The 113,994-nt window shown below is 42.7% G+C and carries 112 protein-coding genes and 8 pseudogenes (1 of these 120 cut by a window edge); 79 read left to right on the forward strand and 41 right to left on the reverse strand.

Annotated elements, in window-relative coordinates; genetic code table 11:
- Positions 1-87: the 5' end (the start) of a Holliday junction branch migration protein RuvA gene (gene ruvA / locus ACQY1Y_RS22170; RefSeq protein ID WP_002777015.1), read on the reverse strand. Its footprint begins 543 nt before the window's first position; the window shows 87 of its 630 coding nt (coding positions 1-87); it begins with the start codon at positions 85-87; the stop codon falls past the left edge of the window.
- 63 nt (positions 88-150) lie between these two features.
- On the opposite strand from ruvA, the gene ACQY1Y_RS22175 reads away from it, so the two are divergent.
- Positions 151-1,380, forward strand: a complete 1,230-nt coding sequence (locus ACQY1Y_RS22175; RefSeq protein ID WP_430013571.1) for a site-2 protease family protein — start codon at positions 151-153, stop codon at positions 1,378-1,380.
- 101 nt (positions 1,381-1,481) lie between these two features.
- On the opposite strand, the gene ACQY1Y_RS22180 is transcribed toward ACQY1Y_RS22175, so the two are convergent.
- On the reverse strand, positions 1,482-2,630 hold the full coding sequence (locus ACQY1Y_RS22180; RefSeq protein ID WP_430013572.1) for a substrate-binding domain-containing protein: 1,149 nt from the start codon (positions 2,628-2,630) through the stop codon (positions 1,482-1,484).
- A 220-nt stretch (positions 2,631-2,850) separates the two neighbouring features.
- On the opposite strand from ACQY1Y_RS22180, the gene ACQY1Y_RS22185 reads away from it, so the two are divergent.
- Together ACQY1Y_RS22185 and ACQY1Y_RS22190 are read left to right on the forward strand one after the other, a co-directional pair.
- Positions 2,851-3,876 carry a cyanophycinase gene (locus ACQY1Y_RS22185; protein ID WP_430013573.1) on the forward strand — a complete coding sequence of 342 codons (1,026 nt, stop codon included), beginning with the start codon at positions 2,851-2,853 and terminating at the stop codon, positions 3,874-3,876.
- A gap of 77 nt (positions 3,877-3,953) precedes the next feature.
- On the forward strand, positions 3,954-4,556 hold the full coding sequence (locus tag ACQY1Y_RS22190; protein ID WP_430013574.1) for a chromophore lyase CpcT/CpeT: 603 nt from the start codon (positions 3,954-3,956) through the stop codon (positions 4,554-4,556).
- Between the two features lie 11 nt (positions 4,557-4,567).
- On the opposite strand, the gene ACQY1Y_RS22195 is transcribed toward ACQY1Y_RS22190, so the two are convergent.
- A complete protein-coding gene (locus tag ACQY1Y_RS22195; protein ID WP_002739017.1) occupies positions 4,568-4,741 on the reverse strand; it encodes a hypothetical protein in 174 nt (57 codons plus the stop codon).
- A gap of 153 nt (positions 4,742-4,894) precedes the next feature.
- Here ACQY1Y_RS22195 and ACQY1Y_RS22200 point away from each other — a divergent pair, with 153 nt between their 5' ends.
- Both ACQY1Y_RS22200 and ACQY1Y_RS22205 read left to right on the forward strand, forming a co-directional pair.
- On the forward strand, positions 4,895-5,263 hold the full coding sequence (locus ACQY1Y_RS22200) for a hypothetical protein (RefSeq protein WP_002777020.1): 369 nt from the start codon (positions 4,895-4,897) through the stop codon (positions 5,261-5,263).
- Between the two features lie 43 nt (positions 5,264-5,306).
- On the forward strand, positions 5,307-7,118 hold the full coding sequence (locus tag ACQY1Y_RS22205; protein ID WP_430013575.1) for a sodium:solute symporter family protein: 1,812 nt from the start codon (positions 5,307-5,309) through the stop codon (positions 7,116-7,118).
- Positions 7,119-7,270: 152 nt separating this feature from the next.
- Here ACQY1Y_RS22205 and ACQY1Y_RS22210 read toward each other — a convergent pair whose 3' ends face one another.
- The 3 genes from ACQY1Y_RS22210 to cynS all read right to left on the reverse strand — a co-directional run bounded on the left by ACQY1Y_RS22210 (position 7,271) and on the right by cynS (position 8,688).
- The gene (locus ACQY1Y_RS22210) at positions 7,271-7,408 is read right to left on the reverse strand and encodes a hypothetical protein (RefSeq protein ID WP_430013576.1); all 138 of its coding nucleotides are present in this window, start codon (positions 7,406-7,408) and stop codon (positions 7,271-7,273) included.
- 33 nt (positions 7,409-7,441) lie between these two features.
- Entirely contained in the window at positions 7,442-8,089 is a 648-nt protein-coding gene (locus ACQY1Y_RS22215; protein WP_016515431.1) for an NAD(P)H-dependent oxidoreductase, read from the reverse strand.
- Between the two features lie 161 nt (positions 8,090-8,250).
- A complete protein-coding gene (cynS, locus tag ACQY1Y_RS22220) occupies positions 8,251-8,688 on the reverse strand; it encodes a cyanase (protein ID WP_002738671.1) in 438 nt (145 codons plus the stop codon).
- A 185-nt stretch (positions 8,689-8,873) separates the two neighbouring features.
- On the opposite strand from cynS, the gene psbA reads away from it, so the two are divergent.
- Together psbA and ACQY1Y_RS22230 are read left to right on the forward strand one after the other, a co-directional pair.
- Positions 8,874-9,956 carry a photosystem II q(b) protein gene (gene psbA, locus ACQY1Y_RS22225; protein WP_002731626.1) on the forward strand — a complete coding sequence of 361 codons (1,083 nt, stop codon included), beginning with the start codon at positions 8,874-8,876 and terminating at the stop codon, positions 9,954-9,956.
- Between the two features lie 535 nt (positions 9,957-10,491).
- Positions 10,492-11,442 carry an NAD-dependent epimerase/dehydratase family protein gene (locus ACQY1Y_RS22230; RefSeq protein ID WP_430013577.1) on the forward strand — a complete coding sequence of 317 codons (951 nt, stop codon included), beginning with the start codon at positions 10,492-10,494 and terminating at the stop codon, positions 11,440-11,442.
- Between the two features lie 463 nt (positions 11,443-11,905).
- On the opposite strand, the gene ACQY1Y_RS22235 is transcribed toward ACQY1Y_RS22230, so the two are convergent.
- Positions 11,906-12,577, reverse strand: coding sequence for a choice-of-anchor R domain-containing protein (locus tag ACQY1Y_RS22235; RefSeq protein WP_430014705.1), 672 nt, complete (start codon positions 12,575-12,577; stop codon positions 11,906-11,908).
- A gap of 630 nt (positions 12,578-13,207) precedes the next feature.
- Positions 13,208-13,882: a choice-of-anchor R domain-containing protein gene (locus tag ACQY1Y_RS22240; RefSeq protein WP_430013578.1), complete on the reverse strand. Its 675-nt coding sequence runs from the start codon at positions 13,880-13,882 to the stop codon at positions 13,208-13,210.
- A 210-nt stretch (positions 13,883-14,092) separates the two neighbouring features.
- On the opposite strand from ACQY1Y_RS22240, the gene ACQY1Y_RS22245 reads away from it, so the two are divergent.
- Positions 14,093-14,848 carry a cobalt-precorrin-6A reductase gene (locus tag ACQY1Y_RS22245; RefSeq protein WP_430013579.1) on the forward strand — a complete coding sequence of 252 codons (756 nt, stop codon included), beginning with the start codon at positions 14,093-14,095 and terminating at the stop codon, positions 14,846-14,848.
- A gap of 299 nt (positions 14,849-15,147) precedes the next feature.
- Here ACQY1Y_RS22245 and ACQY1Y_RS22250 read toward each other — a convergent pair whose 3' ends face one another.
- Positions 15,148-15,975, reverse strand: a complete 828-nt coding sequence (locus ACQY1Y_RS22250; protein ID WP_430014706.1) for a DUF3598 family protein — start codon at positions 15,973-15,975, stop codon at positions 15,148-15,150.
- A gap of 37 nt (positions 15,976-16,012) precedes the next feature.
- On the opposite strand from ACQY1Y_RS22250, the gene panD reads away from it, so the two are divergent.
- A complete protein-coding gene (gene panD / locus ACQY1Y_RS22255; protein WP_002758245.1) occupies positions 16,013-16,432 on the forward strand; it encodes an aspartate 1-decarboxylase in 420 nt (139 codons plus the stop codon).
- 74 nt (positions 16,433-16,506) lie between these two features.
- Positions 16,507-17,694 (forward strand): TRC40/GET3/ArsA family transport-energizing ATPase, encoded by a 1,188-nt coding sequence (locus ACQY1Y_RS22260; protein ID WP_002741890.1) that lies wholly within the window; start codon positions 16,507-16,509, stop codon positions 17,692-17,694.
- Positions 17,695-18,070: 376 nt separating this feature from the next.
- Here the strand turns inward: ACQY1Y_RS22260 and ACQY1Y_RS22265 are convergent, their stop codons facing one another.
- Entirely contained in the window at positions 18,071-18,400 is a 330-nt protein-coding gene (locus ACQY1Y_RS22265) for an NAD(P)H-quinone oxidoreductase subunit M (protein ID WP_002738864.1), read from the reverse strand.
- Between the two features lie 194 nt (positions 18,401-18,594).
- Here ACQY1Y_RS22265 and rpsO point away from each other — a divergent pair, with 194 nt between their 5' ends.
- From rpsO to ACQY1Y_RS22300, 7 genes are all read left to right on the forward strand, one after another.
- Entirely contained in the window at positions 18,595-18,864 is a 270-nt protein-coding gene (gene rpsO / locus ACQY1Y_RS22270) for a 30S ribosomal protein S15 (RefSeq protein WP_002741886.1), read from the forward strand.
- A 24-nt stretch (positions 18,865-18,888) separates the two neighbouring features.
- Complete coding sequence (locus ACQY1Y_RS22275) at positions 18,889-19,353, forward strand: PAM68 family protein (protein WP_002738795.1); 465 nt, start codon at positions 18,889-18,891, stop codon at positions 19,351-19,353.
- Between the two features lie 58 nt (positions 19,354-19,411).
- A complete protein-coding gene (gene aroF, locus ACQY1Y_RS22280; RefSeq protein ID WP_002750796.1) occupies positions 19,412-20,467 on the forward strand; it encodes a 3-deoxy-7-phosphoheptulonate synthase in 1,056 nt (351 codons plus the stop codon).
- A gap of 65 nt (positions 20,468-20,532) precedes the next feature.
- Positions 20,533-21,186, forward strand: a complete 654-nt coding sequence (locus ACQY1Y_RS22285; RefSeq protein WP_430013580.1) for a Uma2 family endonuclease — start codon at positions 20,533-20,535, stop codon at positions 21,184-21,186.
- Positions 21,187-21,193: 7 nt separating this feature from the next.
- On the forward strand, positions 21,194-21,850 hold the full coding sequence (locus tag ACQY1Y_RS22290; protein ID WP_069475708.1) for a Uma2 family endonuclease: 657 nt from the start codon (positions 21,194-21,196) through the stop codon (positions 21,848-21,850).
- A 381-nt stretch (positions 21,851-22,231) separates the two neighbouring features.
- Positions 22,232-23,590: an SUMF1/EgtB/PvdO family nonheme iron enzyme gene (locus ACQY1Y_RS22295; protein WP_430013581.1), complete on the forward strand. Its 1,359-nt coding sequence runs from the start codon at positions 22,232-22,234 to the stop codon at positions 23,588-23,590.
- Between the two features lie 656 nt (positions 23,591-24,246).
- On the forward strand, positions 24,247-25,683 hold the full coding sequence (locus ACQY1Y_RS22300; protein ID WP_430013582.1) for an SUMF1/EgtB/PvdO family nonheme iron enzyme: 1,437 nt from the start codon (positions 24,247-24,249) through the stop codon (positions 25,681-25,683).
- A 66-nt stretch (positions 25,684-25,749) separates the two neighbouring features.
- Here ACQY1Y_RS22300 and aspS read toward each other — a convergent pair whose 3' ends face one another.
- Positions 25,750-27,537, reverse strand: a complete 1,788-nt coding sequence (gene aspS / locus ACQY1Y_RS22305) for an aspartate--tRNA ligase (RefSeq protein WP_430013583.1) — start codon at positions 27,535-27,537, stop codon at positions 25,750-25,752.
- Positions 27,538-27,757: 220 nt separating this feature from the next.
- Between aspS and ACQY1Y_RS22310 the strand changes: the two genes are divergently transcribed.
- From ACQY1Y_RS22310 to gorA, 3 genes are all read left to right on the forward strand, one after another.
- A complete protein-coding gene (locus tag ACQY1Y_RS22310; RefSeq protein WP_430013584.1) occupies positions 27,758-28,540 on the forward strand; it encodes an aldolase/citrate lyase family protein in 783 nt (260 codons plus the stop codon).
- Positions 28,541-28,993: 453 nt separating this feature from the next.
- Entirely contained in the window at positions 28,994-30,403 is a 1,410-nt protein-coding gene (locus ACQY1Y_RS22315) for an IS4-like element ISMae7 family transposase (RefSeq protein ID WP_430014707.1), read from the forward strand.
- A gap of 290 nt (positions 30,404-30,693) precedes the next feature.
- Positions 30,694-32,046 carry a glutathione-disulfide reductase gene (gene gorA / locus ACQY1Y_RS22320; protein ID WP_430013585.1) on the forward strand — a complete coding sequence of 451 codons (1,353 nt, stop codon included), beginning with the start codon at positions 30,694-30,696 and terminating at the stop codon, positions 32,044-32,046.
- 212 nt (positions 32,047-32,258) lie between these two features.
- Here gorA and ACQY1Y_RS22325 read toward each other — a convergent pair whose 3' ends face one another.
- Positions 32,259-33,011 (reverse strand): slipin family protein, encoded by a 753-nt coding sequence (locus ACQY1Y_RS22325; protein WP_002745305.1) that lies wholly within the window; start codon positions 33,009-33,011, stop codon positions 32,259-32,261.
- A 232-nt stretch (positions 33,012-33,243) separates the two neighbouring features.
- Between ACQY1Y_RS22325 and ACQY1Y_RS22330 the strand changes: the two genes are divergently transcribed.
- From ACQY1Y_RS22330 to ACQY1Y_RS22340, 3 genes are all read left to right on the forward strand, one after another.
- On the forward strand, positions 33,244-33,729 hold the full coding sequence (locus ACQY1Y_RS22330) for an allophycocyanin (protein ID WP_430013586.1): 486 nt from the start codon (positions 33,244-33,246) through the stop codon (positions 33,727-33,729).
- Positions 33,730-33,951: 222 nt separating this feature from the next.
- A complete protein-coding gene (locus ACQY1Y_RS22335) occupies positions 33,952-34,464 on the forward strand; it encodes a hypothetical protein (RefSeq protein WP_430013587.1) in 513 nt (170 codons plus the stop codon).
- A 24-nt stretch (positions 34,465-34,488) separates the two neighbouring features.
- Complete coding sequence (locus ACQY1Y_RS22340; RefSeq protein WP_430013588.1) at positions 34,489-34,998, forward strand: tetratricopeptide repeat protein; 510 nt, start codon at positions 34,489-34,491, stop codon at positions 34,996-34,998.
- Positions 34,999-35,362: 364 nt separating this feature from the next.
- Here the strand turns inward: ACQY1Y_RS22340 and ACQY1Y_RS22345 are convergent, their stop codons facing one another.
- Positions 35,363-36,517 carry an ISL3 family transposase gene (locus ACQY1Y_RS22345; RefSeq protein WP_430013357.1) on the reverse strand — a complete coding sequence of 385 codons (1,155 nt, stop codon included), beginning with the start codon at positions 36,515-36,517 and terminating at the stop codon, positions 35,363-35,365.
- 223 nt (positions 36,518-36,740) lie between these two features.
- On the opposite strand from ACQY1Y_RS22345, the gene ACQY1Y_RS22350 reads away from it, so the two are divergent.
- Positions 36,741-36,992: a hypothetical protein gene (locus ACQY1Y_RS22350; RefSeq protein WP_430013589.1), complete on the forward strand. Its 252-nt coding sequence runs from the start codon at positions 36,741-36,743 to the stop codon at positions 36,990-36,992.
- A gap of 34 nt (positions 36,993-37,026) precedes the next feature.
- On the opposite strand, the pseudogene ACQY1Y_RS22355 reads toward ACQY1Y_RS22350, so the two are convergent.
- A pseudogene (locus ACQY1Y_RS22355) lies at positions 37,027-38,241 on the reverse strand (ISL3 family transposase).
- 161 nt (positions 38,242-38,402) lie between these two features.
- On the opposite strand from ACQY1Y_RS22355, the gene ACQY1Y_RS22360 reads away from it, so the two are divergent.
- Both ACQY1Y_RS22360 and ACQY1Y_RS22365 read left to right on the forward strand, forming a co-directional pair.
- Positions 38,403-39,743 carry a cation:proton antiporter gene (locus ACQY1Y_RS22360; protein ID WP_430014708.1) on the forward strand — a complete coding sequence of 447 codons (1,341 nt, stop codon included), beginning with the start codon at positions 38,403-38,405 and terminating at the stop codon, positions 39,741-39,743.
- A gap of 403 nt (positions 39,744-40,146) precedes the next feature.
- Complete coding sequence (locus ACQY1Y_RS22365) at positions 40,147-40,494, forward strand: NADH-quinone oxidoreductase subunit K (RefSeq protein ID WP_002796737.1); 348 nt, start codon at positions 40,147-40,149, stop codon at positions 40,492-40,494.
- Positions 40,495-40,533: 39 nt separating this feature from the next.
- Here ACQY1Y_RS22365 and ACQY1Y_RS22370 read toward each other — a convergent pair.
- Positions 40,534-41,861, reverse strand: a pseudogene (locus ACQY1Y_RS22370) (RNA-guided endonuclease InsQ/TnpB family protein).
- A gap of 90 nt (positions 41,862-41,951) precedes the next feature.
- On the opposite strand from ACQY1Y_RS22370, the gene ACQY1Y_RS22375 reads away from it, so the two are divergent.
- The 8 genes from ACQY1Y_RS22375 (at position 41,952) to ACQY1Y_RS22410 (ending at position 47,326) form a co-directional block, all read left to right on the forward strand.
- Entirely contained in the window at positions 41,952-43,388 is a 1,437-nt protein-coding gene (locus ACQY1Y_RS22375; protein ID WP_430013590.1) for a cation:proton antiporter, read from the forward strand.
- The gene (locus ACQY1Y_RS22380; RefSeq protein ID WP_002738904.1) at positions 43,385-43,768 is read left to right on the forward strand and encodes a Na+/H+ antiporter subunit E; all 384 of its coding nucleotides are present in this window, start codon (positions 43,385-43,387) and stop codon (positions 43,766-43,768) included. The genes ACQY1Y_RS22375 and ACQY1Y_RS22380 overlap by 4 nt, the downstream gene beginning before the upstream one ends.
- Positions 43,765-44,016, forward strand: a complete 252-nt coding sequence (locus ACQY1Y_RS22385) for a hypothetical protein (protein ID WP_002739224.1) — start codon at positions 43,765-43,767, stop codon at positions 44,014-44,016. The genes ACQY1Y_RS22380 and ACQY1Y_RS22385 overlap by 4 nt, the downstream gene beginning before the upstream one ends.
- On the forward strand, positions 44,013-44,282 hold the full coding sequence (locus ACQY1Y_RS22390; RefSeq protein WP_002752066.1) for a monovalent cation/H(+) antiporter subunit G: 270 nt from the start codon (positions 44,013-44,015) through the stop codon (positions 44,280-44,282). Before ACQY1Y_RS22385 ends, ACQY1Y_RS22390 begins: the two co-directional genes overlap by 4 nt.
- 8 nt (positions 44,283-44,290) lie before the next feature.
- Positions 44,291-44,833, forward strand: coding sequence for a DUF4040 domain-containing protein (locus tag ACQY1Y_RS22395; RefSeq protein WP_002738849.1), 543 nt, complete (start codon positions 44,291-44,293; stop codon positions 44,831-44,833).
- Entirely contained in the window at positions 44,833-45,495 is a 663-nt protein-coding gene (locus ACQY1Y_RS22400; protein ID WP_002738825.1) for a Na(+)/H(+) antiporter subunit B, read from the forward strand. Before ACQY1Y_RS22395 ends, ACQY1Y_RS22400 begins: the two co-directional genes overlap by 1 nt.
- A gap of 547 nt (positions 45,496-46,042) precedes the next feature.
- On the forward strand, positions 46,043-46,825 hold the full coding sequence (locus tag ACQY1Y_RS22405; RefSeq protein WP_272103550.1) for a pentapeptide repeat-containing protein: 783 nt from the start codon (positions 46,043-46,045) through the stop codon (positions 46,823-46,825).
- A gap of 48 nt (positions 46,826-46,873) precedes the next feature.
- Positions 46,874-47,326, forward strand: a complete 453-nt coding sequence (locus ACQY1Y_RS22410) for a hypothetical protein (RefSeq protein WP_002777993.1) — start codon at positions 46,874-46,876, stop codon at positions 47,324-47,326.
- Between the two features lie 17 nt (positions 47,327-47,343).
- Here the strand turns inward: ACQY1Y_RS22410 and ACQY1Y_RS22415 are convergent, their stop codons facing one another.
- A complete protein-coding gene (locus ACQY1Y_RS22415) occupies positions 47,344-47,994 on the reverse strand; it encodes a ParA family protein (RefSeq protein WP_002777994.1) in 651 nt (216 codons plus the stop codon).
- A gap of 279 nt (positions 47,995-48,273) precedes the next feature.
- Positions 48,274-49,746, reverse strand: a complete 1,473-nt coding sequence (gene gatB / locus ACQY1Y_RS22420; protein ID WP_024970796.1) for an Asp-tRNA(Asn)/Glu-tRNA(Gln) amidotransferase subunit GatB — start codon at positions 49,744-49,746, stop codon at positions 48,274-48,276.
- Between the two features lie 610 nt (positions 49,747-50,356).
- On the opposite strand from gatB, the gene ACQY1Y_RS22425 reads away from it, so the two are divergent.
- The gene (locus tag ACQY1Y_RS22425; protein WP_430013591.1) at positions 50,357-51,886 is read left to right on the forward strand and encodes a pyruvate kinase; all 1,530 of its coding nucleotides are present in this window, start codon (positions 50,357-50,359) and stop codon (positions 51,884-51,886) included.
- A 302-nt stretch (positions 51,887-52,188) separates the two neighbouring features.
- On the opposite strand, the gene ACQY1Y_RS22430 is transcribed toward ACQY1Y_RS22425, so the two are convergent.
- Positions 52,189-52,383 carry a hypothetical protein gene (locus ACQY1Y_RS22430; protein WP_002738625.1) on the reverse strand — a complete coding sequence of 65 codons (195 nt, stop codon included), beginning with the start codon at positions 52,381-52,383 and terminating at the stop codon, positions 52,189-52,191.
- 236 nt (positions 52,384-52,619) lie between these two features.
- Here ACQY1Y_RS22430 and ACQY1Y_RS22435 point away from each other — a divergent pair, with 236 nt between their 5' ends.
- From ACQY1Y_RS22435 to ACQY1Y_RS22450, 4 genes are all read left to right on the forward strand, one after another.
- Positions 52,620-53,195: a hypothetical protein gene (locus ACQY1Y_RS22435; RefSeq protein ID WP_002738922.1), complete on the forward strand. Its 576-nt coding sequence runs from the start codon at positions 52,620-52,622 to the stop codon at positions 53,193-53,195.
- Position 53,196: 1 nt separating this feature from the next.
- Positions 53,197-54,876: a glycosyltransferase family 39 protein gene (locus ACQY1Y_RS22440; RefSeq protein ID WP_430013592.1), complete on the forward strand. Its 1,680-nt coding sequence runs from the start codon at positions 53,197-53,199 to the stop codon at positions 54,874-54,876.
- Positions 54,877-54,887: 11 nt separating this feature from the next.
- Positions 54,888-55,097 carry a hypothetical protein gene (locus tag ACQY1Y_RS22445; protein ID WP_002752080.1) on the forward strand — a complete coding sequence of 70 codons (210 nt, stop codon included), beginning with the start codon at positions 54,888-54,890 and terminating at the stop codon, positions 55,095-55,097.
- 305 nt (positions 55,098-55,402) lie between these two features.
- On the forward strand, positions 55,403-55,801 hold the full coding sequence (locus tag ACQY1Y_RS22450) for a hypothetical protein (RefSeq protein ID WP_287230906.1): 399 nt from the start codon (positions 55,403-55,405) through the stop codon (positions 55,799-55,801).
- 106 nt (positions 55,802-55,907) lie between these two features.
- Here the strand turns inward: ACQY1Y_RS22450 and ACQY1Y_RS22455 are convergent, their stop codons facing one another.
- The 5 genes from ACQY1Y_RS22455 to rpmH all read right to left on the reverse strand — a co-directional run bounded on the left by ACQY1Y_RS22455 (position 55,908) and on the right by rpmH (position 58,546).
- Positions 55,908-56,402, reverse strand: coding sequence for a protein jag (locus tag ACQY1Y_RS22455; protein WP_002739254.1), 495 nt, complete (start codon positions 56,400-56,402; stop codon positions 55,908-55,910).
- Positions 56,402-57,550: a membrane protein insertase YidC gene (gene yidC, locus ACQY1Y_RS22460; protein WP_002739053.1), complete on the reverse strand. Its 1,149-nt coding sequence runs from the start codon at positions 57,548-57,550 to the stop codon at positions 56,402-56,404. Before yidC ends, ACQY1Y_RS22455 begins: the two co-directional genes overlap by 1 nt.
- A gap of 84 nt (positions 57,551-57,634) precedes the next feature.
- On the reverse strand, positions 57,635-58,030 hold the full coding sequence (locus tag ACQY1Y_RS22465) for a PH domain-containing protein (protein ID WP_002763099.1): 396 nt from the start codon (positions 58,028-58,030) through the stop codon (positions 57,635-57,637).
- Positions 58,020-58,382 (reverse strand): ribonuclease P protein component, encoded by a 363-nt coding sequence (gene rnpA / locus ACQY1Y_RS22470; RefSeq protein ID WP_130758085.1) that lies wholly within the window; start codon positions 58,380-58,382, stop codon positions 58,020-58,022. Before rnpA ends, ACQY1Y_RS22465 begins: the two co-directional genes overlap by 11 nt.
- Positions 58,383-58,408: 26 nt before the next feature.
- Positions 58,409-58,546, reverse strand: a complete 138-nt coding sequence (gene rpmH / locus ACQY1Y_RS22475; RefSeq protein WP_002739276.1) for a 50S ribosomal protein L34 — start codon at positions 58,544-58,546, stop codon at positions 58,409-58,411.
- Positions 58,547-58,637: 91 nt separating this feature from the next.
- Between rpmH and ACQY1Y_RS22480 the strand changes: the two genes are divergently transcribed.
- Both ACQY1Y_RS22480 and ACQY1Y_RS22485 read left to right on the forward strand, forming a co-directional pair.
- Positions 58,638-60,602, forward strand: coding sequence for an amylo-alpha-1,6-glucosidase (locus ACQY1Y_RS22480; protein ID WP_430013593.1), 1,965 nt, complete (start codon positions 58,638-58,640; stop codon positions 60,600-60,602).
- A gap of 90 nt (positions 60,603-60,692) precedes the next feature.
- Positions 60,693-61,334, forward strand: a complete 642-nt coding sequence (locus tag ACQY1Y_RS22485; protein WP_430013594.1) for an HAD-IA family hydrolase — start codon at positions 60,693-60,695, stop codon at positions 61,332-61,334.
- 94 nt (positions 61,335-61,428) lie between these two features.
- On the opposite strand, the gene grpE is transcribed toward ACQY1Y_RS22485, so the two are convergent.
- Positions 61,429-62,151 carry a nucleotide exchange factor GrpE gene (gene grpE / locus ACQY1Y_RS22490; protein WP_002742600.1) on the reverse strand — a complete coding sequence of 241 codons (723 nt, stop codon included), beginning with the start codon at positions 62,149-62,151 and terminating at the stop codon, positions 61,429-61,431.
- Between the two features lie 240 nt (positions 62,152-62,391).
- Here grpE and ACQY1Y_RS22495 point away from each other — a divergent pair, with 240 nt between their 5' ends.
- The 3 genes from ACQY1Y_RS22495 (at position 62,392) to ACQY1Y_RS22505 (ending at position 67,029) form a co-directional block, all read left to right on the forward strand.
- Complete coding sequence (locus ACQY1Y_RS22495) at positions 62,392-64,407, forward strand: GspE/PulE family protein (RefSeq protein WP_430013595.1); 2,016 nt, start codon at positions 62,392-62,394, stop codon at positions 64,405-64,407.
- Positions 64,408-64,566: 159 nt separating this feature from the next.
- The gene (locus ACQY1Y_RS22500) at positions 64,567-65,673 is read left to right on the forward strand and encodes a type IV pilus twitching motility protein PilT (RefSeq protein WP_123231223.1); all 1,107 of its coding nucleotides are present in this window, start codon (positions 64,567-64,569) and stop codon (positions 65,671-65,673) included.
- 141 nt (positions 65,674-65,814) lie between these two features.
- A complete protein-coding gene (locus ACQY1Y_RS22505) occupies positions 65,815-67,029 on the forward strand; it encodes a type II secretion system F family protein (RefSeq protein ID WP_002738524.1) in 1,215 nt (404 codons plus the stop codon).
- A 220-nt stretch (positions 67,030-67,249) separates the two neighbouring features.
- Here ACQY1Y_RS22505 and ACQY1Y_RS22510 read toward each other — a convergent pair whose 3' ends face one another.
- Entirely contained in the window at positions 67,250-69,820 is a 2,571-nt protein-coding gene (locus ACQY1Y_RS22510; RefSeq protein ID WP_430013596.1) for a TIGR03960 family B12-binding radical SAM protein, read from the reverse strand.
- 198 nt (positions 69,821-70,018) lie between these two features.
- Between ACQY1Y_RS22510 and ACQY1Y_RS22515 the strand changes: the two genes are divergently transcribed.
- The 8 genes from ACQY1Y_RS22515 (at position 70,019) to ACQY1Y_RS22550 (ending at position 75,425) form a co-directional block, all read left to right on the forward strand.
- Complete coding sequence (locus ACQY1Y_RS22515; RefSeq protein WP_002752097.1) at positions 70,019-70,801, forward strand: ABC transporter ATP-binding protein; 783 nt, start codon at positions 70,019-70,021, stop codon at positions 70,799-70,801.
- A gap of 46 nt (positions 70,802-70,847) precedes the next feature.
- Complete coding sequence (locus ACQY1Y_RS22520; RefSeq protein ID WP_016514373.1) at positions 70,848-72,182, forward strand: MlaD family protein; 1,335 nt, start codon at positions 70,848-70,850, stop codon at positions 72,180-72,182.
- Positions 72,183-72,324: 142 nt separating this feature from the next.
- Positions 72,325-73,428 carry a non-hydrolyzing UDP-N-acetylglucosamine 2-epimerase gene (gene wecB / locus ACQY1Y_RS22525; RefSeq protein ID WP_430013597.1) on the forward strand — a complete coding sequence of 368 codons (1,104 nt, stop codon included), beginning with the start codon at positions 72,325-72,327 and terminating at the stop codon, positions 73,426-73,428.
- 3 nt (positions 73,429-73,431) lie between these two features.
- On the forward strand, positions 73,432-73,917 hold the full coding sequence (locus ACQY1Y_RS22530) for a crossover junction endodeoxyribonuclease RuvC (RefSeq protein ID WP_061432552.1): 486 nt from the start codon (positions 73,432-73,434) through the stop codon (positions 73,915-73,917).
- Positions 73,918-74,113: 196 nt separating this feature from the next.
- On the forward strand, positions 74,114-74,365 hold the full coding sequence (locus ACQY1Y_RS22535) for a hypothetical protein (protein ID WP_046661434.1): 252 nt from the start codon (positions 74,114-74,116) through the stop codon (positions 74,363-74,365).
- Positions 74,352-74,579 (forward strand): hypothetical protein, encoded by a 228-nt coding sequence (locus ACQY1Y_RS22540; RefSeq protein WP_046661433.1) that lies wholly within the window; start codon positions 74,352-74,354, stop codon positions 74,577-74,579. The genes ACQY1Y_RS22535 and ACQY1Y_RS22540 overlap by 14 nt, the downstream gene beginning before the upstream one ends.
- 181 nt (positions 74,580-74,760) lie before the next feature.
- Positions 74,761-75,105 (forward strand): type II toxin-antitoxin system RelE/ParE family toxin, encoded by a 345-nt coding sequence (locus tag ACQY1Y_RS22545; RefSeq protein WP_232306098.1) that lies wholly within the window; start codon positions 74,761-74,763, stop codon positions 75,103-75,105.
- Positions 75,102-75,425 (forward strand): helix-turn-helix domain-containing protein, encoded by a 324-nt coding sequence (locus ACQY1Y_RS22550; RefSeq protein WP_002752110.1) that lies wholly within the window; start codon positions 75,102-75,104, stop codon positions 75,423-75,425. The genes ACQY1Y_RS22545 and ACQY1Y_RS22550 overlap by 4 nt, the downstream gene beginning before the upstream one ends.
- Here ACQY1Y_RS22550 and secF read toward each other — a convergent pair.
- From secF to ACQY1Y_RS22565, 3 genes are all read right to left on the reverse strand, one after another.
- The gene (secF, locus tag ACQY1Y_RS22555) at positions 75,422-76,354 is read right to left on the reverse strand and encodes a protein translocase subunit SecF (RefSeq protein WP_430013598.1); all 933 of its coding nucleotides are present in this window, start codon (positions 76,352-76,354) and stop codon (positions 75,422-75,424) included. The two genes, ACQY1Y_RS22550 and secF, sit on opposite strands and share 4 nt — an antisense overlap.
- 160 nt (positions 76,355-76,514) lie before the next feature.
- Positions 76,515-77,921 (reverse strand): protein translocase subunit SecD, encoded by a 1,407-nt coding sequence (secD, locus tag ACQY1Y_RS22560; RefSeq protein WP_430013599.1) that lies wholly within the window; start codon positions 77,919-77,921, stop codon positions 76,515-76,517.
- 26 nt (positions 77,922-77,947) lie between these two features.
- A complete protein-coding gene (locus tag ACQY1Y_RS22565; protein ID WP_002739046.1) occupies positions 77,948-78,931 on the reverse strand; it encodes an alpha-ketoacid dehydrogenase subunit beta in 984 nt (327 codons plus the stop codon).
- A 310-nt stretch (positions 78,932-79,241) separates the two neighbouring features.
- Between ACQY1Y_RS22565 and ACQY1Y_RS22570 the strand changes: the two genes are divergently transcribed.
- The 7 genes from ACQY1Y_RS22570 (at position 79,242) to ACQY1Y_RS22600 (ending at position 85,532) form a co-directional block, all read left to right on the forward strand.
- Positions 79,242-80,810, forward strand: a complete 1,569-nt coding sequence (locus tag ACQY1Y_RS22570) for a YcjF family protein (protein ID WP_430013600.1) — start codon at positions 79,242-79,244, stop codon at positions 80,808-80,810.
- Positions 80,811-80,890: 80 nt separating this feature from the next.
- The gene (gene yqeK, locus ACQY1Y_RS22575; RefSeq protein WP_430013601.1) at positions 80,891-81,487 is read left to right on the forward strand and encodes a bis(5'-nucleosyl)-tetraphosphatase (symmetrical) YqeK; all 597 of its coding nucleotides are present in this window, start codon (positions 80,891-80,893) and stop codon (positions 81,485-81,487) included.
- 55 nt (positions 81,488-81,542) lie between these two features.
- Positions 81,543-81,947: a ribosome silencing factor gene (gene rsfS, locus ACQY1Y_RS22580; RefSeq protein ID WP_002739249.1), complete on the forward strand. Its 405-nt coding sequence runs from the start codon at positions 81,543-81,545 to the stop codon at positions 81,945-81,947.
- Positions 81,948-81,952: 5 nt separating this feature from the next.
- Positions 81,953-82,456, forward strand: coding sequence for a CGLD27 family protein (locus ACQY1Y_RS22585; protein ID WP_190359149.1), 504 nt, complete (start codon positions 81,953-81,955; stop codon positions 82,454-82,456).
- A gap of 22 nt (positions 82,457-82,478) precedes the next feature.
- The gene (locus ACQY1Y_RS22590; RefSeq protein ID WP_430013602.1) at positions 82,479-83,432 is read left to right on the forward strand and encodes an asparaginase; all 954 of its coding nucleotides are present in this window, start codon (positions 82,479-82,481) and stop codon (positions 83,430-83,432) included.
- A gap of 432 nt (positions 83,433-83,864) precedes the next feature.
- The gene (locus ACQY1Y_RS22595; protein WP_430013603.1) at positions 83,865-84,722 is read left to right on the forward strand and encodes a hypothetical protein; all 858 of its coding nucleotides are present in this window, start codon (positions 83,865-83,867) and stop codon (positions 84,720-84,722) included.
- 27 nt (positions 84,723-84,749) lie between these two features.
- Complete coding sequence (locus ACQY1Y_RS22600) at positions 84,750-85,532, forward strand: FkbM family methyltransferase (RefSeq protein ID WP_430013604.1); 783 nt, start codon at positions 84,750-84,752, stop codon at positions 85,530-85,532.
- A gap of 572 nt (positions 85,533-86,104) precedes the next feature.
- Here the strand turns inward: ACQY1Y_RS22600 and ACQY1Y_RS22605 are convergent.
- Positions 86,105-87,343 (reverse strand): hypothetical protein, encoded by a 1,239-nt coding sequence (locus ACQY1Y_RS22605; RefSeq protein WP_430013605.1) that lies wholly within the window; start codon positions 87,341-87,343, stop codon positions 86,105-86,107.
- A gap of 32 nt (positions 87,344-87,375) precedes the next feature.
- Between ACQY1Y_RS22605 and ACQY1Y_RS22610 the strand changes: the two are divergent.
- The 9 genes and pseudogenes from ACQY1Y_RS22610 to ACQY1Y_RS22650 all read left to right on the forward strand — a co-directional run bounded on the left by ACQY1Y_RS22610 (position 87,376) and on the right by ACQY1Y_RS22650 (position 92,211).
- Positions 87,376-87,965 (forward strand): annotated as a pseudogene (locus ACQY1Y_RS22610) (ATPase).
- Between the two features lie 60 nt (positions 87,966-88,025).
- On the forward strand, positions 88,026-88,316 hold the full coding sequence (locus ACQY1Y_RS22615; RefSeq protein WP_430013606.1) for a type II toxin-antitoxin system HicB family antitoxin: 291 nt from the start codon (positions 88,026-88,028) through the stop codon (positions 88,314-88,316).
- 54 nt (positions 88,317-88,370) lie between these two features.
- Positions 88,371-89,201 (forward strand): 4-hydroxy-tetrahydrodipicolinate reductase, encoded by an 831-nt coding sequence (gene dapB / locus ACQY1Y_RS22620; RefSeq protein WP_430013607.1) that lies wholly within the window; start codon positions 88,371-88,373, stop codon positions 89,199-89,201.
- A 151-nt stretch (positions 89,202-89,352) separates the two neighbouring features.
- Entirely contained in the window at positions 89,353-90,210 is an 858-nt protein-coding gene (locus tag ACQY1Y_RS22625; RefSeq protein ID WP_430013608.1) for an Rpn family recombination-promoting nuclease/putative transposase, read from the forward strand.
- Positions 90,198-90,293, forward strand: coding sequence for a hypothetical protein (locus ACQY1Y_RS22630; RefSeq protein ID WP_002749813.1), 96 nt, complete (start codon positions 90,198-90,200; stop codon positions 90,291-90,293). The genes ACQY1Y_RS22625 and ACQY1Y_RS22630 overlap by 13 nt, the downstream gene beginning before the upstream one ends.
- On the forward strand, positions 90,294-90,488 hold the full coding sequence (locus tag ACQY1Y_RS22635) for a DUF2887 domain-containing protein (RefSeq protein WP_081330820.1): 195 nt from the start codon (positions 90,294-90,296) through the stop codon (positions 90,486-90,488). It abuts the gene before it with no gap.
- Positions 90,437-91,195: an Rpn family recombination-promoting nuclease/putative transposase gene (locus ACQY1Y_RS22640; protein ID WP_430013609.1), complete on the forward strand. Its 759-nt coding sequence runs from the start codon at positions 90,437-90,439 to the stop codon at positions 91,193-91,195. The genes ACQY1Y_RS22635 and ACQY1Y_RS22640 overlap by 52 nt, the downstream gene beginning before the upstream one ends.
- Entirely contained in the window at positions 91,188-91,997 is an 810-nt protein-coding gene (locus ACQY1Y_RS22645) for an Rpn family recombination-promoting nuclease/putative transposase (protein WP_002739057.1), read from the forward strand. Before ACQY1Y_RS22640 ends, ACQY1Y_RS22645 begins: the two co-directional genes overlap by 8 nt.
- Before the next feature lie 4 nt (positions 91,998-92,001).
- A complete protein-coding gene (locus ACQY1Y_RS22650; RefSeq protein ID WP_069474200.1) occupies positions 92,002-92,211 on the forward strand; it encodes a hypothetical protein in 210 nt (69 codons plus the stop codon).
- 65 nt (positions 92,212-92,276) lie between these two features.
- Here ACQY1Y_RS22650 and ACQY1Y_RS22655 read toward each other — a convergent pair whose 3' ends face one another.
- The 4 genes from ACQY1Y_RS22655 to ACQY1Y_RS22670 are packed head-to-tail and all read right to left on the reverse strand — an operon-like array spanning position 92,277 to position 98,135.
- A complete protein-coding gene (locus ACQY1Y_RS22655) occupies positions 92,277-95,576 on the reverse strand; it encodes a tetratricopeptide repeat protein (RefSeq protein WP_430013610.1) in 3,300 nt (1,099 codons plus the stop codon).
- Positions 95,577-95,635: 59 nt separating this feature from the next.
- On the reverse strand, positions 95,636-96,832 hold the full coding sequence (locus ACQY1Y_RS22660) for an LL-diaminopimelate aminotransferase (RefSeq protein WP_430013611.1): 1,197 nt from the start codon (positions 96,830-96,832) through the stop codon (positions 95,636-95,638).
- A gap of 16 nt (positions 96,833-96,848) precedes the next feature.
- The gene (locus ACQY1Y_RS22665) at positions 96,849-97,211 is read right to left on the reverse strand and encodes a thioredoxin family protein (RefSeq protein ID WP_430013612.1); all 363 of its coding nucleotides are present in this window, start codon (positions 97,209-97,211) and stop codon (positions 96,849-96,851) included.
- A 45-nt stretch (positions 97,212-97,256) separates the two neighbouring features.
- The gene (locus tag ACQY1Y_RS22670) at positions 97,257-98,135 is read right to left on the reverse strand and encodes an ABC transporter permease (protein ID WP_103111781.1); all 879 of its coding nucleotides are present in this window, start codon (positions 98,133-98,135) and stop codon (positions 97,257-97,259) included.
- Between the two features lie 198 nt (positions 98,136-98,333).
- Here ACQY1Y_RS22670 and ACQY1Y_RS22675 point away from each other — a divergent pair, with 198 nt between their 5' ends.
- The 3 genes from ACQY1Y_RS22675 to cobT are packed head-to-tail and all read left to right on the forward strand — an operon-like array spanning position 98,334 to position 100,066.
- A complete protein-coding gene (locus ACQY1Y_RS22675) occupies positions 98,334-98,567 on the forward strand; it encodes a hypothetical protein (RefSeq protein ID WP_002739069.1) in 234 nt (77 codons plus the stop codon).
- A complete protein-coding gene (locus ACQY1Y_RS22680; RefSeq protein WP_130756749.1) occupies positions 98,555-98,965 on the forward strand; it encodes a type II toxin-antitoxin system VapC family toxin in 411 nt (136 codons plus the stop codon). The genes ACQY1Y_RS22675 and ACQY1Y_RS22680 overlap by 13 nt, the downstream gene beginning before the upstream one ends.
- Positions 98,966-98,992: 27 nt before the next feature.
- Entirely contained in the window at positions 98,993-100,066 is a 1,074-nt protein-coding gene (cobT, locus tag ACQY1Y_RS22685; protein WP_069474195.1) for a nicotinate mononucleotide-dependent phosphoribosyltransferase CobT, read from the forward strand.
- A 187-nt stretch (positions 100,067-100,253) separates the two neighbouring features.
- Here the strand turns inward: cobT and dps are convergent, their stop codons facing one another.
- From dps to ACQY1Y_RS22710, 5 genes are all read right to left on the reverse strand, one after another.
- Entirely contained in the window at positions 100,254-100,787 is a 534-nt protein-coding gene (gene dps / locus ACQY1Y_RS22690) for a DNA starvation/stationary phase protection protein Dps (RefSeq protein WP_002738563.1), read from the reverse strand.
- A gap of 258 nt (positions 100,788-101,045) precedes the next feature.
- On the reverse strand, positions 101,046-101,273 hold the full coding sequence (locus ACQY1Y_RS22695) for a type II toxin-antitoxin system HicA family toxin (RefSeq protein WP_002739431.1): 228 nt from the start codon (positions 101,271-101,273) through the stop codon (positions 101,046-101,048).
- 2 nt (positions 101,274-101,275) lie between these two features.
- Entirely contained in the window at positions 101,276-101,482 is a 207-nt protein-coding gene (locus tag ACQY1Y_RS22700) for a type II toxin-antitoxin system HicB family antitoxin (protein ID WP_002739432.1), read from the reverse strand.
- Between the two features lie 215 nt (positions 101,483-101,697).
- A complete protein-coding gene (locus tag ACQY1Y_RS22705; RefSeq protein WP_430013613.1) occupies positions 101,698-102,057 on the reverse strand; it encodes an HNH endonuclease in 360 nt (119 codons plus the stop codon).
- 348 nt (positions 102,058-102,405) lie between these two features.
- Positions 102,406-103,137: a glutathione peroxidase gene (locus tag ACQY1Y_RS22710; RefSeq protein WP_002738486.1), complete on the reverse strand. Its 732-nt coding sequence runs from the start codon at positions 103,135-103,137 to the stop codon at positions 102,406-102,408.
- 203 nt (positions 103,138-103,340) lie between these two features.
- On the opposite strand from ACQY1Y_RS22710, the gene ACQY1Y_RS22715 reads away from it, so the two are divergent.
- Positions 103,341-104,291, forward strand: coding sequence for an undecaprenyl-diphosphate phosphatase (locus ACQY1Y_RS22715; RefSeq protein ID WP_430013614.1), 951 nt, complete (start codon positions 103,341-103,343; stop codon positions 104,289-104,291).
- A gap of 154 nt (positions 104,292-104,445) precedes the next feature.
- Positions 104,446-105,159 (forward strand): annotated as a pseudogene (locus ACQY1Y_RS22720) (transposase); the annotation flags it as partial.
- A 5-nt stretch (positions 105,160-105,164) separates the two neighbouring features.
- On the opposite strand, the gene ACQY1Y_RS22725 reads toward ACQY1Y_RS22720, so the two are convergent.
- The gene (locus ACQY1Y_RS22725; RefSeq protein WP_430013615.1) at positions 105,165-106,151 is read right to left on the reverse strand and encodes an IS30-like element ISMae39 family transposase; all 987 of its coding nucleotides are present in this window, start codon (positions 106,149-106,151) and stop codon (positions 105,165-105,167) included.
- 99 nt (positions 106,152-106,250) lie between these two features.
- On the opposite strand from ACQY1Y_RS22725, the pseudogene ACQY1Y_RS22730 reads away from it, so the two are divergent.
- The 6 genes and pseudogenes from ACQY1Y_RS22730 to thiD all read left to right on the forward strand — a co-directional run.
- A pseudogene (locus ACQY1Y_RS22730) lies at positions 106,251-106,988 on the forward strand (transposase); the annotation flags it as partial.
- A 139-nt stretch (positions 106,989-107,127) separates the two neighbouring features.
- Entirely contained in the window at positions 107,128-108,342 is a 1,215-nt protein-coding gene (locus ACQY1Y_RS22735) for an ISL3 family transposase (protein ID WP_193979949.1), read from the forward strand.
- A 240-nt stretch (positions 108,343-108,582) separates the two neighbouring features.
- Positions 108,583-109,624 (forward strand): annotated as a pseudogene (locus ACQY1Y_RS22740) (IS630 family transposase); the annotation flags it as partial.
- A 269-nt stretch (positions 109,625-109,893) separates the two neighbouring features.
- On the forward strand, positions 109,894-110,715 hold the full coding sequence (locus ACQY1Y_RS22745; RefSeq protein WP_002738467.1) for a cell division protein FtsQ/DivIB: 822 nt from the start codon (positions 109,894-109,896) through the stop codon (positions 110,713-110,715).
- 192 nt (positions 110,716-110,907) lie between these two features.
- Complete coding sequence (gene ftsZ / locus ACQY1Y_RS22750) at positions 110,908-112,155, forward strand: cell division protein FtsZ (RefSeq protein WP_002778450.1); 1,248 nt, start codon at positions 110,908-110,910, stop codon at positions 112,153-112,155.
- 6 nt (positions 112,156-112,161) lie between these two features.
- The gene (thiD, locus tag ACQY1Y_RS22755; protein ID WP_002738816.1) at positions 112,162-112,962 is read left to right on the forward strand and encodes a bifunctional hydroxymethylpyrimidine kinase/phosphomethylpyrimidine kinase; all 801 of its coding nucleotides are present in this window, start codon (positions 112,162-112,164) and stop codon (positions 112,960-112,962) included.
- Between the two features lie 273 nt (positions 112,963-113,235).
- On the opposite strand, the pseudogene ACQY1Y_RS22760 reads toward thiD, so the two are convergent.
- A pseudogene (locus tag ACQY1Y_RS22760) lies at positions 113,236-113,616 on the reverse strand (ISL3 family transposase); the annotation flags it as partial.
- 118 nt (positions 113,617-113,734) lie between these two features.
- A pseudogene (locus tag ACQY1Y_RS22765) lies at positions 113,735-113,902 on the reverse strand (transposase); the annotation flags it as partial.
- Positions 113,903-113,994: the final 92 nt, after the last annotated feature.

A 113,994-nucleotide genomic window follows, 5' to 3' on the forward strand; every position in this document is an offset into this window, starting at 1 on the left:
GATCTGGTTTACGTCTAAAATCAAGATCAGTCGGTTATTGGGGGTTTTGATCACCTCGATCGCTTGTCCGCGTAAATAATTAATCATTAATTTAGTTCTCCTACGAAAATAACCGAACCACAGCAATGACGGTTTTTACTCCCTAAAGGAATGCCGGAGAGATTTGCAGTTTTGTTACAATTGTTAACAGAAGTGAATGGCGTAATTGATAACCTAATCTTCTTGGCGTTAGTCCCCAACAATTGGAGAAGATACAAAATGAATGGCAACATTAGAGTCGGGAATCTCTTTGGAATTCCCTTTTATATTAATCCTTCTTGGTTCTTTGTTCTGGGGTTAATTACCTTAACCTATGGGGGAGATTTAAGTCAGTTTCCCCAGTTAACGGGAATTATGCCCTGGCTCTTAGGATTTTTTGCCGCTATTCTCCTATTTGCCTCCGTGGTTGCCCACGAATTAGGTCATAGTTTTGTTGCCATCGCCCAAGGTATTGAAGTCAAATCAATTACCCTCTTTTTATTCGGTGGTTTGGCAACTCTCGGCAGAGAATCGAAAACTCCTCTAGAAGCTTTTCTCGTAGCAATTGCTGGCCCTTTAGTTAGTTTACTGCTCTTCGGTATCTTCCTAATTATTGGTCTCAATATTAGCTTAAATGGGCCGATGGCGGCGATTCTTTCTCTGCTTGCCTATATCAACCTCGCCCTAGGGTTATTTAACCTGATCCCCGGTTTACCTTTAGATGGTGGTAATATCCTTAAAGCCATCGTTTGGCAAGTAACGGGTAATCCCAATAAAGGGGTTTTATTCGCTAGTCGCTTCGGTCAATTTTTTGGTTGGTTAGCGATTGTCATCGGTGCGCTATCAATTCTCGGAATCAGTCAATTTGGCAGTTTTTGGACGCTATTAATTGGCATTTTCCTCCTACAAAATGCCGGCTTTTCCGCTCAATCAGCTAAGGTTCAAGATTTCCTAAGTCGCTACACCGCTAAAGATGTTATCTCTCCTAATAGTCCTGTAGTGCCGATTAATTTAACCCTGCGGGAGTTTGCTAATAATTATGTTATCGGTAAACAACAATGGTCTAAATTCCTAGTTACCGATAGCGAAGGTAAACTATTAGGGGTGATTAATGTAGAGGATCTGAAAACGATTCCCACTTCCCAATGGACAGAGGTAAATATCGGCCGGTTATTACAAACTAGCGAAAGTCTCAAACTGGTTTTGTCTAATACTTCCCTCCTAGATGTGGTGAAAATTTTGGAAGGCGAAAATTTATCTCAAGTGACAGTGGTAGAAGAAAACGGCACAGTTTTGGGGTTAATTGAAAAAGCTTCTATCCTTACTTTTCTCGCCCAAGAAACCCAAAGTCAAACCGCTTAATCAGTGAGCAGTTATCAGTGAGCAGTTATCAGCTAGAATCAGTTAGGTAAATGTAGTTTTTACCTCAATATTATTGCATAATTTTGTTTAGTATCTACTGACTATACTAACTGTCGCATTGCTTGCCATAATTGCTCGTATTCTTGCTCGGTTGCTGGCGATAAAGGGTTTAAAAAATCGCTTTTTTTGACTGCTTCTGGATTGACAAGTAAAGGATTATTTCTAATATCTGGGGGAATTTGATCGGGATTTTCAGTGAGAATTAGGGGTGATAATCCAGAGGTAAATAAAGAAATTTTATTAGCGGATTCTGGTTGCCAACAAAAATCAATCCATTGCTGGACAAGAGAATTAGGAGTAGTTAAAACTGGTTTTACCCACACATCTGACCAGAGAGAAGTGCCAGATTTGGGGACAACAACTTTGATTTTATTATAGCGATCGCTCACTGGTAAAATATCATTAGACCAACCCACAGACAGCCAGACATCACCGAGTATTAGGGGTTGTAAATAATATTGAGAACTATAAAATCTTACCTGTTTTTGTAAAGCGAATAGCTGGTCTTTTAGTCCCATTACTTGTTTTAAATCACTAGAATTATAAGAATAACCCAATTTTTTTAGGGTTAAACCGATGACTTCGCGACGATTATCAATTAGGGCAATTTTACCGGTTAATTCCGGTCGCCATAGATCGGACCAATCCTGTGGCCGCCAGTCAAATTGAGCGAATTTTTTCTCATTATAGGCAATTACTGTCATTCCCCAACGGTAGGGCGCACCCCAGACTTTCCCCTCTGTTTCCAGTTGTCCTTGAGCATTGCGAGTCATATTTTCTTGCCAACGGGGGGGCAGTTTTGACCAATTAGAGAGTTGAGAAGTATCTAGGGGTTGAATTAAACCGTTGCTAATCGCTTTTCCTAGCCAAGCATCCCCTAGGGTGACTAAATTACCCATGGCTGGGTTTTGTTCCCTAAAAGGGATAGGAAACGAAAATTGTGAGGTTGGTTGCCCCTGATTTTTTAACCATTTTTCCAATAATTCTAATAGCTCTTTCAGCTGCCTTTCCGACTGAAAATTGACTTTTTTTTCGGCAATAGTTTTCTGAAAATCTGTTAGTAATCGCGGCGGAATCGAACCGGACAGGAGAAAAATGCTCGGCTCGCCGCTTCTGGAAGCGCAGCCATTTAAACCCCCCGCTAAGGCGATTGTACCTAATCCTTGCAAAAAAGAACGTCTATTTAACATATCGCCCGCCGATTCTCAATTTTAACAGTAATAATTGCCAGTTTCTAGCCTTGAATTATTATAGGACGATTTTTAACAAAATGTAAACTAGGGAGTTTTGCCGCTACCGATTTCAGCCATATAGAGGCTTTGTTGTTAACTTTTATGGTATAAAACTCTGATTTTGTCCTAGTTAAAGCTAGGATAGAAGGAGTAAGCTAAGGGGAGAGGGTATAAGACTATGCCAAACAATCATGATCGAGATTTCCATTATTCTTGTCGTTGTGGAAAAGCCAATTTTCAGTCTGTAAAACATCGATCGGGTATTTTATTAATCGGGGGAGCGGAAGGAGGTAAATTAGGAGAAGATCAAGCGACCACATGGTTATTAAATCGAGCTAAAGGCGGTAATTACTTAGTGTTGCGCTTTGGCGATCTTGGCGGTCAAGCCGATTGGATTTGCGACAATTATCCCTCCCTGATCGGCTCGGCAGCGGAACTATCAATTGATAGTCGTGAAGGGGCGAATCATCCTGATGTTATCGAATATATTCGTAATGCCGATATCCTTTTTTTTGCTGGTGGTGATCAAAATCAGTACGAGGATTTCTGGGAAAGCACAAAGGTGGAAACAGCGATCAATTATCTGATCAACGACAAAAAAGTTCCCGTGGCGGGAACCAGCGCAGGGATGGCTATTCTCGGGGATTTTTACTATGCGCCTACTCACGAAGGAGTACTGAGTTCAGAAATATTAAATAATCCCTTTCACTTCAACACCAAAGACTTCTATCGGAGTGATTTTATTCGGGTTCCTTTTCTCAAAAAAGTGGTGACAGATACCCATTTGGATCGACTCAATCAAGATCATCCCGAAACAAGATATGGTCGCCTTTTTGGTTTTTTAGCCCGTAATGTACACGATAATCACAATCAACTACCTGCCTACGCTATCGGTTTAGAAGAAGGTGCTTTTCTGGCGATCGATGAGCATGGTATCGCCAAAGTCTATGGCAACGGCACCGATAAGGGACAAGATGCCTATTTTCTGCAAACTAACGGGACTCTACCCGAACAGATGGAGCCGGATCGGCCTTTAATCTGGAATAACAACGGTCAAGCGGTGAAAGTCTATCGCATCGCAGGAACCCCCTCCGGCAGCGGTGAATTTGACCTCAAGGATTGGTCTAGTGCGGCTGGCGGTGGCTGGGAATATTGGTACACTAAAGGGGGAATGGCAGGGTTTAAGCGGGTTCCGGTAGCCTGAAGGTCATTTTTGTCAAAAAAGTGATTTCTATGGGTGTTAGGATTAATTTTGAGGCAATAAGGAGAATTTTTTGAGCTATGACCCCTGAATTAATCACTTTTGGTCGATATCTCGCGGGTGAATTTGAAAATCAACGGCAAGCGCAAGCAGAACCGGTATGGTACGTTCACCTGCGTTTATGGTTGCGTCCGTTGCCTTTATTTCGGGAAGACAGCATCGCGCTTTTTGCCGAACAGGCCAGTATCATCAATTTAGACCAACCCTACCGACCGCGACTGTGGCGATTAACGCGCTCGGAATCGGGAGGGTTAGAGGTTAGGCACTATATGTTTAATGACCTGAAATCCGTGCAAGGTGCGGGCAAAAATCCCGATATTTTGCGAAAAATTAGCTTAGAAGACCTAACTTTTCTGCATACCTGCACTTTATCGGTCAAAGTCCATACCCTCGCTGATAATCAATACCAGTTTATCGCCCAACCGCAACCGGAACAGCACTGTCAATTCACCTATGAGGGTACAACCTATCAGGTGGCTTTAGGTTTCGAGGTGACGAGTCATAGCCTAAAAACCTACGATAAAGGTCTAGATCCCGGCACTGGCAAGGGAATTTGGGGCGCTCTGCTCGGCCCCTATCAATACGAGAAAAAACAGGATTTTTCGGCAGAATTGGAGGTGTGAGGAAGATTGCATCACATTAGGTCAAAATGACGGCAGATAACACCGCAAACAGCCGCTAAAGCGGTAATTCCTAAAGCTGTACCGATGTCTTGTCCTTGATTGACGGCAAAAGAAGTGACGATTCCCGCACCTAAACCGGCTGTGATTGCTGCTCCGAGAAAATCTTTATCTGAGTTTTTATACATAGAGATAAGGCCAAATTTCCACAAAATCGTGTTTTTTACCTTATCATCCTCTTTTGAGCAACTAATCACCCAGGGGCGGAATTGCAATCAAGCTTTAGATTTAGCCACGTTTCTTAACATTAAGCCGGGTCAGATAGATAGGGGGTAAAATCGATGAAATTAGCTAAAATCTCTTTTTCTGGCTTTTTAATGCTGATTATCTCCCTTTTGCTAATACTGAGTTTTGTTAATGCCAGCAAGGCACAATCGGATACGGCGGTAAGATCGGAGTTAATTAGTCTCCGCAATCGAGTTGAGCGCCTTGAAAGTCAGGTCCGAGGAATATCCATCCGCGGGGAAAATGCCGCTCCGATTCCCCAACGGCGATCGGGAACGGGTATAGTAAATGGGGAAGTAGTCGGGGAAAGTGACCCACTGTTCCAGCGTTTAGCCACTTTAGTAATTGAATTAAAGGAAGATTTAAAAAAGCTGGAGCAACGGGTGCAAATCTTAGAAAAAGAAACCGTTAGCCAGAAATCGTAGTCAATTGATGCTATAACGATCGAAAGTTAAATTAATCTCAACTATGCAGTTAATTGATTATGTAATTATCCTGCTTTATCTGGCAGCAACCCTAATAATCGGGATTATCGCCGAGAAAAAAGCTTCTCAAGGTCTAGAATCCTACTTTTTGGGTAATCGCAATTTGCCCTGGTGGATGTTAGGGGTGTCGGGAATGGCGGCTAACACCGATTTAGCGGGAACTATGGTCATTTCTGCCCTAATTTACGCCGTCGGCCCCAAAGGACTATTTATCGAAATCCGCGGCGGTGTTGTCCTAATTATGGCCTTTCTCATGGCTTTTATGGGCAAATGGAATCGCCGGGCCAAAGTTATGACCATGGCGGAATGGATGCAATTTCGCTTTGGACCGGGAAAACAGGGTAATTTTGCCCGAATTATTAGCGCCGTCGCCACTCTCTTATTCTCTATCGGTGCGATGAGTTATTTCTCCGTTGCGGGGGGGAAATTTTTAGGGCAGTTTCTGGGTATGGATGACCGTCTTGCTTCGGTGATATTAATTCTTCTAACCTTGATTTATACGGTGGCCAGTGGTTTCTATGGTGGGGTAATTACCGATTTATTTCAAGGGTTTCTGATTTTTGTGGCGGTCATTTATGTATCGACAGTGGCCTTTTTTACTGTTAATCTTCCCGATAGTTTCACGGTAGCAATTCCGGGGGCAGCAGAGCCAAAAACTTGGAATTTAAGCGACTGGTCTAGTATTTTCCCTTCGATGACTTTGGATTTACCCGGAGATTATGCCATCTTTAATTTGTTTGGTGGGGTGATTTTCTTTTATTTAGTTAAAACCATCATCGAAGGTTGCAGCGGCAGCGGTGGTTATATGTTACAACGATACCTAGCGGCCAAAAGCGATCGAGATGCCGGTTTATTATCTTTATTCTGGATTATTCTGCTTTCTTTCCGTTGGCCTCTAGTCACAGCTTTTGCGGTTTTAGGTATTCACTACGGTTTAACCGAAGGCACGATTACAGATCCAGAAAGAATTCTGGCCACGGTGATTACTCAATACATTCCGGTGGGGATGAAAGGGTTATTAATTGCTGCTTTTTTAGCGGCGGCTATGTCCACTTTTAACGCAGTTATCAACGCTAGTGCCGCCTATTGGGTCAAAGATATCTATCAAGCTTTTTTGAAACCAAATGCGGGAGAACAGGAGTTAGTTTTTCAAGGTCGTCTGGCCTCGGTTTTTGTGGTCGTAATTGGCTTAGTTTTGAGTTTTAATATCCAAAATGTCAATGATATTTGGGGTTGGTTAACCACGGGATTAGGGGTAGGATTAGCAGTTCCTCTCCTATTACGTTGGTATTGGTGGCGCTTTAATGGTTATGGTTTTGCAGTGGGAACTTTAGCAGGAATGATTGCGGCTATTGCCTCACAAGCGATAATTTTACCTTTCTTTCGTCACAGTCAATATCAGGAACTTATTCTCTTTCTTGTGCCGAGTTTGTTCGCTTTAGCTGGCTGTATTATCGCTACTTTGTTAACTCCTCCCACCGATAGTTTAGTTATGGAAAATTTCTATAATGTTACCCGACCTTTTGGCTTTTGGGGAGAAGTCCGTCACAGTGTTAAACCTAACCTACAGGCAAAAATTAAAGCGGAAAATCAACGGGATATCATCGCCGCTTTTCTCACCGTTCCTTGGCAATTAGTCCTCTTTATGATGGGGATTGTTTTAATCATCAAGCAGTGGCAAAGTTTGAAGATTTTGGCTTTGGTTTTTCTTTTGCTTTCCATCGGTCTCTATTTTACTTGGTATCGACATTTATCTAAGGAAATTACCGTCACTAAAGACAGAGATTTAGGTTAGGCAGTTATCAGTTATCAGTTATCAGTTATGAGTAAGATCTCGTTCCCAGGTTCTACCTGAATACTATTTTAAGGCAGAGCCTTAGATATTGTGTTCCAAGGCAGAGCCTTGGAACAAGGGAAACTCGCAATCCAAAATCCAAAATCTAAAATCTAAAATCCCAAAAAGAGTGGAGGAGCGGGTATCATTTCTCCACGAAAATCTAGTAATTGCACTAGAATTAAATAAGCGATTGCGATCGCAATCGCAATCGCTCTAGTAATGATCGCAACCAGTTTTCCTCGATTCATAAACAATCCCTCAACTGATATAGTCTTATTGTACTAATGCCAGACAATAACATCATCGCGATCAAAGCGAACTTTCTTCAACAGTTGATATTTGTCTTCTAAGGAGCGATAGCCGAGAGCCACTGCTGCTACTGCTGCATAGCCACTACCTTCTAATTGCAGAATACGATCATAAGCCGCTGGCTCGATTCCTTCTAGTGGACAAGCATCAATATCGAGCAAGGCGGCGGTTTCCATCAGCATTCCCATCGCAATATAACTCTGTCGCTGAGACCACCATTGAACAATTGCTGAGCGTGGCCCATTAACTAAATCTGACACCATCAGATTCTTATAATTCTCCAGAGAAGCGACATCTAATTCTCGAACTTGAGCTATTTTTGCAACGAATTTCTCGACATATGCTACTTCAATTTTGGTAAGAGTAGCAAGTACCACATAGTGGGAGCAATCCTCTACTTGAGTTTGATTCCAACTGACCGGAGTAAGTGCCGCACGAATTTTTGGATCTTGAACGACAATAAATTTCCAGGGTTGCAAACCATATGAAGAAGGAGCCAGTCTCAAGCTTTCTTCTAAGATAAACCAATCTGCTTCAGAAATTTTTTTAGACGGGTCAAATTTTTTGACAGCGTATCTCCACTGAAGCTTTTCTAAAATTTCTTGAGGTTGAATCGTCATTATATCTCCTGGGCGATTGAGCGCTGGAATCTATTTTAAATTCTCTCAAAATCTGCAAAAAAAAAGCAAGCAAAATTTTGCCGTCAATTGTTAAGTTTGGTTAAGAAAAATAGCAAGAGCGGCAAGGAATAGAAATCCCTTACCGTTGACTTTGGCCGGACTCACCACTTCTTATAGGGTAAAAACTTACCCGACATGGTAATTTTAACGCGATCGCCTTTAGGGTCTTCCTCCTTATCCACGTCGAGGGTAAAATCGATCGCACTCATAATACCATCGCCGAATCTTTCATGAATCACCGATTTTAGGGGCATTCCATACACCTGCATGATCTCGTAGAAACGATAAATCAGGGGGTCGGTGGGGACAACCGGACCCAATCCCTTGACAGGATACTCGGTTAAGGATGCGACGATTTCGGTTCCCAGTCCCAAAGCTGCCACAATTTTCGTTGCTTCCTCTGGGGAGGCGCTCGCTTGCCGGTAAAAAACAGCGGCAATCCACACCTCATCTCGTCCTAGAATCGCTTCTAGGTCAGCGAAACTCAGTCCTTTTTCCTTCTTCGCTTCCAATAGTTTTGCAGTAATTTCGGGTATCATCGCTTATTTTTGCAGAATTTGTCTGCTTCTAGTTTACCTGAACATCAATTATATAAGTAAAAGTTATGACATTGATAAAAAAACATTTCTTAAAACCCCTTTACATAACTATAAAAAGCCGATAGTATTAACTCATGTCAAACAACGAACCTTGACAACCTAATACATACAGAAATTATCCAACCATGACTACAACTCTACAACAGCGCGAGAGCGCTTCCCTGTGGGAGCAGTTCTGCCAGTGGATCACCAGCACCAACAACCGTCTCTATGTCGGCTGGTTCGGTGTTATCATGATCCCCACCCTGCTCACCGCCACCACCTGCTTCATCATCGCCTTTATCGCCGCTCCTCCCGTAGATATCGACGGTATTCGCGAGCCTGTAGCTGGTTCTCTGCTCTACGGAAACAACATCATCTCCGGTGCGGTTGTTCCCTCTTCCAACGCGATTGGACTCCACTTCTACCCCATCTGGGAAGCTGCTTCCTTAGATGAGTGGTTATACAACGGTGGTCCCTACCAGTTAGTCATTTTCCACTTCTTACTAGGTGTCTTCTGCTACCTCGGTCGTCAGTGGGAACTGTCTTTCCGTTTAGGAATGCGTCCTTGGATCTGTGTGGCTTACTCGGCACCTGTATCCGCCGCTACTGCTGTATTCTTAATCTATCCCATCGGACAAGGTTCTTTCTCTGATGGTATGCCTTTAGGAATCTCTGGAACCTTCAACTTTATGTTCGTGTTCCAAGCAGAACATAACATTCTGATGCACCCCTTCCATATGTTAGGTGTGGCTGGTGTGTTCGGCGGTTCTCTGTTCTCCGCGATGCACGGTTCTCTAGTAACTTCTTCCTTAGTGCGTGAAACCACTGAAATCGAATCTCAGAACTACGGTTACAAATTCGGTCAAGAGGAAGAAACCTACAATATCGTTGCCGCTCACGGTTACTTCGGACGTTTAATCTTCCAATACGCTTCTTTCAACAATAGCCGCTCCCTGCACTTCTTCTTAGGTGCATGGCCGGTAATCGGTATCTGGTTTACGGCAATGGGTGTTAGCACCATGGCGTTTAACCTCAACGGTTTCAACTTCAACCAGTCGATTCTCGATTCTCAAGGTCGTGTAATCGGTACCTGGGCCGATGTGTTAAACCGCGCTGGTATCGGTATGGAAGTAATGCACGAGCGTAATGCTCACAACTTCCCCTTAGACTTAGCTAGTGGTGAACAGGCTCCTGTAGCTCTGACTGCTCCTGCTATCAATGGTTAAGTTCTAGTCTGAACGAAAAGGCACTCCCGCGAGGGGGTGCTTTTTTGTTGTTAGAATTATGATAAGCGTTGCTGAATTAGGCGATGATTTGATAATTTTGGATTGATCCTCCTGAAGTCTTCTTTTGGATTGTTAGAACTATCTGTAAACATTAGAGTTCTTGCATAATTAATTTTTGATAGTTTAAAAATGAGAAGAATAGGCATAAAATTGCATAAAATCCCTGAATAGAGCATTTAATTGATTAATGATCATTCTTAATTCTCCTGACTACTGATACTAAATCCAGTTATTAAAAACTGATTATTTATTCCCCTTTGCCTTTTGCCTCTCCTCATAACTAGCCTGTACTCAACGGATTTAGTATGACTACTGGCTCGTGACTCCTCACCTAAAGAAAGATTTTTGATTTTTGCAAGAGATCTAATCTATCGATTTTGATCCCTAAAAGCTGACAGCGGACGGCGGAAATTAATTGCGGTAAAAAGAACAAAAATGATTACAATCGATACAAAATATCAACGACTAGGATTAAATGGCTACTCATATTGTTACTGGTGTCGCGGGTTTTATAGGTTCTAGCTTGGCAGAAAAGCTTTTAGAACAAGGAGATCAGGTGATCGGTATCGATCAATTTAACGATTATTACGACCCCAGTTTAAAGCGCCAAAATGCCCATATTCTAGCAAAATATCCCGAATTTAAGTTAATTGAAGCGGATATACAATCCCTCGACTGGAGACAACTGTTGCAAGGAGTAGAAGTATTATTCCATCAGGCAGCCCAAGCAGGAGTCAGAGCAAGCTGGGGTGATGGATTTCGTCAATATACCGAAAGGAATATAAATGCTACTCAAATTATCCTTGAGGCCGCTAAGGAAACCCCTTCTTTACAACGGATGGTTTTTGCTTCCACTTCCTCGGTGTATGGCAATGCGGAAACGATGCCGACTCCGGAAACCCTTTGTCCCCAACCAGTTTCACCCTACGGCATCACCAAATTAGCGGCAGAAAGACTCTGTTGGCTATATCACCAGAATTTTAACGTTCCCGTCACTGCCTTGCGTTATTTCACCGTTTATGGACCGCGGCAACGTCCCGATATGGCTTTCCATAAGTTTTTTCAAGCAGCGATCGCTGGTAAACCAATCGGCATCTACGGGGATGGCAAACAAACCCGCGATTTTACCTTCATTAGCGATGCTGTAGCCGCTAATTTAGCCGCTGCCGTCGTGCCGGAAGCGGTGGGTGAGGTGTTTAATATTGGTGGTGGCAGTCGCGTGGTTTTACTGGATGTCTTGGATACCATGGAAAAAGTCATCGGTAAACCGATCGAGCGACTGCATCAAGGATTGGCCCGGGGAGATGCCCGTCACACCGCCGCCGATGTCACCAAAGCGCGTACTATTCTAGGTTATAACCCCCAAGTCTCTTTAGCCGAAGGATTAACCCAAGAATGGCAGTGGATTCAGGGATTATATTGTTAAGTTAATTAGGGTTGGCTGAATATCAGTGGAAGCCTTGCTAAAAAATGGTTTCAGGGTTCCGCTTCCCAGTGCGCGAGGTTATTGTCTGAGTAACGCACAGAAAAGGGGTTTCTCCGAGAAATCCCTTTTCTACTCAAAAACTATCATATCCCCCCGCCTACCGGCACCCCCCTTATCAAGGGGGGCAGGGGGGATCGAACCCAAAATCTATCTTCAATTTAATTATAACCAGCCACTTATGTAATTAATTGTGTCCAGCTACTTAGAAACCATTTTTTTCAATTCTTGGCTCTCTCCCTTGTGGTGAGCAGTAGAGAAAGACTTTTTCTCGATTACCTCGTTTCCAGAGGTTCTAGCTCTTGTGTAACCTATCGGGGAAGGGAGGGAGACGCTGACTTTTCCTATTGTCAGGTGGAACCTTGGCACGAGACAAGAGAATCGAGTCGCCCCCACCCTACTGTTCCTATTTCCGTTTCTTCAGGCTAGAAGCTAACCCTAATCCTCCCAATCCTAACAAGGCAACCACGGAACCCGGTTCAGGGACGCTAGTGGGAGGAGCGTTCTCTGTTCCCTCAAGGCTAAATTGTAAAGGGCCACCCGTAGGAAGAATAATCCAAGATGCTGATTGATCGGAACTGGCAACGAAACCATCATCAATCGTCCAACCAGGGAGTCCTGTTTGATTGTTAGAGTTAGCAACACCCCATAAATACCCCAATCCAGTAAGTGAAGAAATACCACTGACTAACCAGTAAGTGGTATTAGCGGCTAATGCTTGCGGAGTAGTCAGGGTAAAGGTGTTATTGGCGAGAGTGGTAGTAATGGAAGCAGGGTTAGTAAAATTCGTTATCACAGTACCAGGTTGTCCACTGTTGTCGCTATAGAGACGAAGAAACAAGTTGGGACTGGCGCTGCTGATTTGTTGGAACAAAAGAGTAGCAGAATTAAGGTTATAACTGCCACTGCCAGTTGTAAAGCTTTTTCCTGTCCACTGGAAAAATGATACAGTCTCAAAAAAACTATTTGATTGACTTAAGTTCTCAACGAGGGTGACAGCAGAAGCTTGTTGTCCTAAACTTAGGGAAAGAAGGAGAGCAAGGCTACCCCCCCCCGATTTTTGCCAGAATTTGCTGATTTTGGGTCATTTTTGGAAGTCCTAAAGACAAAAAGGTTGAAATTGTTCTTGATTGATGATCTATCTTCTGAGCATCTGCTCGGAAAAAAGGTTTGTAGTAACTTAGCACAGATTAACTCGCTAGGTTGTACGGCCTCGTCCGCAGAATATAGAATTTAGTGTAGAAATGTCAAGTTTTTAAGATAGGTAGATGATAAGTACCTAAGCAAAATTAATTACACATTTCGATAAAGCTTTTGCCTCTTGCCTATTGCCTCTTGCCTGTCTTCACTAGGAAATTTATTTTGCATGACTACTTAAGTAGGGTTTGCGGCAAAAAGTTTGTTGGTGGGGGCAGGGTGTGGGGTGTGGGGTGTGGGGTGTGGGGTGTGGGGTTTTACCCATTTTCATGCGGTCAATTACCTAATTTTCAGGGAAAAAGTGCCTAAATTTCCCCCCGATCACTCCCATATCCGGTACTTTTTGATTTCAAAAAGTCTAAAAGTCTTACCCAACAAGGTTTTTAGCTTTATTCAGCAAACCCTACATATATAACCTATCAGGTAAGGGAGGGAGACACTCCTTTTTCCCATTGCCAGATGGAACCTTGGCACGAGACAAGAGAATCGAGTCGCCCCCACCCTACTGTTCCTATTTCCGTTTCTTCAGGCTAGAAGCTAACCCTAATCCTCCCAATCCTAACAAGGCAACCACGGAACCCGGTTCGGGGACGCTAGTGGGTGGAGCGTTCTCTGTTCCCTCAAGGCTAAATTGGTAAGGCCCACCCGTAGGATCAGTGTCCCAAGATGCTGATTGATCTGAACTGAAAACGTAACCATCACCAATCGTCCAACCGGGTAGTCCTGTTTGATTGAAAGATTTAGTATAACCCCAATAATACTCCCCTCCACCAGTTGTACCACTGACTAACCAGTAAGTGGTATTAGCGGCTAATGCTTGCGGAGTAGCCAAGGTAAAGGTGTTATTGGTGAGAGTGGTAGTAATGGGAGTAGGGTTAGTAAAATTCGTTATCACAGTGCCAGGTTGTCCACTGTTGTCGCTATAGAGACGAACAAACAAGTCGGTACTGGCGCTGAATTCTTGGAACAAAAGAGTAGCAGAATTAAGGTTATAACTGCTACTGCCAGTGGTAAAGCTTGATCCTTGCCACAAGTAGTCAAAGGTTATACCTCCTGTGTCTGAATTTGATTGACTTAAGTTCTCAACGAGGGTGACAGCATAAGCTTGTTGCCCTAAGCCCAAAGAAAGAAGGAGAGCAAGGCTACCTCCCCCGATTTTTGCCAGAATTTGCTGATTTTTAGTCATTTTTGGAACTCCTAAAGACAAAAAGGGTGAAATTGGCCTTGATTGATGGTCTATCTTCTGAGCATCTGCTCGGAAAATAAACTTTGTGGTAACTTAGCACAGATTCCTCGTTTTTGGGAAAAAGTAGAGTGACCTAACCCCCAAAATCTCTTTCCTTTGCAAGGGAAGGTAGGAAGATGGAAAATTAGTTAACCTTTTGGCGATTGCTAGATGACTAAAAATAAAAGAGTGCTGATTTTAGGGGGAACAGGGGAAGCGGCGGTATTAGCGGCTAAAATTGCGGCAATTCCGGGTATAGATGCCATCGCTTCCTTTGCCGGTCGCACGAGAGAACCGATTACTCTCACAACTCCTTCTCGTCGGGGGGGGTTTGGTGGTGCCACTGGGTTAGCCAATTATCTGCGGCAAGAAGGCATTGATTGTTTAATTGATGCTACCCATCCCTTTGCCGCGCAAATTTCCTTTAATGCCGCTCAAGCCGCCTCGGATTGTGGTATTCCTCGATTAATGTTAAGTCGTCCAGCTTGGGAAAAAGTATCTGGAGATAATTGGATTGAAGTAGAAAACAATCAAGCGGCGGCGAATATTTTACCAGAGTTAGCACCGAGGATATTTCTCACTATTGGTCGGCAAGAACTGGCAAGTTATGCACATTTAAACAATATCTGGTTTTTGATGCGGATGATTGACCCTCCGGAACCAGATGCCATCGTACCGATTGGAAAATTATTATTGGAACGGGGGCCTTTTTCCTTACAGTCAGAGCGCTCTCTTTTACAAGAATATAAGATTGGGGTGATCGTGAGCAAAAATAGCGGCGGTGATGCCACTTACGCCAAAATTATCGCCGCTAGAGAGTTGGGAATAACCGTGGTCATGGTACAACGTCCACCTGTACCTGAAGGAGAAAAAGTGGCGGATGTTCAAAGTGTCCTAGCATGGTTAGAAAAAAGACGGCTCTCTTGATGAGACCTCTTGCAAAAATCAAAAATCTTCCCTTAGGTGAGGAGTAGGGGGCTAGTATATTAGTAAGTAGTCGTGCAAAATTGATTTCTTGGTTAGGATAGGCACTCATGCAATAGGCAATAGGCAAAAGTTTTATCGAAATGTGTAATTAATTTTGCTTAGGTACTTATAATAGACTGGAACTTAATATAGCACTTTTCACATCACTGAGGTATCGACAAGTTTTGCCAACAAAGGGTTTAAGCCCCTTGCCTATGGCTCATGCTAATGAAAACTGCTATAGTATAACATATAATAGTCTAATAGTTTTCTTTTTCCTCCGTCACCAGAGTAATACCCGTCCATTCTCCCTTCTGATCATAAGAACGAATTAGGCGCTGTCTTTGAGTAGGAGAAAGTAACCAACCCACCTCTAAAACAAAAGGATGACCAGCAGTAATTTTCAGAGGTGTATTACAGGAAGCTCCATCGGGCAGCATCAGAATTTGCACCGGCAGCTGACTATTTTCAAACAACAATCTTTGTCCCTCAATACGAGCGCTAGAAGTGATTTGATGATCACCAAAAGTCAAAGTTTGCGAGAGATAATTATCCCCCTGACGCTCGATCGAGATATGGGTAGAATAGGCAGCAGAATTATAAAAATCCCGTCCCGTTGTCACTGCTTGTCCTCGCCATTGACCCAGTAATTGCTCCACCGTTAACATCGGTCTTTCTGGTGACTGAGAATCAACTAATTTTTCCCGAATTAAAGTCAAGCGATCGAACTCACAGCGTTCATTAAATAACTGTACGATTCTTAATCGTCTTTCCCCAGAGATTAAGCCAAATTCTGCTCCGAATGGTGAGGAAAAACTACTAAAATATAGAGAACCTTGACAAAAAGCTCCCGTCTGGCTAAATAGAATACCCTGATGCAGAGAACTATACTCTAAAATTAAATCTTCCGGCTCTCGATCGCTGTAGAGACGGCGAACCAATTGACGAATCGATCGATTATTATTAATGCCTTGCAAAGATACCAAAGTCGGGGTATCTTCGATCAAGTCGCCTTGGGGAGACAGACGAGTAAAAGAACCTTGCCATTGACCGAGATTTTTTAGTAAACATTCCCACTGGGAGAGCATAATAATTGAGGTAATTGGGGGAAATAGGAAAAAATACATGGGAACAATTCGATTAATGCACGCCAAACTCCATCGAGTGCGCGTCAGCGAGGCTAACGTCGATTATGTCGGCAGTATCACTATCGATCGAGAATTGATTGAGCGGGTCGGTATTTTGCCCCTTGAAGAGGTGGATGTGGTCAATCTTAGCAATGGTAAGCGCTTTTCCACCTACGTTTTTCCCGGCCAAACCGGGGAAATTTGCCCCAACGGTGGTGCGGCGCTGCTCTGTCAACCCGGAGATATTTTGATTATCTATGCCTACGAACAACGTCCGAGGCAAGAAGTTCTCGAAAACGGTCATTTTGCCAAAGTTCTCGTCGCTGATGCCGAAAATCGCTGTCAGCAATTTTTTGAACAGAGCCTAATTCCCCGGGGTGATGGTCAAGGAGTTGAATTTTATAGCCAAGAATGCTGATTCTTGTCCTCAATTTGTTAACTTTCCCGTCATAATAAGAATAAGTAATGTAAACTTTCTTAGAATCAGCCCCCATGCGTGTAATTCTCATGACCGGTAAAGGAGGCGTGGGTAAAACCTCCGTCGCCGCCGCTACAGGACTCCGCTGCGCCGAACTTGGCTATAAAACCCTAGTTCTCAGCACCGATCCCGCTCACTCTCTCGCTGACAGTTTCGATCTCGAATTAGGTCACGATCCTCGTTTGGTACGTCCCCATCTTTGGGGAGCAGAATTAGATGCACTAATGGAGTTAGAAGGCAACTGGGGCGCAGTAAAACGTTACATTACTCAGGTATTGCAAGCTAGGGGTTTAGATGGAGTGCAAGCGGAAGAATTAGCGATTTTACCTGGAATGGATGAGATTTTCGGCTTAGTTCGCATGAAACGCCACTACGATGAGGGTACTTATGATGTGTTGATTATCGATTCCGCACCCACGGGGACAGCTTTACGATTGCTGAGTTTGCCAGAGGTGGGCGGTTGGTACATGAGAAGATTTTACAAACCTTTACAGGGAATGTCGGTGGCATTGCGACCACTGGTGGAACCTTTTTTTCGACCGATCGCCGGTTTTTCCCTACCGGACAAGGAAGTTATGGACGCTCCCTACGAGTTTTATGAGCAGATTGAGGCTTTGGAAAAGGTTTTGACCGATAATACTCAAACCTCGGTACGTTTGGTGACAAACCCCGAAAAAATGGTGATTAAGGAGTCTTTACGCGCCCATGCCTATCTAAGTCTCTATAATGTTTCTACCGATTTAATTATTGCTAATCGGATTATTCCCGACAAAGTAACCGATCCTTTCTTTGCTCGTTGGAAAGAAAATCAACAGGGTTATAAACAGGAAATTTACGATAATTTTCATCCCTTACCGGTTAAGGAAGTTCCTCTCTACTCCGAAGAAATGTGTGGTTTACCCGCTTTAGAAAGACTGAAAGAAACTCTTTTTGCTGGGGAAGATCCGACTAAGGTTTATTACCAAGAAAACACCATTCGGGTAGTTCAACAGGAAAATAATTACAGTTTGGAGTTATATTTACCCGGCATACCCAAGGAACAGATACAACTAAATAAAACTGGAGACGAGTTAAATATTCGCATTGGTAATCACCGTCGTAATTTAGTTTTACCCCAAGCTTTGGCAGCCCTGAAACCTTCCGGAGCAAAAATGGAAGATGATTACCTGAAAATCTCTTTTAGCAACGTGGTAAAAGTGTAATTCCCCTAGATTGGGTGGGAAGTGGGGAGGTTTTCAGTGATCAGTAAACAGTGAACAGCGAACTGAAAACTCAAATCCGATCTCTGATAGCTGTCTCCCCTCAACCGTCTCGACTAGGAAATTAATTTTGCACGACCACTTATCTCTTGGATTTGGTGGGTAAAATGTACTCTAAGATATATTCCCCCTAGCGCGGGGGTGGAACGAACCACAAAGACACAAAGGACACAAAGATCGATCATAATGTAAGTTAAACTTATCACACAGAACCTAGAAGAGCCATTGTTCCCTCACCCCAATTCGTGAAATTCCTCTTTGTAGCGATGCAAATTCCCCACCTGCCTAGGTGTCTGGGTGGGGACTGACGCGGGATCGTTCACCCTAATTTTGGTAAACCCATACTATAGTTCTGGACTCTGGCATTGAGATTATAGCTGATTTCGCCTTTTTGCAGGAGAGAACGGATAAAATGTTCCAGATCTGAACCGATGCGACGGAGATTATATTCGCTCAGTTCTTCCCCATTGTAGGACTCTACCAATTCATCAAACTTACTATAAACCTTATTGAGAGCCACTTCTTCCCAATTAAATTCATTATCGGGATCCACATCAAGAGTCAAAACATTGTTACTCTCGATTAATTGATTATTTTTTACTTCAGCCGTATAAATGCGAATATGACGGGTCGTGGATTTTAACAGCATGGAATCTTCAGGGTAAGTTAGACGCTATGTCTAAGATTTTGCCATGATTTGCGGCAATGGGGAAATGGGGAATTGGGGAATTGGGGAGATTGGGAAGCTGTCTCATCACCCTATCTCCCGAACAATGTTTACGGATCGACCAGAAACGTGATACTATAATAGATTGCAGTGTTTAAGCAGAGATCACGAGTCCTATGGCCTTAACCCAGACCAAAAAACAAGAACTAATCAGCCAATATCAGTCCCACGAAACCGATACAGGATCATCGGAGTTACAGGTAGCTTTCTTAACCGAGAGAATCAACCAACTGACCGAACACCTGAAAGCTAACCCGAAAGACCACGCTTCCCGCCGGGGATTACTCCAGATGATCGGTCGTCGTCGGGGACTGTTAACCTATATTCAGAAGAAAGATCAACAACGTTATCAAACCCTGATCGGTCGTCTCGGAATTCGCCGTTAAGCTTACCCCCCTTGCATCCCTACCATGGCCTCTGAATCGAAATCGACGGAGAAAAAAGAGCGTCTTCCCTTTGAGCCGCGCCAAAATAAGCGAAAAACCCCGAAAATTGCCCCTAGTCCCGTGCCACCGCCGATAAAGAATCGCTCCGAGGAAACCAGCTTAAAGGCAATTCCGCAAGCGGTCAGTCAACGGATGGCCAAACGGATGGCGGTATTTTGTGGCATTCCGACAGTATTGGGGATAACTTCCTTTTTTGGCTTCTACTGGATTATTAGCCACAATCTTCTCGAAATCCCTTCCTACGTCGCCATGCTCGTCAGTTTAAGCCTATTTGGTCTAGGTTTTATCGGTCTGAGTTATGGCATCTTCTCCGCTTCTTGGGACGAGGATCGGGTGGGGGATTGGCTAGGATGGCAAGAATTTCAAGCTAATTTTGGCAGAACGATCGCTGCTTGGCGGTCCGGCAAAAAAGAAGTGGAAGAAAAATAGATAACCTCTAGAAATCGTCAACAATAGAGATTAAAGGAAAAAATAAAGGGTTAATGCCATGATTATTGTCATGAAAGTTGGTTCCCCGGAAATTGAAATCGAGCGCGTCAGTGCCGAATTCGAGGCATGGGGATTAAGTCCCGAAAAAATCGTCGGTAAGCATAAAGTTGTCATCGGTTTAGTCGGAGAAACCAGGGAATTAGACCCCCTACAAATCCAAGAATTAAGCCCTTGGATCGAAACCGTCCTGCGAGTCGAACAACCCTTCAAACGCGCCTCTTTAGAATACCGTCACGGGGAATACAGCGAGGTTTTAGTCCCCACTCCTAACGGTGTTATCCCCATCGGCAGAAATCATACCGTTAGCATTGTCGCCGGCCCCTGTTCGGTGGAAAATGAGGCGATGATCGTGGAAACTGCCAAACGAGTGGCAGCAGCCGGAGCGCAATTCCTCCGGGGTGGTGCCTACAAACCCCGCACTTCTCCCTATGCTTTCCAAGGTCACGGGGAAAGCGCTTTAGAATTACTAGCGGCGGCTAGAGATGCCAGTGGTTTGGGTATTATCACGGAAGTAATGGACGCGGCGGATCTCGATAAGATTGTCGAAATAGCCGATGTGGTGCAGGTGGGGGCCCGCAATATGCAGAATTTTTCCCTCCTGAAAAAAGTTGGGGCGCAACCGAAACCAGTCCTACTCAAGCGCGGCATGGCGGCCACTATTGAAGATTGGTTGATGGCGGCAGAATATATCCTCGCGGCAGGAAATAGCAATGTCATTCTCTGCGAACGCGGTATCCGCACCTTTGACAGTAAATATACTCGCAATACCCTAGATTTATCCTGTATTCCCGTTTTAAGAACTTTAACCCACCTGCCGATCATGATCGATCCTAGCCACGGTACGGGTAAATGGGAATATGTCCCGACCATGGCCATGGCTTCCCTGGCAGCTGGGGCTGATTCCTTGATGATCGAGGTGCATCCTAACCCAGCGAAGGCCCTATCTGATGGGCCGCAATCCTTGACCCCCGACCGATTCGATCGATTAACTCAGGAGTTAGCGGTCATTGGTAAGACGATCGGGCGTTGGCCCCAGGTTCCGGCACTGGTTTAATTAAGATGGTCAGGGGGTGAATCAACCCCCTTTTTTGGGCATAAATTTCGCTTTTCGGGGCAGTTATGGTGACAGTTCCTCTGGAGTTAAATACTGAGCAAATTAGGGGCGAAAAACGGGTAGTTTTTAATCATCTCAGTTGGTTATCCTATCGGCAAATTTTACAGGCCCTAGGGGAAAATAATCGCGCCCATTTATTTTATGATCGTGGCACTTTAGAGATTACTATGCCCCTAGAAGAACACGAGTTTTATCGAGAATTAATTGGACGTTTTATCTATTTTTTAGTGTCCGAATTGGGTTTAAAAATTAAAAGTCTGGGTTCCACAACTCTAGCTAGGGAAGATTTAGAACAAGGGGCAGAACCCGATAATGCTTACTATATTCAAAATCAAGCTAAAGTGCTAGGAAAAAGAATTAATTTAACTGAAGATCCGCCCCCAGATTTAGTGGTGGAAGTGGATATAACCCACACGGATATTAATAAATTAGCACTTTATGCCCGTTTGGGAGTGCCGGAATTATGGCGTTTTAATGGACAAATCTGGCGCATTTATCGGTTAGAAAAGGAAGGTTATCAGGAAGAAGAATTTAGTCCCACTTTTCCCCTAGTTCCGAAAACTAAACTCTATGAATTTTTAGCCACTGCTCAAGAGGATGAAGTCAGGGCAGAAAAGAATTTAAGAGCATGGGTTGTTAGTCAACTAGCTGAAAGTTGAGGTAATTATGGTGACAGTTCCTCTGGAGTTAAATACTGAGCAAATTAGGGGCGAAAAACGGGTAGTTTTTAATCATCTCAGTTGGTTATCCTATCAGCAAATTTTACAGGCAATAGGGGAAAATAATCGCGCCCATTTATTTTATGATCGTGGTACTTTAGAGATTACTATGCCCCTAGAAGAACACGAGTTTTACCGAGAATTAATCGGATTATTTATTCGGATTTTGGTGGTAGAATTGGGTTTAAAAATTAAAAGTCTGGGTTCCACAACTCTAGCTAGGGAAGATTTAGAACGGGGGGCAGAACCTGACAATGCTTACTATATTCAAAATCAAGCTAAAGTGCTAGGAAAAAGGATTAATTTAACTGAAGATCCGCCCCCAGATTTAGTGGTGGAAGTGGATATAACCCACACGGATATTAATAAATTAGCACTTTATGCCCGTTTGGGAGTGCCGGAATTATGGCGTTTTAATGGACAAATCTGGCGCATTTATCGGTTAGAAAAGGGGGTTTATCAGGAAGGAGAATTTAGTCCCACTTTTCCCCTAGTTCCGAAAACTAAACTCTATGAATTTTTAGCCACTGCTCAAGAGGATGAAGTTAAAGCAGAAAAGAATTTAAGAGCATGGGTTGTCAGTCAACTAGCTAAAAATAATTAACTAGGGTTTGCGGCAAAAAGTTTGTTGGTGGGGTTAGGAGCCGGTCGTCAGGAGACAGGAGACAGGAGAATTAAGAATGAGTAATAATCAATTAAATGGTTTATTTAGGGTTGGCTGAATAAATGTGAAATGTAGGCAAGGTAAGGGTTTTGTGGCTCTTCTCTTGAAACAGGTGCCAGATTTTGAGAGAATCGTCCTTCAAAACCTTGCGTCTTCATCGGCCTGCGTCCTGTAGGGGCGAAGCATTCGGGCAATAACCTATCGGTGAAACTGGAGATTTTCTATCCGAATGCTTCGCCCGTACTTTTTCAGCAAGCCCTATTTAGAGATTTTCTGCCAGTTAATCTGGCTCTCCCCTACTTGTGGTCATAAGAAAAAGTTATGAAAAAGTCAGAGATTCAAATTTTCCTAGCTCACGCTAGTGAGGACAAACCAGCAGTTTTGGCACTGCATGAGCGCCTTAAGCAAGCGGGATATAAACCTTGGTTGGATGAAAAAGACCTGATTCCGGGTCAAATTTGGCGAGATGAAATTCCGAAAGCGATTAAAGCTAGTCAGATTTTTCTCGCCTGTCTGTCAGGGAAATCGGCTAATAAGCAGGGATACATCCAACGGGAGTTGAGGATTGCACTTGATACCTTGGGAGAGATGCTACCGGGGACAATTTTTTTTATTCCCATGAGGTTAGAAGAATGCGAAATTCCTGATCTGCGACTTGCAGAAGTTGGCTTGAATCTGCGAGATATTCACCGGCTTGATTATTGGGAAGAAGACGGATTTGAGCAACTAGAAAGAGCAATTGGCTATCAGTTCAAGCTTGAACCAGAAGAGCTAAAACAACCCTTATCAATATTTAACTTTGAGATCGTGCGAGTAAATGCTAAGGGTGAGCAAATTAACAAAGAGTCGAAACAGTCCCAATATTTCAGGGAAGATCTGGGCAAAGGCATCACCCTAGAAATGGTTGCCATACCGGGGGGAACTTTCCTGATGGGAACAGAAGATGAGGAAATCGAAAGACTGGTTAAAAAATTTAATTGGGAAGGATTTAGAAGGGAAAGACCACAACATGAAGTAACTGTCCCACCCTTCTTTATGGGTAAATACCCCATCACCCAGGCCCAGTGGAAAGCGATCGCCTCTCGCACGGATTTAAAAGTTAAACAAGACCTTGATTTCAAGCCAGCCTATTTTAAAGACCGTCCCGATAGCGATCGCCGTCCCGTGGAACAAGTCAACTGGTACGATGCGATCGAATTCTGTGCGAGATTATCAAAACTAACGGTTCGGGAATACCGACTACCGAGTGAAGCGGAATGGGAATACGCTTGTCGTGCTGGAACCACCACCCCGTTTTACTTTGGGGAAACCATTACGGGGGAATTGGCTAACTACAATGCCAGTAATACCTACGCCGATGAACTGAACGGAGAATATCGAAACGAAACAACTCGCGTGGGACAATTTCCCCCAAACGCCTTTGGACTGTACGATATGCACGGCAATGTCCGGGAGTGGTGCGCCGATACTTGGCACGATAACTATGACGGTGCGCCGACGGATGGCAGTGTCTGGATAGAAAATGGTAATGATAATCGTTCTCCTCTGCGGGGCGGTTCCTGGGGCTACAATCCTACTTACTGCCGTTCCGCGATTCGCTACGACTACTACTTCCGCCGCGTCAACCGCATCAACAATTACGGTTTTCGGGTGGTGTGCGGTGCTGGGAGGACTCTCTAACCCTTTTTCCTTTTTCCCCTTTTACCCTCATTCCCTATTTTTTCTTTTTTCTTTTCTTTCCCGCCCTTAGGCGGGTCGATTTTGTAGGGGCGAACTCGACCCATTTGGTCGATTTTTGCTTAACAATTGTCAAGGATTGTTAAGATGCGCTTACCCTGCACTTTTCCCCTAGTTCCGAAAACTAAACTCTAGGAATTTTTAGCCACTGCTAAAGAGGATTAAGTGAGGGCAGAAAAGAATTTAAGAGCATGGGTTGTTAGTCAACTAGCTAAAAATAATTAACTAGGGTTTGCTGAAAAAGTTTGTTGGTGGAGCCGGTCGTTAGGAGACTCCGAGACAGGAGAATTAAGAATGAGTAATAATCAATTAAATGGTTTATTTAGGGTTGGCTGAATAAATGTGAAATGTAGGCAAGGTAAGGGTTTTGTGGCTCTTCTCTTGAAACAGGTGCCAGATTTTGAGAGAATCGTCCTTCAAAACCTTGCGTCTTCATCGGCCTGCGTCCTGTAGGGGCGAAGCATTCGGGCAATAACCTATCGGTGAAACTGGAGATTTTCTATCCGAATGCTTCGCCCGTACTTTTTCAGCAAGCCCTATTTAGAGATTTTCTGCCAGTTAATCTGGCTCTCCCCTACTTGTGGTCATAAGAAAAAGTTATGAAAAAGTCAGAGATCCAAATTTTCCTAGCTCACGCTAGTGAGGACAAACCAGCAGTTTTGGCACTGCATGAGCGCCTTAAGCAAGCGGGATATAAACCTTGGTTGGATAAAAAAGACCTGATTCCAGGCCAGAACTGGCGTTCAGTCATCCCCAAGGCGATCGCAAATAGTCAACTGTTCATCGCTTGTCTCTCCCAACGCTCGATTGCTAAACAAGGATTCGTGCAGCGGGAATTTAAAATGGCCCTCAATCAATATGCTGACAGACCGCCGAATTCAATCTACCTCATTCCGCTGAGATTGGATGAATGCGATATCCCCGACCTGCGACAGGAGGAGTATGGCTTGAACCTGCGAGACCTCCACTGGCTTGATTATTGGGAAGAAGACGGATTTGAGCAACTAGAAAGAGCAATTACCTATCAATTCAAGCTTGAACCGGAAGAGCCAAAAAAACCCGTAATCGTTCCAGAAGAACCAAAACAACCGGTAATCGTTCCAGAAGAACCAAAAAAGACCGTAATCGTCACGCCACCGTTATCAGTATTTAACTTTGAGATCGTGCGAGCAAATGCGAAGGGTGAGCTAATTAAAAAAGAGTCGAAACAGTCCCAATATTTCAGCGAAGATTTGGGCTACGGCATCACCACCCTAGAAATGGTTGCCATACCGGGGGGAACTTTCCTGATGGGAACGGAAGGCGAGGAAATCGAAAGACTGGTGAACAAATTTAACTGGGAAGGATATAGACGGGAAAGACCACAACATGAAGTAACGATTAAACCCTTCTTCATGGGCAAGTATCCCATCACCCAGGCCCAGTGGAAAGCGATCGCCTCTCGCACGGATTTAAAGGTTAAACAAGACCTTGATTTCAACCCAGCCTGTTTTAAAGACCGTTCCGATAGCGATCGCCGTCCCGTGGAACAAGTCAACTGGTACGATGCGATCGAGTTCTGTGCGAGATTATCGAAACTAACGGTTCGGGAATACCGACTACCCAGTGAAGCAGAATGGGAGTACGCTTGTCGTGCTGGAACCACCACCCCGTTTTACTTTGGGGAAACCATTACCGGGGAATTGGCCAACTACAGGTCCAGCGAAACCTACGCCGAGGAAGTGAAGGGAGAATATCGAAAAGAAACGACTGCCGTGGGACAATTTCCTCCCAACGCCTTTGGACTGTACGATATGCACGGCAATGTCTGGGAATGGTGCGCCGATACTTGGCACGATAACTATGACGGTGCGCCGACGGATGGCAGTGCTTGGATAGAAAATGGGGATGATAATCGTTCTCCTCCGCGGGGCGGTTCTTGGTACTACTTTCCATTTCTCTGCCGTTCCGCTTACCGCTTCAACGACTTCCGCCGCGGCTACAGCAACAACGGCTACGGTTTTCGGGTGGTGTGCGGTGCTGGGAGGACTTTGTAGCAGAAAAGAATTTAACTTAGTGTCAACAGACTTGCAAAAATTAGGTGGGCAATGCCCACCCTAATCTTAGGATGGCGGTTTGTAGGTAGAAGCAACGGATAATTCCTTTAATTGCTTCGCTGCCACTGTTGAAGGTGCAGAAGTGAGTAAACAACTAGCTTGCTGGGTTTTCGGGAAAGCAATCACATCGCGAATCGATTCTTCTCCTGCTAACAACATCACCAAGCGATCTAAACCGTAGGCGATGCCACCGTGGGGAGGGGTTCCGTATTCAAAAGCTTCTAACAAAAAGCCGAATTTATTATAGGCTTCCTCTGGGGATAGACCGATGGTGGCGAAGACTTTTTCCTGTACTTCCCGTTGATAAATCCGCAAACTGCCGCCACCGATTTCAATACCATTAAAAATCATATCGTAGGCTAGGGCGCGAGCCTGGGCTAGATCGTCTAAATCTTCGGGATTAGGGGCAGTAAAGGGGTGATGCAATGCTTCTAGGCGTTTTTCCTCGGGGTTGTATTCAAACATCGGGAAATCCGTCACCCAGAGGAGGTTGATTTTATCGGGATCAATTAATCCCAATTGTTCCCCTAAAACTAAGCGTAGGCGGGATAGGGATTTATTGACTGTATCGGTATCTCCTGCCCCAAATAAGAGCAGATGCCCCGGTTTTGCGCCAGTCTTCTCGATTAAAGCCTGTTTTTGTGCCTCTGTCAGGTTATCTTTAATCGCACCAATGGTATCAAAATCGTAGTCTTCGCGCACGCGGATGTAGGCAATTCCCTTCGCACCCGCATCGGTGGCTTCTTTGAATAAATCCCCACCCGGTTTGATTCTGACGTTAGAAATCGCCTCGTTACCGTTGGGAATCGGTAAAACTTTCACCGTTCCCCCACTAGCGATCGCACCTGAAAACACCTTAAATCCCGAATCGGCAAAAATCTCCGCCACATTGACCAATTCCAAGCCAAAACGGGTATCAGGGCGATCGACCCCATAGCGATCCATAGCCTCAGCATAGGTTAAACGGGGCAGGGGCAGGCTTATATCGATATTTTTGACTTTTTTGAAGATATGAGCGATTAAAGCCTCATTGAGGGCTAAAATCTCAGGTAAGGAGAGAAAACTCATCTCCATATCCAACTGAGTAAATTCCGGTTGACGATCAGCGCGCAGATCTTCATCGCGGAAACAGCGGGCGATTTGATAGTAGCGATCCATTCCCGACACCATTAATAATTGCTTAAATAGTTGCGGTGATTGGGGTAAAGCGTACCATTGGCCGGGGTTGACACGGGAAGGAACCAGATAATCCCGCGCTCCTTCGGGAGTCGATCGAGTTAAAATTGGCGTTTCCACTTCGATAAAATGCTGTTCATCTTCGAGAAAACGGCGCATTTCCTTGACAACTTGGTGACGTAGTTGTAAATTCTGACTCATACGCTCCCGGCGTAGATCTAGATAGCGGTATCGCAAGCGCACATCTTCCCGGACCGATTCACTTTCGGAACTGGAGACGACAAAAGGCAGTTGTTTAGTAACCCCGTTGAGAATCTCGATGCTAGTGGCGTAAATTTCGATTTCTCCGGTGGCAATGCGCGGGTTAAGGGATTCGGGCGGCCTTTGACTGACTGTTCCCGTCACCTTGATAACATACTCGTTTCTGACGGTTTCAGCGATGGGGTAGGAAGCGGGGGTTCGTTGGGGATCACTGACGATCTGGACAATACCACTGCGATCCCGCAGATCAATAAAAATAACGCCACCGTGATCGCGACGGCGATCGACCCAACCGAAGAGGGTGACACTTTTTTCAATTTCGATCGCGCTAAGGTCGCCACAGTAGTGAGTTCGCATAGTCTAACTAGAGAATTACTTATATTACGAATGTAGTATAGAAAGGATGTGGCCAGAAAAAAATCAGACGGCCTTGTTCATTATGCCGGTATTTTGTCGCTCTTGTCCCCTTGTTTAGGGTATTTTTATGGTCTTCTAGTCCTCAGCTATCGGCTTTTCGCAGATGGGCTATAATCAACAAGGCTCCTCTAGCAGTTACCAATTTTGAACGATTAAAAACATGAATTGCTTAGAAAAAAAAATGGTGCAACTGTTAAGAGAACTCAGGGAAGATCACCATGTTTCAGGGGTAAAAGCGGAATTCGAGACGGAAGGAACCCGACTGACGGAAGCGATGCGGTTGAAAGAAATTAGTCTGAAAGCGGGGGTGGATTTTAATCTGAAAATCGCCGGTTGCGAAGCGATCAGAGATATCTTTGATGCGGTTAATTTAGGAGTTGATCGCTTGATTGCTCCCATGGTAGAAACAGCCTACGCTTTACAAAAATATCTGCGGGCAGCTAGGAGGATTTTAGCTGATCAAGGGGTGGAAGATGTGGAGTTATTAGTTAATATCGAAACGATTACTGCCTGTGATAATTTTCAGGAAATGTTGGCGATTCCAGAGATAAAATCTCTCCATGGTATCGTCATCGGACGGATGGATTTAGCCTGTTCTTTGGGATTAACTCGCCGGGATGTGAATAGCGAGCAAGTTTTGGATCTGGCTTTACCTTTGGCAAAAAAAGCTAAGGCCGCCGGTTTGACTGTTGCCATTGGGGGTGGGGTGTCACTAGATTCTTTACCGTTTTTCAAAATGTTCTGCCAAGGACATTTTGACCGCTTCGAGACGCGCAAAGTTATCTTTGATTGTCCCCAAGCTTTGGATAATTTTAGTTTAGCTTTCCAAAAGGCGATCGAGTTTGAATTACTCTGGCTAGAGAATAAAAAAAATTATTATGGTGCTATTGTTCGTGAAGATGACCAGCGTTTAGCAATCCTCCATAATTTACTTTTTGGTTAAAGATATTCGTCCTTCGATCGACCGCTCAAAACCTAGGCAGCAAAGTTATACGGATGTGGATTCATTGGCTCTTCTCGACTTTGTGTAATAATTTTTGCTTATGGAATTGTGAAATGCTTATCGGGCAAGACTTTTATGGCTGTTTTGCCGAAGAAACCATCAGTATAGACCTCGTTTCCACACAGAAACTAGAAGAGCCAAGAAAGCCACTTATTATGAATAACTTCTGTTAAGTAAGTAGTTATAATTAAATTGAAGATAGATTTTGCCTCTGATCCCCCCTGCACCCCTTGATAAGGGGGGTGCCGATAGGCGGGGGGATCCCCCCTGCCCCCCTTGATCTATCCATTAGTCAGATCTTTCTTAACAAAAAGAGAAGAAACTTAAAAAAAGGGGAAACGATTGATAGGTATAGTTTTGAAAGAAGGAATTAAGGTGGAGGTAAGCAAAAAAATGGAGAAATGGGCAGCCCAAGAATTACAGTATGCAGACCTAGGGGACACCAGAAGAAAGAAAAGGTTAATCAGTATCGTAGAAAACTTGGCCAGCCAACCTAGTACAAGTGTGCCACAAGCTTCGGGAAATCTAGCCGCAGCGAGTGCCACCTACGACTTTTGGAATTCCCCCTATTTTCACCCCTCAGATATAATTGCCGCCCAAGCCAAAAGTACAGTAGAAAGAATCAAAGAACATCCAATAGTTTTGGCAGTGCAAGACACAACAAGTTTAGACTTTACGACGCAAAAAGCCAAAAAAGGAATGGGTTATCTAGATTATAAAAAATCCTTTGGTCTCAAAGTTCATACCACCTTAGGAGTGTCACCGCAAGGAATAGCTTTAGGACTGATTAATCAATATGTCTGGGCAAGAGAAGAAAAGAATTTAGGGATTGCCAAGCAACGCAAAAAAAGAGAAACCGAAGAAAAAGAAAGTCAAAGATGGTTAGATTCTTTGTCAGAAACACAACAACAAACACCCGAAGAAATTCAAGTAGTAACAATCGGAGATTGTGAGGCAGACATATTTGATTTATTTGCCCAATCAAGAAGTCCTAACTCTCATTTATTAATCCGAGGAACTCATAACCGAAAAGTTAACTATCTCGAAGACAAGCAAAGGTCAGGGCATCCAGAACCTAAATATTTACATCAATCCATCAGAGAAATAAAAGCCTGTGGTAGCCTAGATGTGCAAGTAAAACGCAATCCTAATCACGAGGCTAGACTAGCTAAACTAACAGTTAGATTTGCCAGTTTTGAAATACAAGTACCTAAGCATCACTCGAAAGCGAACCCTCGTCAACCGGTCAAATTACAGGTAATTTTAGCTGAAGAAGAAAATCCGCGTCCTGGAGTTAATCCTATCAGTTGGCTCCTCTTAACTAGCCTAGACATTAGTAGCTTTGAATCAGCGATAACCTGTGTGCGCTGGTATAGTTATCGCTGGTTAATAGAACGCTATCATTTTGTTTTAAAAAGTGGTTGTGGATTAGAAAAACTGCAATTAGAAACGGGTCGTAGAATTGAGATGGCCTTAGCTACCTATTCAATTGTAGCTTGGAGATTACTCTGGTTAACCTATCAAGCACGCTTACACGGAGAGGAGAGTTGTGAAAGTTTTTTGGAAGAACATGAATGGCAATCTTTGTGTGCCACTATTCATAAAAAGAGTCCGCCACCTGAAAAGCCGCCCTCCTTTCGAGAAGCGGTCAGAATGATTGCTTCTCTTGGGGGGTTTTTAGGTAGAAAAGGTGACGGTGAACCAGGTGTTAAAACTATTTGGTTGGGACTGCGAAGGTTACATGATATCAGCCAGACTTGGAAACTATCTCATCAAATTAGTCCCCCCATAGAACCCCCTTGAGCCATCTTGCACACTTTTCTCTTTTTGTCAAATTTTATGTTAAGAAAGATGTGACTAATGGATAGCTTAATAAGGGGGGCAGGGGGGATCAAAGACAAAATCTATCTTCAATTTAATTATAACCAGCTACTTAGTAAATAAATTGGCTCTAATTTAGCAGCATTAGTGACTATATTGTGCTAGTTACTCGATAGATTCAGTTAGGGATTGATCCGAGATATTCGCTCCCCTTTTTGCCCAGAAAGTTTTTTGATTCCGTCAAATTTCTATACATTCGCGAGGATATTTTTATGAGTTATGATTTTGATTTATTCGTGATTGGTGGTGGTTCTGGGGGTATTGCCACCGCTAGACGGGCAGCCGAATACGGGGCAAAAGTGGGATTAGCAGAATATGATCGCTTGGGAGGAACCTGTGTTAATCGCGGTTGTATTCCTAAAAAATTAATGGTTTATTCTAGTCGTTTTCCGCAACTATTTAAGGATGCGGAAGGTTACGGTTGGAGTCCGGTAGAGAGTCAGTTAAATTGGCAAAAATTAATTAGCGCGCTTAATCAGGAAACTATCCGTTTAAATGGCATTTATCAAAAGATGCTCGATAATTCTCAAGTGACGATTTTTCCTAATTATGCCAAGTTTCTTGATAGCCATACCCTAGAGGTGGGAGAGGAGAAAATTACTGCCGATAAAATTTTAATTGCCGTGGGGGGACATCCGGTTAAACCCGATATTCCAGGGATCGAACATACGGTAGTTTCTGATGCCATGTTTCAACTGCCAGAACAACCGAAAAGAATTATAGTTTTAGGGGCGGGATATATTGGGGTAGAATTTGCTGGTATTATGCACGGATTAGGGACGGAAGTGGTGCAGTTAATCCGTAAAGACAAGATTTTAAGAGGGTTTGATGAGGATATCCGCGATGAGATTCAAGCAGAAATGATCCGTCAGGGAATTAAAATTATGCCCGAAACTTTCCCCACTTCGATCGAGAAAACTGCTGAGGGTTTAAAAGTACATATTCAGGGTAAAGAAACCTCAGAAATGCTCTTTGTTGATGCCCTAGGTTTAGCCGCTACGGGAAGAATTCCTAAGCTGGAAAAATTGGGCTTAGAGAATGTCAATGTCGAGGTAAAAAAAGGGGCAATTGTCGTCAACGAGTATAGCCAAACCAGTGAAGATAATATCTATGCCGTGGGCGATTGTACCGATAAAATTAATTTAACTCCCGTGGCGATTAATGAGGGGCGAGCTTTTGCCGATACAGTCTTTGGTAATAAACCCCGGTTAATGAGTTATGAAAACGTTCCTTCGGCAGTATTTTCTACTCCTGAAGCGGCGACGGTGGGATTAACAGAATTGCAAGCAAAAAAACAATATGGTGACACGGTAATTAAAGTTTATCGGTCTAAATTCCGCCCTGGTTACAATGTTTTACCAGGCCGAGAGGACAAAACTTTGATGAAATTAGTTGTCCATCAGGAAAGTGGTAAAATCCTTGGGGCGCACATGGTGGGAGATCACGCAGCCGAAATTATTCAAGGAGTAGCCATTGCCGTAAAAATGGGGGCGACAAAAGCCGATTTTGATGCCACTGTCGGCATTCATCCCAGTGCTGCCGAGGAATTTGTCACCATGCGTTAATTAAGTAGGTAGGCGTTAAAAATTATCAGACACCCCCCTTATCAAGGGGGGAATAAGGGGGGATCCCCCCGCCTATCGGCACCCCCCTTATCAAGGGGGGCAGGGGGGATCAAAAACAAAATCTATCTTCAATTTAATTATAACCACTTACTTAAACCAACCTAACACACTGGAGAAAATTAACCTTTTTGGCTATTGACAACTGAGCCATTTTATGATTTTTTTTCAGTTAATTTTTGAGCGAGATTTAATATATCGGAGGGAAGCATAATCACGGTACTGGTGTTATTTTCCGCTCCAATTTCCGTTAACATTTGTAGGCGGCGTAATTCCAAAGCGGCGGGATTTTCCATGATTAATCGGGAAGCTTCCGCTAATTTTAGCGAAGCTTCCTGTTCTGCGGCAGCTTTAATCAAACGGGCCCGTTTTTCTCGCAATGCTTCCGCTTCCTTGGCCATAGCTCGCTGCATACCAGTGGGAATTTCCACATCTTTCATCTCCACCCGTTCGATATCGATGCCCCAAGGTTCGCTAATTTCATCGACAATTTGTTGAACCGCTTGATTAATTTTGTCTCGTTTTTGCAAGACATCATCGAGATGATTTTGACCGACGACATTTCTTAAAGTGGTCATGGCCGCTTGATAAACGGCCGCGGGATAGGATTCGACTTTATTAATCGCTTTGCTAGGATCGATAATGCGATAGTAGAGAACCGCATTAACCTTAATTGTGACATTATCGGCGGTGACAGTTTCTTGCGGGGCGATATCGACGGTTTTGGTGCGAATGTCCAGCTGCATTTTTTGGTCAACTAGGGGAATGATCCAGTACAGTCCGGGGCCTTTGGTGTCTTGATAACGACCTAGGCGAAAGATAACACCACGCTGGTATTCTCGATCAATTTTAAAGCCATTTAACCCCAGAATGCCCGCTATCAACAGCAAGGGTGCCAGAAATTCCATATTAATTACCACTTATCGGGTTCAAGTTAATCAGTGTGCGGTGACATCTCAATTGCCATCTCCTCGCTCCTGACCACTAATACATTCATTCTAGAGAGTAACCGGGCTGTCGGGGAAACTCATAACGAAATATTACAATTTTTAGGAATTGCCCACCCAGCAGGGATGACTCGACTTCCAGACCCCGACCTGAGATAAACTACAGAATGTTATCAGAATTTACCTTGATATTATGAGCGTAGTTAGCCAAGTCATCCTCAAAGCCGACGACGAACTTCGTTATCCTAGTAGTGGTGAACTACAGGGTATCGGGCAATTTTTAAAAACTGGCGAGCAGAGAATTCGCATTGCCGAGACTCTCGCTGAAAATGAGAAAAAAATCGTCGATCAGGCTCAAAAACAACTGTTCAAGAAACGTCCCGATTATAGAGCGCCGGGGGGTAATGCCTACGGTCAGCGTCAATATAATCAATGCTTGCGCGATTATGGTTGGTATCTGCGTCTAGTTACCTATGGGGTATTAGCCGGAGATAAGGGTCCGATCGAACAAACTGGCCTGATCGGGGTCAAAGAGATGTATAACTCTCTTAATGTTCCCATCCCCGGCATGGTGGAGGCGATTCGTTGTCTCAAGGAGGCCGCTTTAGGTCTTTTGACTCAAGAAGATGCCGTGGCAGCAGCCCCCTACTTCGACTTTATCATCCAGTATATGTCCTAAGCGATCGGGACAGTCCCAGGGGCCTGAAGTCTGAAAAGGGGCAATTCTCCCCTCTTTCAGGGTTCAGGCTTGACTTTTTTCGGTGGTCAGTAAACAGTGATCAGTAAGCAGTAATCAGTGAAAAGACAGTAGTAAACTGGCATTTGATCAGACTCACTTAATACATACTGCTCACTTAATACTCAAAACTGATAACTGATAACTGATAACTGATAACTGATTATGTTTTGGCGCATTATACTACTTACTTTTCTAATACCATCGGTCTATGGGCTGTTTGGCTGGTCGATCGCCCAGGAGCGTTTATCATGGAGTGATTGGTTACTTGCCCGTGGTGATGAGATGAATTGGACTCTCACTAGCGAATGGCTAGAAATCATCATCTATATCCTAGCAGTAGCGGTTATCCTCTTAATTGCCCTAGGATTAACTCTGTTTAGTAACTTAATGCCGCTATTTTTCCGCAGTTGGTTTAAAAATGATATTAGCGCTGTATTATCAATTCTTGGCTGGTCCTTGGCGGTAGTCTTTATCTTCCACAAGTGGGCGGTATTTACTCGAGCTTTAATTCTGTTAGCTGCTGCTATCCTCGGTCGTCTAGAACTTCAGGAAGCGGGTTACAATAGGTGGCAAGTTTTCCTGACGATCACCATTCTCTGCTTAGGTAGTTTTAGCTTGGGAATTTGGGCTTATCATCTTTGGGGTCACGAATTTCATCAAGTTACTACTGATTAATCTTATCTCTAATCTTGAAAAAGTATGCCCAAAAAAAATAACGATACCCTCAAACGAGTCTTAATTGTTTCCTCTGGTTTAGTATTTTTGGCTTTAATGGTGGTGCCAACTTTAGGTTTATGGAAAAATAATAATTCTAATTCCCCCCAAGGCAGTCAACCCGGGCAAGAGGCAACTATTGCCCCCGAAAAATTACAAGAAATGGTCAAAGGTTACGAGAAAATTCTCGAACGCGAACCAGATAACCCCACTACTTTGCAAGGACTAGCCCAAGCTCGCCTACAGTTAAAAGATTTTAGCGGAGCCAGAGAACCTTTAGAAAAGTTATATCAAAAATATCCCAACAATCTGGAAGTTATGCTGGTTCTTTATGGAACAAGATTACAAACTCAAGACGTTTCTGGAGCGAAAAGTCTCCTGGAAAAATTAGTCAAAAATTATCCCCAAGAACCGAAGTTTAAAGAAGAATTAACTCGTTTAAATCAAGCGATTGCGGCAGCTTCCAAACAGCAAACCCCAGAACCTAAAAAGTAATGAAAAAAGAATTAATGGCTCTCCTAGACTGAGTAGGATCGATTAGTAACAAAACGCCAATTTAGGAGGACTCTTCGCCTAAAGTTATCAAAGTTGTTTAACCGATAAGCCTGACTGCTTGACATAAGTGGGTGAAAGCTAGTAGCAGAGGAACTGGGAGAAAAAAGGGTAGAGAGATATAATTGGTTGAAGTAATCACACTTTCGCGCTCCTTTAAGTTTTGATAAGCTAAGACGCATTTAAAACGCTTATTCTTAGATTAGCCGAACCTTCCCCAATCCCTTTACTGTTGCCTTTTGACTCTTGCCTCTTGCCTCGTCTCAACAAGCAATTGGCTCTCCTGGTTTTCGTGTGTTAATTTTTGTTATAAATTAAAGCAAGCAAACAGCTTAAGTCGAAGATGTTCAAAATTGGTAAATCCATAACTCATTCTTTTAATAAGCTTGATTTTGGTATTCATTCCCTCAATTAATCCGTTGGTTGTATGATTTTCAAAGTAATTACAAATACCAGGCAAATGCTTCTGGATCATGCTGGCACTACTTTGATATAATATCCCGCCTATTCTTATCCATTTTTCCAATTTTCTCTCAGCACCTCTGAACGTTCTACTACTTTGATAAATTTGTCTAATTTCTTCTTTCATTTCCCAGGCTATTCCCAAGCAGGGATGTTCTTTCAGGATAACTTCTAGTTGTTGTTTTTGCTCGTCCTTTAAGTCCTCTTTATTCTTCCATAATAAATGAGGTAATCCTTTTTCATGCACCCCCATTAACTTTCTCAATTTATTAAGCTCGTCATTAATGATATCCATTACATGAAAACGGTCATAGATGATTTTAGCATTGGGAAATAATTCCTTGCTCACTGCTGTAAATCCTGACCACATATCGACGCTCACTTCTTTCACCTTCTCCCGAACTGCGTCTGGCTGTGCCTTTAAGGCTTCCATTAATTCTTCTTGCTTATGTCCTTTAATCACATCTAGTAAAATTTTTTTGTCCAAATCTACGACCGTTGTTATGAAATCTTTATGTCCTTTTAAGTTACTAAATTCATCCAAGCTTATTCGTTCTGGTGCTTCCCACTCTTCCTTTTCTAGTTCTTTAGCACAGTGATTAAATATTAACTCAACTTCTGACCATCCTAACCCTTCTTCTCGACTTATTTCTTCGATGCTACAATTTTTTACTCTCTCATAAATCATCGATTCATAGCGAATTGTCTGAGGCTGTCTTAATCTCATAAAACTCAGTCTTTCGCTGATATACTTTTGGCACTTTTGACAATGAAACTGGCGGCGTGGTACTTCTAAATATACCGGATTGCCTAATATTGACAAATCTCTGACTAGATTATACTCTGTCTGATTGATTCTGTCCAAGGTTTGATGGCAATTCGGACATTCAATTGTTTCATTTAAAAGAGCGAGCTTTAGGAAAATTGTCTGAGCAATTTTTTGATAATTGACCACTGTTACATTTGGTAAATCGAGGAGTTGATCAAAATTTATCCACATAACCCACCTCCTGTTCTGTGTTACTATTATACCATGCTCACACAGAACCTAGAAGAGCCAGCAATTTAAATTACGAACAGCTTAATCCATATTTTTGCTAATAAACATAGCAAAAGTATGGATAATTTCTTGACCTAAGATCACATCACATTTTATTCTTTTTTCCACTTCTATCTAAAAATCGAGAAAAAAGCAAGACCTTCCGTTATACCATAAAAAAATCATGCAAGAAGTCTATTATAGAACCAAAACAATCTATTTGCCACCCGAAAAATTCTTGATCAATAGGACTCGATCGAGGATAATTAGAGAAAGTATCTTTGCTGGTGAAATTGAGCAGATTAGTCTAGGAAAACCCTGCCCTAGACAAAGTAAAGATCAGAAAATCCTACACCATCAATACTCTAACGATCGCTTGGATAGTCGTTCCCTTTTTGAGCGGCTTTATTGGCTATTTACTGTCTCGCTGGGCTAAATATCTGTGGCTCTTCGTTACTCTTTATGCTAAATCAACATACAAGATGCCAAGACAACATACTTCTAACCCAAAAATTCCGAAAGTTTCTAAAGCCATAGGCTCTCCGTTTTATTAGTTTAAGTTTATTGTTGATTCCCTCGACCATCCCATTCGTTGTCCTTCGCTCGAAATAACTAATTATTTCTCCAAACCAGTTTCGGATTGTTTGACAACTCTTAGTAAAAACACTGGAGGATTTTGCCAACCATTCCGAGATGGATAGCATTCCCTCTGTCGGATTCTCTGAGGTTTCATAAATCTTTCTAAATTCTTCCTTTAATTCCTGCATCTTTTGCAAATTTGGGAATTTTTCTTTGATAGCTTCTAGTTTGATTTTTTGAGTTTCCGTTAAATCTTCTTCATTTTTTAACAGACTATATTTACTTCGCTTTAAAATTTCTAGCTTTGCTTCTTTTTCCGTTTTCTGTTTTTTATTTTTCTGCGCTTCTACGGCTCTTTTTTCCGCTCTTCTCTGTTCGTCTAACTCTTGATTAATTTGTTTCATTACATGAAATCTATCGGCGACTACCTCGGCCGATGGCATCAATTCTTTCACCAAATTTTTATAGGGCAACCAAAAATCTATGCTGACTTCTTCAATTTGCTCTAACACCTCTTTTCCCCAGCCTGTCAGCGTTTTCCTCAATTCTTCTTGTGTTCGCTTCTCTAGAATAGCTATTAGTTTTCCCGTATCTAAATTTACTAAAACTGCACAGTAATTTTTTTGCCCTTTGACTAGAGCGATTTCATCAATTCCTAGTCTTTTTAATTCCGATAGGTCTGGCTCTGTAATTTCTTCGGCGATGTCCTCTATCATTCTTTGAATCTCTTCTTCCGTTACGTCATTTCTTCGGCTAACATTTAAAATATCTCCTTCTTTTAATTGTTCGAGTATATTCTCGGCTAGTCTTTTCGTATAGGTTCGTTTCTTGGCGACAAAATCTAACTCTTCGCTAAAGGGTTTCTGACAATTACCGCACTTAAATTGACGACGATTAACTTGTAGGTACACTGGTTGACCTGAGATTGGTAAATCTTTGACTAAATGTCGATGATTTTGGTGGAGTTTATCGCTCTCTAACCCACAACGAGGACAGATTGCTTTTTGATTTTTCGATTCGACTGGTCAAACTATACCGATATTTTCTAGGTGTCGATAGCCTTGAATACAGGTTCCTTGTAGGTTCAAAAATTTGTCAAGTATCATAAGTAAAATAATCTCGTTTTTGGCAATTATATCAAATCTTAACTCAATTGTCTATCTTTTGGCATTAACCTGTTTGTGCCTTAAGTCCTTCCCTGTATGGATTTCAGCTACTTTTGAGCTTAGGTACTCTCATCGAATTTTATTTTAAGTTAATTATTTGCATAACAATTCCCGAAGAGCCATATCTGTCCTTAATTACTTCTGTTATCTCTCTCGCCTATTCTCTCCTTCTATTTAGCCAATCCGCCCCCATAACCCTCAACCTACTGGATAATTATGGCGTGAAACTGGTAGCCGATCAGTTAAGTGCCTATTTTATCCTCACTAATGCCCTGGTGACGATGGCGGTGATCCTTTATAACTGGGAAAGTAGCAAAACCGCCTTTTTTTACGCCCAAGCTATCATTCTCCACGGCAGCATTAATTCTGTCTTCGTCTGTGAAGATTTTATTAGCGTTTACGTTGCCTTAGAAGTAATTAGTATTGCCGCTTTTCTGGTGATTGCCTATCCTCGCAGCGATCGCTCTCTCTGGGTTGCCCTGCGTTATCTGTTTATCAGCAATGTGGCGATGTTATTTTACCTTATTGGCGCAGTTTTAGTCTATAAAGCCAATAATTCCTTTGCTTTTGCTGGTTTAAAGGGCGCACCTCCCGAAGCCTTGGCTTTAATCTTCATGGGATTATTAGTCAAAGGGGGAATCTTTGTCTCGGGATTATGGCTACCGATGACACACTCGGAATCGGAAACCTCTGTCTCGGCGCTGATGTCAGGGGTGGTGGTAAAAGCGGGCATTTTTCCCCTCCTGCGCTGTGCTTTAATCCTAGAGGATTTGGATGGACTAATTCGGCTTTTAGGGGTGCTAACGGCGATTTTTGGCGTACCCTATATGATTTTTGAAAAGGATAGCAAGCGGATGTTAGCCTTTAGCACGATCGTGCAGCTGGGTTTTATTTTGGCTGCCCCACCGGTGAGCGGTTTTTATACCCTTACCCACGGATTAGTTAAATCTTCCCTATTTCTGTTAGTGGGAGTTTTACCCAGTCGCAATTTTAAAGAATTACAGCAACAAGCGATCCCTAATTCCCTCTGGATTGCCTTAGTGGTTGCTAGTTTTTCCATCTCTGGATTCCCCCTATTATCCGGTTTTGGAGCGAAAGCGTTAACGATGAAAAATTTAGTCCCTTGGCAAGAGGTAGCCATCAATTTAGCAGCCTTAGGTACAGCGATCGCCACTGCCAAATTTATCTTTTTACCCCACGCAAAAGTTACCACTGGGAGAAAGTTAACCTTGAGTGGATGGTTAGGAATAATACTATTGTTAACTGCCTTATTTGTAGCCAATGCTGTCTATTTCGATGCCTACAATCTGGGAAATATCAGCAAAGCTTTAGGGATTATTGCTATCGGTTGGGGGTTGTATCTAGGGATATTTAAAAAGCTGTCCTTACAATTATCGGTTCTTCGGTTTGTCTTATGCAACGGACAGGATCATAAGAGATAAAACCTTTATAGAGAAAGACATTTGCTGATTTTTGTCAATTGTTTTCGATCTAGAGCGAACTAATCAATTAAATCTCTTGCCAGACAAGGATTTAGTCGATTTATGCCCCCCTATCGAACCATAACAAGTAACGAAGAACCCAATTATCAACAGCTTGGAAACAATTTGATAATCTCGTCGGTATGATGGCTGTTATGTTAATGCTGTTGTTCCTTTTAATTCTAGCCCAATTAGCTCCCTCATTCCTAGCTTTTAGCTAATAGTAACTATAGATCTTCACCAATTCACCGATGATTCAAGGAAGAAGCGGCAAAGCCTGAGAATTTTTTGATCAATTGGGACTCGATCGAGGATAATTAGAAAAAGTATTTTGACTCATAACCAAATCTAATCAAGAAGCCCAGTGACGATTCCCCTGCTAGAGTTGTTTGTATTCGCCACCGTTTTGTGCGGATTTTTAGGAACATTCCTGAAAAAAAACTTAATCATGAAGATTATCGCCATGGATGTCATGAGTACCGGCGTTATCGCCTACTATGTGGTGATTTCTTCCCGTGACGGTTTATTTACTCCCATCCTCGGTACAGTTAAACAGCAAAATTACGCCGATCCTGTACCCCAAGCAGTGATTTTAACAGCGATCGTCATCGGTTTTTCGATTCAGGCGTTAATGCTGGTGGGAGTGATGAAATTAGCCAAAGATAACCCCACCCTCGACAGCAGTGAGATAGAAAAAAATAACACACCTTGACATCCTCGCCGCCGTAAAACGGACGGCGATTCCCAAACCTCACGATTTAGGTTTCTGCTTCTTTCCCTTGCGGGGTTCCGCACCTGCCTTAACAGTTTTACTCTGTTCTGGTCTTATGGTCGCTCTACAGACGGCTCTTCTGGTTTCTGTGTGGAAACGAGGTCTATACTGATAGTTTCTTCGACAAAATAGTCCTAAAAGTGTTACCCGATAAGCATTTCACGATTCCATAAGCAAAAATTATCACACAAAGTCGAGAAGAGCCTACAGACTGACACCGCAAGCCCTGCGGCCAAAATATTTTTACTAGCGTTAACATCTCGGTCATGGTGTGTTCCACAGTCTGGACAGTCCCATTCTCGAACATTTAACGGCATTTTCTCAGCAATATACCCGCAATTACTACACCTTTTAGAGCTAGGAAACCATCTATCTATTTCGATGTAATTTCTCCCATACCAACGGCATTTATAGGCTAATTGTCGAGTGATTTCTCCCCAACTAACGTCAGATATTGCCTGAGATAATTTCGGGTTTTTGACCATATTCTTGACGGCTAAATTCTCAACCACAATCGTTTGGTTTTCACGGACTAATTGAGTGGTTAGCTTGTGTAGATGGTCTTTTCTACTATCGGTGATTTGAGCGTGAATTCTGGCTACTGTGATTCTCGCTTTTTCCCGATTCTTTGAGTCTTTTTTCTTCCTAGAAAGATTTTTTTGTGCCTTTCGCAGTCTCCGATAATGTTTCTTAAAATGCTTAGGATTAGATACTTTGTCACCATCGCTGGTAATCACAAGGCTACTAATTCCTAAGTCAATTCCAATGGCTTTATCTGTTACTGGTAAAGGCTTAATCGTTGGGTCATCAAATCTAATTGAGATATGCCAACGTCCAGAAGGATGTAATCTGACTGTTACTGTACTTGGCTCACAGCTTTCTGGGATTTGTCTTGACCATCGAATAGGTAAAGATTCTGTGCATTTGGCTAAATAGATTTGTTTGTCTTTAAATTTAAAAGCAGATTTGGTAAATTCGGCACTTCCTCCCTGATGTTTTTTCTTAAAGTTAGGATACTTAGTACGACCAGCAAAGAAATTAGTAAAAGCTGTTTGTAGGTGTCTTAACCCTTGTTGTAAAGGTACACAGCTAACTTCATTGAGAAAGTTTAATTCTTCTTGTTTTTTCCACTCGGTTAGCATTGAAGACGTTTCAGCATATCCTACTCTTTCTTGTCTTTCATACCAAGCTTGTGTTCTGAGATGGAGAGCTTTATTGTAAACTAATCTTACACAGCCCAAAGTGCGCCGCAATAGCGACTCTTGTTCTGGTGTGGGGTAAAATCGAAACGAATAGGCTTTTTCCATGCCTCACATTCTAGAATATATCTTCTAAATGCGCTAGTATTTAACAGTAAAGCCAACCTAGAACAACGGGGTTTCAGACCCAAATTTTCGATGAATACTTTAACGTTCGCTTGGATAAGTTTACCCTTTTTGATCGGCTTTATCATCTATTTATTGCCGCGATTAGACAAATATCTGGCTCTCGCCGCCACTATTATCTCTCTCGCCTATTCTCTCCTTCTATTTAGCCAATCCTCCCCCATAACCCTCAACCTACTGGATAATTATGGCGTGAAACTGGTAGCCGATCAGTTAAGTGCCTATTTTATCCTCACCAATGCCCTGGTGACCATGGCGGTGATCTTTTATAATTGGGAAAGTAGCAAAACCGCCTTTTTTTACGCCCAAGCTATCATTCTCCACGGCAGCATTAATTCTGTCTTCGTCTGTGAAGATTTTATTAGCGTTTACGTTGCCTTAGAAGTAATTAGTATTGCCGCTTTTCTGGTGATTGCCTATCCTCGCAGCGATCGCTCTCTCTGGGTTGCCCTGCGTTATCTGTTTATCAGCAATGTAGCGATGTTATTTTACCTTATTGGCGCAGTTTTAGTCTATAAAGCCAATAATTCCTTTGCTTTTGCTGGTTTAAAGGACGCACCTCCCGAAGCCTTGGCTTTAATCTTCATGGGATTATTAGTCAAAGGGGGAATCTTTGTCTCGGGATTATGGCTACCGATGACACACTCGGAATCGGAAACCTCCGTCTCGGCGCTGATGTCAGGGGTGGTGGTAAAAGCGGGCATTTTTCCCCTCCTGCGCTGTGCTTTAATCCTAGAGGATTTGGATGGACTAATTCGGCTTTTCGGGGTGCTAACGGCGATTTTTGGCGTGTCATACGCAGTGTTTGAAAAGGATAGCAAGCGGATGTTAGCCTTCCATACTATTTCCCAGTTAGGTTTTATTTTAGCTGCCCCGGTAGTCAGTGGTTTTTATACCCTTACCCACGGTTTAGTTAAATCTTGCCTATTTCTGTTAGCGGGAGTTTTGCCCAGTCGCAATTTTAAAGAATTACAGCAACAATCGATCCCTAATTCCCTCTGGATTGCCCTAGTGGTTGCTAGTTTTTCTATCTCTGGATTCCCCCTATTATCCGGTTTTGGGGCGAAAGCGTTAACGATGAAAAATTTAGTTCCTTGGCAAGAGATTATGATCAATCTTGTGGCGGTGGGGACGGCGATTTCCTTTGCTAAATTTATCTTTTTACCCCACGCGGGTGGCGAAAGTAAACAGAAGTTAACTATCGGTTTCTGGACAGCAATAATTCTGCTCCTTGCCGCCCTATTTTTATCCAATGCCGTCTATGTTGAAGCTTATAATATCCCCAATATTATCAAAGCTTTAGCCGTCATCGGTGCCGGGTGGTGGTTATATCTGGGAGTTTTCAAAAAGTTATCCCTAAAATTATCGCGGGTCTGGGAACAATTTGATCATCTCATCGGTATGATGAGTATAATGTTAGTTCTATTATTTTGGATGGTTTTAGCATGATTGGACATATAATTCTGCGTTTAACTATGTGGTTTTTACTCACCGCTAATTTTACCCCCGCTAATATTATGATCGGGGTGGCTATTGCTTTTCTTTTGCCCCGTAATTTCGCCTCTAGCGAAACTTTAGGCGATTGGTTAAAGGTAATAATTAAAGTCTTTATAGCTATTCCCCAAGCTTATAAAGAAGCGTTTGAAATTATCTTTCGTCCCCACAAGGAAGAAGAAATTATTTTAGAGAGAATTTCGGGTAAACGTTCACCCAGATTGGCTTTTTGGGATATATTTCTGATTACCTTTACCCCGAAAACTATCGTCACCGAATACAAGGAAAATGAGGGTTATGAAGTTCATGTAATTAAACGGAGTACCCAGGGATGAATATTGTTCTCATTGCCATGATTGTCGCCCTATTAATTCCCCTTTATGAAGTGGCAAAAAATGATGACATCTGGCAAAAAATGGCCGCCTTTGCCAGTGCTTCCAGTAAATCATCGATTATTATTCTAGTGGTGTCGGTTCTGCGGGATGATTGGATGATTGGAGTGGTAGCAGTGATTATTCTCAGTGTTGGTAATGCCGGTTTTATGTTATTAGCACAAATTCTTAAACGATTGAACGAATCATGATTGACATTTTCAGTTATATCTGCATCGCTATCGGAGTTTTTTTCTGGTTTTGGGGAACGGCGCATCTTTTAGACAAGCGCTCGGTATTATATAAATTACATGGTCTATCTGTCGCTGATACTTTGGGTTCGATGGCGATTATTTTCGGGCTACTTTTGAAAGTTCCCCAAAATTGGCCTTTATTATTATTGGCAATAATTTCCCTAGCAATTTGGAACACCATGTTAGGCTACGTTTTGGCTTATACTTCTAGCGATCGAGAGTAGAATTAAAGATGAATGAAAGTTATCTCTATGTTATTGTTGCCCTCTTGCCTTTAACTGCGGCGATGGTGATGTTACAATCTAATCCCTACCAAGCTTTAGTAATTCGCGGGGTTTTAGGGGCAATAGCCGCTTTAGTTTATGCTTTATTAGGGGCAGCAGATGTATCTTTAACCGAGGCTTTGATGGGAACCATGTTAGCCGTAACTCTCTACGCGGTGGCGATTCGTTCCTCTTTAGTGATGCGTTTAGGAGTAATTGCCGAGGAAACCGATACAGTTTTAGAACAGTTAAAAACTCAACTACAAACGGTTTTAAGTAAACGTTTTATGCGTTTAGAATTAGTTGCCTACAGTGATAAACAAGCTTTGCAACAGGCACTTATAGATAAGGATATTCATGCCGTCTGTATCCGTCAAGACAATCCAGAAACCATCCCCTACGAAACCACAATTAGATTACCCTATCTCTACGATATTTTTAAAAATGAATTAACGGCAGCCAACACGATTTTAACCTGTATTGAAACCCCAAAATTAGAGGAGAAACACTAATGAAATGGATTTATACTCTAGCCGCTATTGCCTTCGCTGTCAAAATGGTAATTATTCCCAATACTGCTTCCTCTATATCATCCTTAGAAATTGTTGAATCCCTGGTGCGCGATGGCGGTGTTCCTAATGCGGTTTCGGTGGTTATTTTTCGTAATCGTCTCTACGATACCATCTATGAAGTGGTTGTTTTTACCATTGCCATTATGGGGGCGAATTTTCTTTTAGCCACCGAAAAACCCGCCAGTAAAATCCATCAATTTACCGACCAACCTTCAATTATTTTAGCCCGTTTAGGGTCAACAATTGCCGCTTTAGTGGGCATTGAATTAGCTATCCGCGGACATTTAAGTCCGGGGGGAGGTTTTGCCGCCGGAGTCGCCGGAGGTACAGCAATTGGTTTAATAGCAATTACCTCGTCTCCCGAATGGATGCAAGCAATTTATCGCCGTTGGCAAGCGGCAACATGGGAGAAAATTTCCGTCTTAGTTTTTATTGTTTTAGCCGCCATTACTCTCTCAGGATTTGAGTTACCCCACGGGGAATTAGGGGCGCTATTTAGTGGCGGTATTTTACCGATACTAAACATTTTAGTCGCCGTTAAAGTAGCTTTAGGTTCTTGGGCAGTAATCCTCGTTTTTATCCGTTATCGCGGTTTATTGTGAGAGGTTAATATAGTCATTTCAATTAAGATTGAGAATATCAATGTCGGGGTAAGCGCATCTTAACAATCCTTGACAAAATGAACTTTATGTGAGTTGCTTACCCAGAGGACGATTCAAGCATATTTGAGTAGAATTTACCATCTCAATGGTGAAGCAAAAATAGACCAAATGGGTCGATTTCCTAACTATTCTAATCGACTGGTATCACTTGAAAGTCCCACGCGGATCACAAAATTGGCCAATTGTCAATAGCGTTTGAGACGCTTTCACCCTGCTCGCTTCCCCACTTCTCTCTCCCTAACCCCCAACAGCACAAATTAAGTTTTGTATCAAAAATTTGCTAATTTTGCTGTTATGTGCTATACAGTTACGCATCAAAACAGGATAGAAAAACGAGATTTTCTTAATTACCAGACATTTTCTCAAATTTTATGGCAACTCTCCCAGAGTCAAATTATCCTGAAAGAAATCCTCTCCTAGAAAATCCGACAAGACTCAGAGAAATTGTAGCCATTAATGCTTTTATCCTTGTATTAGGACTTCGATAATGAAAGAATTGGAGCGATACTATAAAGTTTTAGGGTTAGATCATGGGGCATCTCTCGATGAGATCAATCAAGCCTACAAAGATTTGGTGTTTATTTGGCATCCCGATCGCATTCCCAAAGATAATCAGCGTCTTTTGGAAAAAGCCACCGCTAAACTGCAAGAAATTAACCAAGCTAGGGAACAATTGCGGCAAATTCATCAAAATTCTCCTAAACGCTCCAATTCCGCCCCTAAAACTGAAACACAGCCCGCCCACGCCTATAAAACTGCTTCTCCCTATCAGCCTCACCCTAGCCAACCCGGCCAAAATTCCCAAACCCACAGTCAACAAACCCACAGTCAACAAACCCATAGTCAACACAGCCACTCCCAGAATAACCATCAGGTTCACAATCATGGCGCCTGGCGCCCTCACTATCGGGATTTAAACGGAGCCGATTTACAGGGAGCTAACCTGAAAGAAAAAGATCTCTCTAGTCGCAGTCTCATCGGGGCTGATTTAAGCCATGCCGACTTAAGCGATAGTTTCCTGCACAAAATTAACCTAGAAAAAGCTAATCTGTACAAAGCTAATCTTTTTCGCGCCAATCTCCTCGAAGCGAACCTTAAAGGCGCAAATTTACAGGAAGCCAATCTCATCGGGGCGGATTTAAGTGGGGCGGATCTGTCGGCGGCGGATTTACGCGGGGCAAAAATTGGCTTTGGTAAGCGTATTATGGTGAAATTAACCGGGGCAATTTTAACAGGAACAATTCTCCCCGATGGTTCGATTCATCAATGAATAACCTCTTGCTAATTTTGATTTTTCTTTAATAGGAACTATCACCCGATGGGCATTTATTACACAATCGCTGCTGTTTTTCTAGGAATGCAATTAGCCACAGGAGAAAATTTATCGGCGGCAAACCCTGATTTTCTCCAGCTGCAGAAAGCTTTAGAAAAACACAATTTCATCGTCAAAATTGCCCCGCCACCAGTGCGAGGAGCCTACGGTTTATTTGATAGTAAAACTAGAATTATTTGGATTCATCCCCTAGTTTTTGACTTAGGTATTGCCCGACCAACATTAATTCATGAAGCTGTCCATGCCGCTCAACTTTGTCATGGAGGCAAAACAGTTAAAGCTCTTAATTTAGCCATAGAACCACCAGCAATGACCAGAAGATTTTTTATGAATTATCAGGGTTTTAGCAGACAAATCGAAGCCGAAGCCTATACTATTCAAGTTCAGCCCGATGGTCTAGATTTAGTGATTTCTTTACTACAAAAATATTGTCCTTAGAAAACCTGTTCATAAATCTACCAATCCCGTTCTAATTCTTCGGCCACACGACGATAATCGGCGCTGGCTTCCTGGGCATTTTTACCGCGCCAATTGGTAATAGCAACCCCGTCTAAAACGGCTTTTTCGTGGGCCTTATAATTTCTGACAAAAGCATGACAAGCAGGAATACCTAATTCTAATAGAGTATTTTGTGCTTCTAAAGTTTCCTTAAGACTACGGGAATCCACTTTTGTTAATAAAACCCGATAGGCAATTCCTAGGGGTTTAACTGCCGTGCGTACCGTGTCAATTAAAGCCATTAAATCCATCGGTGCGGGAGGAGTCGGTAAAATTAAATAATCTGATTCTGCTATTACTGCCGTCAGTAATTCGGAGCGCAAAGCTGGTGGTGTGTCAATCACGATCAGATCATACTCGATAATTTGACGCAATTCTCCTAATTTCTCTGTATTAATTTGTTTGGCTAAATCAAATACCATACCCGCTTGATTTCTTTCTACCCACCAAGTGGAGGAACCCTGGGGATCCGCATCCACAAGCAAAACACGCTGATTCTGTCCCCAAATTGCCGCTAAATTAACCGCAGTGGTGGTTTTACCCACACCACCTTTACCGTTGACAACAGCGAGAATTTTTGGGCTATTAGACTTTAATTGCGAGGTCATTTTCAGTTATCAGTTATTAGTTATCAGTTAAGTAAGTAGGCGTTAAAAGTTATCAGATGCCCCTCTTATTAAGGGGGGATCCCCCCGCCTACCGGCACCCCCCTTATCAAGGGGGGCAGGGGGGATCGAACCTAAAATCTATCTTCAATTTAATTATAACCAGCTACTTATCAGTTATCAGTTATCAGTTACCAGTTACCAGTTATCAGTTATCAGTTATCAGATTTGAGTTTTAAGTTCACTGATTACTGTTTACTGATTACTGATCACTGAATATAACTAACCAGAAAGTTTTTGATCTAAGATTTGGCTAGTTAATTTAGGATCGGCCTTACCGCCGCTTTTTTTCATGACTTGACCGACAAAAAATCCCTTAAGATTGGTTTTACCCGCCCGGAATTTTTCTAACTCGCTTGGATGGGAGGCGATAATTTCCTCGATCAGTTTTTCGATGGCAGAAGTGTCAGAAATTTGTATCAATCCTTTCTTTTCCACCAGCGCTTTGGGTGAACCGCCCTGGGTGAGAAGTTCCGGTAAAATTTCCTTAGCAATTTTGCCACTAATTGTTCCCGTTTCAATCAGTTTAACTAATTCAGCTAAGTCTGACGCTTGCAGGGCAATTTCCGTGATCATCAGCTTATTATTATTCAAATAAGCGGCGATATCTTGACTGATCCAGTTAGCGACTAATTTCGCATTGGCCCCCGCAATTACGGCAGTTTCAAAATATTCGGCCACGGTGCGATCATCGGTTAAAACCCTGGCATCGTAGGGGGAAAGACCAAATTCTTCTTCATAACGACGACGTTTATGAGCGGGTAATTCCGGTAATTCTTCTGCCCAAGCTTTTAACTGTTCGGGGGAGACTTCCAGGGGGGGTAAATCCGGTTCGGGAAAATAGCGATAATCGCTAGAACCTTCTTTTTTCCGCATACTAATCGTCCGTTGAGTAGCTTCTTCCCAAAGACGGGTTTCCTGTACGATTAGTTCGCCATTTTCGATCGCTTCAATTTGTCGATCAATCTCGTATTCTATGGCTTTTTGGATAGCACTAAAGGAGTTCATATTTTTAATTTCTACCTTAGTCCCGAACTTTTTAGTGCCTTTTTTGCGAACAGAAATATTGACATCGCAGCGCAGGGAACCTTCCTGCATATTACCGTCACTGATGCCGAGATAACGCACTAAACGCCGTAATTCTTGGGCATATTCCGCCGCTTCGGCCCCGGTGCGTAAATCCGGTTCCGAGACGATCTCCAATAATGGTACACCTGTACGATTAAAATCCACGAGGGAATGGGTGGAACCGGAGAGACGTTCGCTGCCAGCATGAACCAGTTTTCCCGCGTCTTCTTCCATGTGCAGACGGGTAATGCCGATAATTTTGCGGCTAACTTCCTTAGTTTTTTTATCGACGATCTCGATTTCTAGTTGACCCTGTTCGACAATAGGGAGATCATACTGGGAAATTTGATAATTTTTCGGCAGGTCGGGATAAAAATACTGTTTGCGATCGAATTTGCTATGAGGTGTAATTTTACCATCGATAGCTAATCCCAGTTTAACGGCACTGGCCAGGACTTCTTGGTTAAGGACGGGTAATACCCCCGGATAACCCAAACAGATGGGACAGACGTTAGTATTGGGGGGACTATCGAAGTTGGTGGGACAGGAACAAAATATCTTGCTTCTGGTGTTCAGTTGACAGTGGGTTTCTAAACCGATAATTGCTTCGTATTCAGTGGCAGACATATTTTCTCGCTCTCGCCGACACAGGAATGATCTGTTTAATCATTATAGTCGCGATTCTGGATCATTCCCTCCCTTCATAAAACTTAATACTGTAGTTACTAATCACTTTATACAGCCTGAATATAGCTCAAAAAAGATAATTGATTCAACCAATGTCCGCCATTATTTTAATAATATCAAAGGTATAAGACAGGGAAGCTTATCGATAATTTTTCACCGATAAACCTAGCTTTTCTAGTAGCGACCACCGACCAGCGACTCCCGAAAACGAAAACTTCCCAACTCACCATGAAGATAACCGCCACAAATCGTAGCAAAAATTAACTTCTAGAGGCGGGATATTCGCTTAGTATAGAAACAGAGAGATTATGTCCAAGAACTGACCCCATAGCCGGACAAAAGCAATATAAGCGGCGAAAGTGAGCATTTTCTAGGCAAATATTGCCTTAGTAAGTAGGTGGATGTTAAAAATTGTCAGATACCTCCCTTATTAAGGGGGGATCGGCACCCCCCTTATCAAGGGGGGCAGGGGGGATCAAGGACAAAATCTATCTTCAATTTAATTGAAACCACTTACTTAATTGACGATTTTTACTTTTTACTTGATTTTATGTCTTTAACTCTCTCAGAACAACTCAAACGAGAACAATTATCCTACCCTCAAACTCTCCTCCATCATCTGCAAAAGTTACGGCATTTTGTGACAGTAGAAGGAGAGGAGAAATTGCAGCAGTGGAAAAACCTGATTGAAAAGGATAATTTTCAACCTAGCACCCGTAATTTAGCCTATTATCTCGCCCTGAGACAAGAAGATATCCGGGATTTACAATTAGCTTTAATGCCCTGGGGATTATCTTCCCTAGGCCGGATTGAATCGAAAGTTTTACCGACTCTCGATGCGGTAATTGCCACTTTAGGGGCGGTTTGTCATCAAGAAGCCTCATTATTACCCAAACATCCCCCTTTAGAGGCATTTTTCCAAGGAGATCAACTTTTAGCCTCCCATAGCGCCGAAGTTTTTGGTCTGTCTTCCCCCCGGCGTCGGGTGCGAATTATGGTGACAATGCCGACGGAGGCGGCAACCGACCCCGATTTTATCGCCCAATTACTGCGTTGCGGGATGGACTGTATTCGCATTAATTGCGCCCATGATAGCCCGAAAGAGTGGCAGGGAATGATTGAAAATCTGCGCGAGGCAGTCAAAAATCCCGAAAATTTAGTCAATGGACATACCTGTAAAGTTTATATGGACTTAGCCGGTCCAAAAATCCGTTTAGAAGAGATTTTAGCTCCCCAGTCCCAAACCAGACTATATCAAGGGGATTTTCTCCTCTTAACCACCCAACCGCCCCATACTGCCCATCCTCAGTATTTTCAGGCTAATTGTTCCCAACCGGAAATTATTCCCCAAATTCCCGTCGGGGCGAAAGTTTGGATTGATGATGGTCATATTGGGGCTGAAGTTATTGCCATAATGCCGGAAGGTCTTTTACTAAAAATTACCCACGCCAGGGAGAAAGGGGAAAAACTCAAAGCAGATAAGGGACTAAATTTCCCCGATACCGTCTTAAATATCGATCCTTTGACCGCAAAAGACCGGCAAGATTTAGATTTTATTGCCGAAAATGCCGATATTATCGGTTACTCTTTTGTACAAAAAGCCAGCGATATCGAGACACTACAGCTAGAGTTACAAAGTCGTTTGGGGGATGCTTGGCGACAAAAAGCAATTGTGGCCAAAATAGAAACACCTTTAGCCGTGAAAAATCTACCCGAATTAATCATCCATGCCGCCGGTAAACAACCTTTTGGGGTGATGATTGCCCGGGGTGATTTGGCTGTAGAAATTGGCTATCAAAGATTAGCAGAAATTCAAGAGGAAATTCTCTGGTTATGCGAAGCGGCCCATATTCCAGTAATTTGGGCTACCCAAGTCCTAGAAAATCTGGTCAAGAAAAGTATTCCCTCCCGGGCCGAGATTACCGATGCCGCTATGGCCGAAAGGGCTGAATGTGTCATGCTGAATAAGGGGGAATATATCCGCGAAGCGGTGACAATTCTCGATGATGTTTTACAAAGAATGCAGACCCACCAAGCTAAAAAAACGCCCCAATTACGCGCTCTCCATTCTTGGGTTTAGGCAGTTTCAGTTATCAGTTATCAGTTATCAGTTATCAGTTATCAGTTATTAGTTATCAGTTATCAGTTCACTGTTTACTGTTTACTGTTTACTGTTTACTGACCACTGAAAAAACTCCCACTCCCCCACACCTTTTCAACAGGATTGAGAATCAGAGGCTCTTCTGGTTTCTGTGTGGAAACGAGGTCTATACTGATAGTTTCTTCGACAAAATAGTCCTAAAAGTGTTACCCGATAAGCATTTCACGATTCCATAAGCAAAAATTATCACACAAAGTCGAGAAGAGCCAATCAGAGGCAAATTAACGCATATTATTGACCGCACCGCTAACCAAACCAGCGCTAACATAGCGACCATAACCATCAAGACGGTTTTGTTGAGCGATTCGGGAGGGATTATTGACGAGATCGGCAACTCCCACACCCATCATCACCACGGAGATAACTGCGATTAAGTAGTTACGGACAAAAGTTGGATTTTGGTGGCTGACTAACATGGTTGTTACCTCTCTTTCCTGTCGATAACCTTAGAATACGAGAGGGTTTGGGGTGATGTCAGTCCCATAATTCCGGGTGACAGAAGTGGAAAAAAGTGGAATCCACAGATAAGCTATGATTTTTTGTCGATTAGAATCGGTAAATAGGGAATCGGGAACAGGAAAAGGGCAATATTCGTCGCTTATATGGTTAAATAATCAGTAAATTGCCTAAAAACTGACATATTCTCCAGAATATGACCCTAGAAACAGCGATTATGACCATAAAATTTTTCTGGCCTTTAGTTTTAGGATTATCTATTGTTATTATTGACAATGGGCAATATTTGAGAGCAGAAACGGTAACTTTGAGCGCCAGTCAACGGCAACAACTGCGATCGCTAGATGCTAAGATTATTTTACCTAACTATATCCCCCCCGGATTTCGGGCCAGCGAGATTAAAATCCTCGCAGAAGAGGGGAAAGGATACGCAGTCCTCTTTGAAAATGCCGAGAATAGCTGTTTTTTGGTGGAAGGAATCGAAAACGCCAGGGGCGATGATGGTTTAGAATTAGAGGGAACCCTAGCGCTCAATTCCCCACTATTTGGAGAAGGATACTGGCTTAATTATGGTACACCCAAAGACTCGGAATTAAGGCAACAATTCCCCGAACCCGATTTATATTCCGATTGGATGAAAATGGGAGAATATTTTTATCGTCTCAGTGGGGCATTAATTGCCCGGGAGGAGTATGATTATCCTAATTGCCGTCAAGATATTTCCCCATCGGAAGCGGTTAAAATAATCGAATCTTTTGGAGATAACAATTAAATTGAATTTATCTACAGTCATTTCTAATCTACAACAAAAAGGCAAGGAGCGGTTAGCTTGGTCTGATTTTTTTTGGTTAGGATTAGTAATAATTTTGGGACTGGTTATTAGGTTAACACAATTAACGAGCAAACCTCCCTGGACGGATGAATTTGCCACTATGGTTTTTAGTATTGGCAATAATTACCAGATAGTGCCGTTAAATCAAATAATTTCCCTAGACACTTTATTAGCACCTCTCCAGAGCAACCATCAGGCAACTATTGCCGATGTAATTAAATTAGTTATTCAGGAGGACAATCATCCACCTTTATATTTTATTTTCGCCTATTTCTGGAATAAATTATTCTTTGATCGGGGAGAATATGTATCTTTAGCAGGAATGCGATCGCTGGCAGTATTTTGGGGAGTTATTTCGATTCCTCTAATTTATTTTATCAGTAAATTGGTCTTTAAATCTGGCTCGATCGCTTTTCTGTCGGCGATTTTAATGGCGGTTTCTCCCTACGCGGTTTTTATCTCCCAAGAAGCGCGTCATTATACTTTAGCAGTTGTATTTGTCCTCATATCTTTAGGCTGTTTTCTGAGGGCAAGCAGCAAAATTATCGACCATAAGAGAATATCCCATACTTTGGTTTTTTTCTGGTTAATTGTCAACTGTCTAGGGTTATTAGTCCACTATTTTTTTAGTTTAACTATCCTAGCGGAAGTGCTAACTTTATTATGGATTTTATTCAAGCAAATCAAACAAAAAAACTTTTGGATAACTAATTGGTGGCGTTTAAGTTTAGTTTTTTTAGGTAACTTGAGCTTTATTATTATTTGGTTTATCAGCTTTGTACCCAAAGATTATGGCAATCAGATGACTGGTTGGATTCAGAGAGACAATGATAGTTTTTTAGCCGTAATTAGCCCCTTTTTTCAGTTACTGGGAACATTAATAACTATGCTTTCCCTGCTCCCCGTTGAATCAGAATCTTTAATAATTATCTTGATTTCTGGGGCAATAATGATCGGTTTTTTTCTCTGGATTATCCCACAATTAAAAACAGCATGGCTAGACTCCTATAAACCAGAATTAGGCATTCTCTCGGCATTTTTTCTCAGTTCAATTGCCATTTTCTTTGTCATCACCTATCTGCTTTCGATCGATATTACCCGGGGAGCTAGATATAGTTTTGTTTACTTTCCCTCGGTAATTTTAATTCTGGCAATTTTATTAGACAATTGTTGGCAAAGGCAGCAGAAAAGAATAGTAATTATTGTAATTATCATGGCTTTAGTTAGTTCCCTAAGTGTGACTTTTAATTTAGGCTATCGTAAGTATTATCGCCCGGATAAATTAGTTACCATCATCGAAAATAATAGCCGTTATCCGTTAGTAATTGCCACTAGCTATAGGAGTTTGGTGCAGGTGGGAGAAATGATGGGAATTGCTTGGGAATTTAACCAAAAATTTCCCGACAAAAACCCTAAGTTTCTCTTAGTTAACCCAGAACAAAAGCCAAATTTTAATCGGTCATCTTCTCCCCCTTTTGAATTATGGTTAATCAATTTCCATTCTTCAATAGATTTATCGGACTGTCAACCTTCAGAGTTGTCCTCCAATTATGTAACAGGTTATCAATATCAAAAGTTTCTCTGTGGGCGATCGATGAATTATAATAATAAAGTTAAGTAGGGCTATTAACTATGATTATTTGGGTAAATGAACAGATTGATCCCTGTGGTTTAGTACAAGCTTGTATTGCCTGTCAAGACGAACAAGCGGCAAAAGATTGTCATCAAAGTTGGTTAACCAATCTTACGGACGAACAAAAACAAGCGGGATGGGTAGCAGTTTTAAGAACCGTAGAATCCTGGGATGATGTACCAGTAAATGCTCTGAAGTTAAGTTATTAACTAGGGTTTGCGGCAAAAAGTTTTGCGTGGGTGTGGGGTGTTTTTAAAGTTGAATGGGGAGTTAATCCCACTATTAACAACGTCAATCGATGACAAAATTTTGGCTGCCAGAGCTTTGAGAGCAAAAACAGGCGAAAAGACAGAAGAGAAAGGAGATATCTGGCTAAAATAACGTCAGTTCGGGTTAGGCAGATTTTACCATGACTTTCAGGAAAGAATAGGACTGACTGGCTACGGTAAAATTAGGGTTTCGGCTTATCTCGAACTGAGGTTAAAATAAAAAATATTTCAGTTATCAATTTTTCGTGAATATCAGAAAAGAAATCACTTTATTGATGATGTGCATGGCATTTTCGGGTACATTTTTCGGTGAGGTTTTCGCTGCTCCACGTCTTGACTGGCACAGTGCCGATTTTGAAGGTCTGCGAGTAATTGCCGAGTCAGCTTGGAAGACCGAATACGAAGCAAAGAAACGCGGGGAAGAACTACACTTCAAATATGGATTTCAAAATCTGGGTATTCTTTGGATTCCTTACTATAGTAATCTATCGGGAAAATCGCTCTATCAAACAATTATCGTTCCAGAGGGCAATTGTGATCGATTTTTACAAGAGAATATTCGACGAATCAATCGCGATGCCTACTGCTTTACACCCAGTAATCGTGGTTTAGCTCCCAACCGTCGAGGTGGTCGGATTTTCTAATTTTATATCTCCCTGGCTGTGGTAATTCTCAACTCAATTTTAGAGTGAGCAAGAAGGCTAAAGCCTAAAATAAAAAAGAGGGCAGGTTTTACCCCACCCTTTGGTCTTATTTTAAACGAATTACTAACCGGCGATCGGGTTCCACGCCGCGACTTTCCGTGGTTAAATCGTTTTCTTCCTGAAAAAAGGCATGGATTTGGCGACGTTCCGCCGAAGATAGGGCTTTTAATTCTATTTCCTGTCCTGTTTGCCGCACTTGCGTCGCCGCTTGATTAACCCAGTCGAAAAGTTCTGACTGTCTTTGTTGACGATAGCCATTGATTTCGACAATATAGAACTGATGTTCTGCCGACTCGACACCAATATTCAGAATCGTATTAGCTAGGGATTGAATCGCATCCAGTCCCTCACCCTTGTTAGCGAGGAGGAGTTCCACTTGTTGGGGACTCAATTGACTGCTATCAATAATTAACCAACAGGAGGAAGGTCCAGTTCCCAATTCCTGCACACCAATCTGGACATCTGTGGGCATGGCCATCAACTTTAGCAGTTTTTCCAGCCATTGTTTAGCTTTCTCGCTATTTTGCTCCCATATACTCATTACGATGTTTTTTCCTTTTTCTTGCTAGAACGTTTTTCAAAGGGGAGAGCATCGCGGGATTTTTCGGTTTTTTCCTGTTCCGCTACCAATTTTTGCAGGTTTTCCGGTAAAGGTTCCCGCATCAAAATTACCGTTTGAATAGTTTGGAAGATGTTCGCAGTTAGGATATACATCAATACCCCCGCCGGTAAGGGGAAAAACAGGAACATCATACTAAAAATTATCGGGGTGATTTTATTCACCGTTTGCTGTTGTTGGGCTGCTCCCCCCGAAGGAGCGCCGGCGCCGGATAACTCTTGGTTAACATAGATACTAATACCGAAAGCGATCACCATCGCCAAGATATCCCAGTGAATTTCACCATTGGCACCGGTTGCCCCAATTCTTCCCAGGGCCTCAATAAAGAGAAAACCCGTATTAGCGGCAATCCCCGGCACGATAACTTTAATACTGGCATCTCCGGGGGCTAAAGCGACGATAGAACCGTCTTCATTAACTTGCACCAGTTCTTGACCTTTAACCACCTCGTAGGTGGGTTTTAGGTTATTTTCGGGTGCTTCCGTGGCTAATTGGCTTAAAGACTTGCCCTGGTCGTTTTGCAGGTCGATTTTTACCTGTTCTCCCGGGGCGATTTTATTGCCTTGGGGTAAAAAAGCGGTGATGGGATAGTGGAGAGACTCGTCAATATAAACGTTTTGGGGTTTGGTGCCATAGGGTTGGCGCTGGACGAGGGCGATTTGTTCGCTCGGTAACACCTGTAAATCGACGGTGTAGTTAATATCCGAGAAGGGGGAACCCCGCAGCGTCGCAAATAAAGCCAAAAGAATCGGCATTTGTAATAACAGGGGTAAACAACCGGCCAAGGGATTGCCCAACTCCTGCATTAATTTGCCCATTTCCTCCTGTTGTTTTTGGGGGTCGTTTTTGTAACGTTGTTGAATTTCTGCTTGTCTTTCCTTCATTAAGGGTTGAGTGATTCGCATTTTTCTCATATTGCGAATCTGGCCGGCGCTTAGGGGAAAGACGGCAAATCTGACCACCAGCGTTAAAGCAATGATGGCGAAACCGTAACTATGCACAATCCGAAAGAAAAAATCTAGGATTGGCAACATGATATTTGTGGAAATAAATCCGACTCCAAAATCCATGGCTTTAATCTATGCCTTCTCGTTTAATGGGGGTTCACTTTGACAAATCTAATTTATCGAATCGCGGTGATCGATTATTTTGTTTTATTGACTGATGATCGATTCTAGGGGACGACCGGTTTTATCGGCGACTCTTTCGGCAATGTAGTCATGAATTTCCCGGAATTTCGGCATCGCGCGCATTTCTAAACGACTTCTATCCTTGAGAGTTACGACAATGTCTCCCCAAATACCAATTCCTCTCGGCATTTTTGCCACTTTTGCCACTTCTGAATAGATAATATCTGTGCGATCGCGTCCCATCCAACCCCCAGTGATTGAAATCCGCCGATCGGTTATCTTATATCTTAACCAGATTGCCCGCACCACTGCCCCAACGGTTAAAGGTAAACAAATCACTGTAAATCCTAGCAGTATATTGATGATTAGGTCGCCGATGTGCGGACCGCCTTCATAAAAAGTTTCTTCTTTAATGCCCATGAATTATATTGGCCTTCACTAACAACTGCTTTAATTCTCGCAAAAAATGTTCATAATTGCACTCGATCGCCCCGGGACGGATAATGATTATTCCTCGCCATCCTGTCGCTATTTCTGGCAATAACTGCCGAATTACCGCTCTTATTTGCCTTTTTAGTCGATTACGAACCACCGCTTTTTTACTAACTTTCTTGCTAATCGAGATGCCAAAACGACTGGGAAGAGCCTTATCCGGGCCAGAATCCTCTAAACTAATTAAGGTTAAGTGGGAACCGTGATAACGCTTCCCTGTTCCATAGACAGCTTGAAAATCCTGTCGATGTTTTAAGCGATGAACTTGGGGTAATCCCACGAAAATTAGTCGGTTCCCAGAATAACCTAAACACTTAAACGATAGCGTCCTCTTTTCCGACGAGCTTTAATCACTTTACGTCCGTTGACGCTACGCATTCTCGCTCTAAATCCGGAAGTGCGCTTCTGTTTGCGCGTGGTTCCTTCTAAAGTACGTTTACTCACTGCTGATTTTTCTCCTTAAGATAGAGTTAGTCTATAGATATTAAAGACACAATTTTTGATTATAACAAAATTCCTAGGAATTTGGAAGCCTATGGTCAAGCTCCGTTTTGGTCGGGATATCTGTAATTGTCTCCCGGTGGCTGAAAAGCGCGAATGGTTAGTCACTAATGGTATTGGGGGTTTTGCCTCGGGAACTGTGGCCGGATTGCTAACGCGCTGTTATCATGGCCTGTTGATCGCTGCTTTGGCTCCACCGACGAAAAGAACACTTCTAGTGACTAAAATCGATGAATCGGTACAATATAACCAGAAACTCTATCATCTGGCCAGCAATCGCTGGTTAGGTGCTACGATCGAACCGCAAGGCTATATTAATATCGAAAGTTTTCATCTGGAAGGGACAATTCCCGTCTGGACTTTTATCTGTGGGGATGCCTTACTAGAAAAGCGTATCTGGATGGAACAGGGAGAAAATACCACCTATACCCGCTATACCTACCTTCGCGGCAATTCTCCTTTAACCCTGAATCTGACTGCTTTTGTCAATTATCGTGATTTTCACGGCAATACCCAGGGTTTTAACTGGCAAATGGCTATTAGTCCCCTAGAAAAAGGAGTAAGAGTGATTGCCTATGACAATGCTGTACCTTTTTATCTATTAATCAGTCAGGGAGAGGTTTTTCCCGCTCATATCTGGTATTATCGCTTTGATTTGGCCGTGGAACGTTATCGTGGTTTAATCGATCGGGAAAATCATCTCCATGCCGCCAGTTTTTCGGCTACTCTTAAAGTGGGAGAATCGGTGACAATTGCCGCTAGTACCCGTCCCGATCCGAATTTAGACGGTCAATCTTCTCTAGAGTCTCGCTATCGCTACGAAAATAGTCTGATTAATCCCCAGCAGCCGCCATGGATTCAACAACTTACCCTCGCTGCCGACCAGTTTATCGTTAGTCGTCCTCTCCGGGATCAACCGGACGGCAAAACGATAATCGCGGGTTATCCTTGGTTTGGTGATTGGGGTCGCGATACGATGATCTCCCTAAGAGGATTAACTTTGACTACAGGCAGATATGCGATCGCCCGTCAGATTTTACTAACTTTTTCCCGTTATCTAGACCGGGGTTTATTGCCCAATTTACTGCCCGATGGCGGAGAAATGCCCGAATATAACGCTGTCGATGCTATTCTTTGGTATTTTGAAGCCATTCGTTCCTATTTTAACCAAAGCCAAGATTTTGAGTTTCTCAAAACTATTTATCCCGCTTTAACGGAAGTGATCGCTTGGTTTCGTCGCGGTACTCGCTACAATATTCACCTAGATGACGATGGTTTGATCTATGCCGGCGAAACGGGAGTACAGTTAACTTGGATGGATGCCAAAGTTGATGATCTGGTGATTACTCCCCGCATCGGCAAACCCGTAGAAATTAATGCCCTTTGGTTCAATGCCCTAAAAATTATGGTTCAATTTGCCCATTATTTGGGCATGGATGCCACTGATTACGAAAAAATGAGAGAAATGACCTTAAAAGGGTTTTCTCGCTTCTGGGACGATTCTCTAGGGTACTGTTACGATGTTTTAGATACGGACAAGGGTAATGATGCCAGTTTACGACCGAATCAACTTTTTGCCCTGTCTTTGTCGGTGGAGGAGTTATTAAATTCCCCACAGAAAAAGGCCATTCTCGATATTTGTGCTTTAAAACTTTTGACTTCTCGCGGTTTGCGATCGCTAGATGTGGATCATCCTGATTACCGTGGCGTTTACAGTGGGGATCGCTTAAAAAGAGATAGTGCCTACCATCAGGGGACAGTCTGGGGATGGTTATTAGGGGCATTTATCGAAGCCCATCTAAAAGTCTATCGCGATCCCATCCTAGCCCAGAGTTTTTTAACACCGATGATTGACCATCTTCGGGATAGCTGTATCGGTAATTTAAGTGAAATTTTCGATGGTAATGCTCCTTTTACTCCTAGGGGTGCTTTTGCCCAAGCATGGACGGTGGCAGAGGTATTAAGGGTTTGGCAAGGGATCCAAGAATTTGGGCCATAATCCTTTAAAATAAGCAATGGTTAGGTGTGTTAAACCCCCCAAAAGACCGACCCTAAAAACCTCAGTTAGACCGTTAAAGACAAAACTCTTATGCAGAAACCGCAAGTTATTTTTCTCGATGCTGTGGGAACCCTTTTTGGGGTAAAAGGCAGTGTCGGAGGAATTTATAGTCAAATAGCGGCGGATTTTGGGGTAGAGGTGGCGGCCGAGAGTCTAGAACAGTCTTTCTTGGCTATTTTCCCCACTTCTCCCCCCCTAGCTTTTCCTGACGTTGAACTGGCACAAATTCCTGAGTTAGAGTATCGCTGGTGGCGATCGCTGACTGGGGCAGTTTTTAATAATTTAGGTTATCTGGAAAGATTTCCCGATTTTGAGGCTTTTTTTGGCGAACTTTATCATCATTTTGCCACGGCCGAGCCTTGGGTGCTGTACGAGGATGTCATTCCCGCTTTAAGACTCTGGCAGATTCAGGGGATCGAGTTGGGCATTATTTCTAATTTTGATAGTCGTATCTACCAAGTTTTGGCCGAATTAGGCTTAGAATATTTTTTTCGATCGATCACGATTTCTTCCCAGACAGGAGCAGCTAAACCCGATCGGGAAATTTTTCAAATTGCCCTGCAAAAACATGATTGTCCCCCCGCACAAGCTTGGCATATTGGCGATGGTAAAAAAGAGGACTATCAAGGGGCAAAAGCCTTGGGTATAGAAGCGTTTTTAATTAAAAGATAAAAGCGAGAAAAAGTCTTTCAGTGGGAAGAGGGGATAGGGAGGAAAAACATATCCCCAAAACCAAAATATCTGAACACTTTTTGATGTGGAGGTGTTAGAGGGATTCCTGGGATGGAATGGAAGTAGATTCGGACTGATCAGCGTTAGGATCTGTCTCTTTGGGGGCGGCCACTTTTACCAAAGCATGACGCAAAACATCTTCTCCGAGAGTGTATCCTCGCACTAGCTGCTCGACTACCGTGCCTTCGGGATGTTCATCGGTGTACTCCCGCATCATCGCTTCGTGGTAGCTAGGATCAAAGGGTTGACCTTCCGGACGCATGGGGGAAACGCCCAAACGCTTGAGACTGTCCACTAAGGTTTTATAGACCCCTTGGTAACTCTTGTGAATACCCATCTCGCCATCGTTAGCTGGTTTAATTTGAGTACGAGCGCGCTCAAAATTATCCACCACACCAAGAATTTCCATCAGGGTTTTGCCCTTGATTTTTGTTTCCAGTTCCTCTTTTTCCTTGGCCGTGCGTTTGCGAAAATTGTCGAACTCGGCTGCTAGAGTGATATAGCGTTTCTTATAGGCATCAACCTGTTGGGTTTGTTCCTCTAACTGCTGTTTGAGAGTATCAATTTCCTCTTGTAGAGTATCGATAGTCATTCCACCTAGAAAGGAAAATTCCTCGCTAGAGGCGGCCTTGTCCGTCACCGTTTTGGCTTCATCGGTGACACTGGCTTCTGATTCGTTTGTAGGAGATTCAGGGGAATTAGAAGAGGATTCTTGGTTTTCGTCGAAAATTGCCGAGGTATTTGGTTCTGCACTCATGGTATAGGATTTTAGTGGGGAATTTGGCAATATATGACCATTTAATGCTGATTTTGGTCTTTAAGTACCAGCTAATAATCAAGGTTTAACCCTTAATGTAACATTTTGTGGACAAGATCCGTAACTAGATATAAGCGGCCCCGATAGATAATCAGTGATCTAGAAAAATTTTTGCTAGAATGCAGTTTTCTCGGTAAAATTGGGAAGATTAAAGGGTAGTGAAGAGGTTAGGAATCGTCTATGACATTTTCTTCCAAGAAAACCCGTGCTGTCGCCCTACGCAATTACTTTTCCCCTTTTGGTAACAAGTTAGTGCAGTCGGGCTATATCGGTGCCGAGCAAATGCAACAGGCCCTGGTAGAAACGCGGAAATCGGGACGATCGCTAGTAGAAATATTGCAAAAACTAACCGGGCGGCCTTTGCCCCCGGATTTACAGCGACAGTATAAGAAAAACCAGTTATTTGAACTAAAAATTCTCTACGGAGTCGAATCGCTCGACCCAGAATTGAGCGATGTGGATGGACTGGAAATAGCCAGGCTGATCGATTCTTTGATTCCGATCGATCTTTGTCGTCGCTATCGTCTCATCCCCCTGCGTCGAATCGAAGGAGAGCCAGCCGCGATTTTGATAGCCATGGTCGATCCCGACAACCTCGCGGCTACTGACGATATAAATCGTATCCTCCGCCCCAGGGAGTTAGGTTTACAGCGTTTGGTGATTGCCGGGGAAGATTATGAAAGATTACTGGAAAAATTCCACTCGGCTCAATCGGAACTAGAACGGGAGAAAGCCCGACTGCAAAAAGAAAAAGAACTGGAAAAACTCTCGGATCTGACCGATATTGTCGGCAGTCTTGATTTGACCTCTGGTGTTGCTAACGATGAAGTGGCCGATGATCTCGGAGAAGGGGATGCTAATCAAGCCCCCGTCATCAACCTTGTCAATAAAATTATAGCTAAAGCTCTACAGGAAGGATCCTCCGATATTCACATCGAACCCCAAGAAGAATTCCTGAAAATTCGCTTTCGCAAAGATGGAGTTCTTCATCAAGCTTTTGAGCCACTGCCGAAAAAAATCGCCCCGGCGGTCACAGCCCGGTTTAAAATCATGGCCGATCTCGATATTTCCGAACGTCGTCTTCCCCAGGATGGTAAAATTCGGCGGATGTATCAAGGACGAAAAGTAGATTTTCGGGTTAATACCCTGCCCAGTCGCTACGGGGAAAAAGTCTGTTTAAGGATTCTCGATAACTCGGCTACCCAGTTGGGTTTAGATAAACTAATCACCGATCGAAATACTCTGCAAATCGTCCGAGACATGGCTAGTCGTCCCTTTGGTCTGTTGCTGGTGACAGGCCCCACCGGTTCAGGGAAATCCACAACTTTATACTCGGTGTTAGCGGAAAGAAATCACCCCGGAATTAATATTAATACCGCCGAAGACCCGATCGAATATTCTCTGCCAGGCATCACCCAGGTGCAGATAATTCGCGAAAAAGGCATGGATTTCGCCTCAATTCTGCGGGCATTCCTGCGACAAGACCCGGATGTGATTCTGGTGGGAGAAACTAGGGATAGGGAAACGGCTAAAACGGTGATCGAGGCCGCCTTAACCGGTCACTTGGTCTTAACTACCCTACACACCAACGATGCCGCAGGTGCGATCGTTCGTCTTGATAAGATGGGGATTGAACCGTTCATGATTTCTGGTTCTCTGTTGGGAATCTTGGCCCAGCGTCTCGTGCGGCGCGTCTGTACCCAGTGTCGGGTCGCCTATCACCCTAGTCAAGAGGAATTAGCCCGTTTTGGTCTTTCCGCTGCCAATGAACAGGAAGTGACTTTTTATAAGGCTAATACCCTAACTATGGAGGAAATTCAACAAGCGCGAAAACAGGGCAATCTCTGCCTTAAGTGTGCTGGCAGCGGTTACAAAGATCGCATCGGTGTCTATGAGGTAATGCAGAATAGTGAACGAATACAGCAGTTAATTAACCAAGGGGCGACAACCGATCGCATTAAGGAGGCGGCCGTTGATGAGGGCATGGTGACACTCCTAGCCTATAGTTTAAATCTGGTGCGCGAGGGTTACACCACCCTCGAAGAAGTAGAACGGGTGACACTGACCGATTCTGGTCTAGAAGCGGAATTAAAAGCCAAACGGAAAAGCGGTTTAATCTGTCGTGGTTGTCGCGCCGAACTACAACCAGAATGGCTCGATTGTCCCTATTGTATGACACCGCGATTTAGTTATTAAGACAGTTTTTCAGTTATCAGTTATCAGTTATCAGTTATGAGATTTGAGTTTTAAGTAAGGAGTATTAAGTGAGTAGTCTTAAATAGCACTTTCCCAATGTCTTTTCAATAGTTACTGGTTATTGTTAACTGATTTTACCTTATAGATGGAGTTTAACTTATGGAATTAATGATCGAAGATTTAATGGAACAATTGGTCGAGATGGGCGGTTCCGATATGCACATTCAGTCTGGGGCGCCGGTCTATTTTCGCATTAGTGGCAAACTGTCCCCGATTAATGAAGAATCTTTAACCCCGCAAGATTGTCAGAAATTGATTTTTAGTATGCTCAATAATACCCAAAGAAAAGAGTTAGAGCAGAATTGGGAATTAGACTGTTCCTACGGGGTGAAAGGATTAGCAAGATTTAGGATCAATGTTTATAAAGAAAGGGGAGCCTATGCAGCTTGTTTACGCGCTTTGTCCTCTAAAATGCCTAACTTTGAACAATTAAATTTACCAGAAGTGATCCGAGAATTATCGGAAAGACCGAGGGGATTAATTCTCGTAACTGGCCAAACAGGTTCAGGTAAAACTACCACTTTAGCGGCAATTTTAGACTTAATTAATCGGACTAGGTCTGAACATATTTTAACTGTAGAAGACCCAATTGAATACGTTTTTCCTAATATAAAAAGCCTGTTTCACCAACGACAAAAAGGAGAAGATACCAAGAGTTTTGCTAACGCACTAAGAGCAGCTTTACGAGAAGACCCTGATATTATCCTTGTGGGAGAAATGCGGGATTTAGAAACAATTAGTTTGGCAATTACGGCGGCGGAAACCGGTCACTTAGTCTTCGGAACCCTACACACTAGCTCGGCAGCGGGAACAGTGGATCGGATTATTGACGTTTTCCCCGCTAACCAACAGGCACAAATTCGCGCCATGTTATCCAATTCTTTACTAGCAGTTTTTAGTCAAAACCTAGTCAAGAAAAAAAATCCCAAACCGGGGGAATTTGGCCGGGCAATGGTACAGGAAATCATGGTGGTAACTCCAGCGATCGCTAACCTAATTCGCGAAGGAAAAGCCCCCCAAGTTTACTCGGCAATTCAAACGGGAATGAAGCTAGGAATGCAAACTATGGAACAGGGATTAGCTAATTTAGTTGTTAGCGGTGTTATATCCTTTGAAGAGGCAATTTCTAAAAGTAGTAAACCCGATGAATTACAACGTCTGGTCGCTGGGTCCGTTGCTAACGCCAAAACTAAAGCCCGTTTCTAATGATAAATACTGTTTAAAAGGCATAGGAGATTGGGGAGTACCGAAGCAGGGACAATAAATAAAAATAATCTCCTGACTCCTGATGGCTAACAGCTAACAGCTAAAAAACTGATAACTGATAACTGATAACTAATTTGTCCTATGCCTACTTTTGTCGCACAAGTTAAAAGCAGCTCTGGAAAAGTTTTCCAAGAGAAAGTTGAAGCTATGTCTCCCGATCATGCTCGAATGATACTGAAGGCAAAATATGCCGCCGTCGGTAAAGTCAAAAAAGCGGGAGGAGAGATCGATCTTTCTAGTTTAGAGTTGATATTTGCCAAGATTTCCATCAAAGATAAAGCGGTTTTTTCCCGTCAATTTTCGGTAATGATTAATGCTGGTGTGCCGATTATGAGATGTTTGGGAGTTTTGGGGGATCAATCCAGTAATCCCAAGATGAGAAAAGCACTACAAGCGATTAGCACCGACGTACAGCAAGGGAGTCCGTTATCGCAAGCGATGGCCAAACATACCGAATGTTTTGATGAACTTTATGTCAGTATGATCGAAGCTGGAGAGACGGGGGGGGTACTCGATGAAGTGCTGCTCCGTCTCTCGAAACTTTTGGAAGATATGGCCCGCTTGAAAAACCAGATTAAATCAGCGATGACCTATCCGGTAGCGGTGGGAATTTTGGCGATAATTGTGTTTTTCGGGATGACCATCTTTTTAATTCCCGTGTTTGCCAAAATTTTCACCGATTTGAAGGTGCCACTACCAGCTTTAACGCAATTTATGCTCTTTTTAAGTGGTGTGATGCGTAGTTGGTTGATTTTAATTCCGATTGTCACCATTGCCGCCACGGTTTTTTTGCTGCGTCGCTATTACAAAACCCCGATAGGTCGTCTGCAAATTGACTGGTTTTTCCTTAAAATGCCCCTTTTTGGCGATTTGAATAAAAAATCGGCTGTGGCTAGATTTTGCCGGGTTTTTGGGACTCTGACGCGTTCTGGTGTCCCGATTTTGAATTCCCTTGATATAGTTTCTAATACAGTGGGTAATCAGGTAATTGCTAATACGATCGCTAGTGCTAAGAAGGAAATTCAGCAGGGGGGAATGATGAGTTTGTCCCTACAAAAAGCCAATGTTTTCCCACCTTTGGCCATTCAAATGATTAGTATTGGTGAAGAAACAGGAGAATTAGATACAATGATGATGAAAGTGGCGGATTTCTACGAAGATGAGGTGGAACAGGCCGTTAAAGCTTTAACCAGTATCATTGAACCCTTGATGATGGTTGCTATTGGGGTGATGGTGGGAACTATTCTTGTGTCTATGTACCTACCCATGTTTAAAGTCTTCGACGCCTTGCAATAAGTTTATCAGTGATCAGTTATCAGTGACTATTGCCGGTAGCCTGAAATCAACCAGATTTTAATTTTCATCTCCTTTTATTTGATTAGGTGAATCTGTCTCTTAGGAAACTTTTGGTTGTTCAAAATTACCGGCCAGCTTTGGTTGATGATTCCTTGGAATTAGTCGATCAAGATTAGCTGACTTTCTGGGGTTAGAGCATAAAGGGAACAATTTACGATGGTTAAGCTCCTAAAATCAAGCGCTGACGATGAAAATTAAGCAGCGAAATCTCTTGGCCAGAAACCCTTTCTAACATCTCGACGATATGATCGGGCTGTAGTAAAGTGCCATCATTGCGACAACTGCCCACATAGCACAAAACGGCTTGTTTGTCAACAGTTTTTAACTCTAATTCATATAATTGTTCTCGCAGATTAATCGTGACTTTTTTGCCGGATTTGGTGGTTTTTTCCCGTTCCATCACCGTTGCTTGTTTAATTGCCTCGATCCAATTTTGCCACTGTTGGCAGTCAATTCCCTCGCTATTAAAAGTGAGCAAATACTCGGCTTTTTCTAACACACGGGTGGCAGCAGGAGCATTTAAAGGAATTTCTTCCACCTGATAAACCGGCAAATCTGCGGGTAATTGTGCGGTTAACTGCTGTTTAAACGTCTCTAAATCCATCACTTTTGTCAATTCAAAATCGACAATCTCACCGCTACTGGTTGCTCCCAAGGATAAAGCATTGGCGATCGAAATGCGCGGACCGGGGTGAAATCCACCAGTAAAGGAAATGGGAATAGCAGCCCGACGGACGACGCGATCAAATAAACGCACCAGATCCAAGTGGCTAACTAGAGCCATTTCGCCAATTTTGCCAAACCAAACCCGAATTCTTTGGGTGCGTTCTTGATTGGGTTGAAAATGTCCGGCAAAAGCGGGAATCGGGGGCGCTTCAATGACGATATTATGACCAAAATCGACGCTACAAACGCCACAATGGGAACAACCCTCAAAAGAACAATCGGGAACCGTTGCCGCGTCTAGAGCGCGTTTTAAGTCCTCCTCTAGCCATTTTTTATCGATACCGGTATCCAGATGATCCCAGGGCAAAGGACGCTCTAAAATATCTTTGTCTGTATCGGCAAAAATATTCCATTCTCCCTGTTCTACCTGACGATATTTCCAGGTTAAACCGGATTCTTCGATCGCCTGTGACCATGCTTGATAGGCTTTTTCCGTATTATCCCACCAAGCATCCATCCCGGCTCCCAATTGCCAAGCGCGCAGCACCACTTTCCCTAAACTTCTGTCACCGCGACCGATAAAATCTTCCATAGCCGAGATGCGGACATCGGTATAATTGACTTTTACCCCTCTCATGCCTTGGAATTCCTGTCTTAATAACTCCTGTTTGCGGATAAATTCGGCCGTCGAGACGGAATGCCACTGGAAGGGGGTATGGGGTTTAGGGGTAAAATTCGAGATAGTTAGGGTAAAATCCAGGGGTTTCCGCTTCGGTAAACGACATTCCCGACGCAACCAACGCACCGTTTCCACGATACCAATCACATCCACATCGGTTTCCCCTGGCAAACCGATCATAAAATAGAGTTTGACCTTATCCCAACCCTGTTCGACGGCAGTTTTTATCCCTCTGAGTAATTCTTCGTTGGTTAACCCTTTGTTAATCACATCGCGCATTCGTTGGGTTCCCGCTTCCGGTGCAAAGGTTAAACCCGATTGACGATTGCCCCCAATTATGTTAGCAATATTTTCGTCAAAGCGATCGACTCTTTGACTGGGTAAGGATAGAGATATATTCTCATTCTGGAGACGGTTTTTAATCTCCATACCCACGGCAGGTAAAGCTAGATAATCGGAGCAACTGAGAGATAATAGAGAAAATTCGTTATATCCCGTCGCTCGCATTCCTTTTTCAATCGATTCGATTACTGCTTCCGGTTGCACATCCCGCGCAGGACGGGTTAACATCCCCGGTTGACAAAAACGACATCCCCTAGTGCAACCGCGACGAATTTCCACCACTAGGCGATCATGGACTGTTTCGACGAAGGGAACTAAACCGATAGAATAGGCTGGGATAGGAGTGGCTACCCGGCGTAAAATTCTTTGCGGTACATCGTCACGATTGGGGATAACTGCACCGATTGGGGTGACATCGTAGAAACGCGGCACATATACCCCCGGAATTTGGGCTAAATCTAGTAATAGTTCTTCTTTGCTTAGATTAGCTAGTTTGCCCTCTTCTAAAATTAACCCGATTTCTGGCAATAATTCTTCGCCATCACCGAGGGCGATAAAATCAAAAAAGTCGGCGTAGGGTTCGGGGTTAGAGGTGGCAGTTTGTCCCCCGGCAAAAATTAGCGGATAGTTACCCGCATCTCTTGCTCTCCAAGTCAAGGGAATTGCCGCTAGGTCGAGCATTTCTAAAATATTGGTTGCTCCTAGCTCGTAACTAAGACTAAAACCGAGAATATCAAAATCGGTGAGGTAACGACGGGATTCTAGGGCAAATAGGGGGGTTTTTGTCTGTTTGAGTTTTTGGGCTAAATCCGGTGCGGGTAAATAAGTGCGATCGCAGAGTTGGCGAGGTTGTGCATTGAGGATATTGTAGAGGATAATATGGCCGAGGTTAGATGCCCCCACTTCGTACACTTCCGGATAGGTTAACACCCAACGAACCACCGCACTTGCCCATTCTTTATGTTTAGCACCTAACTCGTTGCCCAAATAACGCGCTGGTCGAAAAATGTCGGGGGTGAGCAGTTGGTCTAAAGCAATAGTCACGGCAATCTACCTCAGATATCGTCAGCAATGGGTGCTTTTCTACTATAGCAGCCAGAATCGAGTCAGTTATCAGTTATCAGTTATCAGTTATCAGTTATCAGAGTTCAGTTCACTGATTACTGTTTACTGTTCACTGAAAATACTTCCCACTCCCCCATCTCCCTAAAATTCCAGAGGTTATAAGATAATTAAGCGACGATGAAAGAACCGTTAATTGAATTGAGAGGAGTATCGAAAAGATTCGGGGATAATGTTATTCTCGACGGATTAGATTTAACCATTTATCGAGGGGAGGCCCTGGTAATTATCGGGCCGTCGGGAACGGGAAAATCAACGGTTTTACGGTTAATTGCGGGATTAACGGGGATAAATGCGGGAGAAATTCGTATTAAAGGCCAATTGCGTCAGGGATTGCTAGAAGATGGTCGAGAAGCGATGCGAACTTCCTTAGTTTTTCAACAAACGGCCCTGTTTGATTCTCTCACCGTCGGGGAAAATGTCGGTTTTTATCTCTACGAACAAACTAACTTAAAAAAAGCCAGAATTAGGGAATTAGTGGAAAAAAGCTTGGAAATGGTCGGTTTACAGGGAATTAGTGACCTTTATCCTTCGGAACTATCGGGGGGAATGCGTAAACGGGTGGCTTTTGCCCGCGCTATTATCACTAATCCCGATAATCCGGCTGATAATCCTGAATTACTGCTGTATGATGAACCTACCGCCGGATTAGACCCAATAGCTTCTACAATTATCGAGGATCTAGTGCGGACTCTCCATGAAAAATCAGGGTCTGCGAACACCTATGTGATGGTTTCTCACCAACAAAGTACCATCCGACGCACCGCCGATCGAGTAGTATTTCTCTATCAGGGAAAAGTGCAATGGCAGGGAGTGGTGGCAGATATCGATCGTACCGATCATCCCATGATTCGGCAATTTTTTAGCGCCAGCATTGAGGGACCGATTAGGACAATCGTTTAAGCTAGATTAAGCTAAATTAAGAACTATCGAGAATGAGAGAAAAATCATGCAGAGTTCGCGAGCTTTACGGGAAGGAAGACTAGGTTTGTTTGCCCTAGGCGGATTATTGGTCTTTGGGGTGCTCGCTATCTGGGTTCGCGGGGGAGGATTTGGTCAAAGAACCTATCAATTAATCTTCGAGTTTGCCGACGTGGAAGGGTTACAAGTCGGGGCGCCGGTGCGTTTTCGCGGGGTGAGAGTGGGAAGAATTACGAGTTTTATCCCGGGGAGTAATCAAGTGGAAGTTATTGCCGAAATCGCTTCTGCTACTTTAGTTATGCCTAGGAAGGTAACTGTTACTACCAATCTTTCCGGATTAATTGGGGAGGCAGCCATCGATATCACTCCCTTAGTTTCTTTAAGTGCTGAGGCCAAAAATCTCGACCCTCTTAGTCCCGACTGTGATCAACAGTTAATTCTCTGTAATAATAGCCGTTTACAGGGGAAAACAGGAACACAATTAATGTCTAGTGTTGGTCGTTTAGTGGATACTTTTACCAGTCCTGAATTTGTGGGTAATCTCAATGATGTCACCAAAAATACCGCTATAGCAGCTCAAAAAATCGCCCGTTTATCCGATGATACCTCCCAGACTATCCGTAATGCCCAAAGAGAAATCTCTCGTCTATCTTTGGAATTAGCTACCACCAGTCGCTCGGTGACTAATACGGCTAATAATGCCTCCCGTTTTGTCAATACTTTAGATAATACCGTTCAGGAAAATCGCAGTCAAATCAGCAGAACTTTTCAACAATCTTCCCAATTAGTCGCTAATCTTAATGCTGTTCTCAGCGAAAATCGTGGACAAATTGTTAATACTCTCGATAATATTAATCAAGCTAGTTTAGGTATTGGCAGTCTCGCTAATAATCTCAATAATACCGCCCTGAGGTTGAATGCTGGTTTAGATGAAATTGATACTAAACAAGTCATGCAAAATGTCGAGACTATTTTGAATAATGCAGTGGAAACATCGAATAATTTACGAGAAATTACTAAAACTATTAACGATCCTGCTACAATTGTCGTGCTGCAAAAAACTCTCGAATCTGCTAGGGTGACTTTTGAAAATACTCAAAAAATCACCTCCGATATTGATGAGTTAATCGGTGATCCCCAATTTCGCGAGAATTTAAGACGTTTAATTGATGGCTTAAGTAATCTGCTTTCTTCTGGGGAACAGTTAGAATATAATTTGCGTATCGCTCAAACTTTAGATACCATGACTCAAGAGTTAGCTAAACAAAAAGTTTTGACCATCTCTCGACCTTCTTTAAATCCTAAGCAAATGCAACTCTATCCCCAATTTATCGTTCAACAACCCCCCACGAGTGAAAAATGACAAAACAGCACAATTCAAGCGATTGGCAGTGAACAGTAATCAGTGAACTGAAAACTCACATCTGATAACTGATAACTGAAAACTCACATCTGATAACTAATAAATGATAACTGATAACTGATAACTGATAACTGATAATAATATGTTGAAATCAATTTGTATTACTCTTGGAACTCGTCCTGAAGCGATTAAATTAGCTCCCGTTATTCGTGCTTTTCAAGAATCGGAACAGTTTCAAACCCATGTAGTTCTGACGGGACAGCATAAAGAAATGGTAGCGCAGGTGATGGAATTATTTGCTTTAAAAGCAGATGAAAATCTCGATATTATGCAAACCCGTCAAACCTTAACTGATATTACTTGCCGCAGTTTACGGGGTTTAGAAACAGTTTTTGAGCGCATAAAACCAGATTTAATTATTGTGCAAGGTGATACTACCACGGCTTTTGCTGCTGCTTTAGCGGCTTTTTATCAACAAATTCCTATCGCCCATGTAGAAGCAGGATTAAGAACTAATGATATCTATAATCCCTATCCCGAAGAAGCTAATCGCCGCCTAATTTCTCAACTGACTACCCTACATTTTGCTCCCACTACTTTAGCCGTGGAAAATTTACAAAAATCTGGGGTGACGGGAAATATTCACCACACCGGTAATACAGTTATTGATGCTTTATTAACCGTAGCCAAAACCGCCCCAGAATGTCAAATTGCGGGCTTAAATTGGTCAGATTATCGGGTTTTATTAGCCACGGTTCACCGCCGGGAAAATTGGGGCGAACCCTTACAGGATATTATCAAAGGATTCACTTTGTTATTAGAAAAATATGCCGATACAGCCCTATTATTACCCCTGCATCGCAATCCCACCGTCCGAGAACCAATACAGTCCGCTTTGGGCAATCATCCCAGGGTATTTTTAACTGAACCTCTCGATTATGCCGAGTTAGTGGGGGCGATTCAACGCTGTTATTTATTATTAACTGATTCTGGGGGCATTCAAGAAGAAGCCCCTAGTTTAGGAAAACCGGTTTTAGTATTGCGAGAAACCACGGAAAGACCGGAAGCAGTACAAGCGGGAACAGCGAAATTAATTGGTACTAATCCAGAGCAAATTTTAGCACAAGCGGGAGAATTATTAGGGGATAAAATCGCCTATGATCGTATGGCTAATGCAATTAATCCTTTTGGAGATGGACAAGCATCCCAAAGAATCCTCCAAATCGTCCAAGATTTTTTGGCTTAATCTATGACTACTTGGTTGGGTATCGACCCCGGATTAGCGATTGTCGGTTGGGCTATTCTCCGGGATAATAGTGAGTTAATGCCGATTTTAGTCGATTACGGCACGATCGAAACTTCTAAAAATCTTTCTACTGCCCAGCGTTTGATCGAAATTGAACGGGATTTAAAGGAGTTAATCGCAGAATATAAACCGGGGGAAATTGCCGTGGAAATGCCCTTTTTTAACCGGCAAATCAAGGCAGCTGGTGGAGTCCTGCAAGCATTGGGAATTATCAATCTGGTTAGCTGCCGCGATGGGGGAATTGAACCGATTTTCCTCCATCAAGCTAGTTGGAAATGTCATCTGGGCCATGGTAAGGCCACTAAAGCTGAGGTGGCGGAAGAAATTAAGTATTTATTCGGATTGACAAAAATGCCCATTAATGATGCTGTAGATGCTATAGCGATCGCATACGCTGCTTTCAGTGGCGTTCGCAATCAAATCTCTTGAAGTAATTTGACCCAATTGGTCAAAAAATTTAGCTGACAACTAAAAGCCATCTTTGGATTTAGTATAACTCGTCCTTTTAGCAAAAGTGATCGCACCAAAGGGTTTAAGTGTGGAATTGTGATAATTGTCATCGTCAATGCTAACAAAAATATGGTATAGTTCTTAAATGAGTATAAGTTTAAAATAATGAAAATAGATGAAAATAAAAGTTTCCCAAAAAAAGGCATCATCAAACGGAGTTAACCCTCAGTTAAAGGATATTGCCTATTCGATGGACGCACTGATTCCAGGCTTTTATATTTGGTTGGGTTCTTTTTGTTGGCGATTGGGTGGTAGTGATGCAGAAGAAAGTTATCCAGGAACAATACATAGTTTTGCCGGTATCAGCTTAGTTTTACCTGATTATCAAATTTTTACAACCTATAAAGGGAGTTATGACCCTCGATAAGCATCAAATTGATGGTCTTTCTCCCATTTCATCTAAAATAATGCCAGCAGAAGTTTTTGAACAATTGATGTTCAATGCTGGTTATGCCGTTGTTGGGTCTGCTCCAGCCAAGGGAAATAGAACTAAAGTCTGGTGGAATCATTCTAGTTTTCGTCGTGTTGAAGCAATTTATAGTGCCGATAGAAGTCTGGTTATTACGGCTTATCATCCATGAATCATGAGCTTTCTGTGACGAAAATATATTTATTGTTTACCCACAACGGGCCAAACCTACAAGATTAGCAATCGCACTACCAGATATTATCAGGCGATTGCCGCTTTGATTGACACAAGCAAAACCTTCAACAGGTATAATGGGGCTTGACAGGTGGTATCAGTTATATCACCATAAGCGAATGCGTAATACCCGTCCTATATCTTGGATTAAAGCGGCACGGAAAGATTTTCAAAAGTTTCCCAAGGAAGCCCAAGAAATTGTACTTGACGCTTTAACTATTGCAGCAGAAGGGGCAAAATCATCCCTAACCAAGCCTTTTAAGGGGATAGGTTCTGGTGTGTTCGAGATTGCTCTACCTTTCAAGGGGGATGCCTATCGAACTATTTATGCTGTCCAGTTAGGTGAGGCTATCTGGGTGATTCATGCCTTTCAGAAAAAATCCCCAAAAGGGATCAAAACACCACAGCAAGAAGTCGAAGTTATCAAAGCACGGCTCAAGCGATTGAAGGAGGAACTCTCATGAGTGAAGAACAATTTGAACTGGTACAAGGTAGCGGGAATGTGTACCGCGATTTTGGCGATGTAGATGCGGACGTGCGACAAGCGAAAGCACTGCTTGCTGCTGAAATTATCAAGGTTCTGGAGAAGGAAGACTTATCAACCCGCGATGCTCAAGTGCGAACTGGAATTAATCACAGTGAATTTGTCCAGATTCGCCGTGCTAATTTGGGACGCTTTACTATTGACCGTTTGATCTCAATTTTGGGTCGTCTCAATCAACAGGTTGAAATTACTATTACGACCCATCCAAGAACCACTGATTCTTCACCAATGGCATCCTAACTGTAATTGAGTGTGGGTCGATGGGAACGACTGCGCCACCAAGCTAGTAGGGTACTAGCGATAAAAATACTCGAATAGGCCCCCGCTACAAAGCCAATAATTAAAGCTAGGGCAAAATATTTTAAAGTCGTGCCACCAAAGAGAAAAATCGCCACCAGAGGCAATAAAGTGGTCAGGGTGGTATTAATCGAACGAGTTAGGGTTTGACTCACCGCATTATCGACAATTTCATCCACGGATAATTCGGGGGTATTAGCAAAATTTTCCCGCACGCGATCATAAATTACCACTGTGTCATTAACAGAAAAGCCCACAATTGTCAAGAGGGAAACCAAAAATAAACTATCCACTTCTACCCCCGCAATTAAGCCTAAAACCGCAAAGACCCCTAAAGTGATCAAAACGTCGTGCAGCAGGGCGACAATGGCGAAAAAAGCGTAATCCCGTTGAAAACGGAAGCTTAGATAGACAGCAATGCCAAAAAATGACACTAATAAAGCTAAAAATCCCGACCTAAATAATTCTTGACCGATGGTGGGACCAACTGTATCGATTTGACTGGTTTCGGGGTCAAAGGTGCCAATTTTCTCATTTAAGGTGTCGAGTAATTTTGTTCTCTGTTCTTCTGCCAGGGTTTTCGTCCGCACCGATAAAGTATATTTATCCAACACCTGCACACTACTGTTACCCAATCCCTCCTCGTCTAAAATCCCTTGCACTTCGGCAGTAGTTAAGGGTTTCTCACAGTTATTCTTTTTGGCACAGGCTAATTCTATCTGAATTCTCGTGCCACCAACAAAATCTAAACTCGGTCGCAAAGGCGCTTGAATAGTGAACCAAGAAATCACCATGGCCAAAATACTACCAATCGTCAGCAAGGCCGAGACTGTCCACCAAAAATTACGCTGTTTTGTAACGTTAAATGCCATATAGATTAAGTAAAAAGGAAAAAAGGAGACAGGAGTAGGGATATTTTTCAGTTATCAGTAAGCAGTAATCAGTGGGGGAATAACTGGTAACTGATAACCGATTAACACTGTTAACTTAAAACTCCAATCTGATAACTGGTAACTGATAACTGATAACTGATTATTGATTTGCCGGTAAATTAGGGCAGAAAAGTTGCGGTTTTTGACGGACGCTGGGGACGTTTAACACGGTGATTAACAGGAGAGTACGACTACAGGTTAAAGCGGTAAACATACTCACAGCTACCCCAATGGCTAAAGTTAAAGCAAAACCCTTGACTAATCCCGAACCCAACCAAAATAGGGCAGCACAGGCGATTAAAGTAGTGACATTACTATCGAGAATACTGGAAAAAGCCCGATAAAATCCCGACTCCACCGCCCGAAATAGGGATTTTCCCGCCCTTAATTCCTCCCGGGTACGCTCAAAAATCAGTACATTTGCATCAACTGCCATGCCGATACTGAGGATAAATCCGGCAATACCGGGTAACGTCATCGTGACTCCCACTAGGGCAAAAGCCCCCAGAGAGAGAATAGTATAGATAATCAGGGAAACATCGGCAATAATCCCGGGTAAACGGTAATAAACCGCCATGAAGATTAAAACTAACAGTAAACCCACTAAACCAGCGTAGATACTGCGACGGATGCTATCCTGGCCTAAAGTTGCCCCGACAGTGCGAATTTCTTCCACTTTAACGGGGAAAGGTAGGGAACCACCGCGCAATTGAATCGCTAGATCGTTGGCAGTTTCGGCGGTAAAATTACCGGTAATCACGGCCCGGCCTCCTGTAATTCCCGTTTGGGCAAACTGCACATCAACCACAGGGGCGCTAATTAATTCATTATCGAGGAAAATCCCAATACTGCGACCAGTACCAGCGATCGCTTTAGTCAGTTTGGCGAATTTATTGCCCCCTTCCGAATCGAAAGTAATGGCCACTTCCCAGTTAGTGCCTTGGGTGGAACTAATAGTGGCATTTTGCAGATTTTTTCCGGTTAAGTCCACCGATTCAAATAAATTTAAAATTGCCTCTTTAGATTTTTGCAGAGATTGTTCTAGTTCGGCAATTTTAGCGGCATTTTCGGGTTTATTCTCGGCTTTAAGGGCGGCTAATTCCAGCTTTTTTTGTTGAAAAATTGAATATTCAGCCCGAAATTCTCCTTCTGTACCTTGTTTTTGCTGACGAAATTCTAATTGGGCCTGAACATTTAGGTTTCTCTCAGCTTCTTTGGGATTTGTGACCCCGGGTAGTTGCACGATTACCTGATTTTTACTGTCCACAGTCTGCACTAATGATTCAGAAACACCGAGGGCATTAACGCGATTTTCAATCACATTTTGTACGGCTTTTAAATCATTAGGTTGAATGGTTGTCACGGTTTCAGTGGGTTTAACCTGAATGGTTAATTGACTACCACCGCGCAGGTCTAAACCTAATTGTAGGGGTAACTTAATCAGGATAAAGATCGAGGCAACAACTAGGCCGATGATCAGTAACAATAACCAATTTTGTCTCTGCATAACTTCAGTATCAAAAGGAGAATTTTTTAAATGCGATCACCGACCATTTTTTGGACAGCTTCGACAATTTGATTAGGTTGAATAATCGTCAATCTTTCTAGATTACCGTTATAAGGTGTGGGGATATCTTGGGAAGATAATCTTAACACGGGGGCATCTAATTCATCGAATAACTGCTCGTTAATTAAAGCAATTAACTCGGAAGCAATTCCCGCCGTTTTCATACATTCTTCCACGATAATCACCCTGTGAGTCTTGCGAATCGAAGCGGCAATCGTCTCCATATCAAAGGGTTTCAGGGAAATTAAATCGATAATTTCTGGATCATAGCCATCTTTTTCTAACTGTTTTAATGCCTGTAAACAGTGATGACGCATCCGCGAATAGGTGAGAATAGTTATATCTTCTCCCTTGCGAACGATTTCCGCTTTATCGAGGGGTAAAAGATACTCGCTATCAGGTAAATTTTCCTTGAGATTATAGAGAAGAACGTGTTCAAAGAAAAGCACGGGGTTATTATCTCTAATCGCCGATTTTAATAAACCTTTGGCATTGTAGGGAGTGGAACAAGCGACAATTTTTAGTCCGGGTACCGCGTGAAAATAGGCCTCTAAACGTTGGGAATGTTCCGCACCTAATTGTCTGCCCACACCCCCCGGACCACGGATAACCATGGGGATTTTAAAATTACCGCCGGAAGTATAACGTAACATCCCGGCATTGTTGGCAATTTGGTTAAAGGCAAGCAGAAGAAAACCCATATTCATGCCTTCAATAATCGGACGTAATCCCGTCATGGCTGCCCCCACTGCCATGCCCGTAAAACTATTTTCAGCGATGGGAGTATCTAAAACCCTTAAATCGCCATATTTTTTGTAGAGATCTTTGGTAACTTTGTAGGAACCACCGTAATGACCCACATCTTCACCCAAAACAAATACTGTCTGGTCGCGGACCATTTCCTCATCGATCGCCTGTCGCAAAGCATTAAATAATAGGGTTTCTGCCATATCAAGTCCCCGCTTACAATTCGGTCATCTTATCACTAAACTTATTATCTTACCCCTTTTCTGGTCCGAGGGAATAGGAAGTGGGGAAGTGGGGAGGTGGGGAAGTGGGGAAGAACGTAGGTTGGGCTGAAGCATGAAACCCAACGCCCGATTATGTTACGCTACCGCTAACCCATCCTACAAATAATTGTGCTTCCCTACTGATGAATAAAAACAATTATGACTATAGATAATAGTCTATTCTAGTTCCCGACAATCGGCCGGCAAAGAACTAAGATCAAGATCAAGCAATCCCCTACCGTTAAAGCTGATGAAATTACCCCGTCTTGCCGCTTTAATCATTGGTCTGAGCTTTATTTTCGGATTAATGTTGTGGTTAGTCAACTCTATCTATCGTCTTTACATCCAGATCGCCTTTACCGCTCCCCTACTAGCCAATATTCTGCTTTTACTGATTATCGGACTGCTGGGCTTGCTGATCTACATTCTTTTGTACTACTTTTATCTGCTGCCCCAGCAGCAAAAAAGTCGCCGCGGGTTGCGTTCTTCCTCCCGTCCACTCCTAAAATTACCGGTAGAAAAAACCGAGGCCGCCGGGGAAACCTTAAAAGCTATCCGGCAACAAGTGGAGCAAATTCAAGATAAAGTAACCCAACAGGTTTTTATTAATCGTTCCCAAGAAATTGAGCGAAGTTTAGCCAGAAAAGAAGTTAAAATCATTGTTTTCGGCACGGGATCTGCGGGAAAAACCTCCCTAATTAACGCCCTCATCGGTCAAATGGTGGGCAATGTGGAGGCAACCATGGGAACCACGGAAAAAGGGGAAACCTATAGTTTAAAAATGAAAGGTGTGAATCGGGAAATTCAAATTACCGACACTCCCGGCATTCTTGAAATTGGTGCAGCTGGAGGTCAAAGGGAACAGTTAGCGCGACAATTAGCCACGGAAGCAGATTTACTTTTATTTGTCATCGATAACGATATTCGACAATCGGAATACGGCCCTTTATTGGGTTTAATTGATATTGGTAAACGTTCTCTCTTAGTCTTTAATAAAATCGATCTCTATAGCGACGAAGATCGAGACATTATTTTAAAACAATTACGAGAACGTCTAAAAGGAGTGATCCTTTCCGCCGATATTATTGCCGTCGCCGCTAATCCCCAACCAGTACAGTTAACTGGTGGACAAATGATCACACCAGAACCAGATATTTTAGCTTTAATTAAACGTTTGGCTTCAGTTTTACGCGCCGAAGGGGAGGATTTAGTGGCGGATAATATCCTCTTACAATCCCAAAGATTAGGGGAAGAAGCTAGGAAAATTATTGATCGCCAACGTCGTCGCCAAGCTGATAAAATTATCGATCGCTATCAGTGGATCGGTGCGGGAGTGATTGCGGTGACTCCCTTACCAGTGTTCGATATGTTAGCAACGGCGGCGGTTAATGCTCAAATGGTTAAGGAAATTGGTCAAGTTTATGGCTGTGAAATTAACAGCGATCGAGGCAAGGAATTGGCTCTATCTTTGGGTAAAACTCTAGTTAGTTTGGGAGTGGTGAAAGGAGCAGTAGAATTATTAGCCAGAATCCTACAATTAAATTTTACTACCTATATAGTCGGTAAGGCAATTCAAGGAGTCAGTGCCGCCTATTTAACTCGCATTGCTGGCAAAAGTTTTATTGAATATTTCCGTCAGGATCAAGACTGGGGTGACGGTGGTATGACGGAAGTGGTACAAAGACAATTTCAACTTAGTCGCAAGGAAGAATTTATTAAGTCTTTTGTGGCCGATGCGATCGGTAAAGTGGTACAACCTTTTCAGGATGATTGGCAGCAAGAAGAAGTTTTAGAAGCTAGTTGCGAGGATGATTGGTAAAGATCGAACCCGGGAGCAATAGGCAAAATTGTATAGTAATTGTTACAATCGTTTTGGGGTTCCACAAGGGCAAAAAAAAGATGCGACAGCAAGTTATCGACTGGTTAAAAGAAAACGTCAACGAACACCGTCTGCGACATATTCTCGGTGTGGAGACCATGTGTATTGATTTAGCTCGTCATCACGATCTCGATCCCGTCCAAGCAGGGCAAGCGGGGCTGTTACACGATCTGGCTAAATTTTTCAAGCCCAAAAAACTGCTAAAAATGGCAGAATCGGCGGGAATAGAGGTGGATAATATCTGTTTATCCCATCCCCACTTACTCCACGCCGACGTGAGCGCAATTGTCGCCCAAAAAGAATTTAACGTTATCGATGAGGAAATTCTCGAAGCGATTCGCAATCATACCCTCGGTAAACCCAATATGAGCGATCTTAGCTGTATAGTCTTTATTGCCGATGCCTTGGAACCCAATCGCGGCGATACACCCGAATTAAACGCCCTACGACAACTCAGCTATCAAAATCTCCATAAAAGCCTTCAACAAACCTGCGATTATTCCCTAAAATATCTTTTAAGTAGCCATTGTCCCATTCATCCCCGCACCGTGCTAACCCGCAACTGGGCGTTACAAATTGTTAAAGAACAACTAACGGAAACTAAAACCATTGATTAACATAATCTCAAGACTCGCTTACAACCACCTCAGCCAAAGGATAACCACAACCTGAATGACCAATCCCACTGGAATTATTACCCCCGTCGCCGAAAATCTCAAGACCGAAAATTTTCTAGAGACAATTGTTACTGCTGCCGAAGACAAGAAAGCAGGGGACATCGCCATCCTGAAAGTCGCCGATATCTGTTATTTAACCGATTATTTTCTGATTATTACTGGCTATTCTACCACCCAAGTGCGAGCGATCGAGGATGCGATCGAAGCCGCTATGGAACTAGAATGGCAACAATCCCCCCGACAAGTGGAAGGAAAAAGCGAAGGTAGCTGGATCCTGATGGATTATGGCGATATCATTGTCCATATCTTTCTACCAAAAGAGCGAGAATTTTATAATTTAGAAGCATTTTGGGGTCATGCCCAACGGATTCCTCTACCTAGCGACCATTTAGAGGAGTAGAATCCATGAAATCCTCCCTTGATTTCTGTCCCGTCCCGGAAGAACAGCAACCGGTTAACGAGTACGAACAATTAAAAGAATCTTGGTTTTTCCGTTGGGCAACGCTAGATGTAGCCCCTTATACAAAAAAAATTGTCTGGTTATGGTTGTGGACATGGTTAATTGTCGGACCGATTGCCGCCGCTAGTTTTCCCCTGAAAAAGGCCCCTTTTCTCTTCTTCTGCGCGGGGATTTTTGGCTCGACAATTTTGGTAGGATTGGTGTTATTGCGCTTGTATTTAGGCTGGATCTACGTCTATGACCGCTTACAATCAGAGAAAGTATTTTATGAAGAGTCGGGCTGGTATGATGGCCAAATCTGGACAAAAACCGCCGCTATTTTAACCCGCGATCGTTTAATCGTCTCCTATCAAATCCAGCCCATTCTCCGCCGTTTACAAAAAACCGCCCTGATTTTAGGGGCAATTGTCGCTATCAGTGGTCTTTTCTGGCTATTTTTCACTCACTAACCGCAACCAATCACCAATCTGAATGAATAGGGTAAAACGTTCACCAACCCACCGCTTAGAAATTCATCTCCTCCGGGAAGGTATTATTGAATCGGTCCATCATGTCGAGGCCGCTATTTGCGATGACCGCGGCCGGGTATTATCCACCGCCGGCAGTGCCGAAACTAGCGCCTTTATTCGTTCGGCCCTAAAACCTTTTCAAGCACTGGCTGTCATCAGTACCGCCACCCTCGAACGCTACGATCTCAACGATAAGGATCTAGCCATTATCTGTAGTTCTCACCAAGGCACAGTGGAACACGCCCGTCAAGTCTTTAATATTCTCTGGCGTGCCGATATCGATCCCAACGCCCTGCAATGTCCCCTCCCCGAAGGTAAACCCAGTCGTCTTCAGTACAATTGTTCTGGTAAACACGCCGGGATGTTAGCGGTGTGTCAACAGCGTGGCTGGCCGTTAAATAGCTATCTGCGGCGTTCTAGTCAGATACAGAAGCTAATTTTAAGCAAAATTGCCGAATTATTGGGAATGCCGGGAGATGAATTAATCAGCGCCCACGATGACTGCGGTGCGCCCACCTATTCAATGCAGTTGGGGCAAATGGCCCATCTCTACGCCCAGTTAGCCTCTGGCAACCGTTTAGACTTAGAAAGAATCGTCCGAGCTATGACCTATCATCCCCGCATGGTAGCAGGAGAAGGGGCTTTTGATACGGAATTAATGCAGGTTAGCCAAGGGGAAATCGTCAGCAAAGCCGGGGCCGAAGGGATTCAATGTATCGGGCGCGTCGGTGAAGGTTTAGGATTAGCAATAAAAGCTTTAGATGGTTCCAAACGGGCTAAATATGCCGCCGCTTTGCAAATTCTCAAACAGTTAGGCTGGATTACTCCCAATGTGGCCGAATCTCTCTCGGAAAAATTCCTTAAAATCGGCAGTTATACCCGCTTGGAAGTGGTGGGAGAAATGGCTTTATTGTAAATAGTCAGTTAACAAAGCTTAATAGAACAAAAAGAAAAGTTTTTGCTGCCTTATGGCTGACTGTGGCGGGCAATCATTCGATTGAAGGCGGTTCCCAGAGGGTGGGCGTGGCGGCGTTGCTGATTTGAGATATGAATCTTCTTTTGTGGTATTTTTAAAACCTAGACCCAAACTAACTTTTGGATGGGTGCAAGATTGTCATTCATACCTTGATTCAGCAACGCCGGGCGTGGCAATCCTACTTAACCGATAGATTTACTCTGTCAATTTTAAAAGGATCAGTGGAGACAAGCAGGGAGAGCAGAAGGGGCAGGGGAAGCACCAGGAGACTTATCTCTCAATTCAATCTTGACAGACCAATAGGTCTATGGTACAGTGTGGGGGCATTCTCGCCGAGTGTGCGGCAGTTCAAGACAATACCAACAGTAGCCTATGAGTTTGATCGATAGGAAAATTTGTTTCGTCACCCTAGCTGTCGGGAAGAAATATCGAGATCATGCCCTTACCCTCGCTGAGGATATTCGTACTATAGCTGATAATACCCCTTTTGTAGTTCTCACTGATCGCCCTGAAGTTTTTCCCAAATCCGATTCGCTCATCCCGATCCCCCACCGTATTCAATCGGTAGGAGTTTATCACGATCAACTAGACTGTATAGCGGCATCGTTCCGATTAGGGTTCGACGATTGTATCTTTCTCGACGCAGACTGTCGGATTCTCCAAAACGCAACAATCTCACGACAGTGGAAACTCGGATTGACCGCAAAAAGTTGTTACGATCTGCATAGATATCTTCTGAGAAAAGAATCCGGAGGAACGGGAATCTACGATTTTTTCCAAAAAATCGCCGGTCGCTACGGGATCCAGATCGAAGAGTGTAAGCTTATTAACGAGTGGATTTTCGTAGTTTGTAGGGATGGGAACGAGGACATATTCCTGCAATCTTGGCGGGAGATCCGCGATATTTCAGAGCGGAAAAGAATTTTTGCTGGGGAAGGAGCGGCGATCGGTATGCCGGCGCGGATCGCGGGTTGGTCGGTTTATCATTACGATACCGGTTATCCGGCGGAGGCGAGCCGTCATCGGCAAATCGATATTTACAAAGATAAAATGTTTTTTAGACCGGAATCGATTCCCGATTCTTTTCAAGAAAAGTACCAAGAGTTAGAACTACAGAGAAAAGCGATCGAGGAGCAGAATCCTTTGCTTAGGAAAACCCACAAAATCCTAAATTTGTGCGGCAGAGAAATTCGATACACGGGATTAAAATTCAAAAATTCAATCGATTAGTTATAGTAAAGTCTGGAGTGGAGAAGAGTGATAAAAAATTATATTACCTCGCTAGTTCAATCGATTTTTCACAGCGAGATGCAAAGTTACGGCAAAGATAGATTTCTTTTATCCAAAAAAGAAAATACTGCCTATCACGTGAAACAAGCCTATCAATTTTTATCAGATACGGAATTGAAACGGGTTCTCAGCCAGTACAAGGTCGATCTCGTTTTAGATGTGGGAGCGAATCGAGGTCAATTCGCCCGCTATGTGCGACAGAATATCGGGTATGAAGGAAAAATCATATCTTTCGAGCCAATCAAGGATGTTTTCGAGCAAACGAGTCAACTTTGTCGGAGCGATCCCCTATGGGATATATATAACTTAGCGTTGGCAGAACAAGATGGAGAACAGGAGATAAATGTTTCTAAAGCTACAGAATTAAGTTCATTTTTAGAGACCAACGACTATTCTGTCCGCTTCAGGGGCTCCGAGTCGATTGATCGTCGGGAAAAGGTCACGAAATGTCGTCTCGATACTTTTCTCAAGAGGGAGGTGCAAAATTACAGCGCACTGAAGATTTTTTTGAAAATGGATACTCAAGGGTACGATTTAAAAGTATTCGCCGGCTTGGGGGATGCCGTTGGCTCGATCGTGGGTTTACAGTCGGAAATATCGGTTATTCCTATCTATCGGGAAATGCCCCATCTAACCGAAAGCATCAATTGTTTCGAGAGAGAGGGATTTAGCATCGTGGGACTTTTTCCTGTATCGAGGGAAAAAAGCCTTCGAGTGATCGAATACGATTGTCTGATGGTCAGAATTTAGATGCATTATATTCCCTCCTTCAAAAAATTCCAGATCGCAGTTCCATATCTACTGGGGCGTTGCTGATTTGAGATATGAATCTTCTTTTGTGGGATTTTTAAAACCTAGACCCAAACTAACTTTTGGATGGGTGCAAGATTGTCATTCATACCTTGATTCAGCAACGCCTCTACTGGTAGTGGCGGTGTCCATTGTCAGCTTTATTTTTAGCGTTATCGAATCAAAACTTAATACGGACGCTCACCATTGGGGGCTTATGTACGCGAATGCCATAGACTTGGTTTGCGGATCGATACCTTTTAAAGAAATATTTATTCAATACGGAACTCTAACGACGATAATTCAAGGTTTCTCTTTAGTTATCTTCGGCAATTTTTATAAATAGTTGGTTGATCAAGGGTAACACATCAAAAACTTTTCTTTTTGGTGTGTTAGGGCAGTATTTATATCTTGATTTTTTTACCTAAAAACAAGGCATTGCCTAACCCAACCCAGTTAACTCAAATTATAGCCTATAAAAATCCCCCTCAATTCTGTAAAATTAAGGGGAATGGGTTATATTAATGGGCAATTTAACCTATTTTTGTGGTTTCTTTTTCGATAGAATGATTGCGTTTTACTTGGCGTTTTATTGTCGCACCAACACCGAGTATTCCTAGAGAAAAGAGTCCTAAAGTTGAAGTGGGTTCGGGGGTTTTGGGAATATTACCATTAAAAGCCTGACCATTAGAAATTAATCGAAAAGACTCAGGCAAACGAATAGGTTCTGTAATTGGTTCTAAATCAACAAATCTTTCCGTTATGTATTCCAACTCTGTTGACGTTATATTCAAGTCTTCAATCGCCTGTAGTTCTTCTTCGGGAAAACCGTCAGTTGCTACTAATGCCTGATAGTTAATGAAATCCAAAGGTGTTATGATTATGTCATTCAAACTTGTATCCGCAAGTAGGTCTCTAAGTATTAATGATTCCATACTAGCTTCTTGTGATAATTGGAGAAAAGTATCAAAATAACTATCTAAAGCTAGTTTTTGAATATCTGCACTGAATGTATCTCCAACAAATAACGCTGAATCATATCTATTGATAGCAGTAATTGTTGAGCGCATAAAATCAACAGTTTTAAACTCTAATTCTAAAACTTTGTTCATAGAATTTGCAATTTCTTGTGTAATTTCTCCCGTAGGATCTATCAAAATAGATGGAAATAAATTATCAGGCAATTTAACAATTTGATAATTGCTATCAAAGCGTTCTTCAATTGATGAAAGTTTAATCCTGTCAAGTATTTCAAATAAAGCGGAGTGTGCGAGAATGCTTATCTGTAATGAAGCGAGAAAAGGTGCTGCGGGTGGAGCAAAAATTATTGCTGCGCTGACTACACCTCCTCCTTTCCACATACCATCAATAATCTCCTTTTTGAATTTAGAAAACGGTACATCTAAATCAATTTCTTGTTGTCCTGGCCTCATTGGTGGAAATATAAATTGTCCATTTGCTCCAATACAAGTTAAAGTCCCTATTGGAGAAATCATCGGAACACCACCACATCTTGTACAATAGTCTTGGTACTCTTGACGATTAGCCCGAATAATAACAGCATTGGCTGAAGGAACTAATGTACTTAAACCGAGAATAGAGATAAAAGCAGACGCAAGGATGGATTTCATGATGATCTTAGATTCTAGTAAATGAGGTAAATACTTCCCCTGAATCGTAAGCAGCACAAACTTTTTCTTCAAGACCCATAAAAGCCCTATAAAGAAATATAAAGACACTAAATTTGCATTTTGCGGTATAATATCAAGCAATCCTGACTTAACTCCCTGTTTAAAATCATCCTATGAACTCATTCGATATTCAATCTTTTATAATAACTATTGATGAGCTTGTTTTCTCCCATACAGGAGAACATTTAGACGATCTTCAGCATGAAATCCTAGAGGGAGTCGTCAATCATCAAAAATACGCCGAAATCGCTCAAAAAAATCATCGTTCTCAGAAATATATCAAGGAAACAGCCGGTAAATTATGGAAAACCTTATCAGAAATATTAGGAGAGGAAGTCAATAAGGCTATAGCGGTGTGCAGTCGTATGAGGTACAGTGTCACGAGCTATAAACCATGCTAGGCAAAGCTTGGTTTGTATCTCACTCAAGCGCTTACCGCTATAACATTAAATCGAGTTTACAAAGATATTGTTATTCTAATTTCTCTAACTCTAGTAATATTAAAGACGTTATACAAATCAATAGCGGTAATTTTTGTACTGGAAAAGAGAACAGTGAATTACACTCATCTAATATTTATCAACAAGCTAAATTAGAAACCATTCCCGAATTAATCAAAGAAGGATTAACTATCGAACAAATTGCTAGAGTTTTAAAACTTCCCCTAGAATTAGTGCGATCGCAATTAGAAGAATTTGAGTAACTCCCCAGCAACATCACTTATAATATAGTTATCTTATTATTACCCTGAGCCGATCTGAAAGTGAATTTTATTTTAGAACCAAGCGAGGAAAGAGATTATAATCTTTCTATTCCTTCTCTCCCCGGTTGTATTAATGAAGGACATCATCTCGAAGAAGCTTTGAGCAATATTCAAGAAGCTATGGAACTTTGTCTTGAATTAGAGGAAAAAGAAAGACGAATTGCAGAAGGTAACTATACCATAAGTGATTTTAACCAAAAAACTCAACAAGTCATTCAGAATATTGAAGAACAAAAAAACTTAACTGTTTGCCAAGATCAAGTTGAACTATATCAGCAGCTAGGAATTTAATGTTATTAACCATTTATAATCTATAATCGCCATATATAAGGAGAATAATTAACTATGACCGAAAATAGAGGCCCGATTCCCGTAGTTGTCAACGGTGCAGCCGGCAAAATGGGACGGGAAGTCATTAAAGCCGTTGCTCGTGCCGACGATATGATCCTAGTGGGTGCAGTGGATCGAAATCCAGCTTTTCGAGGTCAGGATGTGGGGGAAGTGGCCGGTTGTGAACCCCTAGAAGTGCCGATTCTCGACGATTTACAGAGTGTTTTAGTCCTGGCAACTCAGGAAAAAGTGCAGGGGGTGATGGTGGATTTTACCCATCCCGACGGTGTTTATGACAATACCCGCAGTGCGATCGCCTATGGAGTGCGTCCCGTGGTGGGAACTACGGGATTATCGGCGGCACAACTGCAAGATTTAGCCGAATTTGCCGAAAAAGCCAGCACTGGCTGTTTAGTTATCCCCAATTTTTCCATTGGCATGGTTTTACTACAACAGGCTGCCGTGCAAGCATCTCGCTACTTTGATCATGTAGAAATTATCGAACTGCATCACAATCAAAAAGCAGACGCACCCAGTGGCACAGCGATTAAAACCGCCGAATTACTGGCAGAATTGGGTAAAATCTTTAATCCTGCTCAAGTTTCCGAAAAAGAAACCATCCCCGGCGCTAGAGGCGGTTTAACTGCCGAGAACATCCGTATTCATAGCGTCCGTTTACCCGGTTTAATTGCCCACCAAGAAGTCATTTTCGGTTCCCCCGGAGAAATCTATACCCTTCGTCATGATACCAGCGATCGCTCCTGTTATATGCCGGGGGTTCTCCTTTCTATCCGCAAAGTTACTCAGCTGCAATCCCTCGTTTACGGTTTAGAAAAAATCCTCTAAATCGAGACATTTTAGAGGAAGGAGAGGAAAAGGGCAAAGAAGAGAAATCTTGACAAATTGCCCTAAAAATGCTATCTGCTGGCTTTCCTATCCCCAAGCTTTAGACTGAGAAATTGAAGAAGTACCACAAGTCAATGAGGGACAAAATTGAGTGAAAACGGACAGTATTTTCTATCGTCTCTTTGAGACTTTTCCTGAAAGTTTCTTTGATTTGCTCAATCTTCCCCCAGAAACCGTCAATCATTATCAATTTTCCTCCCTAGAAGTTAAACAACTCGCTTTTCGTTTAGATGGGGTTTTTATTCCCGATAACCTGAATGATCCGATTTACTTTGTTGAGGTACAATTTCAAAAAGATGAACGGTTTTACTCACGCTTTTTTAGTGAAATATTTCTCTATTTTCATCAAAGCGAGTTAAGCCAGAATTGGCAAGGGGTGATCATTTATCCCCATCGGGAAATTGAAAATAGTCCCAAATCTCGTTATCAAGAATTCTTTGAGTCAGGCCGAGTTAACTGTTATTATCTGAATCAGTTAGATGAGGGGGATTCTCTGGGGGTAAAAGTGTTACAATTAATTGTAGAATCGGAACAAAAGACCTTAGAACAAGGAAAAGAACTGATTCAACAGGTTAGACAACAATTCCAGGAGTCTTTAAAAAGAGAGGACATTCTAGAATTAATTGAGACAATTCTCATTTATAAATTGCCCAAATTAAACCGTAAGGAGATAGAAAAAATGTTTAGTTTAAGTGATTTAAGGGAAACTAAAGTCTATCAAGAAGCTTTAGAGGAAGGCAGAGAGGAAGGCAGAGAGGAAGGCAGAGAAGAAGGAGAATTATCCGCTAAAAAAAGCCTAATTTTGCGTCAGCTAAATTTAAAACTAGGTTCTATTCCTTTAAAGGTAGAACAAAAAATTAAACAGTTAAATCCTAATCAACTGGATAATTTAGCTCTTGCTTTATTGGACTTTTCGGATTTGGAAGATTTGCAACAATGGTTAAATTAATAGTATTAACTATAGAACAAATTGCCCAAACTTTAGACTTAGAGATTGAACAAGTAGCACAAGTCATTGAAGGACAAAATTGAGTGAAAACGGACAGTATTTTCTATCATCTCTTTCAGACTTTTCCCGAAAGTTTCTTTGATTTGCTCAATCTTCCCCCAGAAACAGTCAATCATTATCAATTTTCCTCCGTCTCTTTCAGACTTTTCCCGAAAGTTTCTTTGATTTGCTCAATCTTCCCCCAGAAACAGTCAATCATTATCAATTTTCCTCCCTAGAAGTTAAACAACTAGCTTTTCGTTTAGATGGGGTTTTTCTTCCCGATAACCTCAATGACCCGATTTACTTTGTTGAGGTACAATTTCAAAAAGATGAACGGTTTTACTCGCGCTTTTTTAGTGAAATATTTCTCTATTTTCATCAAAGCGAGTTAAGCCAGAATTGGCAAGGGGTGATCATTTATCCCCATCGGGAAATTGAAAATAGTCCCAAATCTCGTTATCAAGAATTCTTTGAGTCAGGACGGGTTAACTGTTATTATCTGAATCAGTTAGATGAGGGGGATTCTCTGGGGGTAAAAGTGTTACAATTAATTGTGGAATCGGAACAAAATACCTTAGCTCAAGGAAAACAACTGATTCAACAAGTTAGACAACAATTCCAGGAGTCTTTAAAAAGACAGGACATTCTAGAATTAATTGAGACAATTCTCATTTATAAATTGCCCAAATTAAACCGTAAGGAGATAGAAAAAATGTTTAGTTTAAGTGATTTAAGAGAAACTAAAGTCTATCAAGAAGCTTTAGAGGAAGGCCGAGAGGAAGGCAAAGAAGAAGGTAAAGAGGAAGGCAAAGACGAAAAAGCTCGACAAATTGCCCTAAAAATGCTATATGCTGGCTTTTCTATCCCAGAAATCGCCCAATTTACCGATTTATCCCCCGCAACTATCGAGCAATTACAAAGACAAAACGCTCACGATGTTTGATAATATTTGTAAATTTATTGCCGAAAACTTCTCCGATGATTTAGCCACTTGGTTATTGGGTTCTCCCCTCTCCTTAACCGTCCTCGACCCGACGGAATTACAATTAGACCCCATTCGTGCCGATTCTCTGATTTTTTTGCAGTCAGAGCATTTAATTCTCCATACCGAATTTCAAACCGATCCCGACTCCAAAATTCCTTTCCGAATGCTCGATTATCGGATTCGCGTCTATCGTCGTCATCCCCAAAAACAAATGCGTCAAGTGGTAATTTATCTGCGACGCAGTGATTCCCCCCTAGTACAAGAAAATACCTTCCGTCTGGGGGAAACCTTTCATTCCTTCCAAGTCATCCGTCTTTGGGAAGAAAATACACCACAATTTTTCCATCATCCCGGTTTATTACCCTTTGCCGTCCTCAGCAATACCGATGACCCTGAACAGGTGTTAAGTCTGGTGTCCCGTTCTTTAGAAACTATCTCCCAAAAACAGGTGCAAAGCAATCTCGCTGCCGCTACCAGCATTCTCGCCGGGTTAGTATTAAATCGAGAGACGATTAAAAAAATCCTTCGGAGTGACATTATGAGAGAATCCGTCATCTATCAAGATATTTTAGAGGAAGGCAGAGAGGAAGGGGAAGAAAAGGGACTACAAAAAGGTAAAGAGGAAAAAGCTCGACAAATTGCCCTAAAAATGCTATCTGCTGGCTTTTCTATCCCAGAAATCGCCCAATTTACCGATTTATCCCCCGCAACTATCGAGGAATTACAATCGAGAGACGATAAAAAAAATCCTTCGGAGTGACATTATGAGAGAATCCGTCATCTATCAAGATATTTTAGAGGAAGGCGAGGAAAAAGGACTACAAAAGGGCAAAGACGAAAAAGCTCGACAAATTGCCCTAAAAATGCTATCTGCTGGGTTTCCTGTCCCAGAAATCGCCCAATTTACCGATTTATCCCCCGACGCGATCGAGCAATTACAACCGAGAGAAGATCAGAAATATCTTTCGGAGTAGGATTATGGGAGAATCCGTCATCTATCAAGAAATTCTCGAAGAAAATGAGCGAGAAGGTTGACAATTTAGAAATTATCCGAAATAAGCTCGATAAATCGGGGGTCTTGACGAATTTTATCGAAGTCAGAATCTTTTTTCGCCTGTTCTCTATCACTGGGTCTTAATTGAATCGCCTTGGCGAGATATTCGACCGCTAAAGGAATATTATCCTGAATAGCGTAGTAGCAGGCTAGGTTGTAGTTTGTATTAGGGTGGTTTGGATTAATGGCTAGGGCTTTTTGTAAAATTTGTTCTACTTCCTCATATTGTCCTAAGCAAGTTAGAGAAGCGGCATAGACATTCCAAAAATCAATTGTTTGATTGTCTTTGTTTTTATACTGCTGACAAGTTTCAACAATTAAATGGAATTGCTGGTTTGCAATATCTTGATGACCTAATTCTTTTAAAAGCATTGCTTTATTGAAGATTGCTTCAATGTAGTCCGCTTTAAGCTTAATTGCTTCATCATAGGCGGCGATCGCTTCTTCATACCTTCCTAAATTCCCTAATTGACTACCTTTACAAAACCAAGCGGTTTCATAATCAGGTTTCAATCGGATAGCTTCCTCGCAAGCAGACAGCGCCTCTTCATATCTTCCTAAATTTGCTAGTTGGTTGCCTTTAACTGCCCAAGCAACTTCATAATCAGGTTTCAATCTAATCGCCTGATCGCAAGCAGACAGCGCCTCTTCATACCTTCCTAAATTTCCTAATTGATTACCTTTACCCGTCCAACCAACTTCGTCATTGGGTTTCAATCGAATAGCTTCTTCGTAAGCAGACAGCGCTTCTTCATATCTTCCTAAATTTCCTAGTTGATTACCTTTACCCGTCCAACCAACTTCGTCATTGGGTTTCAATCGAATAGCTTCTTCGTAAGCAGACAGCGCCTCTTCATATCTTCCTAAATTTCCTAGGTGAACACCTTTATTATGCCAAGCGTAATCATAATCGGGTTTCAATCGAATGGCTTCATCATAGGCAGTGATTGCCTCTTCATACCTCCCTAAATTTCCTAGGTGAACACCTTTATTATGCCAAGCGTAATCATAATCGGGTTTCAATCGAATGGCTTCATCATAGGCAGTGATTGCCTCTTCATACCTCCCTAAATTTCCTAATTGATTTCCTTTCCCATTCCAAGCGTAATCATAATCGGGTTTCAATCGAATGGCTTCATCATAGGCAGTGATTGCCTCTTCATACCTACCTAAGTTTCCTAATTGATTGCCTTTACCAAGCCAAGTGGCTTCATCATCAGGTTTCAATCGAATGGCTTCATCGTAAGCAGACAGTGCCTCTTCATACCTACCTAAGTTTCCTAATTGATTGCCTTTACCAAGCCAAGCGGCTTCATCATCAGGTTTCAATCGAATGGCTTCATCGTAAGCAGACAGTGCCTCTTCATACCTTCCTAAATTTGCTAGTTGATTACCTTTACCAAGCCAAGCGGCTTCATCATCAGGTTTCAATCTAATAGCTTCATCGTAAGCAGAAAGCACCTCTTCATACCTCCCTAAATTTCCTAGATAAACACCTTTATTATACCATACAGTATTATACCAAGACACATCACGATCTGGTTTCAATCTAATAGCTCCTTCACAGACAGATAGTGCCTCTTCATACCTCCCTAAATTTCCTAACTGATTACCTTTATTCACCCAAGCGTCTTCATAATCTGGTTTCAATCTAATAGCTTCTTCGTAAGCAGACAGTGCCTCTTCATACCTCTTTAATCTTCCAAATATAGCTCCTTTATTGTACCAAAAAGTTTCATTATCGGATTTCAACCGAATGGCTTCATCGTAAGCAGACAGCGCCTCTTTATATAATTCCAGAAAATATAAATTGTTTCCTCGCATCTTCTGAAAAGTTTCATCTTCAGGAAAATATTTAACTAGAGCATCATAGCCCCTCAGCGATTCTGTATAGTTTTGCTTATCGTACAACTTATCGCTCACTTTATCCAGCGCCTCTTTGACCTCGACGGGAAAGCGGTCTAACAGCGCTAAAAATAACCCGAGTAGCTTTTCCAAATAATCCTCTAGACTCAGTAACTTGCCCTTTCCCTCGATCTGCCCATCGCGGGGGGATAAAATTCCCTCCCTCGCTTCTAATTTTTCTAAGGCCTTTTTAATCCGCCACTGATAGCGAACTTTTTGCCAGCGATTTCCCCGGACTAACATCAATGCGACTCGCTCCACCACAAACGCCTTTAGGGGGATATTCGCCTGTTGTAATAAATAAACAGCGTCGTATAACTCTTTAGCCAAAGGCTCTAACTTAAACGCGTCTTGATAACACTTTTCCCAAGATCCCCGGAGAGTATCCTTAAAATTTTCTCGACTTAGGGACAAAGAACGACCCTCCTGACTGTCGCCAGCCAGTAAAATTTCAAAATTGTTCACCAGATTTTGAAATGTTCCGTCATTACACCCTGCGATCTCTTCCGGGGGGCATTCCAGTTGAATTCCCGTTCGATTCGACACATTCACTAACCAGGACGCAGCCGCCTGATTTTCCGGTCTGGGTAATCGATAGCGCGTAAACCGGCGCCAGAGGGGGTATCGCTCCCATTGCAACATCTCCCATGGGCTAACCAATCTGGGATCATCGCTGACGGTTTCATCTCTAGCGGTCGCCAAAACCTTGATCCGCCTATCGGGAATATAAAAGCGATCGCAATGATCCAGCGCCGCCAATAATCGTTCTTGTAACGGTCGGTCGGTCGGCAAGGATTGCTCTTCTGTCGCTCGATTTTCCCGAGTCGGTTCACTGCGCCTCATTTGAATATGCAAATCGTCAAATATAAAAAGCACATTTCTTCGCACATCTTGAAACTGTTCTTGAGGAAAGCGATCTCCCTCCAAGATACCGGTGAAGACCATTACCGTCCAACCCCGACGGCTGAAACGGTGAGCGACTTCCGCCATCTCTCTCGTTTTACCGATCCCAGTCGGTCCCGTAATGATCACCCACTGGTCATCATTTAATAACCTTATTATTTCAGCTAAATGGTTGATATCCAGTTCCCGATCTTGAAGGGGAATATCCCAGTCAATCAGGCTAGGATAGAGATATTCTGCCCTCTCCCGTCCAAAGATCGCGGGAAATACATCCTGGTTTGGACGCACGACTCTAAAGGGCAAGCTATCGCCTGCGATTCTTGCGCGGCGCCGTTTTTGCTGTTTTTCGCGCCACCAATTCAGCCCCGTCAAGCCAAAGCCGGAAAAGGCAGTGGTTAAGAGTAGGTTCACCGGATCTTTATGGACGTTATAAAACTCCCAAAGTATCCGGGCCGCATTAACGACGGGATCGAGCATAAGCTGTGTGCCTTAACTTAAGCTAAATTGTAAAATCAGGGTTTCACTTTAGGACAAAATCAGGTTAAATGTCGATTTGATCCCAAAAAAGCCCCAATTTTCTCCACGGCAGCCTCTAGAATATCGGGATCGTGAACTAAGGCAAAACGCACATAACCCTCACCACCCTTACCAAAACCAGAACCGGGAGAGACCGCGACACCGGTTTGGGCCACCAATTGCCGACAAAAATCGACGGAATTACCCGCCCAACTGGGGGGAATTTTCGCCCAAACGTACATAGTGGCGGCCGGAGTGGAAACAGGCCAACCGATGCGATTTAGGGCATTAATAAACACATCCCGGCGTTTTTGGAAGATAGCGACGGTTTCCTTGACCGAATCTTGATTACCGGTTAAAGCAGCGATCGCACCGTTGAGAATGCCCAAATACTGATTAAAATCAACCATGGCTTTAATCTGTCGCAAAGCCATAATTAACTGCGGGTTGCCAATGGCGAAACCGATGCGAAAACCGCCCATATTATAGGACTTGGAAAAGGTAAAAAACTCGATCGAATTAGTTTTATCTCGATCGGCCTGTAAAATTGACGGGGGGGGCGATGTTCCCGCAAAAAAGATGTCTAGATAGGGAAAATCGTGGATTAAAACTAAATTATGCTGACGGCAAAAATCAACCGCTTTTTGAAAAAATGCCAAATGTGCGATCGCTGTAGTGGGATTATGGGGATAACTCAAGACCATCAGCTTCGATTGTGCCAGCACTAGCTCAGGAATGTCCTCTAAAACCGGCAGAAAGTCATTTTTTGCCAAAATTGGCATTCCGTAGATTTGACCGCCAGCAAGGGCAACACCGCCCAAATGGGAGGGATAACCTGGATCGAGCAGCAGGGCAAAATCCCCGGGGTTGAGAAGGGCCAAAGGTAGATGGGCCGTGCCTTCCTGAGAACCAATTAGGGGTAAAACCTCCGTTTCTGGATCAACGGCAACCCCAAAGCGATCGCTATACCAGTTAGCGGCAGTTACTCGGAAGTCTCGCGTACCATTATGGAGTAAATAGCCGTGGGTGTGAGGATCGTGGAGAGATCGCTCAATAGCATCGACAACGTGGGGAGCAGCCCCAAGATCGGAGGAACCGAGCGAAAGATCGATAATGACATTACCCGCTTCTCTACTGGCAGCTTTTGCCCGATCCATATCGGCAAAAACGTTGGATTGGAGTGCCTGTAAGCGGTGTGCTAGGGTTAAATTATTCATAACCACAGATACCTAATTAGCTGACATAGGTATCGATAAAAGATTGTAATTGTTGTTTGCCGATCGCCCCTTCATGAGTGGCAATAATTTCGTTATCTTTAAAGATGCGTAAAGCGGGAACACCTTTCACATCACATTTAGCCACCGAGTTGGGGTTAGGGTCCACCTCTAGTTTAACTACTTTTAGCCGTTCGCCGTAGGTGTTGGCTACCCAATCGATCGAGGGGGATATCAGACGACACGGACCGCACCAACTCGCCCAAAAATAGACTAAAACGGGTTTTTCGACCTCAAAAACCTCTTGGTCAAACTTCTGATCGCTAATGACAGTTACGCTACTCACAGTATTTATTTCCTCGCCATCGTTACTGATCATCATAGAGGTTCTGGGTACTTTTCGGCAATTATCCAGTTCCACAGTTCCTCAAACATGAGGATCGAAGACATCGCGTAAACCATCACCGATAAAATTAATACTTAACACCGTGATCACGATAGCCAGAGCGGGAAAAATGACCAAATGGGGGGCAGTTGTCAAGTAATCTTTAGCTTTAAATAACATTTGTCCCCAAGTCGGCACATCGGGGGGGAAACCCAAACCCAAAAAACTCAGGGTTGACTCGGTAATAATCGCATTACCCACCGCTAAAGTGGCCGCCACGATAATCATTCCCAAAACATTAGGTAATAAATGCACCCAGATTAAACGGAAAGGAGTGGCCCCCAAAGCAATCGCAGCCGAGATAAACTCCATCTCTCGTAATTTTAAGAAATTTCCCCGCACCAATCTGGCCACCGACATCCAATTTAAACCCCCGATCACCAAAACCACGAGGATAAAAATACCCGTTTCCGGTCCGGCGATTTTCTTGATACTATCGCGAAATAGATAGACAATCAGTAAAAGTAGGGGTAATTGGGGCAAAGATAGGAATAAATCCGTTAATCGCATCAATAAGCCATCGATCGCCCCCCCGTAAAACCCGGAAATAGCCCCGATCGCTGTCCCTAGAATAATCGCGACTATCATAGCAGCAATGCCCACCGCTAGGGAAATTCGACCCCCCACCAAAATCCTCGCCAATTGATCCTGTCCCAGATCATTAGTGCCGAAAAGATGTTTTAAACTAGGGGGAGCAGTGGTTTGACTAAAATCAATGGTATCGATGGGGACCCGATAAAAAATCGGACCGAATAGGACGGCAAGAATAATTATAATTAATGCGATCGCTCCTATTGTTGCCAGGGGATCTCGGTAAAAACGTCGCCAAGTATCGATAATTGCAGAAGACAGGAGAGACATAAGCTGTTAAGTGTTTAAATTACTTTTTGAGACGAGGCACTCTTGCATTAGGGGAGATTCCGCTAATCTAAGAATAAACGGTTTAAATGAGTCTTTTTAGTCTGCTGTATTTTAGGTAAAATCTCAAGATGAGTCCCTTTATTGAAGGAACCGTTGTGTTATAGTATAACTCAAGTTCAGAAAATAGAGAGTAAAACTATGACTGTTAAAGAACTTATTCAAACAGCAATTGATAATTTACCTGAAGAACAACTAGATGAACTTTATCAATTAATTAAAAATTTCACCGCCAGCAAAAACAACTTATTAGAAGAAAAACCATCCTTATTCAAACGTCATTTTCCAGTTGAGAATATGGTGGGTAAAGCTAAAATACTAGGTGATATGGTCAGTCCTATTGTAGATGAAGAAGATTGGGAATGTCTGAAGTAATTGTGCTTGATACTCATATTTGGTTGTGGTTAATAAATGGCAATTTTGACAGATTTCCCGAGCATTGGCTAGAAAAATTTGAGTTAGCAGAATCTCTCGGAGTTTCCCCCATTTCTTGCTATAAAATAGCCCTTGCTAACCAACGGGGGAGATTAGAATTAAGTTATCCCCTTCAAGAGTGGATTCAACAAGCTTTAACAGTAGCTAAAATAGATATATTTTCAATTACCCCCGAAATTGCCATTAGAGCCGTTAATTTATCTCCCATTCACAAAGATCCTTTTGACCGTATTATTATGGCTACAGCCTTAGCATACGGGGCAAAACTGGCTAGTATTGATAACTTATTTTCTAAATATCTTGAAATCAAAGATCATCTCATGGAGAGAGGGAAATAGTAATAAGTAAGAGGACAAAATCAACAGATGATTAAAATTTACACGGAAATCGAACGGGGGCAAAATTGGTTAGAGCGCCATCAAAAATCTTGTCCGATATTTGCCCTAGTTTTAGGTTTTACCGAGACGGGATTAATCCCCGGAATCTCCACCGCTGGTGCTACCCCGGAAGATAGAAAATATACAGCGATCGCCGATGCCGAATTTATCGTTAAAGGAGTTTCACCCCATCCCCGTTATCCCTTACCCCCCCTAACGGTGGGAGCCTCTCCTGCCTATATTACCCGCGCCGTGGTGGAAAAATTAGCCATTCCCGTCCTCGTTTTTAACGCCGGTTTACCCTTGCCCCCGGCCGTCGATTATATCGAACTGGGGGGACAACCGGCCCGTTGTCTCTCCACCGGCCGCGCCCTAGATCTCCCCATAGTAAAACACCTGTTCGCCCAAGGACTAACCTGGGGCGAAAAACTAGCCCGCCAGTCTAGTTATCTAATTATCGGCGAGTGTGTGGTCGGTGGCACCACCACCGCCCTCGCCATCCTCACCGGATTGGGTTATCGAGCCAACGGCAAAGTTAACAGCAGCCATCCCCAGTGCAATCATGCTCAGAAACAGGCAATAGTTGAGCAGGGATTAGCCGGAAAAGAAATTTTTGATCCTTTTGAGGTAATCGCCGCCCTAGGCGATCCTCAGCAGATTTTCGTCGCTGGCATGGCCATCGCCGCCAGTGGGCAGGGTGGGGTACTTCTCGCCGGAGGAACCCAAATGTTAGCCGTTTCTGCCCTAATTCAAGCTCTAGTGACTAAATATGCCTATCCGGTTAACTGGGAAAATATCATCGTCGGCACAACTCGTTGGGTAGCGGAAGATAAAACAGGGGATACGGTGGGATTAGCCAGCCTGATCGGAAAAATACCCCTATTAGCCACACAATTAAACTTTTCCGCCTCTAAATACCCGGTTTTGCAAGCTTATGAACAGGGTTTCGTCAAGGAAGGAGTCGGTGCGGGGGGATGTGCGATCGCTGCTTATCTGTACCAGAATTGGACTAATCAAGATTTGGTCAAGGCGATCGAAAATTTAATCGGGTTTCAACTATAGTAGTTATAGTCATTTCAGATAAGTCTGATACAGTCTAGACCGACAAAATTCTTCAAAACCCTTATGAACTCTGGGATTGATATTCTCAATTTTAATTGAAATGACTATAAGTGATTGGCTACGTTTACCGATTACGAGAATTTAAGGTGTATTAAGCTACGTTAACACACCCCAAATTTATCTATATTTAACCGATAACATCTTCCGATTTAATCAGATGCGCTTCTAGGAACCAGAGACGTTTATCGATGTCTCGGGAGATTTCCGTATAGAGATCTGCTGTGTCGGCATCCCCTTGATTGCCAGTGCTATCAATCGCAGAACGAAGATGGGCGGCGTATAATGCATAACGTTCGGCTAAAGCAACGATATGTTCACTACCATCGACGATATCAGCCGGATATTCTGGCAGAATCGAGTTAGCGGCAGCGATGCGTGCTGTTCCCAAAGCGGTTCCACCTAAAGCGGTAATCCGTTCTGCTACCATGTCCCCATAGCCTTCTAATTCCGTGGCCATTTCGTCGAAGAGGCTGTGCAATTGGTAGAAATTTAAACCTTTTACATTCCAGTGGGCTTGTTTAACCTGAGTTTTTAGGTCTAAACTAGCGGCAAGGGTTTGGCTTAGGATTTCAACAATAGCTTTGCGGATATCTAATGCTAAATCGATACGAGTGGCGTAGTATTGTCCCGTGGTTTTGGTTTTGACTGGAATGGCTACCATAATCTTTCTCCTTGATCAGTTAACAGAATACTCGATAATTTTTGTGGGTGCATAAGGGACTGATTTTGATCCTATTGGACGTTGATAATAAACTGAAAAACGGCCAATTAATTCGGAAAACAAGTAGCTGATAACTGATACTTCCAATGCGCTCAGTACAAGTAACGGCTCGAATCAGCGGCATCAGACAACCTTGAACTGAGCATCAGCAGCCCTCGTCCGTCTGCTGCACTCGAATTGTTAGACCTCTCTTATCGCTCATCTCATGCCAGAAACAAATTCTTGTACCGTAATTCCAGCAGTACGAATAAGACTACGAAGCGTACCCTTTGCCACTTCACGATGATCAGGAACAGAGAGTGTTACCTGTTCGCCCTCCTTAACCATGATAATATGGCTGGCACTTTGACGCGCAACTTGCCAGCCGAAGGTTTCAAATACTCGGACTACCTCACGTCCGCTGAGAACAGGAAGAGCAGAGGACATGATTATGCCATTACCTCTACTTGGTGAGTTTCAATCGTTAGGGGTAGCCCACGTTCTGCACGAACTTGAAGGCAGGCGATAATTGCATCTCTGATATTTTCAAGAGCTTCTGCTCTCGTTTTACCTTGGCTGACACAACCCGGAATGCTGGGGCATTCTACAACCCAAACTCCATCTTCGTCACGGTCAAGTGTTACAGTCAACTTCATAAGTTTTCACCACAATCTCCCAGCTTATAGTTTACCTCGTGTTCTCACCTACCTATTAGTGGATGACAAGAACCTTCAGTAATCAAAGCTACATCAAGGAAGATACCGAATTGGGTTTTGCCCACCTTCAGCAAACTCAACCCAATTTACGCAGCAATTCTCATTTTAAGGTTTCATGACATTAAAACCCCTGCACCTAGAGGGGTTAATAATTCTTAACGAATCTCTAGATCGCTGAAACAACGCAAAATCGTTTCAAAATGAGAATTGCTGCAATTTACGGATGTTGCCCCTATGTACTGAACATGAGTTAATCGAATGTCGTATCGACCTTCCCTGTCTGCTGGCTCTGCACCAGCATGGTTCGCTATGTACAAATTATTCGCATTATTCTCATAATCACGATGATAAAGAATAATACGGTCAACTTCACGATTGGGATCGATCTTCCACTGACCCGTTGAACCAGTGTTGTCATCGTGGAGAACAAAGTGTTTTCCCTCTGTAAAGATAACGACTACCTTTTCATTTGGCTTTATGAAGTCACGGGCTTTCACAAAATCAGCAATTCTCATACTTGTGAGGCACAAAGTTTCTGGTTTTAGTTAGGGAACAGGCAACAGATGGTGTACTTTATAAGACTGAGAAACGCTATAAATGATTAACGAAATACATCAGACTACAATCACACCCAACAAAAAAGCTCTAACTTGCCCGGGCAAAACCTCTCACAGATATCTCTCCAGTTGCAATGGAAAGATAACGGCTCTTCTCGACTTTGTGTGATAATTTTTGCTTATGGAATCGTGAAATGCTTATCGGGTAACACTTTTAGGACTATTTTGTCGAAGAAACTATCAGTATAGACCTCGTTTCCACACAGAAACCAGAAGAGCCAGATAACTTGAGGTCTAACTGATTGATTATGCTCCTAAATGAGCCGCTAATTCTTCCGAACCGCCAATTAATTGGCCGTTAATGAAGACTTGTGGGGTGGTGGTATTACCACTCATAGCCCGCAGAGAACGACTGGTGGCATCGCGTCCGAGGATAATTTCTTCGTATTGTAGGCCTTTTTCTTCTAACATTTTCTTGGCCCGGAGGCAGTAGGGACAACCCACTTTCGAGAAAAGAGAGACTAAAGGCGGTTTTTTGGCTTCTGGGTTGATGTAGTGTAACATCGTTTCCGCATCGGAGACTTTGAAAGGATCTCCCGGTTCTTCTGGTTCGATGAACATTTTCTCGATAACACCATCTTTGACTAGCATCGAATAGCGCCAAGAACGTTTACCGAAACCTAAGTCAGCTTTATCGACTAACATCCCCATTCCTGCGCTAAATTCGCCGTTACCGTCGGGAATTAAGACGACATTATCACATTCTTGATCTTTTGCCCACTCGTTCATGACAAAGGTATCATTCACCGACAAGCAAACAATAGCATCTACGCCATTTTCCCGAAAAACAGGGGCTAATTCGTTATATCCGGGTAAATGGGAGGTGGAACAGGTGGGAGTGAATGCCCCGGGTAAGGCAAAAAGAACAACGGTTTTTCCTTTGAATAATTCCTCGCTGGTGATGTTCACCCATTGATTATTTTGACGCACGGGAAAGGTGACATCGGGAACTCTCTGTCCTTCTCGGTTTGGTAGCATAATCTTCAACTCCTAATTACTAAGTCGTACTCATTTCGAGTTTGTCTAAATTAAGTGTACTCATAACGACTATGAGTTGTCAACAAGTATTTATACTTAAATTAGGAGATAGGAGAATGGGAAATAGACAAAAGGCAGTAATATTGATTAGTTAATTTACCTAACCCCCCACACCCAACACCCAACCCTTTTTTTACTGAAAAATGATGTTTTCCTTCCTGAAAAAAAGCTATAAATGGCTAGGACTAGCGATAATAACGGTGATTTTGGCGATTACACCCGCAGTCATTGCCCAATCAACCACTAGCACCATACCTCTGGCAAAAATTAACTGGTTACAGGCGATTTTTTTGGGATTTGTGCAGGGAGTGACGGAATTTTTGCCGATTAGCAGTACCGCTCATCTAAAAGCGATTCCCGTCTTTTTGGGTTGGGGAGATCCCGGTGTCACCTATACGGCAGTGATTCAATTGGGCAGTATTGCGGCGGTATTGTCCTATTTTTGGCAGGATTTAAGGCAAATATCCACAGGAATGGTGAAAGCGGTGGCTAGTTCCGATTATCGTTCCCAGGATTTTCGTTTAGCCGTGGGGATTATCCTAGGCACAATTCCGATCGTTTTCTTCGGTTTGTTAATGAAACTTTTCATTCCCGATTTAGATAATTCCCCCCTGAGAAGCATGACAGCGATCGCCAGTGCCTCCATAGTCATGGCTTTACTCTTAGGTACGGCCGAAAAAATCGGGAAACATAAACGCAGTTTTGAGACTTTGCGACAAAAAGACGGGGTTTTAATGGGATTAGCCCAAGCTTTAGCGCTCATACCGGGGGTATCTCGTTCTGGGTCCACCTTAACTGCCGGGTTATTCATGGGTTTAGAAAGGGCCGTAGCGGCGCGATTTTCCTTCCTGTTGGGGATTCCGGCGATAACTTTAGCCGGTTTAGTGGAATTTAAAGGAGTTCTCGACCAGATTAACACCAGTGAATTAATTCCCCTCGCTATTGGGGTAATTTCTTCGGCGATATTTTCCTATCTTTCGATCGCTTGGTTATTAGATTATCTCAAAAAACAGAGTACCTGGGTTTTCGTCTGGTATCGTCTCTTTTTCGGGGTTACTATCCTGATTGGTGTAGCCTTGAGGCGTTTTTCCTGACCTTTTGGCATTCTAATTAGGGTTTGCTGAATAATGGTAAAAACCTTACAGGAAAGGGCTTTTAGCTTGATTGAGAGCTTCCCAAATGCACTTAAATCTGCTAGAATCTCTTAAAACCCTTGCATCACCCTTGCATCTTCTCTAATTAGTGCTAATGTACCGTAAAAGCGAGTTACCCTCAACCCCACCAGAAAACTTCGAGCTGCCCTTTGAGGGGAAATTATCCCAAGATAATCGTTGGGTAATTATGGCCAACCTCATTCCCTGGTCAGAATTTGAAGCGGAATACGCATCACTTTTTTCAGAAGAAATGGGCGCACCCGCCAAAACATTTAGGATAGCAATGTCCGCATTAATTATTAAAGAAAAATTAGGAACAAGCGATAGAGAAACGGTAGAACAAATCAAGGAAAATCCTTATTTACAATACTTCTTGGGGTTTTCATCCTACAGCAATGAACCCCGGTTTGAAGCGTCAATGTTGGTTAACTTTCGAGAAAGAATCACTCTGGAACTAATTAATAAAGTGAATCACTTTATGGTCAAAAATTCGAGAGAAATAAAATAAGGAGAAAACACCGAAAAAAAGTTAGAGAGCGAAACCCAAAGTCAACCCGAAAATCGAGGTAAATTAATTTTAGATGCCAGTTGTGCGCCCGCAGATCTTAGTTATCCTACGGATTTAAACCTGTTAAATCAAGGAAGAAAACAAACCGAAAGAATTATTGATATTCTCTAGGAAACTTTAAAAGGAAAACTTGTTCAAAAACCGAGAACCTATCGTCTCCTAGCCAGAAAAAGTTATTTAGAAGTAGCAAAAAAAAGAAAACCTACCGTCAAACAAAGACGAAAAGCTCTGAAAAGACGGCCAATTCAAGTCTGAATTGCATCACTGTCTGATCTACCTTTATAGAATACCTCATTCGGGGTACGATAGTCAAGACATTTTCGAGGACGATTGTTAATCAAGTTTACGGCTCTTTCCACCTCCTCTGGCTTAACGATTTTAAAATTCGTTCCCTTAGGGAAAAATTGTCTTAACAGTCCATTGGTATGCTCGTTTAATCCCCTCTCCCACGAATGATAAGGAGTAGCAAAATAAAAATCTGCTCCTAGTTTCTGACTCAACTCTTGATGTCCACAAAATTCTTTGCCGTTGTCACAAGTAAAGGTTTTTCTTTTGTCAGGGTGAATCTCTTGAAAAAGTTTTTCTGTGACTCTATTGATTTCCGATGCGGTTTTGTTTTTGGCTAATCCTGCTACTAAAAATTTCGAGGCTTTATCTACATGAGTAACGAGAACTCCTAGATGATTGCCTCCAATCATTGTGTCACTTTCCCAATGACCGATTTCAGTTTTCTGGTCAGCAATTACTGGTCGCTCGCTGATATCTACACGCCCTGGAATCCCTCCACGCTTACTTTTTGCTCCGCCTCGACTCTTTCTTTGACAAAGCCCCCGGCGTAAATATTTCTGGTACTCTCCACATCTGTGATAGTTCTGATAGATCATTTGATAGATGGTTTCGTGACTGAGAGATTCTTGACTGGCTCTTTTCAGACGACCTGCTATTTGTTCGGGACTATGATAATCTTTCAATCCTTCTTTGACCAACTCTAAGGCTGACTCGCTGACATTTTTAAAGGGTTGTTTGGCATTTTTTCGCCTTGTCTCGCTTTCAGCTTGTGCTGTGTCAGGTAGATAGCAGCCAAGAGAACTTTGATTCCTTTTTAATTCCCGTGATATTGTGCTTTGATGACATCCGAGCCAGACGGCCATTTGCCGTTGAGATAAATTTCCCTCCTGACTAAGTTGGTAGAGCAAGTTTCTTTGTTCTATGTTAAGATGTTGGTGGCTCATTTTGGGTCTGATTTGTTTTTGTTAATGATCAGACAGTACCTGATGAGCCTTTCTTTGTCAACTCTTGAGGTTGATGCGTTTCATTTTTGAATTGGCGGACAACTGCAATATCTGAAAAGAAATCTCGACCATATTGAACAACTTTTAGCAGAAGGAGCCTCTCTACAAAGCTTGAAAAAAAGAGACTATAAACTGTTATTAGTAGTCACAGAAGTTTATCGCCAACAACTCTGGATGTACCAAAATAACAAACAGAGTATTGAAGACAGAATTGTCAGCTTAACTCAACCCCATATCCGTCCGATAGTCAGAGGAAAAGCTGGAAAACCCGTAGAATTTGGGGCTAAATTCTCAGCAAGCTGTATAGATGGTTACATATTTTTAGACCGGATTAGTTGGGATAACTTTAATGAATCGGGAGATTTAAAAGCACAAATAGAAGCTTATTATGACTATACAGGATACTATCCAGAATCAGTTCATGTGGACAAAATTTATCGAACCAGAGAAAACCGAGCTTGGTGTAAAGAAAGGGGAATCAGAATCAGTGGTTCCCCATTAGGAAGACCAGCCAAAAATGTTAGTAAAGAACAAAAGAAACAAGCTACCGATGATGAGAGGATTCGGAATTGTATAGAGGACAAATTTGGACAAGGGAAAAGAAGATTTAGCTTAGGTAAAGTGATGGCTAAACTTCCTCATACTTCCTTTTCAGCGATTGCTATTACTTTTTTAGTCATGAATCTTTCTAGCCTGTTGAGGCAGGTTTTTTGGGCTTTTTTATGTCTGAAATGGGGCTCTTCGGGAATTGTTATGCAAATAATTAACTTAAAATAAAATTCGATGAGAGCAACTACGCTCAAAAGTAGCTGAAATTCATACAAGAAAGGACTTAAGGCACAAATAGGTTAATACCAAAAGATAGACAATCGAGTTAAGATTTGATATAATAGCCAAAAACGAGATTATTTTACTTATGATACTTGACAAATTTTTGAACCTACAAGGAACCTGTATTCAAGGCTATCGACACCTAGAAAATATCGGTATAGTTTTCCAAATCGAATCGAAAAATAAAAAAGCAGCCTGTCCTCGTTGTGGGTTAGAGAGCGATAAACTTCACCAAAATCATCGACATTTAGTCAAAGATTTACCGCTCTCAGGTCAACCAGTGTACCTGCAAGTTAATCGTCGTCAATTTAAGTGCGGTAATTGTCAGAAACCCTTTAGCGAAGAGTTAGATTTTGTCGCCAAGAAACGAACCTATACGAAAAGACTAGCCGAGAATATACTCGAACAATTAAAAGAAGGAGATATTTTAAATGTTAGCCGAAGAAATGACGTAACGGAAGAAGAGATTCAAAGAATGATAGAGGACATAGCTGAAGAAATTACAGAGACAGACCTATCGAAATTAAAAAGACTAGGAATTGATGAAATCGCTCTAGTCAAAGGACAAAAAAATTACTGTGCGGTTTTAGTAAATTTAGATACGGGAAAACTAATAGCTATTCTAGAGAAGCGAACACAAGAAGAATTGAGGGAAACGCTTACAGGGTGGGGAAAAGAGGTGTTAGAGCAAATTGAAGAAGTCAGCATAGACCTTTGGTTGCCCTATAAAAATTTGGTGAAAGAATTGATGCCATCGGCCGAGGTAGTCGCCGATAGATTCCATGTAATGAAACAAATTAATCAAGAGTTAGACGAACAAAGAAAAGCAGAAAAAAGAGCCGTAGAAGCGCAGAGAAATAAAAAACAGAAAGCGGAAAAAGAAGCGAAGCTAGAAGTTTTAAAGCGAAGTAAATATAGCTTGTTAAAAAATGAAAAAGATTTAACGGAAACCCAAAAAATCAAACTAGAAGCTATCAAAGAAAATTTCCCAAATTTGAAAAAGATGCACGAGTTAAAGGAAGAATTTAGAAAGATTTATGAAACCTCAGAGAATCCGACAGAAGGACTGCTATCCATCTCGGACTGGTTGGCAAAATCCTCCAGTGTTTTTACCAAGAGTTGTCAAACAATCCGAAACTGGTTTGGAGAAATCATTAGTTATTTCGAGCGAAGGACAACTAATGGGGTGGTCGAGGGAATCAACAATAAACTTAAACTAATAAAACGGAGAGGCTATGGCTTTAGAAACTTTCGGAATTTTTGGGTTAGAAGTATGTTGTCTTGGCATCTTGTCTGTTGATTTAGCATAAAGGGTAACGAAGAGCCGGAAATGGAAAAACAGCACTTTTTCTCGGTCAATGATTAGGATAAGTTATAATTTAAAAAATTAATCAACAAGTAAAGCTTATGCTTGTAGCTAAGTGAAATCATTGATTAAGAGACCTGTACTTTTCAATGACTTTTTGCCGCAAACCCTAATACCAAATTTCAAAAACTATGGCATACTTATAGAAAAGATTATTAAGTGGATAAATTGGCGATGCCGGTCGTACCCAAAATTGATATTGTTGAGTCAGTAGAAGATTTAAAAAAATTAATGAAACAACAAAAAAGTAGTTTAGCCTACGCTAAAGTACAGTCCTTATATTTTTTGAAGATGGGGGAGGTAGAGACGGTTCGCCATTTAGTGGTATTAATGGGACGAGGGGAAAGAACAATCCATCGCTGGTTAAGTTTTTACAGAAAAGGAGGAATCGAGCGATTATTATCTGAAGGAAACCCACCAGGAAGACCGAAAAAGATTTTGGTAGAAGAAGTCGCTCTTTTACAAAACGAATTAAAAGACCCAGTGGGTTTTACCAGCTATAAAGAGATTTATTTTTGGCTCTCGGTCGTTCGAGAAATTTCCGTCAGCTATACAACAGTTTATCGTCTCGTTAGACAGGAATTAGAAGCTAAATTAAAAGTACCTAGACCAGGAAATCCGAGACAATTGCCTGGCGAAGTAGATGAGTTTAAAGCGAACTTATCTAAACGACTAAAAGCTTTACTAGACAGGGAAAGCGAGAAAGTAAAGCGTTACGAGAAAGTAAGTTTTTGGTGCGAGGATGAAAGTAGATTTGGTTATCACACTATTGCTCGGAATAAAATAACTCTTTTCGGAGTTAAGCCGATTGGTAATTTTTAATATAACTTCCAATGCTTTTGGCTGTACGGGGCTGTAGAGCCTCGACAGGGCAGAAGCTTCTTCTATGAATTCTCCCATTTAGATGGGGATTGTTTCGGAGAATATCTATTACAACTATCGCAAGCTTTTCCCAATGAATTACATATTTTACAAGTAGATAACGCTCCTGCACATATGGCGGGACACTTAGAAATTCCCGACAATATTATCTTGTTTTATCAACCTTCTTGTTGTCCTGAAGTTAACCCCGCAACAGAGAGTTTGGCTGTACCTGAAAAATTTTCTGGCATGGGAAACTTTTGAATCTCTTGATGCTTTAAGAGATAAACTCGATGCTCTTTTAAATCGTTTATCCAATGACACTAGGCTCTTCGTTACTTGGTATGGTTCGATAGGGGGGCATAAATCGACTAAATCCTTATCTGGCAAGGGATTTAATTGATTAGTTCGCTCTAGATCGAAAATAATTGACAAAAATCGCTAAATGCTTTTCTATATAAGGGTTCCATCCCTTATAACCCCCGTTCATTGCATAACACAAACCGAAGAGCCTGACACTATCGGGTATTTAACGGGATGGTCTTGGATTTTAGAAGCTCTATGTCTGTCAGGAATTTAGAAATTTGGTATAAGATAACAGCAAAACTGTCCGAGATTTTCCCTATGAGCGATCAAATTCTTTCATCCCTCTCCCTGGAACAAAAACGACAAAACCTGCGCCACCAAAGGCGATCGAAGGTGTGGCAAGCTCTAGGTCGCTTTCTGGTGGTTAGTGGTTTAGCGACGGGATTAGCTTGGGGGATGACTTCACCCTATTGGACAATTACCAAGGCTGGACAGGTGGAAATCGCAGGCACGGAATTAATGTCCCCCGAGTCGATTCGCGCTTGGCTGAAATTAAGCTATCCTCTATCTCTCTGGGAATTACCTACCCATCAATTACGAGAAAAATTAGCGGCTATTCCCGCTATTGCCGACGTTAAGATCGAGCGGCAATTATTACCCCCGAAAGTGATTGTTTCTATTCAAGAAAGAAAACCTGTTGCCCGTTGGCGTTCTCATCAACAGCAAGGTTTTTTAGATGCCTCGGGAACGATAATTCCTCAAAACTATTATGGTCGAACTCTGCCCAAAAGCCAATTACCTAGCCTAGAAGTGCTTGGTTACGACCGACAATATCAACAACAGTGGCAAAAAATTTATCCCTTAATTGATAACTTATCCATTAAAATTACCGCCATCGATTGGCGCAATCCTAGTAATCTTGTACTAAAAACCGAGCTAGGACAGGTCTATTTAGGTTTTTATAAAGATAGATTGCCCGAAAAATTAACCGCTCTCGTACAATCGCGGCAATTGTCATCCAAGATACCTCTAGCGCGAATTATCTACATTGATCTGAGCAATCCCGATGCTCCCACTGTACAATTAAAGCCACAGCCAGCCCCTAGGGTTGCCAAAGTAACGGCAACCGGTCGGGATTAACTGGAATTGATCAGTAAATAACCGCAATTATTCCCTTTAGGTATTGGCAAAAAAACCAAATTATGATTTTATGAACAAGAAACTGATACTGTAGATACTGGAACCGACATAATATTAGTGATAGTGTTAACAGTGCATCTCTAATTCATCAAATCAATAACAGAATCTTGTACTAAGAGTGTTCCAATTCCAATGACATCGATTAATGAGATCGTTCCCACCTATCCCAATCTGAACAGTAACGATTATGCCAGTTCAGCTATGAGCGAAGATAATCATTACTCTCAGAATAATGCTGGAGTATTATTTACTCGTCCCCATGAATCACAGATGACACCCCGAGAAGAAAGTCGTAGTAATCGCATCGTGCCGAGCAATGTCGCCAAGATCAAGGTGATCGGGGTCGGCGGTGGGGGCTGTAACGCCGTTAACCGCATGATCGCCAGTGGCGTGACCGGAATCGAATTTTGGGCAATTAACACCGATGCCCAGGCCCTGGCCCACTCCTCCGCCCCCCAGAGGTTACAAATCGGGACAAAATTAACCCGCGGCCTAGGGGCGGGGGGCAATCCGGCGATCGGACAGAAGGCGGCGGAAGAATCCCGGGATGAAATCGCCCAAGCATTGGAAGGAACTGATCTAGTCTTTATTACCGCTGGCATGGGCGGCGGTACGGGAACAGGGGCTGCTCCAATTGTGGCCGAAATTGCCAAAGAAATCGGCTGTTTGACCGTGGGAGTTGTGACTCGTCCCTTTACCTTCGAGGGTCGTCGTCGCACTAATCAGGCCGATGAGGGGGTGGGCGGTTTACAAAGTCGGGTCGATACCCTGATTATTATCCCCAATAACCAGTTATTACAGGTAATACCCGCCGAAACTCCCCTACAGGAGGCTTTTCGCGTCGCTGATGATGTGCTGCGGCAAGGGGTACAGGGTATCTCGGATATTATCACTATCCCCGGTCTGGTCAATGTGGATTTCGCCGATGTGCGGGCAGTGATGGCCGATGCGGGTTCAGCCCTAATGGGCATCGGCATCGGTTCCGGAAAATCTCGGGCTAAGGAAGGAGCGATCGCTGCTATTTCCTCGCCGTTACTGGAATCCTCGATCGAAGGGGCGAAAGGTGTGGTCTTTAACATCACCGGTGGTCAAGACCTAACCCTACACGAAGTCAATGCCGCCGCCGAAATTATCTATGAAGTGGTGGATCCCAACGCTAATATCATCTTTGGGGCAGTAATTGACGAGAAAATGCAGGGAGAAGTCAGAATTACCGTCATTGCCACTGGTTTTTCTGGGGAATCCCCCTCTCGTCCCACCAGTAGCAAGGTGGTGATCAATACCCCCGCACCCAGTCCGGCACCCACTCCTGAACCACCAAAACCGGCGGGATTAGATATCCCCGATTTCTTGCAACGTCGTCGTCCTTTTGATCGCTAACGGCCTATGACTGCCATTGCCCTCACCATCGCCGGTTCCGATAGTGGTGGCGGCGCGGGAATTCAAGCTGATTTGAAAACCTTCGCCTTCCACCGAGTTCATGGCACCAGCGCCCTTACCTGCGTTACCGCCCAAAATACCCTGGGGGTCGAGCGCGTCGAATCCTTAAGTCCAGAAATGGTAACAGCCCAAATCGATGCGGTGGTCAGGGATTTCGGTGTGCAAGCGGTCAAGACGGGAATGCTGTTCAGCAGCGAGATTATCGAAGCGGTGGCCGAGGCGATCGAGCGCTGGCGTTTAATCAGTTTAGTGGTGGATCCGGTTATGGTTTCGCGGGTAGGAGCCAAATTAATTGATGATCGGGCTATAGATAGTCTTTTTAATAGTTTAATTCCTCTGGCTTCGATTGTTACCCCTAATCGTTACGAAGCACGGCTTTTAAGTGGCATCGAGATCAATGATTTTGAGACGATGAGAGCGGCCGCCGAAATTATTTTCCAGAAGTCAGCCACACCGGTATTAGTGAAAGGAGGAGCCATGAAAGGCCGGCTGCGTGGGGTTGATATCTACTTTGATGGGGAGGAATGGCAAACTTTTAAGACCAGAAGCGTCGAAACCAATAACACTCACGGGACTGGTTGTACCCTATCGGCAGCGATCGCGGCTAACCTCGCTTTGGGTGATGACCTAAAAATAGCGGTGAAAAAAGCCAAGGAGTACGTTACTAACGCCCTTGAGCATTCCCTCGCTATCGGTAGCGGAACCGGTCCAGTAGGCCATTTTTACCGCTTAAAAGCCCTAAATTAGTCAATTCATAACCACTACTCCGCGTATTTCCCCCAAGTACCCCAGAGTTGCACTGGTCGCCCCTCGGTTCCCCTCTCGGTCTATCGGGAATTAGTCAAAGAATTGCAGTCCACCCAGGCACGGGTGGAATTTCTAGAAGCACAAAACCAGCGGTAATGATTCGGTAGTAAGCTAAAACGCACTTAAACCACCTAAAATAGAAATAGTAACTTGAGAAAAATTCTACTTATGCCAGCTAAAGATTTCCGGTTCTTCCGAACTTACCATGTAAAATCAACTGGCAAAATGCCAATTTAATAAACATCTAAGACTAAAGTTTTTAAAGTTTCTAAATCCATAGCCTCTCCTTTTCATCACCTTCAGTTTATTGTTAATTACTTCCACTGTTCCTTGGGTTGTTCGGTTATCAAAATAGGCAGTTATTTCATCAATCCACCGCCTCATTGTCTGGCAGCTTTTAGGAAAGTAAGCCATCGCCTTTTTTATCCAATCACTCAAGGCAAATAATCCCTCATTCCCCTCCGTATTTTTCTCAAATACTTCTCTAAATTCCTCTTTTAATTTGTGCATTTCCCCAAGTTTTGGAGACACTTTATATACTTCTTCCAATTTTTTCCTTTCTTTCTCTACTAAGTCTCCTTCATTCTTTAATAATACCAATTCTCCAAAGTCTGACTACAGAAGTTTAATCCCCCTAAATCCCCCTTAAAAAGGGGAACTTAAAGGGGGATTTAAATTCGATGTGTAGTTTTCATTTAGAGAAATGGTATAAGGCATATTTGCTCTTGGCTATTCCTGCTAAGATATTTTCTTTATTTTTCTTATTTTTTATCTTAGCTGCCTCTCTTTTTACCTCCTTTCTTGCTTCATCTAGCTCGTTATTTACTTGTTTCATTACATGGAATCTATCCCCTACTATTTGAGCTTGAGGCATTAGTTTTTTCTCTGACAGGGGGACAAGCGAGCTAGAAAACTTGCCAACACAGGCTTCTGGCTTCTCTCGCTAGAAATAGATCTAGCGATTCTAGGCAA

Source organism: Microcystis ichthyoblabe FBCC-A1114 (assembly GCF_050500245.1).
GTDB lineage: Bacteria > Cyanobacteriota > Cyanobacteriia > Cyanobacteriales > Microcystaceae > Microcystis > Microcystis ichthyoblabe_A.

Bases quoted from the DNA above. Each gene is read 5' to 3' on its own strand.
- ACQY1Y_RS22175 (WP_430013571.1), top strand. From the start codon at position 151: ATGCCGGAGAGATTTGCAGTTTTGTTACAATTGTTAACAGAAGTGAAT.
- ACQY1Y_RS22180 (WP_430013572.1), bottom strand. From the start codon at position 2,630: ATGTTAAATAGACGTTCTTTTTTGCAAGGATTAGGTACAATCGCCTTA.
- ACQY1Y_RS22185 (WP_430013573.1), top strand. From the start codon at position 2,851: ATGCCAAACAATCATGATCGAGATTTCCATTATTCTTGTCGTTGTGGA.
- ACQY1Y_RS22190 (WP_430013574.1), top strand. From the start codon at position 3,954: ATGACCCCTGAATTAATCACTTTTGGTCGATATCTCGCGGGTGAATTT.
- ACQY1Y_RS22195 (WP_002739017.1), bottom strand. From the start codon at position 4,741: ATGTATAAAAACTCAGATAAAGATTTTCTCGGAGCAGCAATCACAGCC.
- ACQY1Y_RS22200 (WP_002777020.1), top strand. From the start codon at position 4,895: ATGAAATTAGCTAAAATCTCTTTTTCTGGCTTTTTAATGCTGATTATC.
- ACQY1Y_RS22205 (WP_430013575.1), top strand. From the start codon at position 5,307: ATGCAGTTAATTGATTATGTAATTATCCTGCTTTATCTGGCAGCAACC.
- ACQY1Y_RS22210 (WP_430013576.1), bottom strand. From the start codon at position 7,408: ATGAATCGAGGAAAACTGGTTGCGATCATTACTAGAGCGATTGCGATT.
- ACQY1Y_RS22215 (WP_016515431.1), bottom strand. From the start codon at position 8,089: ATGACGATTCAACCTCAAGAAATTTTAGAAAAGCTTCAGTGGAGATAC.
- cynS (WP_002738671.1), bottom strand. From the start codon at position 8,688: ATGATACCCGAAATTACTGCAAAACTATTGGAAGCGAAGAAGGAAAAA.
- psbA (WP_002731626.1), top strand. From the start codon at position 8,874: ATGACTACAACTCTACAACAGCGCGAGAGCGCTTCCCTGTGGGAGCAG.
- ACQY1Y_RS22230 (WP_430013577.1), top strand. From the start codon at position 10,492: ATGGCTACTCATATTGTTACTGGTGTCGCGGGTTTTATAGGTTCTAGC.
- ACQY1Y_RS22240 (WP_430013578.1), bottom strand. From the start codon at position 13,882: ATGACTAAAAATCAGCAAATTCTGGCAAAAATCGGGGGAGGTAGCCTT.
- ACQY1Y_RS22245 (WP_430013579.1), top strand. From the start codon at position 14,093: ATGACTAAAAATAAAAGAGTGCTGATTTTAGGGGGAACAGGGGAAGCG.
- ACQY1Y_RS22250 (WP_430014706.1), bottom strand. From the start codon at position 15,975: ATGCTCTCCCAGTGGGAATGTTTACTAAAAAATCTCGGTCAATGGCAA.
- panD (WP_002758245.1), top strand. From the start codon at position 16,013: ATGGGAACAATTCGATTAATGCACGCCAAACTCCATCGAGTGCGCGTC.
- ACQY1Y_RS22260 (WP_002741890.1), top strand. From the start codon at position 16,507: ATGCGTGTAATTCTCATGACCGGTAAAGGAGGCGTGGGTAAAACCTCC.
- ACQY1Y_RS22265 (WP_002738864.1), bottom strand. From the start codon at position 18,400: ATGCTGTTAAAATCCACGACCCGTCATATTCGCATTTATACGGCTGAA.
- rpsO (WP_002741886.1), top strand. From the start codon at position 18,595: ATGGCCTTAACCCAGACCAAAAAACAAGAACTAATCAGCCAATATCAG.
- ACQY1Y_RS22275 (WP_002738795.1), top strand. From the start codon at position 18,889: ATGGCCTCTGAATCGAAATCGACGGAGAAAAAAGAGCGTCTTCCCTTT.
- aroF (WP_002750796.1), top strand. From the start codon at position 19,412: ATGATTATTGTCATGAAAGTTGGTTCCCCGGAAATTGAAATCGAGCGC.
- ACQY1Y_RS22285 (WP_430013580.1), top strand. From the start codon at position 20,533: ATGGTGACAGTTCCTCTGGAGTTAAATACTGAGCAAATTAGGGGCGAA.
- ACQY1Y_RS22290 (WP_069475708.1), top strand. From the start codon at position 21,194: ATGGTGACAGTTCCTCTGGAGTTAAATACTGAGCAAATTAGGGGCGAA.
- ACQY1Y_RS22295 (WP_430013581.1), top strand. From the start codon at position 22,232: ATGAAAAAGTCAGAGATTCAAATTTTCCTAGCTCACGCTAGTGAGGAC.
- ACQY1Y_RS22300 (WP_430013582.1), top strand. From the start codon at position 24,247: ATGAAAAAGTCAGAGATCCAAATTTTCCTAGCTCACGCTAGTGAGGAC.
- aspS (WP_430013583.1), bottom strand. From the start codon at position 27,537: ATGCGAACTCACTACTGTGGCGACCTTAGCGCGATCGAAATTGAAAAA.
- ACQY1Y_RS22310 (WP_430013584.1), top strand. From the start codon at position 27,758: ATGAATTGCTTAGAAAAAAAAATGGTGCAACTGTTAAGAGAACTCAGG.
- ACQY1Y_RS22315 (WP_430014707.1), top strand. From the start codon at position 28,994: ATGGAGAAATGGGCAGCCCAAGAATTACAGTATGCAGACCTAGGGGAC.
- gorA (WP_430013585.1), top strand. From the start codon at position 30,694: ATGAGTTATGATTTTGATTTATTCGTGATTGGTGGTGGTTCTGGGGGT.
- ACQY1Y_RS22325 (WP_002745305.1), bottom strand. From the start codon at position 33,011: ATGGAATTTCTGGCACCCTTGCTGTTGATAGCGGGCATTCTGGGGTTA.
- ACQY1Y_RS22330 (WP_430013586.1), top strand. From the start codon at position 33,244: ATGAGCGTAGTTAGCCAAGTCATCCTCAAAGCCGACGACGAACTTCGT.
- ACQY1Y_RS22335 (WP_430013587.1), top strand. From the start codon at position 33,952: ATGTTTTGGCGCATTATACTACTTACTTTTCTAATACCATCGGTCTAT.
- ACQY1Y_RS22340 (WP_430013588.1), top strand. From the start codon at position 34,489: ATGCCCAAAAAAAATAACGATACCCTCAAACGAGTCTTAATTGTTTCC.
- ACQY1Y_RS22345 (WP_430013357.1), bottom strand. From the start codon at position 36,517: ATGTGGATAAATTTTGATCAACTCCTCGATTTACCAAATGTAACAGTG.
- ACQY1Y_RS22350 (WP_430013589.1), top strand. From the start codon at position 36,741: ATGCAAGAAGTCTATTATAGAACCAAAACAATCTATTTGCCACCCGAA.
- ACQY1Y_RS22375 (WP_430013590.1), top strand. From the start codon at position 41,952: ATGAATACTTTAACGTTCGCTTGGATAAGTTTACCCTTTTTGATCGGC.
- ACQY1Y_RS22380 (WP_002738904.1), top strand. From the start codon at position 43,385: ATGATTGGACATATAATTCTGCGTTTAACTATGTGGTTTTTACTCACC.
- ACQY1Y_RS22385 (WP_002739224.1), top strand. From the start codon at position 43,765: ATGAATATTGTTCTCATTGCCATGATTGTCGCCCTATTAATTCCCCTT.
- ACQY1Y_RS22390 (WP_002752066.1), top strand. From the start codon at position 44,013: ATGATTGACATTTTCAGTTATATCTGCATCGCTATCGGAGTTTTTTTC.
- ACQY1Y_RS22395 (WP_002738849.1), top strand. From the start codon at position 44,291: ATGAATGAAAGTTATCTCTATGTTATTGTTGCCCTCTTGCCTTTAACT.
- ACQY1Y_RS22400 (WP_002738825.1), top strand. From the start codon at position 44,833: ATGAAATGGATTTATACTCTAGCCGCTATTGCCTTCGCTGTCAAAATG.
- ACQY1Y_RS22405 (WP_272103550.1), top strand. From the start codon at position 46,043: ATGAAAGAATTGGAGCGATACTATAAAGTTTTAGGGTTAGATCATGGG.
- ACQY1Y_RS22410 (WP_002777993.1), top strand. From the start codon at position 46,874: ATGGGCATTTATTACACAATCGCTGCTGTTTTTCTAGGAATGCAATTA.
- ACQY1Y_RS22415 (WP_002777994.1), bottom strand. From the start codon at position 47,994: ATGACCTCGCAATTAAAGTCTAATAGCCCAAAAATTCTCGCTGTTGTC.
- gatB (WP_024970796.1), bottom strand. From the start codon at position 49,746: ATGTCTGCCACTGAATACGAAGCAATTATCGGTTTAGAAACCCACTGT.
- ACQY1Y_RS22425 (WP_430013591.1), top strand. From the start codon at position 50,357: ATGTCTTTAACTCTCTCAGAACAACTCAAACGAGAACAATTATCCTAC.
- ACQY1Y_RS22430 (WP_002738625.1), bottom strand. From the start codon at position 52,383: ATGTTAGTCAGCCACCAAAATCCAACTTTTGTCCGTAACTACTTAATC.
- ACQY1Y_RS22435 (WP_002738922.1), top strand. From the start codon at position 52,620: ATGACCCTAGAAACAGCGATTATGACCATAAAATTTTTCTGGCCTTTA.
- ACQY1Y_RS22445 (WP_002752080.1), top strand. From the start codon at position 54,888: ATGATTATTTGGGTAAATGAACAGATTGATCCCTGTGGTTTAGTACAA.
- ACQY1Y_RS22455 (WP_002739254.1), bottom strand. From the start codon at position 56,402: ATGAGTATATGGGAGCAAAATAGCGAGAAAGCTAAACAATGGCTGGAA.
- yidC (WP_002739053.1), bottom strand. From the start codon at position 57,550: ATGGATTTTGGAGTCGGATTTATTTCCACAAATATCATGTTGCCAATC.
- ACQY1Y_RS22465 (WP_002763099.1), bottom strand. From the start codon at position 58,030: ATGGGCATTAAAGAAGAAACTTTTTATGAAGGCGGTCCGCACATCGGC.
- ACQY1Y_RS22480 (WP_430013593.1), top strand. From the start codon at position 58,638: ATGGTCAAGCTCCGTTTTGGTCGGGATATCTGTAATTGTCTCCCGGTG.
- ACQY1Y_RS22485 (WP_430013594.1), top strand. From the start codon at position 60,693: ATGCAGAAACCGCAAGTTATTTTTCTCGATGCTGTGGGAACCCTTTTT.
- grpE (WP_002742600.1), bottom strand. From the start codon at position 62,151: ATGAGTGCAGAACCAAATACCTCGGCAATTTTCGACGAAAACCAAGAA.
- ACQY1Y_RS22495 (WP_430013595.1), top strand. From the start codon at position 62,392: ATGACATTTTCTTCCAAGAAAACCCGTGCTGTCGCCCTACGCAATTAC.
- ACQY1Y_RS22500 (WP_123231223.1), top strand. From the start codon at position 64,567: ATGGAATTAATGATCGAAGATTTAATGGAACAATTGGTCGAGATGGGC.
- ACQY1Y_RS22505 (WP_002738524.1), top strand. From the start codon at position 65,815: ATGCCTACTTTTGTCGCACAAGTTAAAAGCAGCTCTGGAAAAGTTTTC.
- ACQY1Y_RS22515 (WP_002752097.1), top strand. From the start codon at position 70,019: ATGAAAGAACCGTTAATTGAATTGAGAGGAGTATCGAAAAGATTCGGG.
- ACQY1Y_RS22520 (WP_016514373.1), top strand. From the start codon at position 70,848: ATGCAGAGTTCGCGAGCTTTACGGGAAGGAAGACTAGGTTTGTTTGCC.
- wecB (WP_430013597.1), top strand. From the start codon at position 72,325: ATGTTGAAATCAATTTGTATTACTCTTGGAACTCGTCCTGAAGCGATT.
- ACQY1Y_RS22530 (WP_061432552.1), top strand. From the start codon at position 73,432: ATGACTACTTGGTTGGGTATCGACCCCGGATTAGCGATTGTCGGTTGG.
- ACQY1Y_RS22535 (WP_046661434.1), top strand. From the start codon at position 74,114: ATGAAAATAAAAGTTTCCCAAAAAAAGGCATCATCAAACGGAGTTAAC.
- ACQY1Y_RS22540 (WP_046661433.1), top strand. From the start codon at position 74,352: ATGACCCTCGATAAGCATCAAATTGATGGTCTTTCTCCCATTTCATCT.
- ACQY1Y_RS22545 (WP_232306098.1), top strand. From the start codon at position 74,761: ATGCGTAATACCCGTCCTATATCTTGGATTAAAGCGGCACGGAAAGAT.
- ACQY1Y_RS22550 (WP_002752110.1), top strand. From the start codon at position 75,102: ATGAGTGAAGAACAATTTGAACTGGTACAAGGTAGCGGGAATGTGTAC.
- secF (WP_430013598.1), bottom strand. From the start codon at position 76,354: ATGGCATTTAACGTTACAAAACAGCGTAATTTTTGGTGGACAGTCTCG.
- secD (WP_430013599.1), bottom strand. From the start codon at position 77,921: ATGCAGAGACAAAATTGGTTATTGTTACTGATCATCGGCCTAGTTGTT.
- ACQY1Y_RS22565 (WP_002739046.1), bottom strand. From the start codon at position 78,931: ATGGCAGAAACCCTATTATTTAATGCTTTGCGACAGGCGATCGATGAG.
- ACQY1Y_RS22570 (WP_430013600.1), top strand. From the start codon at position 79,242: ATGAAATTACCCCGTCTTGCCGCTTTAATCATTGGTCTGAGCTTTATT.
- yqeK (WP_430013601.1), top strand. From the start codon at position 80,891: ATGCGACAGCAAGTTATCGACTGGTTAAAAGAAAACGTCAACGAACAC.
- rsfS (WP_002739249.1), top strand. From the start codon at position 81,543: ATGACCAATCCCACTGGAATTATTACCCCCGTCGCCGAAAATCTCAAG.
- ACQY1Y_RS22585 (WP_190359149.1), top strand. From the start codon at position 81,953: ATGAAATCCTCCCTTGATTTCTGTCCCGTCCCGGAAGAACAGCAACCG.
- ACQY1Y_RS22590 (WP_430013602.1), top strand. From the start codon at position 82,479: ATGAATAGGGTAAAACGTTCACCAACCCACCGCTTAGAAATTCATCTC.
- ACQY1Y_RS22595 (WP_430013603.1), top strand. From the start codon at position 83,865: ATGAGTTTGATCGATAGGAAAATTTGTTTCGTCACCCTAGCTGTCGGG.
- dapB (WP_430013607.1), top strand. From the start codon at position 88,371: ATGACCGAAAATAGAGGCCCGATTCCCGTAGTTGTCAACGGTGCAGCC.
- ACQY1Y_RS22630 (WP_002749813.1), top strand. From the start codon at position 90,198: ATGGTTAAATTAATAGTATTAACTATAGAACAAATTGCCCAAACTTTA.
- ACQY1Y_RS22645 (WP_002739057.1), top strand. From the start codon at position 91,188: ATGTTTGATAATATTTGTAAATTTATTGCCGAAAACTTCTCCGATGAT.
- ACQY1Y_RS22650 (WP_069474200.1), top strand. From the start codon at position 92,002: ATGAGAGAATCCGTCATCTATCAAGATATTTTAGAGGAAGGCGAGGAA.
- ACQY1Y_RS22655 (WP_430013610.1), bottom strand. From the start codon at position 95,576: ATGCTCGATCCCGTCGTTAATGCGGCCCGGATACTTTGGGAGTTTTAT.
- ACQY1Y_RS22660 (WP_430013611.1), bottom strand. From the start codon at position 96,832: ATGAATAATTTAACCCTAGCACACCGCTTACAGGCACTCCAATCCAAC.
- ACQY1Y_RS22665 (WP_430013612.1), bottom strand. From the start codon at position 97,211: ATGATGATCAGTAACGATGGCGAGGAAATAAATACTGTGAGTAGCGTA.
- ACQY1Y_RS22670 (WP_103111781.1), bottom strand. From the start codon at position 98,135: ATGTCTCTCCTGTCTTCTGCAATTATCGATACTTGGCGACGTTTTTAC.
- ACQY1Y_RS22675 (WP_002739069.1), top strand. From the start codon at position 98,334: ATGACTGTTAAAGAACTTATTCAAACAGCAATTGATAATTTACCTGAA.
- ACQY1Y_RS22680 (WP_130756749.1), top strand. From the start codon at position 98,555: ATGTCTGAAGTAATTGTGCTTGATACTCATATTTGGTTGTGGTTAATA.
- cobT (WP_069474195.1), top strand. From the start codon at position 98,993: ATGATTAAAATTTACACGGAAATCGAACGGGGGCAAAATTGGTTAGAG.
- dps (WP_002738563.1), bottom strand. From the start codon at position 100,787: ATGGTAGCCATTCCAGTCAAAACCAAAACCACGGGACAATACTACGCC.
- ACQY1Y_RS22695 (WP_002739431.1), bottom strand. From the start codon at position 101,273: ATGTCCTCTGCTCTTCCTGTTCTCAGCGGACGTGAGGTAGTCCGAGTA.
- ACQY1Y_RS22700 (WP_002739432.1), bottom strand. From the start codon at position 101,482: ATGAAGTTGACTGTAACACTTGACCGTGACGAAGATGGAGTTTGGGTT.
- ACQY1Y_RS22705 (WP_430013613.1), bottom strand. From the start codon at position 102,057: ATGAGAATTGCTGATTTTGTGAAAGCCCGTGACTTCATAAAGCCAAAT.
- ACQY1Y_RS22710 (WP_002738486.1), bottom strand. From the start codon at position 103,137: ATGCTACCAAACCGAGAAGGACAGAGAGTTCCCGATGTCACCTTTCCC.
- ACQY1Y_RS22715 (WP_430013614.1), top strand. From the start codon at position 103,341: ATGATGTTTTCCTTCCTGAAAAAAAGCTATAAATGGCTAGGACTAGCG.
- ACQY1Y_RS22725 (WP_430013615.1), bottom strand. From the start codon at position 106,151: ATGAGCCACCAACATCTTAACATAGAACAAAGAAACTTGCTCTACCAA.
- ACQY1Y_RS22735 (WP_193979949.1), top strand. From the start codon at position 107,128: ATGATACTTGACAAATTTTTGAACCTACAAGGAACCTGTATTCAAGGC.
- ACQY1Y_RS22745 (WP_002738467.1), top strand. From the start codon at position 109,894: ATGAGCGATCAAATTCTTTCATCCCTCTCCCTGGAACAAAAACGACAA.
- ftsZ (WP_002778450.1), top strand. From the start codon at position 110,908: ATGACATCGATTAATGAGATCGTTCCCACCTATCCCAATCTGAACAGT.
- thiD (WP_002738816.1), top strand. From the start codon at position 112,162: ATGACTGCCATTGCCCTCACCATCGCCGGTTCCGATAGTGGTGGCGGC.